This window comes from Actinocrispum sp. NPDC049592 (assembly GCF_040675465.1).
Classification (GTDB): Bacteria; Actinomycetota; Actinomycetes; order Mycobacteriales; family Pseudonocardiaceae; genus Kibdelosporangium.
Map to the genome: position 1 here is coordinate 230,498 of NZ_JBFAPA010000009.1, position 113,250 is coordinate 343,747.

The 113,250-nt window shown below is 67.7% G+C and carries 106 protein-coding genes and 5 pseudogenes (1 of these 111 running past the window's edge); 41 read left to right on the forward strand and 70 right to left on the reverse strand.

What is annotated here, in order from left to right:
* Positions 1–1,171 precede the first annotated feature (1,171 nt).
* Entirely contained in the window at positions 1,172–2,155 is a 984-nt protein-coding gene (locus tag AB0J95_RS24000; RefSeq protein WP_364761684.1) for a hypothetical protein, read from the reverse strand.
* A 327-nt stretch (positions 2,156–2,482) separates the two neighbouring features.
* Between AB0J95_RS24000 and AB0J95_RS24005 the strand changes: the two genes are divergently transcribed.
* The 8 genes from AB0J95_RS24005 to AB0J95_RS24040 all read left to right on the forward strand — a co-directional run bounded on the left by AB0J95_RS24005 (position 2,483) and on the right by AB0J95_RS24040 (position 12,877).
* Positions 2,483–3,412: a hypothetical protein gene (locus AB0J95_RS24005; protein WP_364761687.1), complete on the forward strand. Its 930-nt coding sequence runs from the start codon at positions 2,483–2,485 to the stop codon at positions 3,410–3,412.
* Positions 3,412–4,326 (forward strand): hypothetical protein, encoded by a 915-nt coding sequence (locus AB0J95_RS24010; protein WP_364761690.1) that lies wholly within the window; start codon positions 3,412–3,414, stop codon positions 4,324–4,326. Before AB0J95_RS24005 ends, AB0J95_RS24010 begins: the two co-directional genes overlap by 1 nt.
* Before the next feature lie 23 nt (positions 4,327–4,349).
* Positions 4,350–4,808 (forward strand): hypothetical protein, encoded by a 459-nt coding sequence (locus AB0J95_RS24015; protein ID WP_364761693.1) that lies wholly within the window; start codon positions 4,350–4,352, stop codon positions 4,806–4,808.
* Between the two features lie 284 nt (positions 4,809–5,092).
* A complete protein-coding gene (locus AB0J95_RS24020) occupies positions 5,093–5,821 on the forward strand; it encodes an integrase core domain-containing protein (RefSeq protein WP_364761696.1) in 729 nt (242 codons plus the stop codon).
* A gap of 368 nt (positions 5,822–6,189) precedes the next feature.
* Positions 6,190–7,941, forward strand: a complete 1,752-nt coding sequence (locus tag AB0J95_RS24025) for a hypothetical protein (RefSeq protein ID WP_364761699.1) — start codon at positions 6,190–6,192, stop codon at positions 7,939–7,941.
* A gap of 266 nt (positions 7,942–8,207) precedes the next feature.
* Positions 8,208–10,976, forward strand: coding sequence for an ATP-binding protein (locus AB0J95_RS24030; protein ID WP_364761702.1), 2,769 nt, complete (start codon positions 8,208–8,210; stop codon positions 10,974–10,976).
* Positions 10,976–11,224, forward strand: a complete 249-nt coding sequence (locus AB0J95_RS24035; RefSeq protein WP_364761704.1) for a hypothetical protein — start codon at positions 10,976–10,978, stop codon at positions 11,222–11,224. Before AB0J95_RS24030 ends, AB0J95_RS24035 begins: the two co-directional genes overlap by 1 nt.
* 336 nt (positions 11,225–11,560) lie before the next feature.
* Positions 11,561–12,877 carry an ISL3 family transposase gene (locus AB0J95_RS24040; RefSeq protein ID WP_364761706.1) on the forward strand — a complete coding sequence of 439 codons (1,317 nt, stop codon included), beginning with the start codon at positions 11,561–11,563 and terminating at the stop codon, positions 12,875–12,877.
* A 51-nt stretch (positions 12,878–12,928) separates the two neighbouring features.
* Here the strand turns inward: AB0J95_RS24040 and AB0J95_RS24045 are convergent, their stop codons facing one another.
* Positions 12,929–13,261 carry a hypothetical protein gene (locus AB0J95_RS24045; protein ID WP_364761709.1) on the reverse strand — a complete coding sequence of 111 codons (333 nt, stop codon included), beginning with the start codon at positions 13,259–13,261 and terminating at the stop codon, positions 12,929–12,931.
* 952 nt (positions 13,262–14,213) lie between these two features.
* Positions 14,214–14,474 (reverse strand): annotated as a pseudogene (locus AB0J95_RS24050) (transposase family protein); the annotation flags it as partial.
* 17 nt (positions 14,475–14,491) lie between these two features.
* On the opposite strand from AB0J95_RS24050, the gene AB0J95_RS24055 reads away from it, so the two are divergent.
* Positions 14,492–14,974 carry a LuxR C-terminal-related transcriptional regulator gene (locus tag AB0J95_RS24055; protein ID WP_364761712.1) on the forward strand — a complete coding sequence of 161 codons (483 nt, stop codon included), beginning with the start codon at positions 14,492–14,494 and terminating at the stop codon, positions 14,972–14,974.
* A gap of 303 nt (positions 14,975–15,277) precedes the next feature.
* On the opposite strand, the gene AB0J95_RS24060 is transcribed toward AB0J95_RS24055, so the two are convergent.
* Positions 15,278–16,407, reverse strand: a protein-coding gene (locus tag AB0J95_RS24060; RefSeq protein WP_364761715.1) for an IS3 family transposase whose coding sequence is annotated in 2 segments (ribosomal slippage) — positions 15,278–16,140 and positions 16,140–16,407 — 1,131 coding nt in all. Because the reading frame shifts where the segments join, the coding sequence is not laid out codon by codon here.
* A 1,126-nt stretch (positions 16,408–17,533) separates the two neighbouring features.
* On the opposite strand from AB0J95_RS24060, the gene AB0J95_RS24065 reads away from it, so the two are divergent.
* Both AB0J95_RS24065 and AB0J95_RS24070 read left to right on the forward strand, forming a co-directional pair.
* Positions 17,534–18,790, forward strand: coding sequence for a tyrosine-type recombinase/integrase (locus tag AB0J95_RS24065; RefSeq protein ID WP_364761718.1), 1,257 nt, complete (start codon positions 17,534–17,536; stop codon positions 18,788–18,790).
* 398 nt (positions 18,791–19,188) lie between these two features.
* The gene (locus tag AB0J95_RS24070) at positions 19,189–19,569 is read left to right on the forward strand and encodes a hypothetical protein (RefSeq protein ID WP_364761721.1); all 381 of its coding nucleotides are present in this window, start codon (positions 19,189–19,191) and stop codon (positions 19,567–19,569) included.
* Between the two features lie 523 nt (positions 19,570–20,092).
* On the opposite strand, the gene AB0J95_RS24075 is transcribed toward AB0J95_RS24070, so the two are convergent.
* The 4 genes from AB0J95_RS24075 to AB0J95_RS24090 all read right to left on the reverse strand — a co-directional run bounded on the left by AB0J95_RS24075 (position 20,093) and on the right by AB0J95_RS24090 (position 21,659).
* Complete coding sequence (locus AB0J95_RS24075; protein WP_364761724.1) at positions 20,093–20,389, reverse strand: hypothetical protein; 297 nt, start codon at positions 20,387–20,389, stop codon at positions 20,093–20,095.
* A 66-nt stretch (positions 20,390–20,455) separates the two neighbouring features.
* Positions 20,456–21,046, reverse strand: a complete 591-nt coding sequence (locus tag AB0J95_RS24080; protein ID WP_364761727.1) for an IS3 family transposase — start codon at positions 21,044–21,046, stop codon at positions 20,456–20,458.
* Positions 20,995–21,351: an IS3 family transposase gene (locus AB0J95_RS24085; RefSeq protein ID WP_364761730.1), complete on the reverse strand. Its 357-nt coding sequence runs from the start codon at positions 21,349–21,351 to the stop codon at positions 20,995–20,997. Before AB0J95_RS24085 ends, AB0J95_RS24080 begins: the two co-directional genes overlap by 52 nt.
* A complete protein-coding gene (locus tag AB0J95_RS24090) occupies positions 21,348–21,659 on the reverse strand; it encodes a transposase (RefSeq protein WP_364761733.1) in 312 nt (103 codons plus the stop codon). The genes AB0J95_RS24085 and AB0J95_RS24090 overlap by 4 nt, the downstream gene beginning before the upstream one ends.
* 759 nt (positions 21,660–22,418) lie before the next feature.
* Between AB0J95_RS24090 and AB0J95_RS24095 the strand changes: the two genes are divergently transcribed.
* The 6 genes and pseudogenes from AB0J95_RS24095 (at position 22,419) to AB0J95_RS24120 (ending at position 25,885) form a co-directional block, all read left to right on the forward strand.
* Complete coding sequence (locus AB0J95_RS24095) at positions 22,419–23,000, forward strand: hypothetical protein (protein WP_364761736.1); 582 nt, start codon at positions 22,419–22,421, stop codon at positions 22,998–23,000.
* Positions 23,001–23,187: 187 nt separating this feature from the next.
* Positions 23,188–23,328 (forward strand): annotated as a pseudogene (locus AB0J95_RS24100) (IS3 family transposase); the annotation flags it as partial.
* 181 nt (positions 23,329–23,509) lie between these two features.
* Entirely contained in the window at positions 23,510–24,220 is a 711-nt protein-coding gene (locus AB0J95_RS24105; protein ID WP_364761739.1) for a transglycosylase SLT domain-containing protein, read from the forward strand.
* The gene (locus AB0J95_RS24110; RefSeq protein WP_364761742.1) at positions 24,220–25,239 is read left to right on the forward strand and encodes a CHAP domain-containing protein; all 1,020 of its coding nucleotides are present in this window, start codon (positions 24,220–24,222) and stop codon (positions 25,237–25,239) included. The genes AB0J95_RS24105 and AB0J95_RS24110 overlap by 1 nt, the downstream gene beginning before the upstream one ends.
* Positions 25,236–25,523 carry a YbaB/EbfC family DNA-binding protein gene (locus tag AB0J95_RS24115; RefSeq protein ID WP_364761745.1) on the forward strand — a complete coding sequence of 96 codons (288 nt, stop codon included), beginning with the start codon at positions 25,236–25,238 and terminating at the stop codon, positions 25,521–25,523. Before AB0J95_RS24110 ends, AB0J95_RS24115 begins: the two co-directional genes overlap by 4 nt.
* Positions 25,523–25,885, forward strand: a complete 363-nt coding sequence (locus AB0J95_RS24120; protein ID WP_364761748.1) for a hypothetical protein — start codon at positions 25,523–25,525, stop codon at positions 25,883–25,885. The genes AB0J95_RS24115 and AB0J95_RS24120 overlap by 1 nt, the downstream gene beginning before the upstream one ends.
* A 65-nt stretch (positions 25,886–25,950) precedes the next feature.
* Here the strand turns inward: AB0J95_RS24120 and AB0J95_RS24125 are convergent, their stop codons facing one another.
* Positions 25,951–26,724 (reverse strand): ESX secretion-associated protein EspG, encoded by a 774-nt coding sequence (locus AB0J95_RS24125; RefSeq protein ID WP_364761751.1) that lies wholly within the window; start codon positions 26,722–26,724, stop codon positions 25,951–25,953.
* 66 nt (positions 26,725–26,790) lie between these two features.
* Here AB0J95_RS24125 and AB0J95_RS24130 point away from each other — a divergent pair, with 66 nt between their 5' ends.
* Entirely contained in the window at positions 26,791–27,546 is a 756-nt protein-coding gene (locus AB0J95_RS24130) for an AraC family transcriptional regulator (protein ID WP_364761754.1), read from the forward strand.
* Here the strand turns inward: AB0J95_RS24130 and AB0J95_RS24135 are convergent.
* The 5 genes from AB0J95_RS24135 to AB0J95_RS24155 are packed head-to-tail and all read right to left on the reverse strand — an operon-like array spanning position 27,521 to position 30,584.
* Positions 27,521–28,051, reverse strand: a complete 531-nt coding sequence (locus AB0J95_RS24135) for a hypothetical protein (protein WP_364761757.1) — start codon at positions 28,049–28,051, stop codon at positions 27,521–27,523. The two genes, AB0J95_RS24130 and AB0J95_RS24135, sit on opposite strands and share 26 nt — an antisense overlap.
* Entirely contained in the window at positions 28,048–28,758 is a 711-nt protein-coding gene (locus AB0J95_RS24140) for a hypothetical protein (RefSeq protein ID WP_364761759.1), read from the reverse strand. Before AB0J95_RS24140 ends, AB0J95_RS24135 begins: the two co-directional genes overlap by 4 nt.
* Complete coding sequence (locus tag AB0J95_RS24145; RefSeq protein WP_364761762.1) at positions 28,755–29,048, reverse strand: hypothetical protein; 294 nt, start codon at positions 29,046–29,048, stop codon at positions 28,755–28,757. Before AB0J95_RS24145 ends, AB0J95_RS24140 begins: the two co-directional genes overlap by 4 nt.
* Entirely contained in the window at positions 29,045–30,217 is a 1,173-nt protein-coding gene (locus AB0J95_RS24150) for a PPE domain-containing protein (protein WP_364761765.1), read from the reverse strand. The genes AB0J95_RS24145 and AB0J95_RS24150 overlap by 4 nt, the downstream gene beginning before the upstream one ends.
* Before the next feature lie 7 nt (positions 30,218–30,224).
* Positions 30,225–30,584, reverse strand: a complete 360-nt coding sequence (locus tag AB0J95_RS24155) for a hypothetical protein (RefSeq protein WP_364761768.1) — start codon at positions 30,582–30,584, stop codon at positions 30,225–30,227.
* Between the two features lie 871 nt (positions 30,585–31,455).
* Here AB0J95_RS24155 and AB0J95_RS24160 point away from each other — a divergent pair.
* Both AB0J95_RS24160 and AB0J95_RS24165 read left to right on the forward strand, forming a co-directional pair.
* On the forward strand, positions 31,456–31,794 hold the full coding sequence (locus AB0J95_RS24160; protein WP_364761771.1) for a hypothetical protein: 339 nt from the start codon (positions 31,456–31,458) through the stop codon (positions 31,792–31,794).
* A complete protein-coding gene (locus tag AB0J95_RS24165) occupies positions 31,791–32,237 on the forward strand; it encodes a hypothetical protein (protein WP_364761774.1) in 447 nt (148 codons plus the stop codon). The genes AB0J95_RS24160 and AB0J95_RS24165 overlap by 4 nt, the downstream gene beginning before the upstream one ends.
* Positions 32,238–32,265: 28 nt before the next feature.
* On the opposite strand, the gene AB0J95_RS24170 is transcribed toward AB0J95_RS24165, so the two are convergent.
* The 3 genes from AB0J95_RS24170 to AB0J95_RS24180 form a co-directional block, all read right to left on the reverse strand.
* Entirely contained in the window at positions 32,266–33,432 is a 1,167-nt protein-coding gene (locus AB0J95_RS24170) for a hypothetical protein (RefSeq protein WP_364761777.1), read from the reverse strand.
* A gap of 423 nt (positions 33,433–33,855) precedes the next feature.
* Positions 33,856–34,449 carry a MarC family protein gene (locus AB0J95_RS24175; RefSeq protein WP_364761780.1) on the reverse strand — a complete coding sequence of 198 codons (594 nt, stop codon included), beginning with the start codon at positions 34,447–34,449 and terminating at the stop codon, positions 33,856–33,858.
* A gap of 25 nt (positions 34,450–34,474) precedes the next feature.
* The gene (locus tag AB0J95_RS24180; protein WP_364761783.1) at positions 34,475–35,122 is read right to left on the reverse strand and encodes a TetR family transcriptional regulator; all 648 of its coding nucleotides are present in this window, start codon (positions 35,120–35,122) and stop codon (positions 34,475–34,477) included.
* A 51-nt stretch (positions 35,123–35,173) separates the two neighbouring features.
* Between AB0J95_RS24180 and AB0J95_RS24185 the strand changes: the two genes are divergently transcribed.
* Positions 35,174–35,602, forward strand: a complete 429-nt coding sequence (locus tag AB0J95_RS24185; RefSeq protein ID WP_364761786.1) for a nuclear transport factor 2 family protein — start codon at positions 35,174–35,176, stop codon at positions 35,600–35,602.
* A 109-nt stretch (positions 35,603–35,711) separates the two neighbouring features.
* Positions 35,712–37,121: a hypothetical protein gene (locus tag AB0J95_RS24190; protein ID WP_364761789.1), complete on the forward strand. Its 1,410-nt coding sequence runs from the start codon at positions 35,712–35,714 to the stop codon at positions 37,119–37,121.
* Here the strand turns inward: AB0J95_RS24190 and AB0J95_RS24195 are convergent.
* Entirely contained in the window at positions 37,088–38,257 is a 1,170-nt protein-coding gene (locus tag AB0J95_RS24195; protein WP_364761792.1) for a cytochrome P450, read from the reverse strand. The two genes, AB0J95_RS24190 and AB0J95_RS24195, sit on opposite strands and share 34 nt — an antisense overlap.
* A gap of 88 nt (positions 38,258–38,345) precedes the next feature.
* On the opposite strand from AB0J95_RS24195, the gene AB0J95_RS24200 reads away from it, so the two are divergent.
* Both AB0J95_RS24200 and AB0J95_RS24205 read left to right on the forward strand, forming a co-directional pair.
* Positions 38,346–38,918 carry a helix-turn-helix domain-containing protein gene (locus AB0J95_RS24200; protein ID WP_364761795.1) on the forward strand — a complete coding sequence of 191 codons (573 nt, stop codon included), beginning with the start codon at positions 38,346–38,348 and terminating at the stop codon, positions 38,916–38,918.
* A 40-nt stretch (positions 38,919–38,958) separates the two neighbouring features.
* Positions 38,959–40,029: a hypothetical protein gene (locus AB0J95_RS24205; RefSeq protein ID WP_364761798.1), complete on the forward strand. Its 1,071-nt coding sequence runs from the start codon at positions 38,959–38,961 to the stop codon at positions 40,027–40,029.
* Here the strand turns inward: AB0J95_RS24205 and AB0J95_RS24210 are convergent.
* Positions 39,981–41,453: an FAD-dependent oxidoreductase gene (locus tag AB0J95_RS24210; protein ID WP_364761801.1), complete on the reverse strand. Its 1,473-nt coding sequence runs from the start codon at positions 41,451–41,453 to the stop codon at positions 39,981–39,983. The genes AB0J95_RS24205 and AB0J95_RS24210 overlap by 49 nt on opposite strands.
* 289 nt (positions 41,454–41,742) lie before the next feature.
* Here AB0J95_RS24210 and AB0J95_RS24215 point away from each other — a divergent pair, with 289 nt between their 5' ends.
* Positions 41,743–42,825: a DUF5925 domain-containing protein gene (locus tag AB0J95_RS24215; protein WP_364761804.1), complete on the forward strand. Its 1,083-nt coding sequence runs from the start codon at positions 41,743–41,745 to the stop codon at positions 42,823–42,825.
* 22 nt (positions 42,826–42,847) lie between these two features.
* On the opposite strand, the gene AB0J95_RS24220 is transcribed toward AB0J95_RS24215, so the two are convergent.
* The 3 genes from AB0J95_RS24220 to AB0J95_RS24230 all read right to left on the reverse strand — a co-directional run bounded on the left by AB0J95_RS24220 (position 42,848) and on the right by AB0J95_RS24230 (position 48,135).
* Positions 42,848–43,774: a Ku protein gene (locus AB0J95_RS24220; RefSeq protein ID WP_364761807.1), complete on the reverse strand. Its 927-nt coding sequence runs from the start codon at positions 43,772–43,774 to the stop codon at positions 42,848–42,850.
* A 29-nt stretch (positions 43,775–43,803) separates the two neighbouring features.
* The gene (locus AB0J95_RS24225; RefSeq protein WP_364761810.1) at positions 43,804–47,463 is read right to left on the reverse strand and encodes a glycoside hydrolase family 2 TIM barrel-domain containing protein; all 3,660 of its coding nucleotides are present in this window, start codon (positions 47,461–47,463) and stop codon (positions 43,804–43,806) included.
* A gap of 78 nt (positions 47,464–47,541) precedes the next feature.
* Positions 47,542–48,135, reverse strand: coding sequence for a TetR/AcrR family transcriptional regulator (locus tag AB0J95_RS24230; RefSeq protein WP_364761812.1), 594 nt, complete (start codon positions 48,133–48,135; stop codon positions 47,542–47,544).
* 120 nt (positions 48,136–48,255) lie between these two features.
* Here AB0J95_RS24230 and AB0J95_RS24235 point away from each other — a divergent pair, with 120 nt between their 5' ends.
* The gene (locus AB0J95_RS24235; protein WP_364761815.1) at positions 48,256–49,047 is read left to right on the forward strand and encodes an SDR family NAD(P)-dependent oxidoreductase; all 792 of its coding nucleotides are present in this window, start codon (positions 48,256–48,258) and stop codon (positions 49,045–49,047) included.
* On the opposite strand, the gene AB0J95_RS24240 is transcribed toward AB0J95_RS24235, so the two are convergent.
* Positions 49,034–49,735 carry an alpha/beta hydrolase gene (locus tag AB0J95_RS24240; protein ID WP_364761818.1) on the reverse strand — a complete coding sequence of 234 codons (702 nt, stop codon included), beginning with the start codon at positions 49,733–49,735 and terminating at the stop codon, positions 49,034–49,036. The two genes, AB0J95_RS24235 and AB0J95_RS24240, sit on opposite strands and share 14 nt — an antisense overlap.
* Positions 49,736–49,790: 55 nt before the next feature.
* On the opposite strand from AB0J95_RS24240, the gene AB0J95_RS24245 reads away from it, so the two are divergent.
* Positions 49,791–50,384 (forward strand): TetR/AcrR family transcriptional regulator C-terminal domain-containing protein, encoded by a 594-nt coding sequence (locus tag AB0J95_RS24245; protein ID WP_364761821.1) that lies wholly within the window; start codon positions 49,791–49,793, stop codon positions 50,382–50,384.
* Here AB0J95_RS24245 and AB0J95_RS24250 read toward each other — a convergent pair.
* The 7 genes and pseudogenes from AB0J95_RS24250 to AB0J95_RS24280 form a co-directional block, all read right to left on the reverse strand.
* Positions 50,374–50,529: a CsbD family protein gene (locus tag AB0J95_RS24250; RefSeq protein ID WP_364761824.1), complete on the reverse strand. Its 156-nt coding sequence runs from the start codon at positions 50,527–50,529 to the stop codon at positions 50,374–50,376. The two genes, AB0J95_RS24245 and AB0J95_RS24250, sit on opposite strands and share 11 nt — an antisense overlap.
* Positions 50,530–50,676: 147 nt before the next feature.
* On the reverse strand, positions 50,677–50,862 hold the full coding sequence (locus AB0J95_RS24255; RefSeq protein ID WP_364762171.1) for a hypothetical protein: 186 nt from the start codon (positions 50,860–50,862) through the stop codon (positions 50,677–50,679).
* 25 nt (positions 50,863–50,887) lie between these two features.
* Positions 50,888–51,013 (reverse strand): annotated as a pseudogene (locus tag AB0J95_RS24260) (helix-turn-helix domain-containing protein); the annotation flags it as partial.
* A gap of 370 nt (positions 51,014–51,383) precedes the next feature.
* Positions 51,384–51,968, reverse strand: a pseudogene (locus AB0J95_RS24265) (glycoside hydrolase family 75 protein); the annotation flags it as partial.
* 39 nt (positions 51,969–52,007) lie between these two features.
* Positions 52,008–52,448 (reverse strand): annotated as a pseudogene (locus tag AB0J95_RS24270) (CBM35 domain-containing protein); the annotation flags it as partial.
* A gap of 138 nt (positions 52,449–52,586) precedes the next feature.
* Entirely contained in the window at positions 52,587–53,537 is a 951-nt protein-coding gene (locus AB0J95_RS24275) for a hypothetical protein (protein WP_364761827.1), read from the reverse strand.
* Between the two features lie 220 nt (positions 53,538–53,757).
* Positions 53,758–54,423 carry a Crp/Fnr family transcriptional regulator gene (locus AB0J95_RS24280; RefSeq protein ID WP_364761830.1) on the reverse strand — a complete coding sequence of 222 codons (666 nt, stop codon included), beginning with the start codon at positions 54,421–54,423 and terminating at the stop codon, positions 53,758–53,760.
* 92 nt (positions 54,424–54,515) lie between these two features.
* On the opposite strand from AB0J95_RS24280, the gene AB0J95_RS24285 reads away from it, so the two are divergent.
* Entirely contained in the window at positions 54,516–55,097 is a 582-nt protein-coding gene (locus AB0J95_RS24285) for an RNA polymerase sigma factor (RefSeq protein ID WP_364761833.1), read from the forward strand.
* A complete protein-coding gene (locus tag AB0J95_RS24290; protein WP_364761836.1) occupies positions 55,090–55,956 on the forward strand; it encodes a CU044_5270 family protein in 867 nt (288 codons plus the stop codon). The genes AB0J95_RS24285 and AB0J95_RS24290 overlap by 8 nt, the downstream gene beginning before the upstream one ends.
* Here AB0J95_RS24290 and AB0J95_RS24295 read toward each other — a convergent pair.
* Positions 55,953–59,591 carry a BTAD domain-containing putative transcriptional regulator gene (locus AB0J95_RS24295; protein WP_364761839.1) on the reverse strand — a complete coding sequence of 1,213 codons (3,639 nt, stop codon included), beginning with the start codon at positions 59,589–59,591 and terminating at the stop codon, positions 55,953–55,955. The two genes, AB0J95_RS24290 and AB0J95_RS24295, sit on opposite strands and share 4 nt — an antisense overlap.
* 459 nt (positions 59,592–60,050) lie before the next feature.
* Here AB0J95_RS24295 and AB0J95_RS24300 point away from each other — a divergent pair, with 459 nt between their 5' ends.
* Positions 60,051–60,680: a response regulator transcription factor gene (locus AB0J95_RS24300; RefSeq protein WP_364761842.1), complete on the forward strand. Its 630-nt coding sequence runs from the start codon at positions 60,051–60,053 to the stop codon at positions 60,678–60,680.
* A gap of 30 nt (positions 60,681–60,710) precedes the next feature.
* On the opposite strand, the gene AB0J95_RS24305 is transcribed toward AB0J95_RS24300, so the two are convergent.
* Positions 60,711–64,076, reverse strand: coding sequence for a BTAD domain-containing putative transcriptional regulator (locus AB0J95_RS24305; RefSeq protein ID WP_364761845.1), 3,366 nt, complete (start codon positions 64,074–64,076; stop codon positions 60,711–60,713).
* A 236-nt stretch (positions 64,077–64,312) separates the two neighbouring features.
* On the opposite strand from AB0J95_RS24305, the gene AB0J95_RS24310 reads away from it, so the two are divergent.
* Together AB0J95_RS24310 and AB0J95_RS24315 are read left to right on the forward strand one after the other, a co-directional pair.
* On the forward strand, positions 64,313–65,305 hold the full coding sequence (locus AB0J95_RS24310) for a GntR family transcriptional regulator (protein ID WP_364761848.1): 993 nt from the start codon (positions 64,313–64,315) through the stop codon (positions 65,303–65,305).
* 10 nt (positions 65,306–65,315) lie between these two features.
* Positions 65,316–66,050: an SDR family oxidoreductase gene (locus AB0J95_RS24315; protein ID WP_364761851.1), complete on the forward strand. Its 735-nt coding sequence runs from the start codon at positions 65,316–65,318 to the stop codon at positions 66,048–66,050.
* Here AB0J95_RS24315 and AB0J95_RS24320 read toward each other — a convergent pair whose 3' ends face one another.
* A complete protein-coding gene (locus AB0J95_RS24320; protein ID WP_364761854.1) occupies positions 66,051–68,657 on the reverse strand; it encodes a hypothetical protein in 2,607 nt (868 codons plus the stop codon).
* Positions 68,658–68,789: 132 nt separating this feature from the next.
* Between AB0J95_RS24320 and AB0J95_RS24325 the strand changes: the two genes are divergently transcribed.
* From AB0J95_RS24325 to AB0J95_RS24335, 3 genes are all read left to right on the forward strand, one after another.
* Complete coding sequence (locus tag AB0J95_RS24325) at positions 68,790–69,182, forward strand: helix-turn-helix domain-containing protein (protein WP_364761857.1); 393 nt, start codon at positions 68,790–68,792, stop codon at positions 69,180–69,182.
* A 2-nt stretch (positions 69,183–69,184) separates the two neighbouring features.
* Positions 69,185–69,547, forward strand: a complete 363-nt coding sequence (locus AB0J95_RS24330; protein ID WP_364762151.1) for a DUF4180 domain-containing protein — start codon at positions 69,185–69,187, stop codon at positions 69,545–69,547.
* Between the two features lie 124 nt (positions 69,548–69,671).
* Complete coding sequence (locus AB0J95_RS24335; RefSeq protein ID WP_364761860.1) at positions 69,672–70,280, forward strand: hypothetical protein; 609 nt, start codon at positions 69,672–69,674, stop codon at positions 70,278–70,280.
* A gap of 71 nt (positions 70,281–70,351) precedes the next feature.
* Here AB0J95_RS24335 and asnB (AB0J95_RS24340) read toward each other — a convergent pair whose 3' ends face one another.
* Genes asnB (AB0J95_RS24340) through AB0J95_RS24355 form a run of 4 tightly spaced genes read right to left on the reverse strand, consistent with a single transcriptional unit; the run spans position 70,352 to position 75,533 of the window.
* Positions 70,352–72,187: an asparagine synthase (glutamine-hydrolyzing) gene (asnB, locus tag AB0J95_RS24340; RefSeq protein WP_364761863.1), complete on the reverse strand. Its 1,836-nt coding sequence runs from the start codon at positions 72,185–72,187 to the stop codon at positions 70,352–70,354.
* Positions 72,188–72,196: 9 nt separating this feature from the next.
* On the reverse strand, positions 72,197–74,038 hold the full coding sequence (asnB, locus tag AB0J95_RS24345) for an asparagine synthase (glutamine-hydrolyzing) (RefSeq protein WP_364761866.1): 1,842 nt from the start codon (positions 74,036–74,038) through the stop codon (positions 72,197–72,199).
* A 9-nt stretch (positions 74,039–74,047) separates the two neighbouring features.
* Entirely contained in the window at positions 74,048–75,052 is a 1,005-nt protein-coding gene (locus AB0J95_RS24350; RefSeq protein WP_364761868.1) for a methyltransferase, read from the reverse strand.
* Between the two features lie 13 nt (positions 75,053–75,065).
* The gene (locus tag AB0J95_RS24355; RefSeq protein ID WP_364761871.1) at positions 75,066–75,533 is read right to left on the reverse strand and encodes a PhzA/PhzB family protein; all 468 of its coding nucleotides are present in this window, start codon (positions 75,531–75,533) and stop codon (positions 75,066–75,068) included.
* A gap of 136 nt (positions 75,534–75,669) precedes the next feature.
* Here AB0J95_RS24355 and AB0J95_RS24360 point away from each other — a divergent pair, with 136 nt between their 5' ends.
* On the forward strand, positions 75,670–76,506 hold the full coding sequence (locus tag AB0J95_RS24360) for a PhzF family phenazine biosynthesis protein (protein ID WP_364761874.1): 837 nt from the start codon (positions 75,670–75,672) through the stop codon (positions 76,504–76,506).
* A 179-nt stretch (positions 76,507–76,685) separates the two neighbouring features.
* Here the strand turns inward: AB0J95_RS24360 and phzG are convergent, their stop codons facing one another.
* From phzG to AB0J95_RS24435, 15 genes are all read right to left on the reverse strand, one after another.
* A complete protein-coding gene (gene phzG, locus AB0J95_RS24365) occupies positions 76,686–77,300 on the reverse strand; it encodes a phenazine biosynthesis FMN-dependent oxidase PhzG (protein WP_364761877.1) in 615 nt (204 codons plus the stop codon).
* A complete protein-coding gene (locus AB0J95_RS24370; RefSeq protein ID WP_364761880.1) occupies positions 77,297–77,650 on the reverse strand; it encodes a hypothetical protein in 354 nt (117 codons plus the stop codon). Before AB0J95_RS24370 ends, phzG begins: the two co-directional genes overlap by 4 nt.
* Complete coding sequence (locus AB0J95_RS24375; RefSeq protein ID WP_364761883.1) at positions 77,647–79,488, reverse strand: anthranilate synthase family protein; 1,842 nt, start codon at positions 79,486–79,488, stop codon at positions 77,647–77,649. Before AB0J95_RS24375 ends, AB0J95_RS24370 begins: the two co-directional genes overlap by 4 nt.
* A complete protein-coding gene (locus AB0J95_RS24380; RefSeq protein ID WP_364761885.1) occupies positions 79,488–80,111 on the reverse strand; it encodes an isochorismatase family protein in 624 nt (207 codons plus the stop codon). The genes AB0J95_RS24375 and AB0J95_RS24380 overlap by 1 nt, the downstream gene beginning before the upstream one ends.
* Positions 80,112–80,128: 17 nt before the next feature.
* Positions 80,129–81,121, reverse strand: a complete 993-nt coding sequence (locus AB0J95_RS24385; protein WP_364761888.1) for a ParB N-terminal domain-containing protein — start codon at positions 81,119–81,121, stop codon at positions 80,129–80,131.
* Between the two features lie 228 nt (positions 81,122–81,349).
* Positions 81,350–81,952: a copper resistance CopC family protein gene (locus tag AB0J95_RS24390; protein WP_364761891.1), complete on the reverse strand. Its 603-nt coding sequence runs from the start codon at positions 81,950–81,952 to the stop codon at positions 81,350–81,352.
* Entirely contained in the window at positions 81,949–83,163 is a 1,215-nt protein-coding gene (locus AB0J95_RS24395; RefSeq protein WP_364762154.1) for a sigma-70 family RNA polymerase sigma factor, read from the reverse strand. Before AB0J95_RS24395 ends, AB0J95_RS24390 begins: the two co-directional genes overlap by 4 nt.
* Before the next feature lie 5 nt (positions 83,164–83,168).
* Entirely contained in the window at positions 83,169–83,537 is a 369-nt protein-coding gene (locus AB0J95_RS24400) for a YciI family protein (protein ID WP_364761894.1), read from the reverse strand.
* Positions 83,538–83,595: 58 nt separating this feature from the next.
* A complete protein-coding gene (locus AB0J95_RS24405; protein ID WP_364761897.1) occupies positions 83,596–84,216 on the reverse strand; it encodes an L-threonylcarbamoyladenylate synthase in 621 nt (206 codons plus the stop codon).
* Positions 84,217–84,271: 55 nt separating this feature from the next.
* The gene (locus AB0J95_RS24410; RefSeq protein WP_364761900.1) at positions 84,272–85,711 is read right to left on the reverse strand and encodes a multicopper oxidase domain-containing protein; all 1,440 of its coding nucleotides are present in this window, start codon (positions 85,709–85,711) and stop codon (positions 84,272–84,274) included.
* Between the two features lie 14 nt (positions 85,712–85,725).
* On the reverse strand, positions 85,726–86,142 hold the full coding sequence (locus AB0J95_RS24415; protein ID WP_364761903.1) for a hypothetical protein: 417 nt from the start codon (positions 86,140–86,142) through the stop codon (positions 85,726–85,728).
* Between the two features lie 484 nt (positions 86,143–86,626).
* A complete protein-coding gene (locus AB0J95_RS24420; protein WP_364761906.1) occupies positions 86,627–87,298 on the reverse strand; it encodes a DUF6875 domain-containing protein in 672 nt (223 codons plus the stop codon).
* Positions 87,295–87,909 (reverse strand): hypothetical protein, encoded by a 615-nt coding sequence (locus tag AB0J95_RS24425; RefSeq protein ID WP_364761909.1) that lies wholly within the window; start codon positions 87,907–87,909, stop codon positions 87,295–87,297. Before AB0J95_RS24425 ends, AB0J95_RS24420 begins: the two co-directional genes overlap by 4 nt.
* 36 nt (positions 87,910–87,945) lie before the next feature.
* Positions 87,946–89,337 (reverse strand): aminotransferase class V-fold PLP-dependent enzyme, encoded by a 1,392-nt coding sequence (locus tag AB0J95_RS24430; RefSeq protein ID WP_364761912.1) that lies wholly within the window; start codon positions 89,335–89,337, stop codon positions 87,946–87,948.
* 65 nt (positions 89,338–89,402) lie between these two features.
* Complete coding sequence (locus tag AB0J95_RS24435; RefSeq protein ID WP_364761915.1) at positions 89,403–90,326, reverse strand: NAD-dependent epimerase/dehydratase family protein; 924 nt, start codon at positions 90,324–90,326, stop codon at positions 89,403–89,405.
* Between the two features lie 104 nt (positions 90,327–90,430).
* Between AB0J95_RS24435 and AB0J95_RS24440 the strand changes: the two genes are divergently transcribed.
* Positions 90,431–91,354, forward strand: a complete 924-nt coding sequence (locus tag AB0J95_RS24440; RefSeq protein WP_364761918.1) for a DJ-1/PfpI family protein — start codon at positions 90,431–90,433, stop codon at positions 91,352–91,354.
* Between the two features lie 40 nt (positions 91,355–91,394).
* Here the strand turns inward: AB0J95_RS24440 and AB0J95_RS24445 are convergent, their stop codons facing one another.
* A complete protein-coding gene (locus tag AB0J95_RS24445) occupies positions 91,395–91,883 on the reverse strand; it encodes a DUF1772 domain-containing protein (protein WP_364761921.1) in 489 nt (162 codons plus the stop codon).
* A 128-nt stretch (positions 91,884–92,011) separates the two neighbouring features.
* Here AB0J95_RS24445 and AB0J95_RS24450 point away from each other — a divergent pair, with 128 nt between their 5' ends.
* Complete coding sequence (locus AB0J95_RS24450) at positions 92,012–92,965, forward strand: AraC family transcriptional regulator (protein WP_364762157.1); 954 nt, start codon at positions 92,012–92,014, stop codon at positions 92,963–92,965.
* Between the two features lie 2 nt (positions 92,966–92,967).
* Here AB0J95_RS24450 and AB0J95_RS24455 read toward each other — a convergent pair whose 3' ends face one another.
* From AB0J95_RS24455 to AB0J95_RS24520, 14 genes are all read right to left on the reverse strand, one after another.
* Positions 92,968–93,528 carry a DUF1772 domain-containing protein gene (locus AB0J95_RS24455; RefSeq protein WP_364761924.1) on the reverse strand — a complete coding sequence of 187 codons (561 nt, stop codon included), beginning with the start codon at positions 93,526–93,528 and terminating at the stop codon, positions 92,968–92,970.
* Between the two features lie 31 nt (positions 93,529–93,559).
* Positions 93,560–94,234, reverse strand: coding sequence for a hemerythrin domain-containing protein (locus tag AB0J95_RS24460; RefSeq protein ID WP_364761927.1), 675 nt, complete (start codon positions 94,232–94,234; stop codon positions 93,560–93,562).
* Positions 94,231–95,049 (reverse strand): NmrA family transcriptional regulator, encoded by an 819-nt coding sequence (locus AB0J95_RS24465; protein ID WP_364761930.1) that lies wholly within the window; start codon positions 95,047–95,049, stop codon positions 94,231–94,233. The genes AB0J95_RS24460 and AB0J95_RS24465 overlap by 4 nt, the downstream gene beginning before the upstream one ends.
* 138 nt (positions 95,050–95,187) lie before the next feature.
* Positions 95,188–95,883 (reverse strand): hypothetical protein, encoded by a 696-nt coding sequence (locus tag AB0J95_RS24470; protein WP_364761933.1) that lies wholly within the window; start codon positions 95,881–95,883, stop codon positions 95,188–95,190.
* Complete coding sequence (locus AB0J95_RS24475; protein ID WP_364761936.1) at positions 95,883–96,590, reverse strand: hypothetical protein; 708 nt, start codon at positions 96,588–96,590, stop codon at positions 95,883–95,885. The genes AB0J95_RS24470 and AB0J95_RS24475 overlap by 1 nt, the downstream gene beginning before the upstream one ends.
* Positions 96,590–97,729 carry an acyl-CoA dehydrogenase family protein gene (locus AB0J95_RS24480; RefSeq protein ID WP_364761939.1) on the reverse strand — a complete coding sequence of 380 codons (1,140 nt, stop codon included), beginning with the start codon at positions 97,727–97,729 and terminating at the stop codon, positions 96,590–96,592. The genes AB0J95_RS24475 and AB0J95_RS24480 overlap by 1 nt, the downstream gene beginning before the upstream one ends.
* A gap of 81 nt (positions 97,730–97,810) precedes the next feature.
* Complete coding sequence (locus AB0J95_RS24485) at positions 97,811–98,185, reverse strand: ectoine synthase (protein WP_364761942.1); 375 nt, start codon at positions 98,183–98,185, stop codon at positions 97,811–97,813.
* 53 nt (positions 98,186–98,238) lie between these two features.
* Complete coding sequence (gene trpA, locus AB0J95_RS24490) at positions 98,239–99,051, reverse strand: tryptophan synthase subunit alpha (protein ID WP_364761945.1); 813 nt, start codon at positions 99,049–99,051, stop codon at positions 98,239–98,241.
* The gene (locus AB0J95_RS24495) at positions 99,044–100,111 is read right to left on the reverse strand and encodes a hypothetical protein (protein ID WP_364761948.1); all 1,068 of its coding nucleotides are present in this window, start codon (positions 100,109–100,111) and stop codon (positions 99,044–99,046) included. Before AB0J95_RS24495 ends, trpA begins: the two co-directional genes overlap by 8 nt.
* A 5-nt stretch (positions 100,112–100,116) precedes the next feature.
* Entirely contained in the window at positions 100,117–100,380 is a 264-nt protein-coding gene (locus AB0J95_RS24500; protein ID WP_364761950.1) for a phosphopantetheine-binding protein, read from the reverse strand.
* 12 nt (positions 100,381–100,392) lie between these two features.
* Positions 100,393–101,853, reverse strand: coding sequence for an AMP-binding protein (locus tag AB0J95_RS24505; protein ID WP_364761953.1), 1,461 nt, complete (start codon positions 101,851–101,853; stop codon positions 100,393–100,395).
* Positions 101,850–102,650: a MaoC/PaaZ C-terminal domain-containing protein gene (locus AB0J95_RS24510; RefSeq protein ID WP_364761956.1), complete on the reverse strand. Its 801-nt coding sequence runs from the start codon at positions 102,648–102,650 to the stop codon at positions 101,850–101,852. The genes AB0J95_RS24505 and AB0J95_RS24510 overlap by 4 nt, the downstream gene beginning before the upstream one ends.
* A complete protein-coding gene (locus AB0J95_RS24515) occupies positions 102,647–103,867 on the reverse strand; it encodes a beta-ketoacyl-[acyl-carrier-protein] synthase family protein (protein WP_364761959.1) in 1,221 nt (406 codons plus the stop codon). The genes AB0J95_RS24510 and AB0J95_RS24515 overlap by 4 nt, the downstream gene beginning before the upstream one ends.
* 12 nt (positions 103,868–103,879) lie before the next feature.
* Positions 103,880–105,037 carry an aminotransferase class I/II-fold pyridoxal phosphate-dependent enzyme gene (locus AB0J95_RS24520; RefSeq protein WP_364761962.1) on the reverse strand — a complete coding sequence of 386 codons (1,158 nt, stop codon included), beginning with the start codon at positions 105,035–105,037 and terminating at the stop codon, positions 103,880–103,882.
* Between the two features lie 260 nt (positions 105,038–105,297).
* Here AB0J95_RS24520 and AB0J95_RS24525 point away from each other — a divergent pair, with 260 nt between their 5' ends.
* Positions 105,298–108,639: an AAA family ATPase gene (locus AB0J95_RS24525; RefSeq protein ID WP_364761965.1), complete on the forward strand. Its 3,342-nt coding sequence runs from the start codon at positions 105,298–105,300 to the stop codon at positions 108,637–108,639.
* Between the two features lie 231 nt (positions 108,640–108,870).
* Here AB0J95_RS24525 and AB0J95_RS24530 read toward each other — a convergent pair whose 3' ends face one another.
* Genes AB0J95_RS24530 through AB0J95_RS24540 form a run of 3 tightly spaced genes read right to left on the reverse strand, consistent with a single transcriptional unit; the run spans position 108,871 to position 110,879 of the window.
* On the reverse strand, positions 108,871–109,629 hold the full coding sequence (locus tag AB0J95_RS24530; protein WP_364761968.1) for a 3-oxoacyl-ACP reductase family protein: 759 nt from the start codon (positions 109,627–109,629) through the stop codon (positions 108,871–108,873).
* Positions 109,626–110,612: a ketoacyl-ACP synthase III gene (locus tag AB0J95_RS24535; RefSeq protein WP_364761971.1), complete on the reverse strand. Its 987-nt coding sequence runs from the start codon at positions 110,610–110,612 to the stop codon at positions 109,626–109,628. The genes AB0J95_RS24530 and AB0J95_RS24535 overlap by 4 nt, the downstream gene beginning before the upstream one ends.
* Before the next feature lie 6 nt (positions 110,613–110,618).
* Complete coding sequence (locus AB0J95_RS24540; protein ID WP_364761974.1) at positions 110,619–110,879, reverse strand: hypothetical protein; 261 nt, start codon at positions 110,877–110,879, stop codon at positions 110,619–110,621.
* Between the two features lie 260 nt (positions 110,880–111,139).
* On the opposite strand from AB0J95_RS24540, the gene AB0J95_RS24545 reads away from it, so the two are divergent.
* Together AB0J95_RS24545 and AB0J95_RS24550 are read left to right on the forward strand one after the other, a co-directional pair.
* Positions 111,140–112,702 (forward strand): NAD(P)/FAD-dependent oxidoreductase, encoded by a 1,563-nt coding sequence (locus tag AB0J95_RS24545; RefSeq protein WP_364761977.1) that lies wholly within the window; start codon positions 111,140–111,142, stop codon positions 112,700–112,702.
* Between the two features lie 19 nt (positions 112,703–112,721).
* Positions 112,722–113,250: the start of an FAD-binding protein gene (locus tag AB0J95_RS24550; protein ID WP_364761980.1), read on the forward strand. 965 nt of this gene lie beyond the right edge of the window; 529 of the gene's 1,494 nt are visible here — the first part of the coding sequence; the start codon lies at positions 112,722–112,724; the stop codon falls past the right edge of the window.

Consider the following 113,250-nt stretch of genomic DNA (forward strand, 5'->3'; position numbering starts at 1 on the left):
TGCTGATCTCCCGATTCTCGTCGGCCGCAGGCTCCCGCGTGGTGTCTGGCCCGGATGTCGCCACGTGTGCACCTCCCGAGCACGTTGGCTTCCGCCCCAGGATCCACCGGTACTGCATCACTCCCGTGCGAACATGCCGATATTCACCCAGTCGCCGTTGGACTCTTCGCCCCGGAGTCGCCGAACGCTCAAAGGACCAGACCCAACTTCGGCGTGGCGGCTCGTACTCCCGGCCGTGTCAGCAACACCTGTTGCGCACCACCTATGGGCCCCAACCAGGACTTCGGGAACGGTCGAACAAACATTCCCGAGCGAACCGAACCGTTGTCCTGCTTGTCCGCAAGGGTCGACTGGACAGGACAAATGTTGAAGTCGTCAACCGGTCGGGTCATACCGCCCCGGACGGCCTCAGGTACCTCCCACTTGACTGAAGAAGTTCGGCGCATGGTCTTCGCCGTTGAGGGGGACGTGCACGCTGCGGGGACGTCCGCGGACCTCGGCTCCTGCCGCCAAGCAGTGTCGAGCCTCCGAACTCGACGAGGTGGCGCTGCGGTCCCGCCATAACGCGCCGGGCGATCGGACATGGCGGGACACTCGTGGATGGTCCGGTGCTGCTAGAGCCTGGAGCGGCGTCCTGCAGTGGTCAGCGACCAACCGGCAACGGCTCCTGCACCTGCTGCAGGGAAATCTCCCGGCCTGAGTGCCTTCCTTCAGACCGACAAAGCCTGCCATCGCCGAACCAGCCCGCGACCCCCGCTTCCGATCCCAAGGATCACCACGCCAATTCCAAAACTCACCGGACCCCTCCCCAGGTGCCCGACGTCGCTCTTCCGAGCAGCACAAACCAGTTCGGCTCAACCCCCACAATGGGACATAGCCAACCAGCTGAAGTCTCCTACGCACTGGTCGAGCATGGTGTAAACCAACTGCCTGTCACCCAGCGCCTTCCAGAACCCCCAACACGGGACGGAGAGATCCGCCCCGCCTGCTATCCCGATCCCGAATTGATTTTCTGTTTCGGCGAAACTCTTTAGCTGCGCCATAGCAGAGCTTGCAAGTGGCCATCGGGGGTGTACGACCAGCCGATCATGCCGCCAGCGTTGTTGAGTGCGATGACGTGACCGCGAACGCCAGGAATTGCACCTACGTAGGTGATGTGACCGCGGTGGTCTCATCGCACCGCATAGGGGCTGCCGTCCATCGCCGCGGCGGTTCCGGCAATGCTCCCGGCGTCATTGATGTCTACCACGGGTGTGCTGAGCCAGGTTGACTCTGTATCCAGGATGGTGCCGTGGTTTCGCTGATCCCATCGCGCGGCGCGGATGACACCGTCGGGCCGGAAGACCATGCCAGCGATAACATCCACCTGGTTGATGGCGACCAGACCGATCTCGGTGTCCTCCGGGCTGGGCGCTTGGACCACGGTTATCGTGCCTGCGCGATCCCATCGCACAGCTGCCGCGACGGTGCTGCTCGCCCACGATCCGCCGATTACTGTGCCGCGGTTGTTCATCCCGCTCGCACTACTTCCAACGTAGCCTGGCAGGAGGTCCAACTCCTCGATGCGGCCGTCACGTCCCCAACGGACCGCGCGGCATCCGCCGTCTTGTTGGCAGGACGTGCCAGCGATGACGCCTTGGTCGTTGCTCGCGATCACGTCGCTGTTCGTGTGTCCGGGCAGGACTCCAAGGTCAGTCACATGACCTTGGATGTCCCAGCGCACCGCATGAGCATCGCCGTTGGTCATCCACGCCTGGCCCATCACGACGCCAGCGTCGTTGATGCCGCGGGCAAGACTGGTGGTACTGCCCGGCGGCAGGTCCAGCTCAGTGACGTGCCCACGACGATCCCATCGCACGGCACGTGTGTGTGTTCCTGATCTGTCGACAGCGCCGACCGCCACATCGTGGTTGTTGATTCCGGTGGCCGCACTGTTGTCGGTACCGGACGGCAGGTCTAGTTGTGTGGCGCGGCCATGATTGTCCCAGCGGACCGCGCGAACTGGCGGTCTATTGCCGAGCTGTACCGTCCCGAGCACGCTTCCCGCGTCGTTGATCGCGACAGTGTAACTGTCAGTAAAACCAGGGGGCGTCCCGAGGATGCCTGGCTGGGTGTCGGAAACAGCGTGAGCTGGCGCTGCCGCCGTCATCGTCATCATCGCCAGCCCTGCACACATGCAGCCGCTCAGTCTCGCGAACTTCGGATTCGATATACCACTCATCACTTTCCCTCTCACTTGGCCGATGTTCGCGTTCTCCGATACATGGAGACAGGGCCGAAAGACACTTCGGCACCCTCTACATGACAGTGGGATACTTCAGCCGACTGGCTGATCACACAATTGATCATGCTGTCCAGGCAACGCCCTTTCCTCGCATTAGCGTGACAGAGCTGGTGATCAGCGGTGAGGTACTCAGGTCGAAGGATAGGAAGCAGCCCGTCCAGCATCTCGACAGCCGATCGTCGTCGCGACGAGGCACCGATGACGGGCAAGGTTGTCCTGCGATCGTCGAACCGTGAGCTGCTGGGCGGCACGGTCAACCTCTACCCGGACCAGTCCCGGCACGTCGTGTCGCTGCCACCCGGCCGAGCCGTGGTGTTCACCGATGGGATGGATCGGCCGATACGCGTCGACGTACCGCTGGGGGAGGATCGCGAGCGCGTCCTGGCGGCCAGGTCAGTCACCGTGGCCGCAACGCGAAGCGTCGCGTGCGGAGCGGAGTGCCGTAACCGGCCATGCGTGCTACGTGAGGTCAACCGGGCGGCTCAACTGGCCGAGAACCCGCAGGTGGTGCTGTGGATCGAGTTGCTGACAGCGGCGCACCTGGTCGGCAGACCGGCCCCGCGTCCGGACCGATGGTGGCTCACGGAGCTGCGGACCGTGTCCGACCGCCGAACCCTGGAGTGCGCGGTGGCGCACCGCGTCCAGGCGGCGATCGACACCAGGTACGCCGGGCTGACGGCGTACTACCAGCCGGAGGCGCTGGCCGAGCACCTGGTCGCGGTGGCCCTGTGCGCGCTCGATGGGAAGCCGTCGCGGTGCGACGAGGCCGAGGTGTGGTGGCAGGCGGGCCGCCATCGCTGGGCCGACGTGCTGCGCGTGCTCAGATCGGCCGCGCCAGGCGATCCGCGTCACCCGGACACGGACGCGTGGGCGGCGCGCGGTCTCCGCCTCCGCGCCATGACCGCGGCGGGTCAGCTGGCGGAGCTGCGAGCCCACCCCGACCTCTGGCTGCCGCCCCGATCGGTCGTGACGGGCGATGGAGACCCGGTTGCGGTGGACGCGGCGCTGGACCGGCTGAGCCCGCCGGGCGACCACCGGATCCGGCTACTCGAAGCGACCCGGTTCCTCGACCTGACCACGGCCTGGCCGACCGCGGTGTTCGGCCAGACAAAGCGGAAGGCGGCCTGATGAGCGTCGACGGGGCATTCGAACCGAGCCAGGAGCTCGGCGAGCTCGGTCTGCCGGACAGCGTGGAATCGCCGGTGGGACCACGATTGGACGCCGACGAGGTGATCGACGCCGAGAAGGTGACTGATGCAGACGAGGCGTCTGACGTCGAAGAGGCCACCGATGTCGAGACCGGGGACAACGACAGCACCGAGGTCCGCACCGACGCCGACGCTGTGGACGAAGCCGAGCCGATCCGGTACGAGCACGCAGGGCGCGAGGACATCGGGGGGGCGGACGCTTGCACGGAGCCCGACGTTGAGCCCGAGGCCACCGACGACAAGCCCGTTGACGCCGATGCTGAGGCACAGGCCGCCGAGACTGATACCGAAGCCGCAGATGTCGAGGCCGCCGACGACTCGGTCGACCGCGAGTCGACCGCGACCAACGGGACCTCCGACGCCGACACTCCCGGCCACGAGGCCGCCGAGACGGACACCGACGCCGAGCCTGAGACGGCGGAAGGTGACGTCCCCGCTGCGGCTGCAAACGGCGACGAAACCCGCGAAGACCTCCACGCTTTCGGCAACAAGTCGCAGCCCAAGGAGGTGCGGCTTGACCGCGACCTCCAGGTCGACTCGCCCGATGCCATCGTCGGCCCCTACGAGCCCACCTCGCCAACCGACGAGGTGAAGGGGAAGTCGACGTTCACCGACCCGAACAAGGCGCCGCTGTCCGGGCACTACCACGTGCTGTCCGCCGACGCCGAGTTGCCCGAGGGCCTGGGAATCCACGCCGACGGTGAGGATGTCGGCGGCCACCGGCCCGACGGTCACCGTACGATCTACCCCACGGTGGCAATGACGGCCGCGGCATTCGGAGCACTGGTCGCCGACCTCCCCTGGGAGTACGTCGACTCGAAACCGAAGTCCTGACAGACGAACGGGAGTTGGTCACTGTGACCGGTTCGTGGGGGCCGTGGGCCACCGCCGCGAAGGCCGCCGAAACCCTCCAGCAGGCGCTGGTGGACCTACGTCTGAACCGCGTCGCGACGATCGAGGGGGCCAAGGCGGAATTGGGAGGCGGCTCGCGGCGCGACGCACTCACCATCCTGCGGTTCCTGGGCACCGACGTCATCCTGGAGCTGCTCGATCCCCTGCTGAAGACAGCGCTTAGTGAGAGCGACACGCTGGCCGTGCGCGAACTGCTGGGCCGGCTTCCCCACGACCGTGCCGCCGTCGTGGTGCCGCCTGCGGTGTCGCGGCTGCTGACGGAGGAGGACGACGGCGATGCCTACCGGCGCATGGCCGAACTGCTGCACCACCTGGGTTTGACCGAGGCGCTGGCGCAGCTGTGCCGCACGGCGCACGACAGCATCGACCCCGACGTGCGGGACGTGGCTAGCGACTTCGGGTAAGCCGCTAACGGCGGAGTTCGCGGCCGATCACCATGCGTTGGATCTGGTTGGTGCCTTCAAAGATCTGGAGGACCTTCCGATCAGCGACCTCCCAGATGTCACCGACAAGGGATAGCACAAGGCCCGTTCGCAGCAGTGAGCACGCCTGCCGCAATCAGGCCCCATGGCAGCCACCGTGCGCGAGTAGGTCGCATCGTGTCACCTGCCAGGCTGACGGGTTCTGTCGCAGATTGCGTCTGCGACAGAACCCGTCAGCCTGGCAGCCGACACTTCGCGAGTTGACCGTGCGATTGGCCCGGGAGAACCCTCGGTGGGGACATCGCCGCGTACAGGGAGAACTCGCCCAGCTCGGACACCACATCGGCGCGGGCACGATCCGCCGCATCCTCACTGCCGCCCATATCGGTCCCGCACCTTGGCAGGCGGACACCAGTTGGAGCACCTTCCTACGCACCCAAGCAACGGGCCTACTGGCCACCGACTTCTTCCACCTGGACACCATCAGCCTGCGCCGTCTGTATGTGTTTTTCGTAATGGAGGTCCGCACCCGTCGGGTCCACCTCCTCGGCGTCACCGCGCACCCGACCGCCGCCTGGACCACTCAGGCCGCCCGCAACCTACTGATGAACCTCGACGAACGGATCTCCCGGTTCCGATTCCTCATCCGCGATCGAGACATCAAATACGCTGCGTCGTTCGACGCAGTGTTCGCCTCCGAGGGCATCGACACGGTGAAGTCCCCGCCACGAACGCCCCGAGCAAACTGTTACGCGGAAAGGTTCGTACGCACCGTCCGATCCGAGTGCACCGACCAGATGCCGATCCACAACGAACGGCACGCCATCACAGTGCTCGAACAGTACGCACGACACTACAACGACCACCGCCCGCACCAGGGCCGCGAGCAACGACCACCCAACCACGACCCTGCCGCCGCGATCTCACTCGATGACCCGATCCGCCGACATCGTGTCCTGGGCGGAGTGATCAACGAATACCGACGCGCTGCCTGAACCGATCACAAAACCACAGATCACAGGCTAACTCACGAGTTTTGGCACGGTACACCATCGCCTTGGCCCTGACCCATTTCGACCCCCACGGGGAGTGAACAATCGGAACCGCAAGCGTGCGGTCCTGGGCCATGCTGCGCCATTCCGTGCAACATGTCGCCGACAGGTTGACAGGCTTCCCGCGCCGCGAGGAACGTTGCTCATTCGAATGGCAACCAAAAAGATCAGCCGGCTCTCAGGGGGAGAGCGTGGAACCTCGCTCGAATGGCGCAGTCCTGGCCGAGAGGTTGATCGGCCCAGCGGGTCGGGTGGGTTGGCAGTGTGTCGCGGCCATGGCACCGGCTCGCCCTATCAGTGGGCAGCAGCGGATGCCACGCCGTCCCGCGTCCACCGAACTGCGGGAGAAACAGTATGAGCGGGCGAAAGCGCGGTGGCGGCCTGGCCTGCAGTTGACCGGATCGTGTGTCCTGGCGGGCCTGGTGCTGATGCTGCACGGCGCGTCGCTCGTCGTTCCCGTCAGTGCACTGGTGCTCGGCGTCGGGTTGAGCATCGGCTCACTCGTGTGGGCGAGGCTCCGGTTGAGCGCCGCACGGCGGCGTGTGAAGATGGAACGCAAGGACTGGCCGGGAAGGCAGCGACGACCGCCAGTCCGCGCGGTCGGACCCGAGCAGGGAGTTCAGGCAACGGAAGTCCGGTGGCTGCCCCTGCACCTCGATCCGCACGTGGTCCGGCTGGACGTGGTCGGCGGGACCGGCGACGGTTGGGCCAGCCTGCTGGCCACCCTCGGATCGGGGACCCCTGGCGGGCCGACGCTGCTGCTGGACTTCACCGAGCAGTACGTCGGCGGTGGGCTGGCCGCCTTCACGTCAGCGCAGGGATTTCCGGCACATCACACGGAGCTTCCCGAGAGCCTCGCGCAACTGGACCTGCTGGGCGGTCTGGCGGTCGATGAACTCGTCGAAGTCCTGGTCGAGGCGATCGACTCGTTGCGCGCCGAAGACGGGCGGACCACGCTGCGCTTCACCGACGCGGCCCTGCTGCGGGTGGTGGCGGAGGAGTTACGGCCACCGGTCACCTTCGCCAGGCTTGCCGCCGGGTTGCGCGTCCTGCTCCGGACGAATCCCGACGCCGATGGTCGGCTGACCTCCGATGAGGTGGTTCGCCTGTCGGCCCGGACGGACGCCGTCGTCACCGCCGACGACCGGGCCCGCCAAGACCTGCCGTTCCTGATCTCCGTGGTGGACCTGCTGGCACAAACCGAGTCCGCAGGAGGGCGTTCGCCGCAAGTCGGGCTGTGGCCACACAGCGGACTGCACGTGATCGTCACGACCGGAATGCATCTACGGCGCAAGGAGGTCACCGACCAGGTGCTCTTCCACCGCGTCCTGCACGAACTGCGTACCCGCTCCGACCGCCAATCGCGGCAGACCCTGATCGTCGCGGGCATCGATCGGCTGGGTTGGCGCAACGTCGAGGAGTTGAACCGTCACGCGGCCCGGGTCGGGGTACGGCTCGTCCTGATGGCCGAGAACCTGCGGGACGAGACGCATCGCCTGCTCGGCGGGCACCACAGCGCCACCGTCGTGATGCAGTTGGGCGGGGACGGCGCGAAGACGGCGGCGGAGTTCATCGGCCACGGCCACAAGTTCGTCCTCAGCCAGGTCACCACCCAGATCGGTCGGACCTTCACCATCAGCGACGGGGAGAGCCGGGGTATCCAGGACAGCGATTCCCTCGCGAAGGGAACATCGACCTCCGGTGGTCACAACTGGAACACCAGCGAGGTCCTCGGCCTCGCCGGCGTCGGCGCCAGCCGGTCGACCGGAACAGGCGACAACCACTCCCACACCGAGTCCAGGGCGCGCACCTGGCAGGAGACGTTCAGCCGCTCCGTCGCCGACTCGACCACCGATGGCCGCACCTATTCCCGGGTCTACGAGTTCACCGTCGAACCGACCACCATCCAGGGACTCGCTCCCACCGCTTTCATCCTGGTCCAACCCACTCAGGCCGGCCGTCAGGTAGTAGCAGGTGACTGCAATCCCGGCACCGTGGCCTTGGACCGGGCAGACATCGACGATCGGCGAATCACGCTCCGCAGGACAAGGAGGATTCCATGAAGTTCGAGAGCAATGAGGGTGAATACAAAGAAGCCATCCGAACATTATTGGACCCGAGTATACGCGGGTGCTTCGGGGACGGCGACGTCATGGAGGACGAGGAACGCCCATTGTCGCGAGCCGACCGCAAGGACCGTTGGCCCATTGAGCAATCGGGAGATTCCGGCGGAGCCGACGGCGGCGGGGGTGGCGGAGCCGACGGCGGCGGAGGTGGCGGTGGCGGGGGTGGCGGTGGCGGTGGCGCATTGAGCGAATTGGGGTAGGAATTGGAACTTCTCGACGGGTTCTCCTTCCACCGGGTGCTGTCGGCGCCACGACCGCCGGACGACCTGTCTACCCCGGACCGGGTACCGGCCCAGTTGTTCGCGGCGCTGTCCGGCGCGCACGCCGAGCTGTCCCGCGATGCCGGCGCGGCGATCGCCGCGGCATGGTGCCGGATGCCCGGAGAGAAGCGGCTGCGATTCCTGGTCGGTGGACGACCGTACTTCCCGCCAGCGGGCAAGGGTAGCGGCCCGATCCTCTACCCACCGGGCGCGACCGCGGAACCCACCGAAATCGACCTGGCGGAATTCCCTCTGTGGGTCAGGTGCCCCGGTCACATCGATCCACTGTGGATAGCGGACGACAGCAGCGCACGCGGCGGTTTCGACGACTACGTCGCCCACTCGTGGGAGCCTTTCGCCTGGTTGGTGGTCGCCGAGCCGCTGACTGCCTCGGTGGTGGACCGGGAACTGGTGCGCTTGTCGACCTCGATCCCGCGATTGCGGCAGCGGGAGAACTCCGAGTTCGACCGCGTCGCCCTGGAACGCGCCCAGGCCCGCTACCGCGAGCTGAGCCGGGCCAGGACCGCCGGCATGTGGAACGTCCACGTCCTCGTCGGCGGCGTGACCGAGGCAGGGGTGCGCAGTGCCGCCACGTTGCTGTGCGGCGCCAGCGAGTTGGACGAACTGCCCTACGCCCTGGTCCCGGGAGAGGCGGTCGGGTCGTTCGCGTCGGCGGCGCTGCCGGTAGCGGGCGACGAGGGCGCGCCGCGGTCGCCCTTCGCCGCTGGCGCCGAACTGCTGGCGGCCCTGGCCCGGCCACCGCGTGCCGAACTGCCCGGAATCCGGCTGGTGGAGCTGGCGACGTTCGACGTGACCCCGGAGCGCGACGGCCCCATCCGACTGGGGCAGGTGCTCGACAAGGCCGACAGGCCGACCGCGTCGTTCGGAGTGGAAGAGGCTACCCTCAACCGCCACACCTTCGTCGCCGGCGCCACCGGCGGCGGCAAGTCCCAGACCGTGCGTCACCTGCTCGAGCAACTGCACCACGCGGGTGTGCCGTGGCTGGTGATCGAGCCGGCCAAGGCCGAGTACGCCGCGATGGCCGGTCGCATCGGCGGTGACCAGGTGGTCGTCATCCGGCCCGGCGACCCGGACGCCCTCCCAGTGGGCCTCAACCCGCTGGAGCCCGAACCTGGATTCCCCATCCAGACCCACATCGACCTGGTGCGGGCGCTGTTCCTGGCCGCGTTCGAGGCCATGGAGCCGTTCCCGCAGGTACTCAGTCACGCCCTGACGCGCTGCTACACCGACCTCGGCTGGGACACCGTGCTGAGCGAGTCCCGCCTGCCCGACGTCATCCCCCGCTACCCGACCTTGGCCGACCTGCAACGTACCGCGATGGAGGTCGTCGAGGACATCGGATACGGCAAGGAGATCACCGACAACGTCCGCGGCTTCATCGACGTCCGCCTCGGCACCCTGCGCCTGGGCACACCGGGCCGCTTCTTCGAGGGCGGCCACCCGCTCGACGTGGCGGAGCTGTTGCGGCGCAATGTCGTCCTGGAGATCGAGGACGTCGGCAACGACCAGGACAAGGCGTTCTTCATCGGCAGCGTGCTCATCCGCCTGCACCAGCACCTGCGCACCAGGCGCTCCCCAGGTCCAGCGGCGCTGCGGCACGTGACGGTCGTCGAGGAGGCGCATCGACTGCTCAAGCGCACCGAGGAAGGCTCCCCCGCCGCCCACGCCGTCGAACTGTTCGCCTCACTGCTCGCCGAGATCCGCGCCTACGGCGAAGGCATCGTCATCGCCGAACAAATCCCGGCCAAGATCGTCCCGGATGTCCTCAAGAACACCGCACTCAAAATCATCCACCGCTTACCGGCACTGGACGACCGCGAGACCGTCGGCGCGACCATGAACCTCGACGACGAGCAGTCCCGCCACATCGTCTCCCTGCCGCCCGGACGGGCCGTGATGTTCACCGACGGCATGGACCGCCCCGTGCGCGTTGACGTGCCCCTGGGCGAGGACCGCGAAGCCACGACGGCCACCGCACCGCCACCGGTGCTGCGCCCGCGCAGCGCGGTCTGTGGGCCGACGTGCCACACCCGGCAGTGCTCACTGCGCGAGATCGGGCACGCCGGGCGCCTGGCCGGATCACCCCGGTTCATCCTGTGGATCGAACTGCTCACCGTAGCGCACCTAGTGGGCAAGCCGGCGCCGAACCCGGACCCGGCATGGTTGGACGAGCTGCGCATAGTCGAACGGCGAACGCTGGAATGCGCGGTGGCACACCGCGTGCAGGACGCCATCGAGACCCGCTACACCGGACTCGCGGCTCACTACCAGCCCGAGGTGCTGGCCGCGCACCTGGCGGACGTGGCGCTGGGGACGGTCGACGGCATCCTGGGCTGCGACGGCCGGGAAGTCGAGTGGCAGGCCGGTCGCTTCCGCTGGATCGACGTGCTGCGCCTGTTGCGCGCGACGCCTGCCTCGGCAGGTCCGCATCCTGACTCGGGGAATTGGGCGGCCCGGGGCCTGGTTCTCACCGGGACGACCGCGGGTGAGCAGCTGGAGCGGTTGCGGGCACATCCGGACATGTGGCGGCCCGCTCGTTCCGTGATAACCGGGAGCCGGGCGTACGACGCGGCCATCGCGGAATTGAGCAAGGAGCTGACACCCGGCGACCGTTTCCTGGAGGCCACGGAGTTCCTCGACCTGAAAACGACCTGGCCCCTCTCCGTGCTCGGCCTGCCCAGGGAGCCGTGATGGACGTGGAAACCCAGCCGGCGGAGGCATCCGGACCCCCATCGCGGCCAACGCGCTCCGCCGAAGCGAGAACGTCGGACGGTGACGCCTCGATCGACGACGAACAGCCCTTACCGCGCAAGGACGACTACAAGGCGTACGCCGAGGAGGTCGAGAGAACGCTCAACGGTCGGCGTGAGGAAGCTGAGAAGTTCTTCCGCCAGAGCTGGACAGGCTGTTCCGTGCCAGAACTTGGTGTAGAGCTGTGACCTGGCGTTCGTCAGTAGCGGAGACCCTGCATGATCGCCATCCGTGGTGTTCCGTCTCCTGTACTTGATCACGCTTCGGATGCTCGGCTGGCTGGCGCTACTCTCCGGCAGCAGGACTGGGTTGATCGCTGAGGTTGCGCTTGCCGAAAATATCATCCGTGCTGGTCAGGCGACGTGGTGGTATTCGTTGAGGACGCCGCCCAAACGGGCTCTTCGAACTTGACCGGGGTTTGACTGGTCGCGACGCGTCCGCTCAGGCAGTGTGAGGGCCCGTGGCTCTGTGAGTGATCATTTCTGTTGTCTACGCAGGAAGATCACAACAGAAGAGCCACGGGCATGGTCAACGATACGACCCGTCTGCTGGGCCTGGCCGGCCTGGCCGTCGTTCGGGTCGACGAGACAGCACACGGTGGGCCGGTGGTCCATCTGGTCACCGCGGACGAGCAGGCCCGCGCCTGCCCGGGATGCGGAGTGACGGCCAGCAGGATCAAGGAGTGGGTGACCACCCGGCCGAGAGACCTGCCGGTGGCCGGCAGACAGGTGGACCTACGGTGGCGCAAACGTCGGTGGCACTGTGATCAGCAAGGATGCGAGCGCACGACGTTCACCGAGGCCGTCGAGCAGGTTCCGGCGCGGGCTCGGGTGACCACTCGTCTGCGGCGGGCGGCCGGTGTGGCGGTGGCCGATGGTGGGCGCACGATCGTGCAGTCCGCGCGTGATCACGGCTTGTCCTGGCCGGTGGTGTCGGCGGCGTTCACCGCGCACGCTGCTGTGGTGCTGCCCGGCACGCCGCAGCCGGTGGCGGTGCTGGGAATCGACGAGATCCGCCGGGGCCGTCCACAGTGGACGTGGAATAAAGAACAGCAGTGTTGGGAGATCACGGTGGATCGGTGGCATGTCGGGTTTGTGGACCTCGCGGGAGGTCAGGGTCTGCTTGGGCAGGTCGAGGGCCGCACCAGTGTCGCCGTGCGGGACTGGCTCACCCAGTGGGACGAGGCCTGGCGCCAAGGCATCAGGGTCGTGGCGATCGACATGTGCACGGTCTTCAAGGCCGCGGTCCGCGCCGCCTTACCGCGGGCCAGGCTGGTGGTGGATCACTTTCATCTCGTGCAGTTGGCCAACCAGGCCCTGACCGAGGTCCGTCGCCGGGTCACGACACAGGTGCGGGGCCGGTGGGGTCGCAAGGGCGACCGGGAGTGGGAACTGCGTAACCGGCTGACTCGCTCCGCCGCCCGGATGCACGCGGACCACCTGGACCCGATGCTCGACGACCTGCGGGCGCTGCCCGCGGCGATCGGCACCCCGATCCTGGCCGCGTGGAACGCCAAGGAAGATCTGCTCGACCTGCTCGCGCTGGCTCACACCCACCCGGACCGGGCGGTGATCTGGACCCGGCTGTCGCGCTTCTACGAGCAATGCGCCGCCGCCGGCCTGCCCGAACTGGAGCGGCTGACCAACACCATGTCGGCCTGGTGGCCCGAAATCCTCGCCTTCCTCGACACCGGCATCACCAACGCCGGATCCGAGGGCACCAACCGTGTCATCAAGACCGTCGCCCGCGACGCCTACGGCTTCCGCAACCCAGTCAGCCAACGACTCCGCACCCGCTGCGCCACCACCCGCAAAGGCCAAGGATGCCTCAACCCCGCATAACTTCGAAGAGCCCCCAAACGCGGGTGTTGGCGGATGTCGAGGCCGTTGATCTTAGCCTGGTCGGCGATCGGCGATGGCAGCAATCGGAGTGATTGGGCATTGGCGATACCTTGGTGAGGCCGGTGGTTGTTGTAGAACTGCCTCGTATTCGCGGAGTGCGTGGAGCAAGTGCCGCCGGTTCCAGATCAACGTGCGGTCAAGCAGTTCATGACGGCAGCTCTGCACCCAGCGCTCCATGATCGAATTCACGCGAGACGCCTGGACGCCACTCAGCACGACCTGGATCCCGGCGTCGGCGAGAATGATGTTGAACAGGGCAGGGAATTTGCCGTCTCTGTCGCGGATCAGGAATCGCGCTCGGCAGCCGGCGTCGTCGAGGTCCATGACGAGGTTTCGGACGGCTTGGGTCACCCCAGGCCGCGGTCGGATGTGCTGTGGCGCCGAGGATCCGGATCCGTCGGCTGGCGTGTTCGATCACGGCCAGCATGTACATGCGGGCGCCGGTGAGTGTGACGGTTTCGAAGAAGTCGCAGGCCAGCAAGGCCTCGGCTTGGGAGCGAAGGAACTGGGTCCAGGTACTGGAGGCGCGTTTGGGTGCGGGGTCGATGCCTGCGTTGGTGAGGATCTGCCACACGGTGGACGCGGCGAGCTTGATGCCGAGGACGAGGAGTTCGCCGTGGATGCGGCGGTAGCCCCCAGCTCGGGTTCTCCTTGGCTAGGCGCACGACCAGGACTCGGATGGACCGGATGGTGCGTGGTCGGCCCGGGCGTTTCGGTCGCGACATTCTGGCGTGGTGTCGGCGGAGCAGGTCGCGGTGCCAGCGCAGGATGGTGTCCGGACGTACTAACAGGCGGAGCCTGTGCAAGGTCTGGCGTGGTAGTCGGTGCAGGAGCGCTGCGAGCAACGCCCGGTCAGCCGGGCTGAACCGCACCCTGGTGTCGCCGAGTTGGCGTTGCAGCAGGGCGATCTGGTGGCGCAATGCGAGGATTTCGATGTCTTTGTCCCGGTTGCTCATCGGGAGCAGGCGCAGCAGGGCGGAGGTGTTGGCCAGTCCGAGGTAGGCCAGTCGCAGCAGCACGGCCGGTCATCCTGCCGTAGCACCCGCCAGCCAATAGGGACGGCGTCGACGTCATCGTGTGCAGTGTCTGACCAGCACGGATAAGATTTTCGGCAAGCGCAGCCATCGCGACGTGCAACAGTTCGGAATCCGGCTACCAGCACTAAGGGCTTTGGGCGACCGGAGTCGTCATGATCGAGTCAAGTTTTGTGGCTGGGTGGGGTTTGGATGGGCTGGGTCAGGCGGCGAGTCCGGCTTGTCGGGCGAGGTCGTCGAGGGCTACGGTTGACGTCCTTCTGTGACTGCGGCTTCTTCCGCCCCTTGTAGGGGGTGATCACCCGTCGGCCGGTCTCGTCGTAGCCGTGGTAGCCCTTGTCGCCCAAGGCGATGAGCCCGGCCTCTTCGAGTGCGGCGAGGATGTTCCAGATCCAAGCGGCGGCGGTGTCATGTGTGCTCCCCGGCAAGTCGCCGGACACCCACAGGATCGTGCCGTCCGGAGACGCGATCACCTGCAGGTTCACACCGTGGCGTTTGTGCTTTCAAGGCGAAGATCCTGATGCGCCAGACCGTCACTCGGGCAACCGGCCGGCAGGAACTCGAGATCGACACACCAGTGACAGAGGATGACGGACCACAGCCCGACAATGTGTCCGATGTGAACAGTCAGGATAGGTTCATGATCGTCACGCTGCCGTCGGAACCGGGTGTCACCCGCAGGATCGAACTCCACCTCACGCTACCCACCACCTTCGGTGGCCGAGAGCGCACGGTACTCCGGTTGCTGCGGCCTCATCTGTATGAGATCTACCTGGACGCACAACGCCGCCTGGGCATACCTCACCTCAGCGATCGCCAGATACAGATCGTGCAACTGGTGGCACGGGGCAAGACCAATGCGGAGATCGCGCGAGAGTTGTTCATCTCGGTGGCCACCGTACGCAAGCATATGGAGCACATCTTCGACCAGCTCGGTGTCCGCGATCGCGCGTCCGCTGCAGCACGAGTGCTGCCCCATCTGAGCGTCATCGATCCCCACTGAGCCAAGGGCGGCATCGTCGAGCGGTTCGAGCCATTTATACGCCTGAAGGCGAATAGCGCAATCCACCCTCGATCGGCACGCTTGGGCTTGCCAGAGAACGACTTCAGGTGGCCAGGGGCAGCGGCGGTATCCGGTAGTTGCCTAGGAGTCCCCAGAGAGGTGGAAGCATGCCCGATCGTGGACTTGTTCCCGGTCAACTATCCGGAAGCGGCCGCACAAAGAAGGTGGCCGCGGTCGCGGCCGTCGGATGTCTGGTGCTGTTGACTGCTCCGGCTGACTGGGCCCCGTTTGGTGGTCCAGCGGTTATGAGAGTGCTGGTTGATTGTTCCACTGTAGACGGAACTGGGTCGGGGTCAGTCCGCCCAGTGATCCGTGGGGTCTGATGGTGTTGTACTCGATCCTCCAGTCTTCGGCCAGTACCTGGGCTTCCAGCAGCGTGTCGAACTGTTCGGTGGCCAGAAACTCGTCGCGGAACCGGCCGTTGAACGACTCGCTATAGCCGTTCTGCCAAGGCGAGCCAGGCTCGATGAACGCCGGGGCGACGTCACTGAACCGGCACCAGTCCCGCATCGCCGCCGCGGTCAGTTCGGGCCCGTTGTCCATGCGCAGGTTCACCGGTCTGCGCCCCGTCTCGGCGACGATCTTGTCCAGCAGGACGGTGGTGTCATCCGCGCTGAACGACCGAGCCGCCGCGGTCGCCAACGCATCGCGGGTGAACTCGTCCACCACGTTGCAGAACCGGATCTGCCGGCCATCGGCGGTGACGTCGACCTGAAAGTCCAACGCCCAGACCTCGTCAGGCCGGATAGCGACCAGCCGATCACCCCGCTGCGGGCCGATCCGCCGCCGCTTGCGGGTCCTGGCCGGCCGCTTGAGTCCTTCCCCGGCCCAGTAGCGGCGGATCCGTTTGCGGTTGACCACCCAGCCTTCACCACGCAGCAGCCAATAGGCCTTGCGCCAGCCCCACCGTGGATACGCCCGGCTGATCTCCCACAACCGGGCCCGCAGCACGGTTTCCGTATCGGTGGGTGTGCGAGACGGGCGGCGCTGGGTGGACCGGTGCTGGCCGACCACTGCACACGCCCGGCGTTCAGACACCCCGAACCGCTGTCGCAACACCTGTACGGCACGGCGCCGGCGGTCCGGGCTCACCAGTTTCCCCGGGTGAGCTCCTTGAGCATGTCGATGTCCAGGGCCTGCTCGGCGACCATCTTCTTCAGCCGAGCGTTCTCCCGCTCCAACTCCTTGAGCCGCTTGGCATCCTCGCTTTTCATACCCCCGTACTGGTTGCGCCACCGATACCAGGTCGCCTCGGTGATCTCCAGATGCTTGAGCACCTCCGGCAACTCGCTGCCCTGCCCAAGTAGCCTCTCGCCCTCACGCAGCTTGCGAATGATCTGCTCCGGCGTATGCCGCCGACGCCGCTGGGTCATCGTCTTCGAGTCCTCCTACACCCATCATCGGGCATCGGACTCACAATCGATGGACCACTCTCAGGGGACCCAGTCAAGGACGCGCACCCACTCCGAGGGCTCATGATCGCGTTGCCGATAGATTTGTTCGTCGCCGATCTGAATCATCGTCCGTTGACCTCATCGATCTCCTGTGACTGAAGGCCCAGAGCGTAGTGGTGCTTTCTCTTCGCCAAGAGATGAACCCTTATCGCGATCATGACCCGCCGCTCGCCCGAATCCGGCCTCTGAACGTACCGCTTTGACCAAGGCCCGTGATCGTCCCGCTCCGATCTGAAGTCGTTGCCGCAGAGTCTCGGCCGAGATCGGCCTGCAGTGCTCAGCCCAATGGCGGTCGTCCTCAACACGCGCTCGCTCCAACAGGTCGTCAGCTACAGCGACGAGGCCATGCCGGTCAGAATCTGGCACCACATCATCGACCGCAGGCTCGGCGACTGACGCGCTCGCCCGGCAGTCAGCCATCGGCGAGTGGTCCGCATTCATGGCGCCGAGCAACGCAGGCCCGACCTCCGACCAGCCGATCAACAACAACGGTCCCACGGCGTCGAAAGCAGCTTTGCCCAACTGCCCTGACAAGACCGGATCTGCCACGTTCAGCGCCAGCGTCACCAAGCTCGCGACCAACAGCAGCCGCCTGGCTGGACGCAGAACCGTGCCAGGCGCTCCGCGCAAAGCGAGGTGTCGAGTACCGAGCAGTAGTCCAACAACTGTGAGATCGACTGCAGGTGCTACCAACGGCGCGACGTACGCGGGTACTCCCAACCGAAGTCCGAGGTTCAGCACGTTCCCGAAACCGAACAAGAACGTCAACCCAATAACCATGCCCATCACAACCGACACCAGCCGGACCACCTGAGCGTTTGCCAAGCCGATCACCGGTCACCCCGTTTCGCCCGGCGTTCCATTACGAGAGGCACCTCGACACGGACCAGCAGGTCACGATGCCGGCGAACTGGTGTGATTGCGGATGGAATCGGCCCGGGGGCACCAGTATGGCCAGGTCAGGGCCGCCTAATGAGTGCGTCAAATCCCTTAAGAACGGTCGGAACCATGCTAAACCCATGCTTAACGGCATGGGAGGTTCCTTATGGCGCGACCACCACTCCCCCTTGGGTCTTGGGGCGAGATCCGGACCTACTACCGCCACGACGGCCGTTGGCGGCCGGAAAAGACGCTGCCTGAAGGACTTACGCCCGGCACGTGGAAGGACTGCGCCCAGTTCCGCGACTTTGACGGCAAGACCCGGCAGGTCGAGCGCACCGGCACGTCGAAGACCAAGGCGACCCGCGCACTGATTGCCGACCTGAAAGCGCGAGCTGGCAACAACACCACGACTCTGACGACTTCGTCGCGCGTCCATCACGCTGCCACGCTGTACCTCGATGACGTACGACAACGCCGAGCGGGCACCACGTACGACCGGTACGAGGGCCGGATCCGCAACTACATCACACCTCGAATGGGCGAGCTGCTGCTTCGCGAATGCAGCGCGGGCCGGATCAAGAACGTGCTCGACGGAATCCGCAGAGACAATCCCACGATCGCGGCCGAGACCCTCCGCGGCATCCGCGCCTGCATCTCCGGGATCATGCAGGTCGCCATCGACCACGACGTGCTGGCCGTCAACCCGGTCGCCTCGGTCCGCAAGATCGAGGGCGGTTCCAAGCGAGCCGCACGCGCATACGACGCGGACGAACTCGCCGACTTCCTGACCAAGATGGACGCCGACAAGAAGGCCAAGCGGGCAGACCTACCCGACCTCGTCCGCTTCCTGTTCGGTACTGGCTGCCGTTTCGGCGAAGCCCTGGCTGTGCGGTGGTACGACCTCAACCTCACCGACGAGGTAAAGATCGTGGTCGCGCCAGATGGCAACCGCGTCAAGTTGCCGCCGCACTCCGTGTTCTTCAACGGAAACATCGTCGCCGTGACAGGCAAAGGGTCGGTGCGCAACGAAGGCAAGACAGCCAGCTCCCGCGGCGTCCTTTCGCTTCCCGCCTTCCTGCACAGCCTGCTACTGCTCCGTGCGCCAGCGATGGCAGCGATCGGCGCGGGCACGATGGAACCAGTGTTCCCCTCCGGCACGCTCGGCTGGCGACATCCGTCCAACGTCCAACGCTCCGTCCGCCGCCTCCGGCTTCGAATCGGCTACCCAGACTTCAAGACACACGTTGGAAGGAAGACCGTCGCCACCGTTCTCGCCGAGGCTGGCCAGAGTTCGCGCCAGATCGCCGACCAGTTGCGCCAGTCCAGCATCCAGACCACCGAGAAGCACTACATCGAGCGCGGCATCCTCAATCCAGACGCCGCCAAGCTCATCGACACGACCCACAACAGCGCTAACTAGGGAGTAGATCGGACGTTGGTCAGTTGGATCTCGTCACGCACTGTCCAGGGGTAGAACCCCGCTTCAACGTCCTGCGCCGTGTCGACGATCAAAATGCGGTCGATGGGCATCGTTGACCATGCCCGTGGCTCTTCTGTTGTGATCGTTCTGCCTCGACAACAGACATGATCACTCACAGAGTCACGGGCCCTGCCACTGCCTGCCCAGCAGCATCACGGCCAATTGGACCCCGGTCAAGTTCGAAGAGCCCCATTAGTTTATAGACTTTTGCAAGGTAATTTATATCGTTTCTGCAATGACGCTCGATATTCTTCGGGCTCGGCAAAAAAATCAACCAGGAGAAAGGGGAATTTGTGTCAAGGTTAAACAGAATCGCAGCGCGGCTCGGAATGGCGGCCATGGTCGTGGCCTCGTTGTTCGGGCTGAGCGTGCAGGCGCAGGCCGCACCACAGGCCCAGGGCGGGACGATCGCCGTCCAAGCGGTCGGCGATCAGCTCCAGGTGTCCTCCACTGCTCCGGACGGCATCACGATCCAGTCCTCCTTTACGTTCAGCAAGGAGACCACCCAGACCATCTATGATGTCGCCACGACCGGTGGCCCGATCGCTCTCACGGCGTTGTGCAACGCGATCGCGCCGGGCTGGCTCGCGCCCGCGTGCTCGGTGGTCGTCCCGATCATCATGTCCTACATTACGTCGAACCCGCCCAACGGGCGGTGCCTTGAGGTGTCCACCAAATGGACGCCACCGTTTTTTGGAATCCGGTACGTGAACTGCTGACGCCTGAGGAAATGGTGTCCCGGGTGGGGCACCATTTCCTTTACCCACTAATGCGCGCACGGCCAGGCCGGCCGTAGTGCACGGCTTCAGCGATGTCTCCGACGCGGGAGGCATCGATGCTTGCCGGCTCTTCGAAGTTATGCGGGGTTGAGACATCCTCGTCCTTTTCGGGTGGTGGCGCAGCGGGTGCGCAGGCGTTGGCTCGGTTTCAACATCTGCCCCCGGTGCGAATCCGAGACCTCGAAATCCTTCCCACGTAGGACGTTCTCGGTCGACACAACATGTCCGGTATGCGGCGGACCAGGTGAAGTCGAATGGCGCCGCTCACCCCGTGCTGTCAGGTCTGTGGCGACACGCTTGCTGCCGACGTGGTGCCCTGGCCGGTGCCGTTGCCCCAAATCGCCAGGCCCAGCGGCCAGTTTCTGACCGCCACCCCGCCGACATGCCTCTCATGCGCGTCGGTGGCTCGGCGGCTGTGCCCTGCACTGCGCGGCGCTGGATCCCGACTGAACATCGTGGGGTCCTACCGGCCCTCATACTCATCGAGAAACCGGCCGCGCAACATCGCCTGTCCCCGTTTGCTGGTGCTCAGGGCGTGATGGAGACGGAGTTCCTCGTTTGTGCCCTGGAGCAACCTCGCCTCATAAGCGTCGAGCATGTGCCGGTCGGCAAGGGCGATCAGTTCGAACCGTTTACCAGTGACGACCGTCGCCAGGCCGATGAAGACGATGACCAGGGCGAGTATGACCGCGGACGTGAGGCGAGTCTCCTGCACCTGACTTGCGGCCCCCACCACGAAACCCTGCGCGGTCAGCCCCAACGCAAGGGTCTGCCAGCGTGTTGTGTTTGGGATTGACCCGATTCGACAGACAAGGTCGATATGTGGTCAGGCTACCGCACGCTCGGTAGCGGGATCCGTGGTTGCTTCGTAGGCGGCTGGGCTGAGGTAGCCGAGGCTGGAATGCCGCCGCCGGGTGTTGTACCACCCTTCCACATATTCGAAGATTGCCTTGTGCGCCATGGCTTTCGTCGGCCACGGTTGCCGGTCGAGCAGTTCAGTCTTGATCGTGGCGAAGAACGACTCGGCCACCGCGTTGTCCCAGCACTGTCCCTTGCGGCCGACCGACAGCCGCACCCCGGTGTCCCGGGCGAGCCGGGCGTACTGGCCGGAGGTGTATTGACAGCCCCTGTCGGAGTGGAAAATCACGCCCGGTCCCGGCTGGCGCTGGGTGATCGCGGACCGCAGAGCATGCTCGACCAGATCGGTCCGCAGGTGATCCGCGGTCGCCCAGCCCACTACCCGCCGGGAGCCCAGATCGATCACCGTCGCCAGGTACAACCAGCCCTCCCACGTGTGAATGTAGGTGATATCACCACACCAGCGACTGTTGAGATCCGTTGCCGCACAAGCGAAATCCCGGCGGATCAGATCCTCCGGAGGGTTGCGGCCGGGTCCGGCACGGTCGTCGTGCGCCACCGCTTCGGCGTCTTGCCCGCCAGCTCTGCCTGGCGCATCAACCGGGCGACCCGTTTACGCGAACACCGCCAACCGGCCGCGGCCAGCTCAGCATGCACCCGAGGCGCCCCATACGTGCCCTTCGACTCGGCGTGGATCGCGGTGATCCGCTCGCTCAGCACGACGTCGTCACAGGCCCGCTGCGAGACCTCACCGGCGCGATGCGTGTAGTAGGCGGCACGGGAGACCTCCAGCAGCTCACACGCACGCTTGACGTTGCCGGTGATGCTGCGCTTCTCCGCCTCGATGAACGGATACACGTTCACCGGGTCTCCCGGGCGAAGAAAGCCGTGGCCCGCTTGAGGATCTCGTTGTCCTCCCGCAGCCGGCGGTTCTCCGCCCGCAACGCCGCCAACTCCTGCTGCTCGGCCGTGGTCAGCCCATCGGACCGCGTCCCGGCATCCAACTCGGCCTGCTTGACCCACGCCCGCACCGCGGTCTCGGTCAGGTCGAAATCCCGCGCGACCTGCCCCACCGACCGGTCCCCACGCTGACACATCTCCACGATCTCGGCCTTGAACCCCGGCTCAAACACCCGCCGCGCCCGCCGCTTCTTCTTACCCACAGGCTCCATGATGAACACCCTTCCCAGAAGCTCGCACCCCTGATCAGTGATGTCCGTCAAAACGGGTCAGGCCCAGTTCGCCGAGTTGTACCGAGCCATGAGTGCTTGATACGTCGCGATGATCTGCGCGTCCGAACTGCCAGGTTGCTGTCCACTGGGTGCGCCCACTCCTCACACTCCGTTCATCCGTCCGTCCGCGACCCTGCGGTCATGTCCTATACGTCGTGGCCGAGGCCCGCCGCTCCAGCCGCTGTGCCGGTTCGTCGTCAAAATGAGACCGGAACAGTTGGATCCCTACGTCCACGAGCACACATCCGAACGAAAATTAGTTTGTTCCATAAGCACTTCGCGACAATCGTGGTCACATCACAAGTGGGGCCGGAATGCCTTAGTTCCGGCGAAAGAAGTTCCTTAGTCGTCAACGCGTTGCCTTGAGGTCATGTTCGCTCTGCCGACCCGAAAGGCATGCGCATGACCGCCCAGCTGCCGCCACGACGTCACCACCCCACCAACTCGTTGGATGTACTTCGCGACACGTTTGCCTTGCTGGTGACCGGACCCGAGCCACTTGCCATCGATGGAAGCCTGCTCCCAGGTCTGCCGGATCGCATGGTGCCACTCGACGAGGTCAGGGACCTGCTGCTGACCCGGCGGTGTCCTGTCGGAACATCGGATGCGGTGTGGTCGTGGCTGGTCGAACGGTCTCGGTTGGACGGTGGGGCTTGGACGGTCGGCGCAGCGGGGGTTGCGCTACCGGCGTTGGTGTCGGTGGATGCAGCGTTGGGACGACGATGCCCTGGCGACCGGGAAGATCTGTGCGCTGAGATCCTGCGAGGCTTTCTGGAAGCGTTGTGCCGCATCGATGTTGATCGCCCGCGGATTGTGTTGCGGTTGCGGTGGGCCGCATACCGCGCTGGCTACGCAGTACTGGTCGACGCGTTGGCCGCCAAGAACCACAGCGCCGGCGAGTACGCGCAGCCGGTTGTGTGGGGCCACCCGGACTTCGTGCTCGCCCGGGCCGTGGCCGAGGGAATCCTCACGACGACCGAAGCGGACCTGATCGGGACCACACGGCTGGAGTCCGTGCGGATCAAGCGGTGGGCCGTCGAGCACGGGATGGGTGATTGGGCTGCATACAAGGCGCGGCGACGGGCCGAGCTGCGGCTCGCCGCGTGGCTGCAAGAAGACCGCATCGACAGTGACCCCGCTGACGCCCTCGTCGACCGCGTGGCCACCGTTGTGGCAATTGGTAAAGCGAAGCCTGTGTCCAAAGGGGATCAGCAATCCGGTCTTCAGGCTGACGACGACCTCCCGCCGACCACCGCATCGGAGGCACGGCCATGCGCCTGATCCAACAACGCCCCTCGCCCAAGCCCTCAAATCACCTATGGCGGCATGTCTCCCGCACTGTCAGCAACATCACGGCAGCAGCCGGCGCTCTCGTGGGAACTGCTGGAGTCGCTGCCGCGCAAGGCGGACTAGGCACTGGCGGCTTCCGTAACTGCTCGACCGGCAACGCTAGCGAACCCGAGTCGAACTCGCGAACGCGATCTTCGAGTACATCGAAGGGTTCTGCAACCGCCGCCGCAGAAACTCCGCCCTGGATTGGATGAGCCCGCTAGAGTTCGAAATCACCACCCACCCGTCGAACCTGATCTCCTCACCAACGAGCCCGTGAAACCGGGGCAACATCAAGATGTCCGCCAAAACGGGTCAGGCCCATCGTCGCGGTCACGGTGCTAACGCGTCGCTGCGTGGCGCAGCCGGTCCACAGTGGCATGTGCCTGGTTGTGCACTGTGGTCGCCCATCTGTGCACGGGTGCTACTGATGTAAGCAGGTCATGGGTGAGGCTTCCGGCATGAGCAAGTTGAGTGCCGAACAAATCGCCCAGTACGCGCGGCACGCGGGGTTTAAGGACGATGGGCTGACTGTCGCGGTGGCCGTCGCGCTGGCGGAGTCCGGCGGGGATCCCAAGGCGCACAACGCGACCCCGCCGGACAACTCGTACGGCCTGTGGCAGATCAACATGTTGGGCGCGTTGGGGCCGGAACGCCGTGGTCAGTACCATCTGCGCTCGAACGACGAGCTGTTTGACCCGGCGGTCAACGCCAGGGTGGCGAACTCCATCTCCCAGGACGGGAAGTCGTGGACACCATGGTCCACGTACACCAACGGCACCTACACGAAGTACCTTTCCCAAGCTCGTCAGGCGGTTCGATCGACACGCCCACACACCCACAAGCCTGGATCCCACGTGGGCTATCAGGTCGACCCGGGCTTACTGCACGGATTCGTGCGGCGCACCAAGCGCGTCGCGGACGAATTGGGCACCGCAACCACGAAGCATCTACAGCACATAAGGGATGTCACTGACGGCAGCTTCGGCAAGATCGGCGAGGAGTCCGGTTTCGCCGCCGCGCTCGACCACTTCGGTGCGGCTTTGTCGCGTCAGGTCAGGGAAGTCGCCACGAACGCCGACGCCCTGGCGACCTCGACCGCCAAAGCGGCCACCGCCTACCGGGATCAGGAAAACGACGCCGCCGCTCGGTTCGGCCAAAGGAATCCATAATGGACCAAAACGTCCGGGACATGGCGCGGGAACTGGCGCCGGATTTGTTCGAGCACTACCACAAGCTGGCCGGCAAGGCCGACGACGCGGTCGCGGTGCAGTTCGCCTTCCACCAGACCGCGGCCGTCCTCGATGAGCAGCGTGACGCACACGCCAACGAGGTGGCCGAGGTGCTGAGCCACTGGAAAGGCCATGGTGCGGACGGGTTCGAGCGGCGTTCGGCCCGCCTCGGGCGGCAGTTGCGAGTAACCGGGTCCGCAAGCCGTCAGGCCGAGAAGATCGTCGCCGACGTGACGGCCGCATTGTCCAGCGCGCAGGCGGCGACGCAGCGGCTGATCGACGAGTATCTCACCAACGCGTCCCGGATCTTGGACGCCGGTGTGAAGATGCATCGCGCCGGTGCGCAGGCCGCCTTCGTGAACGCGGTCGCGACCGTCGCCGACAAGGTGGCGCCGCGGTACGTCAAGGAATCCGCAGCGAACCTCAAGCGCGTGCGCGCCGAACTCACCGACGCGGCCGGCAAACTGCGCGCCTTGGAAAAAGAAGTCGAGCACGACGGCGTCGCCGATGTCCACGTCAAGCGCTTACCCGGCGGCGGTACCCGTGTGCAGCACATCCTCGACGCGGCGCGTAAAGAGCTGGGCACCAAGGAGAATCCGCCGGGAAGCAACCGCAACCCATATGGGCCGACCGCGCCGTGGTGTTCCTCGTTCGCCACAGCCATGTGGCGCAAGGCCGGGATGAACATCCCGCTCCTGCCGTTCACCGGCGCGGTCTACCGCTGGGGCCAGCAGCACGGCAAGGCGTACGGCCGCAACCAGCTCAATCAGGCGAAACCCGGTGACGTGCTGCTGTTCGGCACCGGCCCGGAGAGCCCGTCGACCAGCAAGCACATCGGGATCGTCGAGAAGGTGCACGGCAACCACGTCACGTTGATCGAAGGCAACTCCGGCGACCAGGTACGACGCAACACACACGTACTGAGCCCCTCGACCTTCTACGGAGGTGTGCACCCGTGATCACCGCAACCGCACGCGACAGCAACGCGGAGATCACCGTGACGGTCGGCCCTGGCGGTGGCCTGGTCGACCTCACGCTGACCCCACGATCGATGCGTCTCGGCGGACGTAGGCTGGCCGCCGCGATTCTTGCCCTGGTCAACCAGGCCACGGCAGCGGCCACCCTGCGCGCCACCAGGAAGTCTGGCCTGGACGATGCTCACCTCGACGCCCTGGGTATCGGCCTCGATGCGGAACTGGCAGAGCAGGCCTCCTCGACGACGCCGGAAACCTGGAGGCTCTGATGGAGGAACGGACGGTCGACGAGCTCATCACGGCCGCTGACGGTATGTCCGAATCGGTGGCGCCAGTCCTGGCACGGCTGCGCGAACAGGCCGAGGACGACGGCGTGCGGGTGACCGTGGACGTCAACGGCAAACTGGTCGACTTGGACGTCGCCGAGCAGGCCATGCGCCTGGCCCCTGCGGAGTTGTCCGCGCTGATCCGCCGCCTCACCACGGCCGCCGCGAACGCAGCCCTGGCCGAAGGCGTCGCCGCTCTGGCCAACGTCAGCGGCACGCTGGCCAAGGCGGCTCTCACCGCTCCCGCGCGGCCGGAAGCCACATCTGAAGACGACTGGCCGCCACGGACATGGCAAATATCCTGACCAGGAAACAAATGACGACGAACTCAGCAGTGAGCCAACGGCCGACGGGTGTTTGCATGCAGGGGTCAGTGGCTGACCTGCGTGAGCATCGCCGTGACCCTGCGGGACATCCAGGTGCCGTTGGCCGGACCCACGGTGGCCAGGCGTTCGCCGCCGACGTCCTCAATGGTCACGACGTATCGGCCGGCTTGAGTGTCGTACCAGCTCAGGATGGGCGACCGGCCGGCCGGGCCGTTCGCCGCAATCTGTCCGGCGCCGGTCCGGACCGACTCGACCAGGGTGGCCAGCGGCCGGACGGCGCGACCGGTGACGCCGGCACCAGCCAAGGTCCGCTCGAAGCTGTCGTAGCCGTTGTGGGCGTAGGCATCCATCGCGGCCGTCAGTGCCTCACGGGGCAGCCGGACCGGTTCGCCCGGTCCGCCCGGCAGATCACCGATGACTGACATGACCCCAGTGACCAGTTCGGTGACGCGGACGGGCTCGAGGAGCAGCTCCGCGTCGTCGAGCACCGCGAGCACGCCACTGTCCCCTTTGGACGCACCCAGGACCCGCCTGGCCTTGTCCCCGAGCACCAGTGCGTCGACTGACCTGGTAGGACGGTCGAGAAGGTTCAGCAGATCCGCCACGGCCGGGTCGACGTCCGTCTCGTCCGCGATTCCGGCCCGCTGCAACGCCTCGTACACATCGCCGCCCAGCTCATCGCGTTCCGGCATGGTTGCACCATGTGACGGCACCTCCAGCGGATACGGCGGTTCGTTGTCGCTGAAGTCTTCCCAGAGTAGGTCGAACTCCAGGTGCGACAACACCACACCCCTGGCTGTACTCGTTCGCCGTGCCATGCGATCCTCCCTCGGCTAGGTGCCGACACGGCACGCTAGCGCCAATCGACCCGACAGGCAGCCGGAATGGAACAACAAGTCGCAACTGGATTCCTGATCGTCCGTGCGTCCGGCGCCGACGCGGTGAAAGCCGCGATCACCGGCACCACTGCGGTTCCGGACCGGATTCAGCTGGTGATGCGGTGTCCGGTGCCGCGCGGCGCGAACCTGAGCTTCGGCGACTGCGCCCTGCGGGCATGTTCGGGAGATGTCGTGCTGCTGACCGTTGCCGCGGCTCGGCTGTCCGTCGGCTTCGCCGAGCTGCATCCGCTGATGTTCCAACCGGTTCACGTCTCGCCGCCGCTGCGTACGTTGTTCACCAACGCGGTGGCCCACGTCATCTCGGCCGCCGGCGCGTTGGATCCCCGCGGTGTCGGCCATCATCTGCTCGGACTCGCGGAATTGGTGCTGCGCAGCGCTTTGCGGGCCGAGTTGGATCGTGTCGACGCGTTGGCCGCGCGCCGTCGTGAAGCTGTGGACTATATCCGGACGCACCTGTCCGAGCCGTCGCTGGATGCGGACCGGATCGCCGGCGCCCTGTTCATCTCGCGGCGACGGCTCTACCAGCTTTTCGACGACGGTCAGGGAGTGTCCGAGCGGATCAAGAGGATGCGCATCGAGCTGGCCAAAACCCTGCTGGCCGACCCGGCCCAGGCAGCCCGTGGCATCGCCGAGATCGCCAAGGACTGCGGGTTCGCCAACGCCACGCACTTCTCCCGTACGTTCCGCAAAGTCGTCGGGGAGACACCCCGCGATTTCAGAGAACGCGAGCAGGCGCGGTGAACTCCACACCGGACACGACATGACCGGCGACCGCCGCCAGCTCCAGCCAGCCTCGCCCGGTCGGTGAGTGCAGGGTGAACACCGCGGCCCGGGAACTTGCCGGATCCGTGACGATGGCCTGCAGCTGCGCACCGGTGAGCAGTATTCGTTCGATGATCACAACAGGATGGCCCTTGGGTGTTTGCGCTTGCGTCACCTCACGAAGGCTCGTCTCGTTCGTATCCGCGAGGTGGTAACGCATTTCTTCGACGGTCTCGGCGTCCATCCGCGTACCGGCCGCGATCACGGCACCGACCAGGATGCCCGGGTCGGCGTCAGGATGCTCGACCACGGCCACCAGTGCGGCGTCCTGTCGATGGGCGACCTCGGCCGCTTGGCTGGCCGTGACTTCGAGCGTGGGATCGTTGCCCACCACGCGCGTAAGGACGGCGAGCAGCTCCGTGGTCGTGTCCTGAACCGAACGCAGCGATACGGTCGTAACGCCCCGAACAGCTGCCAGTTTCACGGCACCAACGCCGATACGAACGCGGCGGCCGCACCACGGGCCGGTTCCGTTCGGGCGCCACGCCTGCCGAAAAGCAAGCCGGCAAGGTCACCGGCGAACCCGGACTGCGCGGCGACAGCCGACATCACACTGTCGAACAACTCCGCCCGATCATGAATCTGTGCGGCGGCTTCCACGCCGCCGGTGTCGAGTGCGCGCAACCGTTCGGCGACACGTCGGGCCGCCGTGAGGTGGTCGCGCTCCAACGTTCGTGCTTCCTTGAGCACCGCGTCAAGCTCGCGGAGCAGACTCTCGTGCTGTGTAACGGCGTCTCGGCGCCTTTGCTCAGCGTCAGGGCCGGAGTTGAGCTGGGCGGTGATGATCTCGGTGCCGACGTCGTCCGACGTGGTACGGATCGCACCGCGCAGTCGCAACGCACGCTGGTCGAGATGCTCGGCTCGTCGCTGGTTGGCCAGCAAGGTGGCCGCCCATTCGTCGAGCACCTCGGCCATGGCGCTCAATACCTGACGCACCTCGGTCAGCCGGCCCGGCAGACCTCGCATGCGGCCGGCGAACGCCTCTCCCGCGGCGCCGGTCCACCAGGTGTCCGTGTCGTGGCGGAACGCGGGAAGCGCGCCTACAGCGTGAGTACAGCGTTCGCTCGCGGCCATCACGGCGTCCGGGCTGCCGGGCACCGGATCGAAGCCCAGCCCTTGATACCGCGTCATGGCAGGTCCAGTCGCAGTCCGGCGGCCGCCACTTCCTCGGCTCCGGCGTACAAGTCACCACTTGTGCGAATGTCCTGCCCCGCGGCTGCCAGATCCGTTGACGCAGCCCGCATTCTGGCAGCCCAGACCGAGATCAGTTGATCGGCCGCCGCCGTGATCCCGCCAGGGCCGAGGTCACCTCGCACGCCCTCGCCGAGAGCGGCGGCCGCGGCACGTACCTCGTCAGCCGAATCGGCCAGCCGCGCCGCCGCCGCGGCCATCTCGACCGGATCCGCCTGGTAGCCGGTCATTCGCCCAGCACGGACGGGAACGCCGGCGGCAGGTCGTCCATGAGGTCGATGCCTTTGCAGTACCGGTTCTTGTGCTCCCCGTCCTTCTCGTCGGCGGCGGCGCCGCCAAAGGGCGAGTAGGCGGACGATCCTGAACCGCCACCTCGGGCACCGGCCGCTCCGACCGACCCAGCGCCGCCTCGCGCACCGCCCGGCCCGATCCCGAAACCGCCGGCCGGGCCGCGCCCAACGATCCCGCCGGCGGCCACGCCGCCAACGCCCGGCCCGGCACCATAGGCGGAGTTCGGCCCCGGGCCTGGACCCGGCCCGGAGGGTTGACCAGCTGGATAGCCCGGATTCAGCGTCGCCATGGCCGCTGTAGTGGTGTCACCCACTCCGGTGCCTGAAATGGGGGTGGTGACAGGCACCGGAGCAGGTGGCAGGGGATGGGGATACTGCTCGCGTCCACCGTCCCCACCGGGTGGTATCTGGGGCGGTTCGGGCTGTACGGCTGTGGCGGGCGGAGGAGCATCGAACGGCTCTGGGAGGCCGCTGTGCACGCCTCGGCTGGTCGCCTCGTACTCCTTCATTACCAGGATGGCCTTCTCCTGGGCCTCCTTGGCCTCGTGCTTGGTCGGAAGATGGTCGTCCAGCAGGGCTTTGAGCATGTAGAGGCCGTTCGGGCCATCAAGCGTCGTGACGTTGTACCCCTCACGGAACCAGCGCTCCGCGTAGTAATGCACCGGCTCAGGCATCGTGTGCTTGGCGCGTTCAACCGCCGTTGTGTAGATGTGGAGTCCCTGGCCGACACTTTGTGCCCGCTCGCTCGCACCTGACGCCCAGTTGGCCAAAGCCGACACGGAGGCTGTCGCCTCCGCGGCGGATGGACCCCGCCACGATTGCCCCAACCGTTCGACGATCTTGCGGACGGCGGAGGTTGCCGACCCCACCCCATCACTGACGACCTTCCAACGATCAGCCATACCACCCAGCTGGCCCGGCGTCGCGGACTGGATCATGTCCCAGAGTTCGCGGTGTTCGTAGACCCGCCAATTGATCGTGGCGAACACGTCGTCGTCACGCCAGTTGTGGTTCCGTCCCTCCTTGATCCTAAGGTCACGTGGGGTCACACGGCGTTTCGGATGCGGCTTGAACCGGCCCCGGGAGTTCTCGATGGTCTCCAAATGCACTACTGCCTCATTCTTCGTACTGCGAACGCATGACCCCTGCGGTTTGCTGCTCATTGTTGACGTGGGACTCGCGCACTTGACGGATTGCCTCGCGCAAAGCGGCCAACTCGGTGAGATACCCCTGCAAGGCGACCTGAACTCCGCCCATGCCCACTCCGCCGCGCAACCCGAACGCCCGTCCCATCGGCCGTGTCACCGGGCTCGTTCCGTCCTGGAGTCCGCCACCCAGTTCTCTGGCGCTCGACAAGTAGCCGGCCAGTTCATCGTAACGAGCCGCCAACTCCTGCTCAGCCCAGTTGAGCTCCCCAGGATCCAACTCGATCCGGTCGGCCTCATCCCCAGCGTCTTCCATGCCCGTCATCTTCACCCACCGGACCACCACAACCACCGACCGATACACATCCAGACACAAACACTGCACAAATGGTCAAGACGATCAAGTCGAAGTGACTCCCACCCACGCCACGCTTGTTGTCACAGTGTCATATTTCCCGAGTCATTGTCTTCGAACTCTTCGTTGAGAGGTCGAGGCTCATGGCCGCAACGTTCGCCGCGGCCATGAGCCTCGACCTCCATCTGGCCACAGACCCAGCACATGGATTGGTCAGTCGTCGCAGCCGCTTTGTGCGGTGTCGGAAACCTTTTCAGTACATGGCAAGGCAATCGCGATGACTCGGTTCGCCCGTCACGGCTCGCCGCAGGAATCTCGTGGAGGCGTCAGGTTCTCTCGTCCACTGTGCAGCAAGCTCTAGACTCCCCGGTCGGGAGTCCATGGTGCTGGCGTCACGGTGCCAGGATCCTGCACCGGGCATTTCACCGAGCTATGTCTCGTTGGGGACAGTCCAAGGTCATCGTGAGCAAGATACTGCGCGGTGATGAGACTGCCGACCGTGCAGCCGTGGCTTGAGCCGGGCTCTGCCAGGCGTGTCTTCACCACGCCTACGAACTGATGCCGGCCGCGGACGAGGTCAGCCGATGGCTCGGCTTCGTCGACCTCGTTTCCTGCTGGTAGGCAGGTCGAAGCTGGCGGCGTGGAAGCATCGTCGACCCGATGATGTGAACAACCGCAATTGGACGGCTTGTCGACCACGGCGGCTGGTCAGTCGCGCTCGACCTGAATCCTCAGCGTTGCCCGCAAGGAACTCCAGTCCTACGACGCCAAGTGGGCCAATCACAACTGGACTGAAGGGATCCCCGCGTTGCAGTGGAGGGCTTCGAGAGTGGAAATGTGAACAGCTTTGCGCGAGCGTATCGCGGCGCGGTGGGCCCGCGCCTTCAGCTCGGCTTCGCCATGGTCCAGACAGCCGGTGACCGCACGGCTACTATCGGTGCGCGAGAGCCGCTACGCCAGGGTGGCGGTGCAGGGGGAGGATCGAACATTGGTTCATCAAGGTAAAGAATTCGGCGTCGACTTGTACGAACTGGAGAAGGTCGCGAAGGCCGACTTCCCGGTGATCTCGGCCGACTACGGGGATGCGATCGGTACCTGCGACCGTGTCCGTGGTGGGGTGGATCATGCGATGCGCCGTCCGGACCACTTTGGTCGCGACGAGCTGGGTCCCCGCTCGTCAACGTGAATGAGACGAACAAGGTGATCTCGGCCGACATCGACGTGCAAACAACGACCTGGCTGCCCAACGGCGCCCTAGGCGGGTTCACCGCGGTGACAGACACCTATGAGTCCACCAGCCGCGTCAATGTGTCCCCGCCAGCGAACACCGTCCGGTACAAGGAGAGTTCAGGCAACTGCCGTGCGTTGTCGAGCCGCCGCACCGCCGTGGTGTTCCGCGACGCGGCCGGGAAGATCGTCGGAGGCGACCTCGTCCCCCCTGACGGCAAGGGCAATGCGGCTGCCAGCCCACAGCAGTCGCCCTCGACCCCATCATGCGCACCAGGCAGTCGCAGCACCTGGATCGTGCCGTTGCAGAACATTCCGCGAGACACCGACGACAAACGAACCGAGCTCTACTCGTACTGCGATCTCAACACCCCGCAGTCTGACATCAACCAAGTGTTCTGACTTCCGGTCCAGCGCCGACCGAATCTGTTCACGGCCCATCTCTGCCGCTGACCTCTTCTCTTCCCGGCGCATCCTCGCGCCGGGAAGAGACGTGCGCGGCAGCAGTCCCGTCGCCCACGGACTGGTGAGGAATGATCGCACGGAAAAGCGGATCGTCGGTGACCTTGAACCAGCTCTTCAGGTTGAGCGGCATGCGCCAGGGCTCGGTGACCGCAGCTACCTGTTCGTGGACATACAGTGCGTGGCTACAAGTTTCGTGCCAGATGCTGACGTACTCCTCGTGGGTACGCGCAATGCGGAAGATCTCGGCATGCAGCCCGAGTTGCGCATACAACGAGTGCTGGAATACGGCAACGCCAGCCTCGACGGCCTCAGCCAGCCGGCCGGGTGTATCGCCGTCGCAGACCGGGCAGTCACATGTCCACAGTTGGGCCATGTCGCTGGTTTCTTCGAAGACTCGTTGGCACGTCTCAAGTTTGTGGTAGCTGAGCAATGCTGACACGAAGGCCGAAAGGCCCGGGCTCGGTGAACGGCCACGAGCGAGGGTGGGATAGAAATGCCGGAGAGCGCTGATCGTGCCGATCGCGGCGGCATGTGCACCATGGCAAAGCGCTCCCAACGCGGAAATATCGCAGCGCAGCAACAGAACTGGCACCGCGACCTTCCGCAGCACGTGGAGGAACCCGCGAAGCAGGTACTGCACACCGAACGGATCGCTGGAGTGCTCGATGGCGAACGCCACCGGCACTTCGTATTTGTTGATCTCACGGGAGATCGCATCACACACAGCTGATGTGGCGAACCACCGCGCCGCCATCGGCAGCATGGCCACGACCGGTGCCCGATGCCCTCCGGCAGCGCGCAGAATCGTGCGCAGCCCGATCCAGTCGCGCGGCTCCAGGTAGCCGGAGTCAGTGAGGGCGGCCAGGCCGAGATCGTGTTGCCGCCGGCACCATGCCGGGTGAATGCCGCGTCGTCCGGGGATTCGTTTCGTCCCGGAATACCGGTCGGCGTCGCACAGAACGAGACCATCGAACCCTTGCGCCCGCAGATGACGAACGGTGTCCTCCGATGACCGCCCGGTGATGACGAGGCCGGTGTGCCGTGCCTTCGCGACTTCGGCGGCGGCCAGGGCCTGGGACGGGCGGCATTGGATCAAAAGATGTCCAGCGAACTGATCCAGTGACTGGGGCACATCTCAACGTTGACCCACGAATCCGTGGTGTGTCAGCGCCTTTCACACCGATGCTGGCGGAAATCGCGCTGACGGCGCAGGAGTTCCTCGCGCACTGCGCACATCGCAGGTATGTGTGGGTGTACCTGCCCGTAAGCGAATGGAGCGGCGGTCACTACCCGTGAACCTCGGGTTCCCAGCGAGGAGGTCGCCGGGTTGGCAGTCGAGGCTGCGAAGGTGGTGAAGTGGACTGCTTGTCGCGGCCGCCGTCATGGCGGACCGATGACTACTTGCTGTTGAGCGCGTGCGCGAAGGACTTGCGAAAGCTGACCGGTCGGCCAGCGGCAGGGCCGCGGCGATCAGCCGCTGCTTGAGACGGCCAGGCCTCGATGCGGGCGGGGGTGCCCGGACCGGGGTCGATCGCCCTAGGGTGAGTCTCTGGGGTCAGCTCACTTCGCCGATGATGTGCAGGTCCTCCAGGCCGGTGATGATCAGGTCGACGCCGAGGCCGGCGAGCAGCACGCCGAGGATGCGCACGAGCACCCACGCGTAGGTCATCCGCACGTACCGCATCAGGATGCCGAGCACGGCGATGGCCACGAAGTCGAGGGCGATCACGGCGACATACGCGCCCGCGAGCACGAGCCCGGTCGACCAGGTGCTCGCCTCGGCCATCAGGAACAGGTACGCCACGGCCACGGGGTTGGCGTAGAACGCGGTGGCCAGCTCGTGCGTGCCGCCGGTCGGGTCGTGGTGCGGCTCCTGCTTGCGGCCCAGGACGAGGTCCAGCGCGTGCACGAACAGGATCACCCCGCTGGCCAGCATCAACGCGCCGGAGCTGATGTGGAACAGGTGGATCAGCAGCCGGCCGGCCGCGACCACGAACAGGCCCGTGCAGATCGCGATCACCGTCGAGGTCAGCGCCACCCGCCAGCGGCGGCGGGAGTCGGCGCCGTCGGTGTCCACCAGGAACGCGAGCAGGATCTTCGGCGGCCCGACGACGGTGACGAGGATGCTGAACGCCTCCACAAAGGTCATGACCGCCATGATCGAGCCGGGCCGGTCACCCCGCCATTCGACCGGCCAAAGTGGACACCCACACGGTGCCCAGCCAGGCCGCGTACTGCTCGTCGGTCCAGCCGCGTTCCCGGACGAGCCGGTGCCACAGCGTTCCGTCCGTTGTGGACCACAAAACGTCCCGGCAGTCCTCTTCGGACACCACGAGCTGTCCCGTTTTCGCGGCGGTGTGGGCGTGGACGGCCATGCCCTCGAGTCGTTGCCGGTCGATTTCGGCGAGCATCGCCGCCGCTGCCTGGTCACTCGCGGCGGCGCCCTGCACGGCGAGACGCAGGGCCGCGGTGCGCCGCATGATCGCGGTGTTGAGCACGGCCAGCTTCTCCAGGCGGGCCCGCAGGTCCTGCTCGTCCAGCAGCGCGCGCATTTCCGGGCGATCCAGCAGTTCCACATCGGCGTCGTCGCCACCAACGGCCAGGTCCCAGGCGCGGTGCAGCAGCGTGGGTTTGTTGCGGAACGCCGAGTAGACCGTCTCGGGCGCCACCCCGGCAGCAGCAGCGATGTCCGTGATCGTGGTCTTGCCGTAGCCGCGTTCGACGAACAACCGGGCGGCGGCCGCCAGGATGCGCCGCCGGTTCTCTTTCGCCTGCTCCTGACGCCGGGTCGAGTCGTACCGGCGCTTGACGCCCTCGCTCATTCGATGCACTATACCAGTATTCAATCCAGTCTCACTGTATCGGAGTCCGCCATGACATCCGAGACCGAGAACTTCCTCGCCGAGATGCTGCCGAAACAGCTCGCCGCCGAACGCGCGATCCACGGCGGCGACGCCGGGCCGCGCAAGGCGCTCTGGTCGCACACCGACCCCGTCAGCCTGTTCGGCGCCGCCATCCCCGCCCGCACCGGCTGGACCGACCTCGCCCGCACCTTCGACTGGGTCGCCTCAACCTTCAAGGACCCCAAGGACTACCGCTTCGAAATGCTCGCCGCGCATGCCTCCTGCGACCTGGCCTACACCGTCGGCTTCGAGCACAACACCGTCACCCTCCACGGCACCCCCACCACCTACACCCGCCGCGCCACCCACATCTACCGCCGCGAACACGGCGAATGGAAGATCATCCACCGCCACAGCGACCCCATCCCGGAGGACCAGGAACTTTTCACCAAGCCATGAGCCAGCACGCACGTCCTTGGTGAGCTTGACGGCAACTGCGCCATTCAGGTGCATTGGCTGGTCTTTTCGGTCCATGCCCGCGACGCTGAAGGTCGAGGGGAGGATTCACATGACCAGCAAGGGGATCGAGTTCTACAGCGCTGTGCACGGTCCGGCGGCCGCAGGCGACCCGATCAAGGTCCGGTTGTTCGTGGATGGGGGTGAGGGTAAGGAGTTTCTGGAGGGGGTGCAGCCTTATGGGCATGGGCATGTCGAGGTGGAGCGGGGCGGGTTGTTCTTCACCGAGTCCAGCCGGGAGGTGCACCTGACCGTCCATTGTGGAACGGAAGTGTTCCGGGTCACTCAGCTCATCGACACCCAGTGGCCCAAGCTTCCGGACGGTCCGCTCGCCGACACCTTCAAGACCCCGACCAGGTTCGTTGACACTCCGCGCGGCAAACTCGCTGTGTCGTATGGGTTCGGCGACACTTCTGGCCAGCATGCGTCCGATCTGCTCTATGTCACCGTCACCCCGGTGTACAGCGACTGGATGGGCGAGCTTGTTGGCGCTCATCCTGGTTTGCGTGACCGTGCTTTCTCGACGTTCTCGCTCCCTGGCGCTCACGACGCCGGGATGTACGGGCCTGGCGAGTCGATCCACACCACCATCGACGCGTTGATGGGCGGGGCGATCGCGCCGGCCATGCTCATCCCGCTGGGACCGGTCGGCGCCGCGATCGCGGCCCTGCTCGCCATGGGCAGCGCGCTGGACCTGCTCCCGACCGCGGTGGTGAACTCCGCGTTCGTCCAGAAGGACGACGTGAAGACCTTGCTGGACTTGGGGATCCGGTACTTCGACTTCCGCCCGGGGGTTCCGCTCGGCGAAGACGCCCTCGCCCACATCCACAGCGTGGTTCCCGGCTGTGAGCTGGCCGTGTTCCTCAGCCAGACCCTGCGCTGGCTGGAAGCGCACCCCACCGAGATCGCCGTGATCCGGTTCAGCGACGACGGCATCTACCACCGGCTGTTGCCGAACGCGGCCAAGGTCGAGGACGTAGTGCGGGAGTCGTTTGACACCAGCACGATCCGCCGCGGCGGGATCGGCGACCTCACCCGTACCGTCAGCGACCTGCTGGCAGGCAACACCCGCCTGCTGATGGTCCGCAAGGACAACTACCACGGCTCGTGGACGTCGGCCTACGAGACCGACGACGTGAACGTCATCAAGGACAAGCTGGCCACGATGAAGGTCCAGGCCACCGGCGCCGACCAGATCGCGTTGGAGCTGCAGTCGTCCGGCACCAAGGACGGCCTGGTCCTGGGCGCCAAGAACCGCGCCTACGGCCAGCTGATCAAGACCAAGCCGGTCTTCCGCGACACGCTCTACCCGTGGGTCCGCGAGAACGCGCCCAAGAAGTTCGCCCAGGGCCTGCTGGTGCTGATGGACGACTTCGCGGACGGATCACTGACCCGCCTTGCCATCGACCTCACCACCAGCAGGTTGGGTCACCAGGTGACGGGCAGGGACTCCACGCCGTAGACGACGCTGTAGGAGCGGAAGGGCACTTCCTCAAACGGAATCGCGAGGCGCAGTGCCGGGAACCGTCGCAGCAGCGCGGGATAGGCGGTGCGCATTTCCATGCGGGCCAGGGGTGCGCCGACGCAGTGGTGGATGCCGTGGCCGAAGGCCATGTGGGCGGAGACTTTGCGGAAGAGGTCGAAGGTGTCCGGGTCTTCGGCGACGGAGGGGTCGCGGTTGGCGGCGGGCAGGGAGCACAGCAGGACCTCGCCGGCCGGGATTCGTTGCCCGGAAAGGACAACTTCCTCGGCGGTGGTGCGCGGGGTGACGGTGTGCACGATCGCGAGGTAGCGCAGGAGTTCCTCGACGGCGTCGTCGACGTGTTCGCCGGAACGCACCAGATCGGCCTGGTCCGGGTGGTTGAGCAGCGTCATCGTGCCCAGGGCCAGCATGTTCGAGGTGGTCTCGTGGCCGGCGATCAGCAGCAGGTCGGCGATCCCGGTCAGCTCGGTGTCGTCGATCTCGTCGCCGTGCTCGCGCACCAGCATGCCGATCATGTCCTCGCCCGGGTCCTTGCGCTGCTCGGCGACCAGCTCGGCCATGTACCGGTGCGACGCCTCCAGCGCGGCGATCCGCTCGTCCATCGGCCGCGCGAGGTTCAGCCGGATCGAGCTGTTGCGCTGGAACTCCTCGCGGTCGGCGTACGGCACCCCCAGCAGCTCGCAGATCACCAGCGACGGGATCGGCAAGGCGAACGCCTTCACCAGGTCCGCGCTGTTCCCGCCGGCCTCCATCGCGTCCAGGTGGTCGGCGACGATGGCCTCGATCCGCGGCTGCAGCCTGCGGATCCGGCGGACGGTGAACTCGGGTGTCAGCATCCGCCGCAGCGTGCCGTGGTCCGGTGGGTCGTAGTGCAGCAGGAAACCGTTGCGGGCGGACTGCCCTGGCCGCAGCACCGGCCGGTCGTCGCCGGGCGCGTTGCGGAACCGGGCCGCGTCGCCGAGCACCTGCCGGACGTCGTCATAGCGCGTGACCAGCCAGCCCTTCGCACCCCACGGCAGCTGAACCGGGGTCACCGGTCGTTCTTCACGTAACCGCACGAGCCCGGCGACCGGGTCGAACCCGTCGCGCTGGACGTGCAGGGGAATCTCGGTCATAACGCACTTCACCCCATAAGTGAGATCCGACTCTCGATTCACCGTAGCACAACTGATAGTTCCCTATCACTCTGTTAGCCTTGCTGCGGTGACGACCCAACGCCCGCTCCGGACCGACGCGGCGCGCAACGCCGAGTTGCTGGTCCACGCCGCCTGGCGGGCGTTCACCGAGACCGGCGCCACCGACATCCCGATGGAGGAGATCGCCCGGCGCGCCGGGGTCGGCGTGGCCACCCTCTACCGCCGGTTCCCCAGCAAGGACGACCTGCTGCTGGCCGTGCTCGAATGGCGCTACGCCGAAGGCGTGGAACCGGTCATCGAGCAGGCCCTCGTCGACGACGACCCGTGGCGCGCGATGGCCGAGTGCCTGCACGCGGCCCTGCAGATCGCCGCGTCCGCGCACCGCGTGATCAAGTCGGCGCGTGAGCCGGAAATCCTGATCCAGGGCCTGAAGAACCGCTACTTCAACGATTTCACCCGGATAGTGCAGCGCGCCCAGGCGGCCGGGGTGGTCCGCGACGACCTGTCCGCCGACGACATCCGGCTGATGCTGTTCATGCTGATCAGCACGGTGCGGATCGACGCGTCCTGGCACCGCGGCCTGGGTCTGCTGCTGGACGGGCTGCGCCCGTCGGCCGCGACACCGCTGGATGGCCCTTAAGTAGGATTGGACGTCGGCCAGGCGAACAGGGGAGTCGTTGGTGGCGAATGGACGTCGTCGCAGCTACATCTGGGGCTACTTACAGCGCCGGCGCTACTACGTGCTCATCGCGGCGGCGCTGTCCGTCGTGGTCGTCGTTCTGCTCCTGTCCGCCACCTCGCTGAGCGACTACGGCGCGAACCTGAGCCTGAACCTGGGCGCCGACCTGATCGGCACGATCGTGGTGCTGTTCGTGATCGCCCCGTTCATGGGCCGCGCCGAGCGGTCCAACGAGGCCGTGCTGGAACGGTTCGACCATCGCGCGTTCATCAAGCAGGTGGCCGACGCCCGGCAGCGCGTGATGATCCTGGAGCTGTGGACCGACCTGCTGCAGGGCGGCTACCAGCAGCAGTTCCTGACCGCCTTGCGGGCCGCGCTCAACCGAGGCGTCGAGGTGCGGATGCTGTTGCTGGACCCGGACGCGCGGGCCGCCGAGCAGCGCGCGGACGATCTGCTGCGGCAGACCGACGTCGTCGACAACATCAACGACAACCTGCGGATCCTGCACGAGTTCCGGCGCGACCTGCGCGACTGGATGCAGGCCAACCTGGACATCCGCGTGTACTCGGCGCTGCCACCGGTGCAGATGTACCGGGTGGACGACCACGTGATCGTCTCGTTCTACCCGGTCAACGTGACCTCGTGGAACGCGGCGCAGTACCAGACCAGCCCGCAGGCGCAGCTGGGCACCTTCGTGGGCACCAAGTTCGACGAGCTGTGGGAGGCGCGCAGCACGCGCACGCTGGAGCAGTTCCGCAAGATCATGCTGCACGCCGAGGACGACGCCTGGTCGTACCCGGTGCGGTTCGTGTCAACCGACGACCAGATCTACGTCAGCGGCCGGGAGATCGTGGCGGGCAACCTGCGCAGCGGCATCGACGGCCTGCCGGTCCGGGTCGAGAACGGCAACGCCAAGGGCGAGACCCAGCGGTCCGAGTCGTTTTCCCTGGTACCAGTGGAACCCGGCGCCGACGACCACGACATCGCGCACGAGATGTTCCGCAGCAAGTACGGGCAGAACCATCACGACGTGATCCTGAAGCTGGTGGCGCCGGTTCCCGCGGTCGAGTAGAACCGGTCCAACCGCAGCGGGTGGAACCGCTTGTGCATCAAGTGTTCCCGGCCTTGGACGGCCGCCAGGACGGCTTCGGCGACCACCGGCGACTGGGTGAAGCCGCCGGTGTTGTGGCCGCCGGTGACGACCAGCACGCCGTTGCGGGCCGGTTTGGTCTCGAAGACGCCCAGGCAGGAGGAAGTCCACGGGCGCACGCACATCCGGCGGCTGGCGTCCAAGGTGCCGTTGTCCTTGGCGGCTTGGTGCGCCTGCGGGAAGAAGTGCCGGATGGTGTCTTCCAAGGCGTCGAAGAGGACGTCCAGCTCGGCCGAGTCGATGTTGCCCGGGTTCAGACCCGTCCAGCCGTACCCGGACCCGCAGACCAGGACCGGGTCACCGTTCTCGTCCGTGGCGAGAGTGACGTTGGTTTCCTCCGCGCGGTGGCCTTTCCGGGCGATCTTCACCGAGTGGTCCAGGCGCGGCTCGACGTTGGGCACGGTCAGCCAGACGCCGAGCATGCCCTGGATTCGTTCGTGCGACTCGGTTCCGTTGAGAAGCTCGTCGCCATACGCGCCCGGGGAGACGACATAGTGGTCGGCTCTGATGGTCTCCTGGTCCGTCTTTAGGCCGGTTGCTGTGCCGCCGTCCCACTCGATGGACGTGACCGTTGTCTGCCAATGGAACTGGACGCCTCCGGCTTCGAGAAGGTTCACGAGTTTCGCCACGAACTTGTGGATGTTCACGGTGAAGCCGACGACCTCGATGCCGCCCGCGATCGACTCGGCGTCCGCGAGCGCGGGATAGCCTGAACGAACTTGTTGCGCGGTAAGAGCTCTGCGGGTGGCGCCGACGCGGTTGTTGCGGGCCAGGTGCCACTGGTAGTAATCGTCCTCTGTGTACAGACGCAGAATGCCGTCGCGGTAACCCGTTGTGTCGGTGAACAGGCCCGGGTCGGTTGTCCGGAGCTTGTCCCACAACGTTCCGGCGGCGCGGTTGACGTCGAAGATGTCCTCGTTGTAGCTCTCCGCGAGCCACGGCGGGATCTGGTGGAAGGCGTCCGCCCACCGCAGTTCCGCGCCGGTGAGGTCGCCCGGTTTGGCCACCAGCCAGCCACGGTCCGAGATCGGCCGGGTCAGCAGGTCCTTTCCCGGCCAGGCGCGGCTGTTGTAGCTGTCCGCTTCGGTGAGGGTGAACATCCGGCCGTCGCCGCCGCCGCGGGTGCACCCGTACGCGGTCCAGTGGGCGTCGCCGCGCGGATCCGGGGCCTGGTCATACACCGTGACCGCGTAACCACTGCGCGTCAACTCCAGCGCTGTCACCAGGTTCACGATGCCGGCCCCGGCCAGCGCGGCACTCCTGCCGCCCGCGCCCAGGACCACCGGCTGCGCGTCGGCCCGGTCCCGCTCCTCGTCCGCCAGAGTTCCCGCCGAGCCCGTCTCCACACCGTGAATGCTACTGGGTCAGCCGAGGGTGAAGGGATCTCTTGTCTTCCCGATCCACACCGTGGCGGCCTTGATCTGGGCGGCGATCCGGTGCATGACGGCTTCCTCTTCGGTCTCGAACGTGGAGGCAGTCACGACCGAAGACCTCCTCGCGGACAACTGTCGACTGTGGACCGAAGCCGGTCAGGATGGCCGGCCGTTCGCGGGGTGGGCGCTGATCGCATATTGTGTTGTGGCTTCTGGGGAAAGCGCGGATCATGGCGGGGTGTCTCAGCAGTCGCTTCATGTGGTGAAGAATCCGGCCCCGCAGCCCGATCCGATCACCGTCCTGCCGGTCCGTGTTCAGCTCGACGACAACGACTCCCCGATGGATGTCCTGGACGCCTTGCTGATCACGCAGTTCAGCGCGGGCGGGCACACGGCCGCGCACACCGTGCAGGTGAAGCGGCTGCGGGACGGCGCGCGGCTTTTGCCTGACGGTGCAAGGGTTATCCGGACCGTGCGGGAGGATGACCGGCGGGGTGTGCTGGCGGCCGGTGATGGGTGGCTGCTGCAGACCGTGCAGTGGCAGGAGAGCGCGAAGGTCACCGTCACGGCGGTGAGCGACGAGCTCGCGGCCAAGGTGCTCGCGGAAACCGTTGCGGACGCGGAGGAACCGGAGGCCGAGGACGGCGACGTCGTCACGATGGGCTTCTGGCACATGTCGATGAACGGGCCGCGCCGCCGTGCCCGGGACATCGCCACGCCTTCGTGGCCGGAGATCCGGCAGAACTACGCGTCGGGCGTTGCCACCGCGCTGGACAAGCTCCTCGGGCTGCAGGCGGATGTCCTGGCCGGGCGGTTGTTGCTGCTGCACGGGCCGCCGGGCACCGGCAAGACCACCGCGTTGCGGGCGTTGGCGCGTGCGTGGCGCGAATGGTGTCAAGTGGACTGTGTGCTCGACCCGGAGCGGTTGTTCGACGACCCGGCGTACCTGATGGAGGTCGCGCTGGGCTACGACAACGAGGACCAGTGGCGGTTGCTGCTGCTGGAGGACTGCGACGAGCTGATCCGCGGTGAGGCCAAGCAGTCCACCGGCCAGGCGCTGTCCCGGCTGCTCAACCTGACCGACGGCCTGATCGGCCAGGGCAGCCGCACCCTCGTCGGCATCACCACCAACGAGGACCTGGCCCGCCTGCACCCGGCGGTCATCCGGCCGGGCCGCTGCCTCGCGCAGATCGAGGTTGGCCCGCTGTCCCAGGACGAGGCGACCGCATGGCTCGGCCGGCACGTCCGCGACCGGGCGACCCTCGCGGAGCTCTACGCGATGCGCAACGACCTCGCGCCGGTGATGGCCGAGACCGCCGAAGAGCACACCGGGTTGTACCTGTAGCCGGAGGCCTCGTGAGCGCCCCTCACGAGGCCTTGGCCACGGCCTTCTCGAGGTCGGCGCGGTTCATCTTGGAACGGCCGCGGATGCCCAGGTCGCGGGCGCGTTCGTCCAGTTCCGCCTTGGTCAGGTCGGACAGGTCTGGCTCCCGCTGCTTCTTCTGCTTCTTCTTGGCGCCGCCCTTGGTGGCCTCGACGCTGCGGCGCAGGGCCTCCATCAGGTCGGTGACCTCGGTGGCCTCCGGCGGCTCCGCCTCGGCCACGACGGTCTCGCCCTTGGCCTTGTCGTCGATGAGTTTCCGCACGCGCTCGGTGTAGGTGTCGCGGTACTCTTCGGGTTTCCAGGGCGCGGTCAACGACTCGATCAACGCGGTGGCCATGCCCAGCTCCTTGCGGCCGGCGTTGGTGCTGACCGGTTCGACGATGTCCGCGGGGTCGCGGATCTCGTCGGCGAAGTACAGCACCTCCATCGCGAGAATTCCGTCGCGGGCGCGGATCGCGGTCAGGTACTGCTTGCCGCGCATGACGAACGTGGCCACGCCCGCCTTGTTGGTGTCCACCAACGCTTTCGCCAGCAGGCCGTACGGCTTGGCGTACTCCTTCTTTCCCGGCGCCAGCCAATAGGTCTTCTGGTAGAAGATCGGGTCGATCTCGTCCAGGTCGACGAACGCCTCGATGTCGATCGTGCGCGACCGGCCGGGCGCGATCGAGTCCAGCTCCTCGGGTTCGATCAGCACGAACTCGCCGTCGTCGACCTCGCGGCCCTTGACGATGTCGCCGAACTCGACCTCCTCACCGGTCCGCTCGTTCACCCGTTTGTACCGCACGCGGTCGGATGTGCCGCGCTGGAACTGGTTGAAGTGGATGGTGTGGTCCGACGTGGCCGGATACAGCTCAACCGGGATGCTGACCAGCCCGAAGCTGATCGCACCGCGCCAAATCGCCCGTGCCATGCGCTCAAGGTACCCCGGGAAAGGCCTGGTTATGCGGGTTGCCTGGCGGTGACCTCGGCCGCGCTGAGCGGCCGGATCACGATCGTGGCGCTGACGTCCTGGTCGGGCCGGACCTGGTAGCGGGCACGCACCGGGTTCGGCGTATCACCCACACCGGTGACCGCGTAGTCCGCGTGCAATGTCACCCACCCGGGGTTGCGTTGTAGCTCGAACGGGTAGGCAGCCCGGTCGAGGTCGTCATACGGCGTCACGCTGACGTCGTTCGCCCCGGACACCAGCAACCCGCCGGTCTGCCCATCGGTCAGCAACGCCCACCTCGTGTCGGTGTGGTTCCCATGGTCCTGTGGCCGGTAGTAGGAAACGTACTGCTCATCCACAGTGGACCGATACACACCGACCGGAGTGCCGTCCTTGCGGTCGTTGTAGCTCTCGTGCGGGCCACGGCCGTACCAGGTGAACTGCTGGAACCGGTCCGGCACAGCCAGGCTCACGCCGATCTTCGGCAGGTACGGCAACGTCCGCACGGCCCCGCGCGGGCTCACGGTGTGCGCCAACCGGATCGTCCCGGCCGCGTCCACCGTGTACTTGAGGGTCTGCTCGAAGGTCGCGTCCGCCCGGCCGGTCACGGTCGAGGCCACGGTGATCGTCACGGTCCCGTCGGGGTTTCGCACCGTTGAGACGGAGTTCGCCTTGGTCCGCAACCGGTCCAGGCCCACTGCTCGCCAGCTCACGCCCTCCGCGTTGCCCCAGTCGTAGGTCTCGTTGCTGATCGGCGCCCGCCAGGCATCCAGCTGTGGCCCCGACTTGACCAGTTGCGTACCCCTGACCTGCATCGACGTCAACCCGCCGGACGCCTTGTCGAGCGTGTACTGGAAGTCGCCGCCGGACACGGACACCTGGTTCGGGCCGTCCACAACCGACACTGACCCCGTCGCGGGCGGCGTACCAGCACCTGGGATGACGGTTCCGCCCAACGAGAATTGGTCCAGAGCGGGGACCGTGCCAACAGTGTTGACCGTGAGCCACCTTTCCATTCCGGCCGGGTTGGCGGGCACCGGGATCGGCACGACCACTTGGCTGTTGGGCTCGACGGTCAACGGCTGCGAGCCGCTGGCAACGGTCCGGCTGCCCTCGACGACCTTCCACTGCAACGTGGTTGCGGCGGTCGAGGCGAACTGGCGTTCGCTGCGCACGGTCAGCGAACCATCGGCGTAGCTGAACCGCAGCGGCTGGTGGGCCCAGGTGAGCTGGGCGGTCTCGGGCTGGGCGAACCGGTCCGAGCCGATCAGACCATCCACACCGGACAGGCTCTCGCCGTTGGACAGGTACGTTCCGCGGGTCTCGATCTTGTCGAAGTCCATCGCCAGCACCGCGTCCGCGGCGGGATCGCCGCCGGCGGCCAGCACCTCCGCGGGCAGAGCACGGTTGTAGATCCGGACGTCGTCGATCGCGCCGTGGGCCATCCGGCCGCCGTACTGGTCCTGCATCACCTCGGGGTTGCGGCCGATGTTGACCTCGTAGAAGCTGTTGTCGATCGCTCCCGCGAACGCGGTCGACCCGGCCTGTTTGCCGTCGATGTACAGCCGGAGCGTTGCCCCGTCGTAGGTTCCGGTGATGCGGTGCCAGTTGCCGTAGAAGTCCGCTGGGACAGGCACCTGCACCACCCGCCAGGTTCCGCTGTAGATGAAGAACTCCAAGGTGTTCTGGGTCTTCATCTTCAGCGCATACGCGTGGTCACCCTTCGCGATCACGGTGAAATCGCCCGTCCAGGTATCGGGCTTCACCCAGGCGTCCAGGGTCAGCTGCGAGGTGATCTCCAGCCGCCGGTCCCGGTAGACCTCGACGAAGTCGTCCAGACCCGAGAACGAGAGCGCTTTCCCGCGATGTCCGTCCACAACGGACGGCTGGCCGCTGAGATGCGCGAGGATGTCCGAGCCGGTCGGGGTGATCCGGATGTCCTGGCGGAGGTTCTGCTCGGCCCAGTCCCAGATGAACCCGCCCTGCAGCTGCGGGTTGGCCCGGATGGTGTCCCAGAACTCGCGGAAGTTGCCCAGGCTGTTGCCCATCGCGTGCGCGTACTCACCGAGGATCACCGGTTTTGTCGTCGAAACGGCCTGCTGCGCAAGTCTTTCCGGCGACGGGTAGCGCGGGCCCCAGACATTGGCGTAGGGCGCGTCGCCGTCCGGCGAGTTGGACTGGTGGTACAGCGGGCGGGTCGGCTCGTTCGCCTTGGCCCAGTCGGCCATCGCGAAGTGCGCCTTGCCCAGGCCGGCCTCGTTGCCGGTGTCCCACATGAAGACGCTCGGATGGTTCTTGTCCCGCTGGACCATGGCCACGAACCGGTCGTGGAAGGCGTCCTGCCACTCGGGTTTCTCGGCCAGGCAGACCGAGGGGCACGACTCGTGCGCGTGCGTCTCGATGTCCACCTCGTCGTCGATCCAGATGCCGTTGCGGTCGGCCAGGTCGTAGAAGTACGGGTCGGACGGGTAGTGCGAGGTGCGCACGGCGTTGACGTTGAACTGCTTCATCAACTGGACGTCCTGCTCCTGGCGGGACCGCGGCACGTGCCGCCCGTTGTCCGGGTCGGTCTCGGATCGGTTGACGCCCTTGAAGAGCACGCGTTTGCCGTTCACCTTGAGCTGCCGGTCGGCGATGGTGAACTCCCGGAACCCGACCGTCTCGCTCGTGATGTGGCTGCCCAGGGACAAAACGAGGGTGTACAGGTTCGGGGTCTCGTCGGTCCACTTGAGCGGATTGTGCACCACTGTGGACAGTGTCACGTCGTTGCCTGTTGTGGTGCCAGTGAATGCGGCGACCTCAGCGCCCTTGCTGTCTCGCAACGAAGCCCGTACGGCCAGCGCTCCGGCTCGTTGACGCGCCAGGGACACCCGCGCGGTCAACGTGGCGTCGGTGTAGTTCGCGTCCAGGTCAGTGGTGACGGTCAGGTCGCGGATGTGTGTCGTCGGCGTGGAGTACATCCACACGGAGCGGAAGATCCCGCTGTAGCGCCACTGGTCGTAGTCCTCGAGGTAGGACCCCGAGCCCCAGCGGTGGACCTGCACGGCGATCCGGTTGCTGCCAGGGTGCAGCGCCGACGTGATGTCGAACTCCGCTGGCGTGTAACCACCTTGGTCGTAGCCAAGGTACTTTCCGTTGACCCAGACGAAGTATCCGGCCGTCACACCCTCGAACCGCAGGTAGTTCTGCCGTCCCTGCCAGCGCGCGGGCAACGTGAAGTCACGGACGTAAGCCGCCGTCGGGTTGACGTCCTTGGGCGCGAACGGCGGGTTGTCCGGCCAGATCTCCTCCGGGATGTTGCGGAACATCGGGTGGTCCAGACCGGCGGTCTGCAGCGTGTGCGGGACCGTCGTGGTCTGCCAGGCGCGCACGTCGTAGTCCTCGGCGAAGAACCCGGCCGGGACCTCCTGCGGGCGCGGCGCCATCGCGATCTTCCAAGCGCCGTCGAGGGACGCGGTGAACGGCGTGTTCTCCTCGTGCCGCGCGGCCGACGCGGTGTCGCCGTACGGCCGGAGCGACGCATGCGGGGCCTCCTGGCCCTCACCGGTCATGCGCGGGTTGTCGAGGTACGCGTACGCGTCGGGTCCTGGTGGCGCCGCCGTTGCCGGTGCGACCACGACTCCGGCGGCGAACAGAACGAAGACCGTCAGGAAGCGAACAGAACCGCGCATGTGAGCCTCCCAGTGTCACCCACAGGTCAACACCATGTAACGGAAGGCAACAGGAAAACACAACCCGCCATCCGGCGGTTACTGGGTGTGCGAAAGGGGGCGCAGCGCCGCACGCACGACGTCCTCCGCGAACGCGGTCGCCGCCGGGGCCGCGCCGTCGTGGCCGCGAGCAGCGGCGTTGGAGTGCAGGCCGTCGACGATGAGCATGATCCGGTCGGCCAGGGTGCGCGGATCCGGCGCGCCGGCCCGTTCGGCCAGGTCCATCAGGTGGCCGTGCACCTCGTCGTAGTACTCGATCGCGATCTGGCGCGCCGGGTGGTCCTCGTCCGGGAACTCGGCGTGCGCGTTGCGCACCGAGCAGCCGCGGAAACCGGGCTGCAGCGAGCATTCCGCGACGATGCCGACCATGGCGACGATCTGACGGGCCGGGTCGTCCGGGAACCGCGCCTCGGCCTGGGCCATCGTGACCATGACGCCCTCGCGGTACCGGTTGAGGTACGCGATCACGAGCTCCTCCTTGGTGGCGAACTCGCTGTACAGGAAGGCTTTGCCGCAGCCGATCTCGTCGACGATCTGCTGCATGCCGACCGCGTGCACGCCACGGGCGTCGAACAGGCGCGTCGCGACCTCGAGGATCTTCTCCCGGCTCTCCGGGTCGCGCTTGCGGGCCACGCGCGGACCCTAACAGACCAATCGGTCCGTTTCCAGTAGTTGACACCCCTTCGTCAACAGGGCCAATATTTGGACCGATCAGTCCGGGACCGATCGGTCCAATTCTTAGGGGGTTCATCGATGGATCTGCAGCTGGCCGGCAAGACGGCCGTCGTCACCGGTGGCAGCAAGGGCATCGGCCTGGCCGTCGTGCGGCTGCTGCTGGCCGAGGGCATGAACGTGGTCAGCGGTTCGCGCACACTCACCGCGGAGCTCAAGGAGACCCAGGCCGTCGCCGTGATCGGCGATCTGTCCACACCGGACGGTCCGCGCCGGTTGGTCGGCGCCGCGGTGGACAAGTTCGGCGGCGTCGACGTACTGATCAACAACGTCGGCATGGGCGACCACCCCGAGTTCGTCGAGGGCGCGGTGCAGAGCCTGGCCGACCTGCCGGACAGCGAGTGGGAACGGACCTTCAACCTGCACTTCTACAGCGCGTTGTGGGCGACCCGGGCCGCGCTGCCCTCGTTGGTGCAGCGCGGCGGGGTGATCGTCAACGTCTCGTCGACCGCCGCGCGCGACGCCAGCACCGGTCCCGGCAACTACAGCGTGGCCAAGGCGGCATTGAACGCTCTGACCAGGGTGATCGCGCTCCAGTACGGCCCGCAGGGCGTCCGCGCGATCACCGTGTCACCCGGTCCGGTCAGCACCGGCACGCTGACTGACCCCGATGGGTTCATCGGCCAGCTCGCCAAGCGCCAGGGCATCACCCACACGGAGCTGGTCGAGCAGATGAGCGCCACTTTCGCCATCCCCACCCAGCGGATCAGCACGCCTGAGGAGGTCGCCCAGCTGATCGCGTTCGCGGCGTCGCCGAACAACATCAACGGGGTCGACTACCTGATCGACGGCGGCCTGGTCAAAGCTGTATGACCTGGACGATCTCGTTGGGGGCGGCCAGATCCGCGCCATGATCGCGGCCGCGCAGCACCACCCGCTGCGCGGCCGGCATCACGCGCGCGAGGGCGTCGAGGCGTTCGGTGAGGTGTTTCGGGCTGCGGTCGCCGCCGAGCAGCACCACCGGCACCTTGATCTGGGCGTAGGCGTCGAGGCGGACACCGAGTTCGTCGATGGCGAGCATGTCGTCGACCTGGCGCGGCACGAGCCGGCCCTTGGTCAGGCCGACGATCTTGCCCACCAGCCAGGCCTCCCGCGCGGGCATCCGCACGACCTCTCGGAGGAAGATCTGGAAGGCCTTGCCCGGCCTGCCTTTCGCGACCAGCTCCTGGACCCGGTCGGTGGCCGGTCCGGTCAGCGGGGCGTCGATCACCGACGGCGGCTCGTAGATCACCGCCTTGCTGAACAGTTCCGGCGCCGCCACAAGGGCTTCCAGCGCGACCACCGCCCCGGACGAGTGGCCGTACAAGATCACCGGACTCTCGTGTCGTTTGGCGGCCTCGACGACATCCGCGACTTCGTCGGCCAGCGTGCAGTTCGGCAGGTCCAGCTGGTACCGCCGTCGCCGCACGATTTCGGCCCGGTACTCGGGCTCGAGCAGTTTCGCGAGCTTCACGCACCTCGTTCCGTCGTCCATCCCCGGTCCGACCAGCAGTACGTCCATACCCCCTCCTCCTTAGCAGTGCTAAGGCGAGCTTAGCACTGCTAAGGTGACTTGGGTGAGCGTCAATCGGCCAGGGCTGACCAGGCAGAGCATCATCGAGGCCGCGCTGCGGCTACTGAAGGACGTCGGCCTCGATGGGCTCACCGTGCGCCGCCTCGCCGCCTCCCTTGGCGTGCAGTCCCCCGCGTTGTACTGGCATTTCCGCAGCAAGGACCAACTGCTCGACGGGATGGCCGACGAGATCATCCGCAGCGCCGCCATCGGCCTGCCGGGCGCCGGCGAGACGTGGCGGCAGTGGCTTCTGCGCGGGGGACGCGCCTATCGCTCCGCGCTGCTTGCCCATCGCGACGGGGCGCGGATCGTGGCCGGGTTCGCCGTGCTGACCGATACCAGCATCGCGCGGTTCGAGGCCGAGTTGTCGGCGATGGTCGCGGCCGGGTTCACGCCGCTCGGGGCGTTCCGCACGATCAAGGCGATCTCGCAGTACGTCAACGGGTTCGTGTTGCAGGAGCAGACCGAACGCGCGGGCGGACCCGAGCTTTCCGCTATGCCGCCTACGTTGCTGGAGGCACTGGTATCCGGCGGCATCGACCGGGACGCCGAGTTCGAGCACGGCCTCCAGGCGTTGATCGCCGGCACTAGTCCTTAGTGGACTCCTCCTTGAGCTCGGCTTTGGCCTGCTCGGCCTCGGCTTCGCCTTCGACCTCCAGAGCGGGGTTGCCGGTGTACTCGCCCCACTCCTCCTTGACCTTGCCGACGAACTCCTCGATCAGGTGCTTCGGCTTCTCACCCATACGACCTCCCCGGGCATAACGCTCGCGGCATCTCCTGGCGTATCGCCTCGCTGCGGCCGTCATGACGATTCCTCCTCGACAACGCCGGTATACCCGACCGAAGGAACCTTCACACCAGGAAACGAGTGCCCCCACCCTCGGTGGTTTCTAGCGGTCGTTGCAACACTGCTGCTGGTTGGTGGTCAGGAGTGTGGTGACGCGTTGGGCTGGGGTGTCCCAGTCGAGGGTTGTGCGGGGTCGGTCGTTGAGTTCGGCGGCCACGGCGTCGAGGTGTTCGGCGCCGGGCCCGCCGCGCGAGGGCCATGGTGCGCGCGGCATGCGGCTGATACGCACCGCCGGGTTGCTGGTTGCGGGCCTTTTCCCGGCTGATCGTGGACACCGGCCGGTCCAGCTCGCGGGCGATCGATCGCAGAGAGGCGTTGTCCCGTAACCGGTCCGCGATCAGGATCCGCTTCACCTCGGACAGATACCGCGGCGAGATCACCCTCGGCGCCGGCTCAGGCGGCGGCGAACACCTCAGGTGTTGCAACGAACCCTAGAACTGAAGCTCTCCGGGGGGCGACCCCGAGGCCAGTCTATCGGGGGTGGAGGGGTGGCTGTAGGGAAAGAGCGCGCGAGTGGGCCGTTCGCGCGGAGTTCACCGCAGTGGGTGACATCGGGCGGTGCGTGCTGGGGATCTTGGCGCGGTTGGAGTGCGAAGGGTGGGTGCGGGGTCGATTCTGTGCGGGGTGGCGGGGGCCCGGCACAGAATCGACCCGCGGCCGGATGTCAGCGGCCGCGCCGTCCGCTGAGGCGGATCGGCGTGCCTTGTCCGGAATGGTCGTGGAGCAGGGATTTCGGGTGTCGCAGGGTTTTCAGTTGCTGTTGATGAAGGTTCTGGCCAGTTGCTGGCCCAGGGTCACCGCGTTCGCGTGGCTCTCGATGGGGTTGACCTTCGAGTTCTTGAACACGATGTAGGTGACGCCGGAGTCCGTGCCGCCGTTGCTCGGGTCGGGGTTGATGCCCAGGTCCCGGGCCGTGGCGTAGGACGCCTCGCCGATGATGTCGGTCGGTCCGGTGTCGCCGACCACGGCGTACTCCACCTGGTTGTTGTAGATCACCGCGACCACACCGCCGCCGGCGATCTGGAAGCTGCGGTAGTCCCAGGTGCCGCTGGGGCTGGGGACCACCACGTAGGGCAGCGACGAGGCGATCAACGGCTGCCCGTTGGACTGGTGGAACGCGGTGTCCGGCTGGAAGCAGCAGTCGGTGTTCTCGTTGCACTGGGTGGTGCGCTGGCCATCGCAGTCGATGTCCATGTCGGCCTTCCAGAAGACCGCGCCGTTGCGGTTGCAGACCGGGATGGTCCGGCTGGTCTCGGAGTCGGTCTTGTACAGGCCGTTGGAGATCTGCTGGCCACACGAGGTGACCTTGGCGAGCAGCTCCGCGGCGGTGGGGGCACCGCCACCTCCGCCACCGCTGTCGGTGACGGTCAGCGAGTCGAGGTTGGGACCACCGTTGGCTGTGGTCGCGGTGACCTTGACCGAATGCGAGCCCGCGGTCGTGTTGACGGTGACTGTGGTCGTGGTCCACGACTCCCACGTGCCGGTGGACGCGAAGGTCGGAGTGGACACAGTGGTGCCGTCCAAGGCGACCGTCATCGGCCGGGAAACCGTTGTGCCGTTGGCGTACCGGAAGATCAGCTGGGTGCTGCCGGCCGCCGCGACGTTCACCGACCACGTGACGCCGGAGCCGACGGTGTTGGTGCCGTTGACAAAACCGGTACCCGTGTAGCCCGCGTGGTCGGAATCCACGGTGCCCTGGGTGATCGTGGCGTTCTCCGCCTGGTAGACCGTCGTCGCCGCCGACACCGCGGCGGGCATCGCGACCAGGCCACCGGCCGCCGCGACCGCCGCGGCGATGGCCCTGAGTCTGCGCATGACTTCACCTCCGAACAGTAAGGAAACTTTACTTACTATCCGGAGAAAGTAGGTCTAGACCGGTCTAGACGTCAATACTCGGTGCTTTTGTTCAGTGGCGATACGAAGCCGGGACGTCCATAACGAATTCTGATGACATCAGGGCAGCCAGCTCAGACCGTAGCCGTACCCACGTTCGAGATCGGTGAACTGCAGCCCCACCTCACCGGCGCCGTCCACCGGCAGCGGCGGCCCGGGCGCGGGCGGATCGGCGAGCACCCGCGGCGGGGTGCGGTCCAGTTTCCACACCGTGCGCGGCAACCGGGCCGGGTCGAACCGCACGCGGACGTGGAACGACTCGCACGTGGTGAGCGGGACGAAGGCGAAGTAGTCCCGGATCGGCTTGCCGTCCTGGATCTGGAACACCATGGTGTAGGTCAGTTCGTCGCCGCGCTCGAGTTGCCTTGGCAGGTCGAGGATGTAGTAGAAGTGCCCTTGTCCCTGGCGCTCCGCGGTGGTGATCCGCGCGCCCTGCATGACGTCCGCCGTGACCGCGCGTTCCCCGCCGGAACCGTCCAAAGTGGGCGGAACGCTGAACCGCGCGGAGATCCGGCGCACGCCGTCGCGCACGGCCACGATGGTCCGTTCCTCGATCAGCTCGGGCAGCTCACGATCCAGCCGCACCAGCGCCCGGAACCGGCGGACCAGCCAGCCCCGGTCCGGGTCGTCGAGGTTGTCCGGGCCCCGCCGGGCGGCGATCTCCTGCGCCAGCAACCGGAACGCCTCCTCCACCCGGCGCCGGGCGGTGCGCACGGAGCAGTGCAGGTGCTGCGCGAGCTGCTCCTCCCGTTCGCTCAACGTGGGAAAGCGGAACGCCGAGTCGATCGCGAGCGCGGCCCGGATGATCACCGCGGTGTCCGGGCCCAGCTCGATCTCCTCGATCGCCTCGCCGATCCGGCGCCGGATGTCCCGGTCGCCCGCTCCCGGCGGCAGTTCGCACCACCGCGCGATCGTCGGGCCCATCCGTTCGCGCAGTACCGTGTGCTGCAAACCCCAGCCACGGCGCAAGGTCGTGAACTCGCGAACGAGGACGTCCTCGATGTCCGGCACGGGTTCTCCTCCCCAGAAGTCCCTAGCGGCCGGCCCGGATCCCCGGGCCGGCCCCATTCTCACTCAGCCGGACAGCGCGGTGACGATCCAAACCAGGTGGCTCTCCATTCTGTCCTCCTTTTGTCCACACCAGACTTCCGCGGGGCGCCCGGGGACGAGCCTGCCGCGCCGCGGTGGCCAGTTCGACGCCACCTGTCACGAACCTTGTGTGCCATCTGGCTCACAAGCCGGCGAACGAGCGCAGCACCTGCGGTTGCGCGACCACGATCCGTTTGCGGCCGGTCGTCACGACACCGCGGCCGCGCAGCAACGCCATTGTGCGCGCGACCGCGCGGCGCGAGGCGCCGACCTGGTTGGCGATGTCCTGCTGGGTCAACGGGGTGTCCAGCAGGATGCCCTCCTCGGTTGGACGGCCATGTTCCTCAGTCAGCCGCACCAGATACACCGCGACCCGATGGCTCACATCGAGTACCGCCGAACCGACGCGCGCGTCTTGCGCCTGCCGTAAGCGAACCGAGGCGGTCCGGACCAATGCCAGGGCGACATCCGGCCGAGCCCGGACAGTGGCAAGGAACTGTCCACCGGTCAGCTGGATGACAGACGTCGGCTCCACGCTGCGCACCGACGCCATCCGGCTCCAGCCGTTGACCGCCGCCAGCTCCCCGATGATGTCGCCCGGACCGCGTAACGCGAACAGCACCTCACGGCCGTCCGCCAGCGTCCGCGAGACCCGAACGTGCCCGCTGACCAGCAGGAACACATGGTCGGACGGGTCGTCCTCGCGCAGCATCAGCTCGCCGGGCCCGAAGGTCCGGCGGATGCCCTGGCCCAGCAGGTGGTGGCGGTCCGCCGCCGTAAGGTAGGACAGGAAAGCGCCCGCGCGCATGGGAAAAGCGTACGACACGCGGGGGGCGTGAACCCGTTTTGGCCGACCGCCGGATAACAGGTGACCATCCGTTCGCCAGCGAAAGGCGGTTCATGAACACATCCGACGATGACGCGGCGGTGATACAGGCGTCGCTGCGTGATCCGGACCTGTTCGCGGTGATCTTCGACCGGCATGCCCCGTACGTGCACCGGTACCTGGCGCGGCGGCTGGGCCGGGAGGCAGCCGACGACCTGGTCGCCGAGACGTTCCTGGTGGCGTTCGGCAAACGGGAACGCTACGACAGCAGCCGGATGGACGCGCGCCCTTGGCTGTACGGCATCGCGACCAACCTGGTCGGCGAGCACCGCAGGCAGGAGGCGAAACAGTTCCGGCTGCGCAACGCCATCGCGCCCGAGCCCGACGAGGTGTCGCACGCCGAGCGCGTGGTCGCCCAGGTGGCCGCGCAGGCGATGGGGTCGATGCTGGGCGCGGCGCTGGCCGATCTGTCCACAGGGGACAGAGACGTGCTGCTGCTGATCGCCTGGGAAGGCCTGTCGTACGACGAGGTCGCGGTCGCACTGGGGATCCCGGTCGGCACTGTCCGATCGCGACTCAACCGCGCCCGCAAACAGGTCCGTGCCGTTCTGGAAGTCCCCCAGCAGATCGAGAAGGAGATCCCGTCCCATGGATGAGCTGCAGCTGCTTCGTGAGCTGGGCGACGAGACTCCGCTGGTCTCCGCCCAGGACCTCGCCCCCGCCCGCGCCAAGCTGGTGGCGGGTATGAAACCCAAGCGCGGCAATCGGTTCGCGGTGTATGGCGCCGCAGTCGTGGGCTTGGCAGCGGCGATCTTCGCGGTGTTCGCGTTGATCCCGCCCAGCAAGGACGGCAGCGGGCCCGCACCGGCCGCCGCCAGCGCTGAAACCGTCTTGCGCAGCGCGGCGCAGGCAGCGCGCAGCCAGCCCTTCGTCGAGCCCAGGCCGGACCAGTTCGTGTACACCCGGATCAGCTACCCGGGCCAGCCGGACTATGAGTCGTGGCTGTCAGTGGACGGTACCCGGGACGGCCGCATCATTACCGAACCCGACCCGACCCCGATACCGGTGGCCGGTTGCCGCGACGGCCGCGCCGCGATCATCAAGGGCGACAAGCCGATCCCCGGGAAATTCGAGGCGTGCAAGCCTGATCCCGCCTTCATCCCGGACTTCCCGACCACCACGGACGCCATGCTGGCCTACCTGAACAAGAACCACAGCGGCCACGACGGTGACACCAACGCGATGGGCAAGGACACCATGCACTACATGATGTCCTACCTGCGCCCGGCGTCCCGGGCCGCGCTGTACGAGGCGATCGGGCGGATCAAGGGCCTGAAGCTGGACGAGCACGCGAAGGACCCGGCGGGCCGTCCGGCGATCAAGATCTCCTGGGACTTCGAGGGCCGCAGCGGGGGCTTCCTGCTGGACCCGAAGACCTATGCCTTCCTTGGCTATGATGACAGTGGGGCACTGACCGCACTGTCTCTTGTGGACTCCGTTGGGCAACGCCCCTAAGCGGGTGGGTTCTCCAGGAGCTGGGTGGTGACCGCCAACCGTGAGTCGACGCCCAGCTTCCGGAGGATCCGGGAGACGTGCATCTGCACCGTGCTGCGGGAGAGGGTCAGTTGCATGGCGATGTCGGCGTTCGGCCAGCCCGCCGCCACCAGCTCGGCGACTTTGGCCTCGATCCGGGACAACGGGCCGCGCGGCACGGAGACCGGGCGCAGGCCGAACGCGGCCAGGCGGGACTCGGCGCGGCGGGCATCCCAGGCCGCGCCGAGCTCGGTGTACACGATCATGGCGTCGTGCTGGGCTTCCCGGGCCTCGTCCAGTTCCCGGTTGGCGGCCAGCACGACGGCCGCGTCCTCGGCGGCCATCCCGTGCTCGATCTTGCGACCGGCCACCGCGAAGTGCTTGGCCACAGTCAAAAGTGATCCAGCGTCGGCCTCGGTCAACCCGCGGCACCACTGCAAAGCCGCCGCGGCCCTGGCGGGGTGGACCTCCATCTCGGCCTCAGCGGCACACACAGCCAAAGCCGCCTGCGCCAGATCCCGTTCGCCCAGGTCCAAAGCGAGCCGGACGACGCGCGGCAACCACTGGTGCCGCAGCATCATCGGCGAGTAGGTCTGGTCCAGCATCGGCGCCATGATCTTCAACGCCTCGGCGGCCCGGCCGCGCTGCTCGGCAGCCATCGAGTGCGCGGTGATCAGGAAGTCGCAGCTCTCCAACGTCTCCGGGGTCGGCACCGGCTGGTCCAGGCCGAGCTTCAGGTGCCGCTCCAGGGTCACCGAGTCGTCCCGGTGCGCGGCGATCAGGGCCACGGCTCCGTGCAGCAGCTGGATCACACCGTGCTGGCGCAACCCGTAGAACGTGATCTCCCGGCCGTCGCGGACCACGGAGTCCAGCTCCACCAACGAGTCGTCCCACCGGCCGAGCCAGAAGTAGTGCACCGCGGCGGCGATGTGCGGCCCGCTCGGCAGGCTCAGCCGGGTCACCAGGTGCTCGGCCGCGGCCAGGGTCTGGCTCGCGTCCGCCAGCCGGTCCAGGTTCTGCAGCGTGAACATCTTGTTGTCCAGGAAGCTCAGCAGCAGGTCACCCCACTCCGGGCGGGTCGACATCACCGAGATCGCGGAGTTGATGTGCTCCAACGCCTCCTGGTGGTGCCGCATCATCGAAGCGGTCTGCCACAGGAACTGTGAGGCGCCCGCGGCGGCGAACTTGTCGCCCTCGGCGCGGGTCTCGGCGAGCTGTTCACGGGCGAACCGCGCGGCGGTCTCCGGGTCGTCCATCCCGCTGCGCGCGACCATCGACCGCAGCGCCTGGTGGCGGGCCCGCCAGTGGTCCGGCACGTCCGGGTCGCCGATCAGCTGGTCCAGCACCTCGAGCGCGCGGGCGTTGTCGCCGCCGCGATAGTCCAGATACGCCAGGACAAGACGCATCTCCGAGGTCAGGTCGGCGTCGTTGGTGCCGGACAGCACCGCCCGCGCCTGCGACTCGGGGCTGCGTCCCAGCCAGAACAGCAGGCGCGCCAACCGGACCATCAACGTCTCACGCGCGTCATCGCGCAGGCCGCGGTTGCGCACCGCCCGCTCCAGCAGGTCGGCCGCGATGTTCGGGTACCGGCGGGCCAACGCGTTGGTGTTGGCCACGAGCCACTTCGTCACCCACGCGTCCACTGGCACATTCGCGCCAAGGAGTTGTTCCGCCACCCGGGACACCGGGGCGCCGGCCTCGTCAAGGGTCTCCGCGGCCTGGCGGTGCAACGCAACCCGCACAGCCTCGGACATCGCCTCGTACAAGGCCTTGCGCACCAACGGGTGCCGGAACGCGAACCGCTGACCGGCCTCGCGCAGCACCCCCGCCGCGGACGCTTCCTCAACGGCCTGAACCAGTTCCGACGCGGGCCGGGCCATCACCGTCGACAGGTCACCGAGGTCGAACTCCACCCCGAGCAAAGCCGCCCACCGCAAGGCATCCCGCGTCGTCGTCGCCAGATGCCCGGTCCGGCGGGTGACCACCGAGGTCAAAGCGCTGTTGGCGGACGACATCTCGTCGTCGTCCAGCTCGTCGACGTCGGCCACGCCGTCATCCACGACGACAGCGTTGTCACGGACCAGAGCCTGGACGATCTCGCGGACGAACAACGGGTTCCCGGCCGCGCAGTCGGTCATGCCCAGCAGCGCCGGTCCCGGTTCGGCCCCCAGCAGGCGCCCGGCCAGCTCGGCCGCGCCCGGTTCGTCCAACGGGCCCAGCTGGATCAGGTCCCCGCTCCACAGCGAGACGACCGACCGCAGCTGGTCCAGTTCGGTCCGCCGGGGCAACGGTCTACAGGCACCGACCAGCAGCAACGGCAGCTGCCGGGTCATCCGCGCAAGCCTGTGCCACACCAGCAAAGAAGCGTCATCGGCCCACTGCATGTCGTCCACGACAAGCACAACCGGCCCATCGCCGCAGAGCTGCTCGACCAGGCCGACGAGTTGGTCCACCGCGCCGAGAACGGGATCGTCCGGCTGCCACACCTGCCCGCCCGCCTGCCGGTCGCGGCCCAGGTCGGCCAACGCGGACCGACGCGGATCGGACGACCGCGCGTCCACCCCGAGGGCGCTCATCATCAGCCGCAACGGGAACCGGCGGCCGACCTCGTCACCCGCGCCCCACAACAACTGTCCGCCGCGCTCGGCCCCATCGCCGAGACCAGCGGCCAGCAGCGCGGACTTGCCAATGCCCGACTCACCTTCGATCCACACCGCGGCGCCGGAGCCGTGCAGCACATCGGCGAGCCGCGAGCGCAACGCGGTCAGCTCGGAAGTCCGGCCCACGAACACATCCGGCCGCCCGAGCTTGGCCAGCGACGGCGTCTCCTGGGCGGTCGGCGCGGTGGGCTTGGCGACGATCTCGCCGTGGATCTTGCGCAGGTTCGCGCCCGGCTCGATGCCCAGCTGCTCGATCAGGACCTGACGGGTCTCCTCGTAGACCTCGAGCGCCTCAGCGTCCCTGCCGTCCTTATGCAGCGCGCTCATCAGCAGGCCCCGCAGGCTTTCCCGCATCGGGTGCGCGGTGGCCAACCGGTACAGCTCGGTGACCGCTCCGGAGACGTCGCCGGAGGCGAGCATGATCTCCGCGCGGCGTTCCAGCGCGGCGAGGCGCAGTTCCGCCAGGCGCTTGCGATGCAGGGCGGCGAACGGGCCGCTGATCCCGGCCAGCGCCTCGCCGTGCCACAACGCCAGCGCGGACTCCAGCGCGGCGCGGGCGGCGGGCAGGTCGAGCCGGCTCCAGCGTTCGTTGGCCACTTCCCTGAGCCGGTCGAACTCAAGAACGTCCAGTTGGCCCGGCTCCAGCCGAAGCGTGTAGCCCGAGCCCTCGGAGATCAGCGTCTGTCCGCCGGACCACTTGTCCCGGTCGGGTTCCAGCACCCGGCGCAACCTGGAGACATAGGTGTAAAGGCTGCCGCTGGCGCCGCTGGGCGGATCGTCGCCCCAGACCGACGCGACCAGTTCCTCGCGCAGCACGACTCGGTTGACCCGCATGGCGAGAGCTGCGAAAACGGCGCGCTGACGGCCCGAGCCAAGATCGAGTTCGAGGTCCCCGCGCCACGCGTTGACCGGTCCCAGCACCTGCACGCGCAGGGGCTCAACAAGCTCTGCTGCCATCCGTCCACCCCCGACTCCGGTGCAGGGTACCTCCCCGTCAAGGCTTTCCGGCACTACCGGAAGTCGGCATTCCACATATGCGTGCGGAGATATGAAAACCGTTCGGAATTCCCCGATGTGACGCCTTTCACAAAACCCGCTGGAACTGCTCCGACCTGCGGCACTGGGCGGCAAACCTTGGCCAGAGGGGCAATCCTCGCCGTACGGACGGTCCACAAGAGCCGGTACGTCTTCTCCTCCCGGCGTGGGCACGTCAGAATGCTCTGACACGCAGCACCGGGGAAACCTGGAGCGTGAAACGGATCAACCGGGCTATTCGGCCGGTCACGTGACGGCGGTCACCCCGCCCATCAAGGTTACCCGTCGGTCCGTTCAAATCGCCGCAAGAGTTCATGTAGGCCAATGGCCAAGACTCGATCCCAATCCGCGAAGGCGAAGATGTTGGGGAAGGCGCGCGAGATGGAACGGGTACGGGTCGTCATACAAACCACCGATCCCATCACCTATGTGGGGCTGAGCAGCTATCTGCAGTCCCGGCCCGAGGTGTCGGTGGTCGAGCGGGACCAGGCCGATGTCCTGGTGTTCTCCACCGAGAGAGTGGGTCCGGAAGCGCTCTCACGCTTGCGTGCCAACGCCGCCGACGGCGGTGTGAACGGGGCCGGCCTGCCCACGGTGCTGATGACCGGCGAGCTGGACGAGGCGCCGCTGCTGACCTTGGTGGAGAGCCATGTCGTGGCGATCCTGCCGAAGAACTCGGTCACCGGCGACCAGCTGGTGGACTGTGTCGTGGCCGCGGCCGCGGGCAACGGCGTGATGCCGCGCGACGTTCTGGGCACGCTGCTGCGCCGGATCAAGGTGCTGCAGCGGGAGGTGCTGGCGCCCAACGGGTTGAGCGCGTCCGGCCTGGAGCCGCGCGAGGTCGACGTGCTGCGGCTGATCGCCGAGGGCTGGGGCACCGAGGAGATCGCCAAGGAGCTGGCCTACTCCGAGCGCACCGTGAAGAACGTGATCTTCAACCTGACCACCCGGCTGCACCTGCGCAACCGCGCACACGCGGTGGCGTACGCGCTTCGTGCGGGCGTGATCTGACGACGAGTCCTCGCTGAGTCTCCTCCCGTGTCAGGACACTCCGAGGGCGGCCAGTTTGGCCGTCGCGAACTCCAGATCCCATTTGGCGCCCATGCCCGTGAACAAAGCGGACGCCTCCACCAGCGCAGCGCGCGCCTGCTCGGGCTTGCCTTGGGCCGCGAAGATCTCGGCGAGATCGCTCAGCGCGGAGCCCAGCTCGGCCGGGCGGCCGACGCGCCGCAGGTGGTCCACGGCGACCATGCCGTACTCCGGGTCCTGGTGGATCAACGCGAGCACCCGGTGCAGCCCGCTGAACGCGCGCGCCGGGACGGGTTCCCGCGCCGCCTCGAACTCGGCCAGCTCCAGCGCCTGCTGCGCGCGTTCGGTGTCGCCGATGGCCACCGCGATCCGCGCGACGACCGGCAGCCACTGGTGGCGCAGCATCATCCCGGCGAACCCCGGCTGCAGCACCGGCGCCAGCTCATCGAGCGCGTAGCGCAGGTCGCCGGCCTGGACGGCCGCCAGCGCCCGGGCGGCCAGCAGGAAGTCGAAGCTCTCCCGCTCGGCGTTCGTGGTGATCAGGAACTTGTCGGCGGCCTCAAGGTGCGCGGCGACCGCGGCACTGTTGCCCCGGCGGGCGCCGATCAACGCGGACAGGCCGTGCATCAGCAGCTTGGCCGGGCCCGCGTCGAGCAGGCCCGAGTAGGTGATCGACGGCCCGGACTCGGTGACGCTGTCGAGCGCCTGCAGGGCCTCGTCCCAGCGACCGGTCCAGTAGTAGTGCACCGCGGCCGCGACTTGCAGGCCGGTCGGCAGCCCGTGTTCGGCGCCGAGCCTGATCGCGACGGCCAGCGCCCGGTCCGCCTCGGCCAGCCGGTCCAGGTTGTGCAGCGTGTAGATCTGGTTGTCCAGCAGGTCGAAGTGCATGCCCGCGAGCTCGGGCTTGCCGGCCACCAGCGCGATGGCCTCCTCGACGTGCCGCTGGCCGGCGACGTGGTCGCGCCGCATCGAGTCGACCAGCCAGCGGGTCTGCAGCGCGTAGGCGGCGAGGAAGTCGTCGCCCTTCTCCATCGCGTCGTCGAAGTCGGCCTTCGCGGCGACCTCGGCGGTGTCGATGTCGCTGATGTCCCGGCCGAGGTGCGCGAGCAATGCCTTGTGCCGCAACCGCCACGCTTGGGGCAGCTGCGGGTCCAGTGGGGCCTCGGTGAGTACGGAGATCGCCTCGTTGCGGCGGCCGTGCCGGTAGACGATCGCGGCCAGGTACTGGCGCATCTCGGTGGCCCGGACCGGGTCGGTGGCCATCGCGACCGCGTGCCGGGCCTCGGCCTCCGGATCGCGGGACAACCGGAACAGCACGCGGACCTGCCCGGCCAGCAGCTGCTCTCGGGCCGGATCGCGCAGGTCAAGCGTGTCCATCACGAGTTCCAGCAGCTCAGCGGCGTCCTCGGGGACGATCCTGGCCAGCTCGTCAACGTTGTCAACCAGCCAGGGCACCACCCAGGACTCGATTTCCGGGCCGGCGGCCACCAGTTGCTCGGCCACCCGGCAGGGCCGGACGCCGTTGTCGAACAGGACCCTCGCGGCGCGCCGGTGCAGCACGCTGCGGGTCGGGCCGGCGATGCCGCCGTAGACCATGTCGCGCATGAGCGGCAGCCGGAACGACAGCCGGGGACCGTCCTCAGTCAGCACCAAGGCCGCCACCGCGTCGGTCACCGCCCGCACCAGGTACCAGACCGGCCGCTCGGACACCGCGGCGATGTTGCCGATGGTGGCCTCCGGACCGAGCACGGCGACCCAGCGCAGGATCTCCTTGGTGCTCTCCGGCAACGACTTGGACGCCCGCTCCACCGCCGCGACCAGCGACCGGGGCGCGTTCTCGGCCTGCGACTCATCGACGTTCGCGACGCCGTCGACGACCTCGATGGCACCGTCCACCAGCAGCGCACTGAGCATCTCGCGCAGGTAGAGCGGGTTGCCGCCGGCGCGGGCGACGATCCGGCGCAGCGTGTGCCCGGCGCGGGCGCCGACGACCTGGGACAGCATCAGCTCGATGTCCAGCCGGGAGAACGGCTGCAGCGAGATGACCGTGCCGACGTCGCCGGCGATCTGTCTGCGCAGCTCGGACAGCTCGACCCGGCCGTGCCCGGACTCCACGCAGGTGACCAGCAGCAACGGCAGGCGGCGGGTGGCCTCGGACAGCCGTTGCCAGACCTGGACGCTCGCGTCGTCGGCCCACTGCATGTCGTCGAGGACCAGGACCGTGGGGCCCACCGCGCAGATCCGGTCGACCAGGGCCGGGATCGGCTCGTCGGTCGCCCGGTCCAGGTTCAGGCACTCGTGCACCAGCTGCAGCGGGAACCGTCTGGACAGCTCGTCGGCCACCGCCCAGCCCAGCTGCACGCCGCGGGTGGCCAGGTCGGCCAGCGCGGTGGACAGCAGCTCGGACTTGCCGATCCCGGCTTCGCCCTCGATCCACACCACGCCGCCGCGGCCGGACTGGACCTGCTCGACGTGTTCGCGCAGCAGCGCCAGCTCGGCGACGCGGCCGATGAACGGCTGGTCCGGCCCGCGCAACGAGCGGCTGGGCCGGACCGAGAGGCGCGAGACCGGTGGGGCGACGTGGTCGCAGTCGCCTCCGGTGAGCACCTGGGCGTGTACCTCGCGCAGCGCCGGGCCGGGCTCGGTGCCCAGCTCACGCAGCAAGGTCGCGCGGGCGTCGGCGAACACGTCCAGCGCCTCGGCGTGCCGCCCGCTGCGGGACAGCGCGAGCATCTGCAGCTCCCGCAGCGACTCGCGCAGCGGGTGCGCGCGGACCAGGGTCTCCAGGTCGGCGGCGGCCTCGACGTGCGCGCCCAGCTCGATGCGGGCGGCGGCGTACATCTCGGACGCGTCCAGCCAGATCTGTTCGAGCCGCGCACGCTCCTGTTCGGCGAACGGACCGGGCACCCCGGCGAACGGCTCGCCCTGCCACAGGGTCAACGCCTCGGCGAGCGTCTCGGCGACGCCCTGGTGGTCGCCGCGGGCGGCCATCGTGTTCGCGCGCGTGCACTTGTCCTCGAACACGGCGACGTCGACCTGGCCGGGTTCCAGCCGGGCCACATAACCGCTGCCCGCGGACTGGATCGGCTCGTGCCCGAGCTTCTTCAGCGCGCGGCGCAGGCCGGAGACGTAGGTGTAGACGTTGCCGTCCGCGCTGTGCGGCGCGGAGGCACCCCAGACCGCCTCGACCAGCTCGGCGCGCGTCACCGTCTGGCCGGCCCTGGTCGCCAGCACGGCGAACACGGCGCGTTGCCGGGCGGGCCCCAGCCCGGCCTCGGCGCCGGCAACCATCACCCTGACCGGACCGAGCATCTCGACCCGGAGCAGGTCCTGCCGACCCACATCCCCCAGTGCACTCTTCTGGCTACCGAGAGGCACGGTGACCACCCTACCCCAGTGTCAGCGGGTGGCCGACCGCGCTTTCACGCCAGTCCAATGGTTCCAACACGATCCATTTCGCCCACCGTCCACCTGCGCCACTTAATTGTCCATAATGGACATTCGAGGTCGAACGCGCATGCCTGCGAAGGTTTTCGGGCAACTTCCCCCCGGGTGCACCGGTTCTTGGGTAATCCTGTACTTGTACGCATTCCCAGCACTGCCAAGGAGTTCCCGTGTTGACGCAGGAAGAAGACGTGTACCAGCGTCCGGCACTCGGGCTGTGGTCCACCACCGAACGGGGCCGCACCCTGGTACTCCACCTGCCGCACAAGCAGAACGACCGGATCGAGGACGTGGCGGTCACGGAGAACTCCCGGTCGGTGCTCGTCGACGTGATCCGCACCGGCCAGCCCGCCGCGGACCGCTCCCGGCTGGTGCGCTCGACCCACACTGTCCCGTTGTCGGCTCCGCTGGGTAACCGGCGGCTGGCGATGACGTGGAACGGTTCGCGGATTCCGCTGCTGCAGGCCGTTCCGGCCGGCAAGGGAGAGGCGGCGGAGTCCGCGGCCGAGCGCGCCAAGCGCGAGCTGATCTCGATGATCGACACCCTCGAGCCCGGTTCCGCGCTGCCCTCCGAGCGGGTGCTGTCCGAACAGCTGGAGATCGCCCGGATGACCCTGCGGCACGCGGTCGACGAGCTGACCCTGGCCGGCAAGGTGTCCCGGCGGCGCGGCAGCGGGACCTACGTGGCCGACTCGAAGCTGCTCTGCCGGATCACCCCGGACGGCCTCGACCTCGACCCGGCCGCGCCCGGCGCCGGGTTCGGGCACGTGCACGTGGTGCGCGACTGCGTGGAAGCCGACGAACAGGTGGCCGGGGACCTCGGCATCGACCCGGGCGACCTGGTGCTGCACATCGGCCGGCTGCTGCTGATCGACCACCGGCCGTTCGGCCTGGTGTCCCGGCACATTCCCATCGCCCGGATGGCCGAGACCCCGGGTGCGCCGAGCGCGTTGCGGTGGTTCACCGAGCGGACCGCCCGGGTGGACACCCGGATCCAGCTGTCCACCGCCACTCCCGCCGAGGCGCGGCTGCTGGAGCTCGGCCAGGTGCAGCCGATGCTCGCGTGGCACCGGGTCTCACTGGACGAGGACGACGTTCCGTTGGAGCGGACCAGGGTGCTCGCCCGTGGCGACCGGGTGGTGCTGGACCTCTCGGCGATGTGAGGAACGGTGGGTGCAGTCGCTCCCATCCCTCTCCGGCACCGTCACCGTGGTCACCGGCGCCAGCGGCAACATCGGCGCCGGTATCGCCTCGCAGTTCGCTGCTGCGGGCAGTTCGGTGATCGTGCACTACCACCGCTCCCCTGATGCTGCCGAGGAACTCGCTTCCCGGCTGGGCGGGCGGGCGGTGTGCGCCGATTTGTCCAGTGTGGAAGGTTGTAAGTCCCTGATGGACTCGGTCGGGCGACTGGACACTTTGGTCAATTGCGCCGGAATCCAGCCGGTGGCCGCACTGGCGGACATCACCGCCGGTGAGTGGCAGTCGATGCTCGACACCACTTTGAACAGCGCGTTCTTCTGCACGCAGGCCGCGGTCGCGGCGATGCCTTCCGGTGGGTCGATCATCCACATCGCGTCGATCGAGGCGACTCAGCCTGCCTTCGGGCATGCCCACTACAGCGCCGCCAAGGCCGCGCTCGTCATGCATGCCCGTTCTGCCGCTTTGGAATACGGGCCGTTGGGGATACGCGTGAACAGCGTGTCCCCCGGTCTGATCGCGCGGCCCGATATCGCCTCGTCCTGGCCTGAGGGAGTGGCTCGCTGGGAGGCTGCCGCCCCGTTGACCCGCCTGGGCACGCCCGCGGATGTCGGCAATGCGTGCGTCTTTCTGGCTTCTCCCATGGCTTCCTGGATCACCGGGCACAACCTCGTTGTGGACGGCGGTGTTTCCACGCATCCGACCTGGTGATCAGTCCAGCCTGAGCCGGGACCGCATCAGCTGGACCTGGTAGGGCCGGTTGGGGGACAACAGGTAGTGGATGTCCAGGATCCGGTTGGCCGCATCCCACTGGGTATAGCGGTCCACCAGGAACAGGCCGTAGAACCAGCCGTCCTCCTCGGGCATCACCGGCGGGATGTTCAGGATCCCGTCCCGGTCCTTCTGGTGCATCCACTTCCCGTACGCCTGCGCGGAGTTGATCAGCTCCTGCTCCGCCGACCAGTCCCACGGTGAGGTCCCGATCCGCACTACCGCGTTCCCGGCCTTGTTCTCCGGCGCGGCGTTGGAGTACAGCATGATCCACCGGCGCGCCTGCGGGATCCAGCTGACCGACAACGAGGTGTAGTGCTTGTGCGGCGGCAGGATCTGAACGGCATCGTCGGCGTCGTCCGTCCATTGGCCGTTGCCCTTGTAGTACCTCAGCTCGTGCAGTACCGGGTCCTGGTTGTCCCGCAATGGCAGCCACGCCACCCGGAACCCGTTGCCGTCGGCCCAGGACGGGTCGTCGCCGAACCCGTGCGCGACGATCACCAGTCCTTTGCCCTGGTTCGAAGGCAAGCCCGGGTGGTCGGCGTTGTTCACGACCACCGGTGCGACCGTGCCGAACGTGTTCAGCCGCCCGGCGAACACCATTCCGAAACACTTCGGGCAGAACCGCCAGGCGCCTTCGTTGTTGTTGTCCCAGCCCGGGTTGTGCGGCAGGACGTACGTCTCGCCATCAGCGCGGTGGCCGCCGGCGTTGACCGGGCACCGTCCCTTGGCCGGGTAGCCGTCGAAGAAGAGCACGCCGCAGTCCCGGCATCCCCGCCAGCTTCCTTGCCACTGGCGGGTCTCCGGGAAGCCGTACGGCAGGCAGAAGTCGTATCCGGCTTTCCGGTGCGCTCCGCCCGCGGGGCAGACGCCGCCCCGGAACATGCTGGAGCACCGGTCGCAGAACGCCCACCCGCTGCGGAAGTCCGGCACCGATCCCCGGTCGTGCGGCACCACGAAGTCGAAGCCGATCGCCTGGTGTCCCCCGCCCGCCGGGCACTTTCCCTTGTCGTCATAGCCATCGAAGAACAGGCTCTGGCACTTCCCGCAGTACCGCCAGTGTTCCTGGTTGCTCCCGTCCTCGTGCATGCTGATGAACGGGAGCACGAGTTCGTTGCCGGTGGACTGGTGCGAGCCGCCCGCGGGACACAGGCCGGTCGTCCCGCTGGGGTCGCCGGTGTAGAACAGGGTCGAGCAGTTCTCGCACTGGCACCACTTGGCCTGGTTCTGGCTGTCTGCCGGGACGTTGTAGGGCAACGTGTACTGGGTGCCGTTGTCCTCGTGGGCCCCGCCGGCGTGGCACCGGCTCGGGCCGGTGACCGCGAACATCGAGTCGCACTTGCGGCAGCGGCGCCAGGTGTTCTGCCGCGGGGTGCCGTCCTGGATCCCGTGCGGCAGGACGAAGGTGTAGCCGAGGGTGTCGTGGGCGACGGACGGGCCGGCGCCGTTCGCGTCGTAGCGGCAGGCGCCCAGCCGAGGGCTGAACAGGAACTCCTTGTGGAACTCGCCAGGCTGGTCCGGATTGGTCTTGCTGGTCAGGTAGACGCCGAACGCCGGGTCGCCCGGCCGATCCACAGTGGACCAGCGCCGGGGCGAGATGTTCAGGAAGAGGTAGACCTTGTTGTTGTGGCTGAACGCGCCGCTGGGCACCTCGAAGGTCAGGGTCTGGCCGATCGGGGCGCCGGACCGGATCGGGTCGAAGGCGCCGTTCGACCCCAGCACCGGCCGCAGCACGATCCCGCCGCCCGGCGCGCCCGGGCACACGCCCTTGACCACGTCACCGTTCCAGAAAACCCCCGCGCACCAACCGCAGTAGCGCCACCCGTGCTGTCCCGGTACTCCGGTCGGCTCGTAGGGCAGGATGAACGTCCAGCCGATCGCGGAATGCGGTCCGCCGGCCGGGCATGCGCCCTTGAACGACGGATATCCGTTGAAGAACAGGCTCATGCACTGCCCGCAGAACCGCCAGTCCCCTTGTCCGGACCCACCGCCCATCTCGACGTTGGGCAGGATGAAGTGTTCGCCGATCGGCCAATGACTTCCGCCGCGCGAACACACGCCTTTGGTGCGGGTGTCGCCGTCGTAGAACAACCCAGAGCAGCCACCACAGAACCGCCACTGATGCTGCCCGTTGACGTTCCCGCGTTCCTCACTCGGCAGCACGAAGGTGTACCCGTTCGGGGCGTGCCCCCCGTGCTGCAGCACCGTGGCATCGTCTGCCCAGGCGACCAGATCGGCGTCCCGCTTGTTGGGACTCCCCGGCGTCGGCAGCACATCGCCGAAGAAGAAGTAGGACCTCCCGTTGTGCGTGGTGGTCGCGCCGAGGTCCACCCCCTCGACCCCGACCCGCCCCAGGTCCGACAGCAGCGGCCACCCTTGCGCATCGACGAGGTTCGGCCAGCCGCCCGACGTCGTCCCGGTCAGCTGTCCGACCCGGACAGTTCCCAGGACCACGCCCCCGGCCGCCTCCGCCGCAACCCCCACAGCCAGCGCCCCGGCGGCCAGCGCACCTGCTTTCAGCACCGATCGACGCGAAACCTCAGTCATATCACCGAGAGTGCATGCTCTTGGGTTGCGGTGGGGCGGCCGGCAACCGGCCGGCAGGGACGCATTCCCTGCCCTCTTGGCCGTACCTTCCGAAAAAAGCCCTATAATTCCCTCGACAGGGAAGGTTAGGGCATGTTGTACTCCGTGGAGCAGGTCGCTTCACTGCTGGGCCTGCACGTCAAGACGGTTCGCGGGTACGTGCACGACGGCAAGCTCAACGCGACCAAGGTGGGCAAGCAGTACCGGATCAGCAGCGAGGACCTGGCGGCGTTCACCGGGCAGCCGGTGACCAGCGGGCGGCACATCGACGTGTCGTGCGTGGTCCAGCTGGACGACGTCGACTTCACGCTGATGAGCAAGATCACCGTGATGGTCACCGCCTACGGCACCACGCCCCAGGAGGGTGAGCGGCTGCGTGTCGAGACCGTCTACGACCAGAACCGCCGCACCCTCAAGCTGATCATCGTCGGTGGCCCGGGCCGGGTCGCCGACGTGTTGGAGTTCGTCAAGACCATCGCGGAGTGACCATGCTGCAGTACATCAACGGGGTGCCGGTGTACCTCGCCCCGGCCTCGGGCCCGGCCATCCGGACCGAGCAGGACGCGGTCGAGCTGATGGTGAACTCCGACCGGGAAGCGGAGTGGCTGGTGATCCCGGTGAGCCGGTTCCACCCGGACTTCTTCGAGCTGCGCACCCGCGTGGCCGGCGGGATCGTGCAGAAGTTCGTGAACTACCGGGTGGGGTTCGCGATGATCGGCGACGTGTCGGGGTACGTGGCGGCGAGTGAGCCGTTCGCCGCGTTCGTGCGGGAGTCGAACCGGGGACGGCACATCTGGTTCGTGTCCGATGTGGACGACCTGGAGCGCCGACTGGCCCGGATCGCCACCTAGCCCCCGCGTGTCCCACATTCGCCGCCGGTGTGTCCCACGTTCACGGGGGTCGAGTTCGGCGTTGCGCGGTTGTTGCGGGGTGGACCTGACTATATGTATGTCCAACCGTGCAGGAGGACCTGTCATGTCCCGTTCGCTCGACATCGGCCTAGACATCGACGGTGTGCTGTACCCATTCGTCCAGGTCATAGCCGGATACGCGGCCAAGCGGCTCGGCCGTCCGTGTTCCGGCAACGCCGAGACGTGGGACTGGTACCAGCGGCAGTGGGGCCTCAACCACGACGAGTTCTTCGCCCTCTGTAGCCGCGGAGTGCGCGACGGGATCCTCTACACGGAGGGCGCTCCGTTGCCCGGTGCGGTGCGGGCCGCGAAGCAGCTCGCACGCGCCGGCCACCGGTTGCACTACATCACGGCCAGGGCGTTCGCCGGCATACCCGCGCCGGTCGCCTGGCACCGGACCGCGGAATGGCTGCAGAAGTGGACCTTCCCGGTGCATTCGCTGACCGTGTCGGGCGACAAGAACTGCCGCCCGACGGATGTCTTCCTCGACGACTCGATCCACGTCGTCGAGGCACTGCAGAACGCCGGGCACCCGCGCCCGGTGTTGTGGAGCCACTCCGCCAACCGTTTGTACGACGGTGAGGTGGTGTGCGGCTGGGACCAGTTCATCGAGCTCGTCGAGTCCGAGTCGGGTCCACTGCCTCCGGTGGTCGCGGACTACGCGGTCTACTAGAAAGACCAGATGACCGCCCGCGCATTGGCTGACAACAGCTGACTCGAAGTCTCCGCCTGGGGCCGCGAACCCTAGAACTCCAGGGTGGGTTGGTACAGATCCAGCCAGTGGTACATGTCCAGGACGCGGTCGATGCCCCGGCGGGCGTCGCTGGGCTTGGACACGTCCTGCTGCACGATGTCCGCCAGCCAGTCCTGGTCCAGCAGTTCGTGTACGGGGTGGTCGCGGTCGGCGATGACCTCCTTGGCCTGTTGCTGCAGGCTCAACGCGTAGCCGGGGTCCTGTGTGGACGGATAGGGGCTCTTGCGCCTGCCTTGCACCGACTCCGGCAGCACGTGCTTGGTCGCCGCGCGCAGCAGGCTCTTCTCCCGGCCGTCGAACGTCTTCATCGACCACGGGGTGTTGTAGAGGTACTCGATCAACCGGTGGTCGCAGAACGGGACCCGGACCTCCAGGCCCACGGCCATCGAGATGCGGTCCTTGCGGTCCAGCAGCATCCGCACGAACCTGGTGAGGTGCAGGTTCTGGTTGACCCGCATGACCCGCTGGTGGTCGTTGTCGTCGTCCAGGTGGCCGACCGCGGACACGGCCGACGCGTACTGGGAGTCGATGTACGCGTCGAGGTCCATCTGCGCGCGGATGTGCGGAGCCAGGAAGGCGGTGCGGTCGCCGCTCATCGGGCTACGGTAGGCCAGCCACGGGAACGTCTTGGCGTTGACCGCTTCCGGATCGTGCATCCACCGGTACCCGCCGAACACCTCGTCCGCCGACTCGCCGGACAAGGCCACAGTGGACTGTCGCCGGATCGCTTCGAACATCAGGTACAGCGAGCTGTCCGTCTCCCCGAAACCGACCGGCATGTCCCGGCAGGTGATGACTGCCCGGCGCAGGTCCGGGTTCGTCAGGTCCTCGGGCTTCAAGGTGATGAACTGATGAGTGGAACCAACAAGATTCGTCACGTCCCGGATGAACGGCGTGTCCGGGCTGTCCCAGTTCTCGTCGGCCTTGAACGTCTCCTCGCGGCCGACGAAGTCCACCGAGAACGTCCGAAGCTGCTCCCCCAGCGACGCCAACCGCGCTGCCGCAAGGCCGGTGACCGCGCTGGAGTCCAGACCACCGGACAGCAGCACACATCGCGGCACGTCGGAGACCAGCTGCCGGTGCACGATGTCGGTCATCAGCTCGCGGATGTGCGCGATGGTGGCGTCCAGCTCCTCCTCGTGCCGCTGAGGTTCCAGCGACCAGTATCGGCGTTCGCGGATGCCCTCCCGGCAGACCGTCACGATCGTGCCCGGCTCGACCTCGTACATGTCCTTCCACAGCGACCACTTCGGCGCCACGGTGAACCCGACCAGCTCACGCAGACCATCGATATCGACGACTTTGCGCGCCAACGGGTTGGCCAGGATCGCCTTGGGTTCTGATCCAAAAAGGACACCGTCGCGCGTCGGGTAGTAGTGGAACGGCTTGACGCCCAGCCGGTCGCGGATCATCACCAGCTTGTCCACCCGCGCGTCCCAGATGGCGAACGCGAACATGCCGTTGAGCCGTTCGGCGACCGCGTCGCCCCACTCGAGGTAGCCATGCAGGACCACCTCGGTGTCGCTGACGGTCCGGAACTCGTGGCCCTTGCGCAGCAGTTCCTCGCGCAGGTCCTGGAAGTTGTACGTCTCTCCACTGTAGACCATGGCGACCTCGCCCCGCGGGGTCCGCACCGACATCGGCTGGCGCCCGCCAGGCAGGTCGATGATCGCCAGCCGCCGGTGCCCCAGCGCGACCTGCGGCCGGATCCAGGTACCCGAGTCGTCCGGCCCGCGGCACGCCATGGTCCCGGTCATCTCGTCCACGGTCTCGGACCGGGTGGTCAGGTCGGTCTCGAACGCCACCCAGCCCGCGATTCCACACATGGTGTTCCCTTACGGTAGCTCGATCTCAGGGCGGTAGATGTCGAACCAGTGGTACAGGTCCAGCACGCGGTCGATGCCCCGGCGGACATTGCTGGGCAGGCCGGCCGGGTCGCGTTCGATCGCCTCGGTCAGCCAGTCCCAGTCCACCAGTGCCATCGCCGGATGACTGCGTTCGGCCAGCACTTCCTTGGCCTGCTGCTGCAGTTCGGCGTTGTAGCTCGGGTCCTGAGTGGACGGATAGGAGGCCTTGAGCCGTTGCTGCACGGACTCCGGGACCACGTGCGAGGTCGCGTGCCGCAGCAGGCTCTTCTCCCTGCCGTCGAAGGACTTCATCGACCACGGCGTGTTGTAGAGGTACTCGACCAGCCGGTGGTCACAGAACGGGACGCGGACCTCCAGACCGACCGCCATCGAGATGCGGTCCTTGCGGTCCAGCATCATCCGGACGAACCGGGTCAGGTGCAGGTTCTGGTTCACCCGCATCCGCCGCTCGTACTCGCTGTCGCCGTCCCGGTGCTCGACCGCCGACACCGCGGTCGCGTACTGGTCGGCGACATAGCCCGGGATGTCGAGCTTTCCGCGCAGGTGCGGGCACATGATCGCGGCCCGGTCCCCGCTCATCGCGCTCTGGTAGACCATCCACGGGAAGTTGTCGGTCCTGATCACCTCGGGGTCGTGCATCCAGCGGTACCCGCCGAACACCTCGTCGGCCGACTCACCGGACAAGGCCACAGTAGACTCTTCCCGGATAGCCTGGAACAGCAGGTAAAGCGAGGTGTCCATCTCGCCGAACCCGATCGGCATGTCCCGCGCGGTGACCACCTCGCGGCGCAGATCCGGGTCGGTGAGCACGCTCGCGTCCAGCGTCACGAACTTGTGCAAGGGGTGCACCATGTCCACGACATCCCGGATGAACGGCGTGTCCGGCGTGTCGCGGGCCTCGTCGGCCTTGAACGTCTCCTCCCTGCCGACGAAGTCCACCGAGAACGTCCGGATCTGCTCGCCTTGTCCGGCCAGGTGCTTGGCAGCGAGCCCGGTCACCGCACTGGAATCGAGGCCACCGGACAGCAGGACACACCGCGGGACATCGGCGACGAGCTGGCGGTGCACGGTGTCCGTCATCAGGTGCCGGACCTTGAGGATCGTCGAGTCCAGATCGTCCTCGTGCGGCTGCGGTTCCAGCTTCCAGTAGGTCCGCGTGCGGATGCCGATCCGGGACACGGTGACCACCGTGCCCGGCTCGATCTCGCTCATTCCCTTCCACAGCGCCCACTTCGGCGTCTGCACGAACGAGACGAGCTCGCGCAGGCCGTCGATGTCCACCACCCGGCGCACACCCGGGTTGGCCAGGATCGCCTTGGGCTCCGATCCAAAAAGGACACCGTCCGGCGTCGGGTAGACGTAGAACGGCTTGATGCCCAGCCGGTCTCGGACCATGACCAGCTTCTCGTGCCGCTGGTCCCAGATCGCCAACGCGTACATGCCGTTGAGGCGCTCGGCGAACGCCTCACCCCACTCGAGGTACGCGTGCAGCACGACCTCGGTATCACTGTCGGTGCGGAACTTGTGGCCCTTGCCGGTCAGCCAGGCCCGCAGTTCCCGGTAGTTGTAGGTCTCTCCACTGTAGACGACAGCGATCGGGCCCTGTGGGGTCTCGAACTCCATCGGCTGGCGACCACCGGGCAGATCGATGATCGCCAACCGCCGGTGCCCGAGCGCGACATGCGGCCGGATCCACGTGCCCGAGTCGTCCGGCCCACGACAGGCCATGGTCCCGGTCATCGCGTCGGTGATGTCGCGCTGGGCCGTCAGGTCTGAGTCATAGGCGACCCAGCCTGCGATTCCGCACATGGGAGTCTCCTACCTGGGGGCGGCGATGATCGCGGTGGTCTCCACGGGCAGGTCGGCGACGCGTTCCACGTCCAGGCCGGCGTTGTCCAGCAGGGTGGTGAACTTGTCCACCGAGCGGTGCCTGCCACCGTTGGTCATCAACAGGTGCAGGTCCCACAGCGCGGGCAGGACCGTCGAGTCCTCGTCCACCACAACGCGTTCCAGGATGATCAGCCGCGAGTCGTTGTCCTTCATGGCCTTGCGGCAGTTCTCGAACACACCGGTGATCGCCTCGTCGCTCCACCCGGCCAGCACCCGGCAGAGGAAGTAGATGTCGCCGCCCTCGGGCACACCCTTGAACATGTCCCCGCCGAACAGCTCCACGCGGTCCAGCCCGACCTCGGCGGCCAGGTTCTCCTTGGCCACCGGGATGACGTGGTCGCGGTCCATCAGCTTGGCGCGCGCGTCCGGGACGCCCTTGAGGATCGCCGCGGTGAGCTGGCCGGGGCCGCCGCCGACGTCCACGAAGGTCTTGCCGTGCAGGTCGATCACGTCCGGCACGTAGTCGAAGAACAGGTTGCCCGCCTTCATCGCGAGCTGGAACCGTTCGGTGGCGTCCTCATCGTGGCTGAGGTAGGTGTAAAGCGGTTCCCCGTAGGCGATCTCGAAGCCGGCGGTCACCGTGGTGATCGACTCCTTGGCGTGCGCCCACGCGGTGTAGAACTCCTCGCCGTAGAGCAGGCACATGTCCCGCAACGAGTCCGGCGTGTTCAGCAGGACCGTGCTGACCGGGGTGTTGGTGTAACCCTTGGTGCCGTTGCCCTCGAACACCCCCATCGCCACGAGCAGGCGCATCAGCCGGTGGATGCCCTCCTCTTTGGACCCGGTGGCCTCGGCGAGCTCGGCGTTGGTGGTCTTGCCCTCTTCGATCAGGTCCGGGATCCCCAGCTTGACCGCGGTGTAGAGGCACTGCGCCCGCCAGCCGCCGGTGATCAGCTCGACCGCGTCCTGGGCCGCCTTCAAGTCGACCTTCACTGCACTGACCCTTTCAGGTGGGGATACCGCCTCGGTTGATGACCGGGATCTCGATGCCCAGCGCCCGGAGCTGGTTGTACGGGTTCATGAACTCCCGCTGCGTGACGATCTTTCCGTCGGTCAGCTCGAAGGAGTGGATGAAGTGGTTGCGGTAGAAGCCGGGCGGGTAGGCCGGGTAGAGGATCTTGCCCTCGCCGTCGCACTCCACCCAGAACCGGTTCGCATCCTGCGTCTCGAAGACCTCGATGTTGATCCAGCGCCAGTCCGGGAACATCCGCAGCGACCACTCGCCGTGCGCCCTGAGCTTCTCGTGGCCCTTGGACACGATCGGCGTCTCGGTGTCCCCTGTGTACAGTCCGGCACTGCCGTCCTCGGTGAACAGGAGGTAGCGGGTCAGCCGGTTCTCGCCGTACCGGCTCATATAGTCCTCGACCACGGCCCGGTTCCGCCGCCGCAGCTCAGCCTCGGTGGTAACGGTCATTTGTGTCGGACCTCGCAGTTGTCTGGAAAAACGAACGCGCACACTCCTGGAACCATTTGTAACCAGGACGCTCTCGGGTGTCAACGAGCGTCCAACCAGGGACATTTCTCCGCCTGGACAGTGATACGTTGGGAAAATGCACGACTATGTGATCGCCGACGTCTTCACCGACACCCCGCTGGAAGGCAACCCGGTCGCGGTCCTGCTGGACGCGCGCGACATTCCGGCGGAGCGGATGCAGCGAATCGCCCGCGAGATGAACCTGTCAGAGACGGTGTTCGTGCTGCCGCCGGAAGACGGCGGTGACGTGCGCGTCCGGATCTTCACGCCGGTCAACGAGCTGCCGTTCGCCGGTCATCCGACCATGGGCACCGCGTTCGTCCTCGCCGAGGTCCATGCCGGCGACCGGCTGACGATGGAAACCGGAATGGGCAAGATCGGTTTCGAATTCGACCGGGTGGACGGCAAAGTCCACTGGGCGCGGATGCGGCAGCCCATTCCGACCTGGAAACCGTACGAGAAAACGGCCGAACTGCTCAAAGCGCTCGGCCTTGAATCGTCGACGGTGCCGGTGGAGATCTATCACATCGGACCGAGGCACACATTTGTCGGACTGCCCGATATTCCTTCGTTGTCCGCGGTCCGGCCGGATCTGCTGCAACTCGCGGACCACGAGGACATGTCCGCGATTTGTTTCGCCGGGGCGGGGGCGGAATGGCGGATGCGGATGTTCTCGCCGGCGTACGGGGTCGCCGAGGACGCGGCGACCGGGTCGGCCGCGGTGCCGCTGGCGATCCACTTGGGACGGCACGGCCTGACGAAGTTCGGCACCCGCATAGAGGTCCAGCAGGGCGTCGAGATGGGCCGGACCTCACGGATGTACGCCCAGGCCCAAGGAACGCCGGACAACATCACCCTCGCCGAGGTAGCGGGCACTTCGGTCATCGTCGCCCGCGGCCGCCTCCTCCTCTAGCCGTGCCCCCCTTTCCTCCCCGGCGTGTCCCCCGTTCCTCCGCGGTGTGTCCCCTTTTCCTCCAGGGTGTGTCCCCCTCTGCTCCAACCCGAGTTCTCCGTTGAGACATGGCGAGGAGAATTCAGGGTGGAGGAAAAGGGGACACGCGGGGGAGGAAAGGGGGACACGCCGCGGGTGGGTCAGGGTTGGAGGCGGGTGTGGGTCCAGGTGCCGTCCACCAGGTCGTAGCGGAGGCGGCGGTGCAGGCGGTCCGGACTGCCCTGCCAGAACTCGATGTGCTCGATCTTGAGCTCGTAGCCGAGCCAGGCTTCCGGGCGGGGCAGGGGTTCGCCGGTTTCGGCCAGGCGCTGGGCCTCTTCGCGCAGGGCTTCCTCCGACTCCAGCAGCTCGCTTTGGTGGGCCGCCACCGACATCGGGTGGGTGCTGGGGTGGCGGGCGAACCAGAGGGCGTCGGACTCGCTGTCCGGCAGGCGGTTGACGTGCCCGGCGATGATCAGCTGCTGGCTGGTCTCCCGCCAGTAGAACACCCCGGAGGCCCAGTGGGTCGCGTCGATGTCGCGGCCCTTTTGGCTGCCCGCATGACTTGTGAAGATCCAGCCGGTGTCGGTGATCTTGATGGTCTGGACGATCCGGTTGGACACCAGGCCTTCGGGAGTCGCGGTGGCCAGGGCGACCACGCCGGGTTCGCGGATGCCGCCCTGTCTGGCGGCCTCGAACCAGGCCTTGAAGAGGCCCATCGGCTCCTCGGGTGGCTGGTCGAACTCTGAGACCGTAAGCACGGACGCCTCGCTCACTGCTCCTCCGTCGGTAGCTTCTCGCACGCGGGACCGATTCCCGTGAGGACGGGGTCGGTGTAGATGCCTTCCATGGTCGCCTCGACGTCGAACCGGATCCGCTCGGTCGGCGGGTACCCGATCAGCTCCATCGCCTTGTGCGGCGGCAACGGGGTGTTCTCGTCGGGCATGGTCTCCCACAACATCACCGCGCCCCAACGGTTCCCGGGGCGGTCGGCGACCCAGAACTTCAGCCGCAGCCCCGGGACCGAGGCCCACGGCCGCACGCCCTCGTCGCGCAGGTACTCGCGCAGCGAGTCGATGGTCTGCTCCGATCCGGACAGGTCCCACCAGCTGATCGATGCCTTCATCCGCCGAGCACCTCCTTGATCCGGGTGGCCAGGATGCGCGGCCCGTCCAGGGTGAGCACCGACTCGGCGTGGAACTGCATGGACGCGAAGTGCCCTCCCCGCAAGGCGTTCACCTCCGTACCGGACCGGCTCACCTCGACCACGGTCCCCTGGTGGTCGATCTTCTCCTCGTCGCTGTGCGCGGCGAAGGCGTTGTAGAACCCCACGGTCTCCGCCGAGCCGAACAGGTCGATCTGCTTCTGCGTACCCTGGTTCGACACCGGGCAGCGCAGCACCGGCAGCCCCAGCAACCGGCTGAGCACCTGGTGGCTCAGGCACACCGCGACGAACTTGCGGCGGGTGGCCAGCAACTCACCAAGAGCCTGGTGCAGGTGCGCGATCCGGGGATGCTCGATGTCGTTGGGATCACCAGGACCCGGCCCCATCACGACCAGGTCCGCACCGTCCCATGTGTACTCTTCGTCGAACCGGCGAACCGTCACCACCAGCCCCAGCGACCGCAGCTGGTGCGCGATCATCGCGGTGAACGTGTCCTCCGCGTCCACCACGAGCACAGAACGCCCGGCCAGCAAGGGATCCGGCGCAGTCTCCGCCCCGGCGAGCCAGAACGAGGCCAGGCCGTCCGTCCGCCGGGCCAGCGCCTCCCGGACCTCGGGAACGTCCGAGAACCGGTCGCGCTGCCCGACCCCCAATGCCGCCAGCAGGCCGGCCGCCTTCGCCCGTGTCTCGTCCACTTCGGACATCGGGTCGGAGTGCCGCACCAAGGTGGCCCCCACGCTGATCCGCACCCTCCCACTCGCCTCGACATCGGCGGTGCGGATCATGATCGCGGAGTCCATCGCCCGCGAACCCCCTGGATTGCGGCCGATCAACGCCAGCACGCCGCTGTAGTACCCGCGCCCGTCGGGTTCGTGCCTGCTGATCACCCGGCAGGCGCTCTCCAGCGGGCTGCCGGTCACGGTGGGCGCGAACATGGTCTCCCACAGGATGTCCCGCGGGTCCCGAGTGGAGCGTCCCTCAATGAAGTACTCGGTGTGTGCGAGCCGCGCCATTTCCTTGAGGTACGGGCCGACCACCCGGCCGCCGCCGGCGCAGATGCGCGCCATCATCTTCAGTTCCTCGTCGACGACCATGTGCAGCTCGTCGTTCTCCTTGCCGTCGCCGAGGAACTCCATCAGGCCGGCCAGTGTCGGCCCGGTGGACGGGTACCGGTAGGTGCCGCTGATCGGGTTCATCACGGCGAGCCCGTCGTGCAGGCTCACGTGGCGTTCCGGGGTGGCACCGACAAACGTGTGCGTTCCAGTGTGGACGATGAACGTCCAGTACGCGCCTGCCTCGTGTTCGCACAGCCGGCGGAAGAAGGTCAGCGCACTGGCCGCGCGGTAGCCGGTGATGTCCGCGGTGAACGTCCGGCGGATCACGAAGTTCGCGCCGTGCCCGGCGCCGATCTCCTCCGAGATGATCCGTCCCACGGTTTCCGCGTAGGTCTCGTCGTCGACGTCGAAGTGCCCGTTCGCCAGCTTGATCGGCACCACCGGGATGCGGGCCAGGACCTCGTGCAACGGGATCACGGCCTGCTCGGTGATCCGCATGGCCAGCAACGGCGAACCATCGTCCACACAGGCGAAACCGCGTTCGGTCAGCTGGCGGAACGGGATGATCGCCAGCACCTCCTGGCCCGGCTCGGAGTCCTCCGCGAGGGGGATGTCCGCGATCCGGTCCGGTGTGGACACTTCGCCGACGATGACGTCCAGCCGGTCCTGGCCGATCGTCGCGGGCCGGTGCAGCAGGGCGAAGGGCGGCGGCTGGGCGGCCAGGACCCGGTCGAGGAGGTCCATCAGCTCAGGACCTCCTTGGCGGTCACCACGACCGCGCAACGGGTGGCCGCGTAGTCCATCGCGAGCTGGTGGTAGGCCGCGGAGAAGTCCGCGATCGCGTCGGCGACCAGGAACGGCTTGATGTCGTTGGAGAACGCGTCCAAAGTGGTCATCAGCACGCCGACGTGCGCGTACACCCCGCAGACGATCAGCTGGTCGCGTTCGGTCGCGCGCATCCGGTGCAGCAGGTCCGACCGGAAGAACGCGCTGTAGCGCCATTTCGTGAAGACCCAGTCCCCCGGCTCCGGCCGCAGCGGCTCGACCACCTCCCGGTCGGCCGGGTCGACCTTCATCCCCGGGCCCCAGAAGTCCTTCAGCAGCCCCCGTTGCTCCACGGTCATCCCGCCCGGCTGGGCCGTGTACCCGACCGGCACGCCCAGCTCCCGGCAGCGGTCCCGTAAGTGGGTCACGTTGGCCACCAACGGTTGTGACACCTCGGCCGGGAACGGCCGGATGAAGAACCGTTGCATGTCGTGGATCAGCAGCACCGCCCTGGCCGGGTCCGCGGTCCACCGGGCGATGTTGTCCGGCAGGTCGGCCGGAGCGGGCATGGTGTACGGCTCGATTGCGGGAATTCCCACCATCGTTGGCTCCCTAGGAACTATCCGTGGCCGTGGCTGTTGCGTTCCAACTGTTCGGCCACCGTGCGCCAGACACGTGCGCACTCCAGCGCCGCCTGGGCGATGGTCTCCCGGCAGTGCGGCGGCACGTTGCGCACCATCGTCGCCCAGCGCTCGTTGGGCATCGAGTGCACGTCCAGCAGGCGCAACAGGGTGCGCCCGGTATCGGTGAACCGGAGGGTCGGATCCGTGCGCAGGTAACGAAGGACGGTCGAGCGGTCGGGCAACGGCGTGGGCGGCTGGGGTTTCGGCTGCCGCTTCTCCTCGTTCTTGCGGGTGCCAACGCGTTGCCGCACCGCGGGATCCTCACCGCGCTGCAGCCGGGCCCGTACCGCGCGGGCGGTCTCCGGGGAGATCCCGGCGGCCTTGGCCACCTGGCGCAGCGAGAGGTTCGGGTCGGCGCGCATGAGGTTGCTGGCCAGCCGCCGCTTCTCCAGGCTGTTGATCGGGCGGACCCGGCCGTCCTGGCCGATCCGCCGGTCCGGCTGCGGGGCCTTGACCGTGCGCCGCACCTCGCCGATCGTCTTGGCCGACAGCCCGGTGACCGAGGCGATCAGCCGGTCCGACCAATGTGGATGCGAGGCCACGATGCTTGTCGCCGCGGCCTTCCGCTCGGCCAGCGACAGCGGCAGGCCGTGGGAGACGTTGGCCCGCACCGCGAGCACGAAGCAGTCGGCCTCGTCCCCGTCGAAGAACCGGACCGCGATGTCCTGCTGGTTGCGGAGTTTGGCCGCGCGCAGCCGGTGCACACCGTCGATGACCCGCATCGTCGGCCGGTGCACGATGATCGGTGGCAGTTCGTCCGGGGTGTCGGCGAGCGTCCGGACATGCTCCAGGTTCTCGCCGGCCATCCGGGGCGACCCGGCCACGCGCAACGCGCGGATGGCCACCCGGACCACCGGCCCGGAGCTCCCGCTCGCGTCGAGGTACTCGAAATCGTCCCGTGAGAGGCTGACAGCAGCGAAGTTGGTCACTTCACGACCTCCAGTCGTCACGGCGTGACCCGCACACGACGACCAGATTCCCAGTCCCGGCAGCCCCGGCACCAGTGACCGCGGCACCCACCGGTAGTGAGGTGGTGTGGTCTGGAGTATGAGAACCTCACCCCCTAGTCGCGGCTCCCGGGACGGGCGGGAGTTCCTCCGGCGAACAGGGGTGTACCTACTCCCAGTTCTAACACAAAATCGATCAGTCCAACTGAGTCAGCCTGCCGACTTGGCCCGCCGGACGAGCAGAAGCCCGGCCACGATCGCGGCGATCACCACGAGGCCGATGACCAGCCACAGCCACCACGGCATTCCGCTGCTGCTGTCCTGCTCCTGCGCTGATGGCGCCGGTGTCAACGGCCCGCCCGGCGCCGAAGCGCTGGGAGTGATGACCGCCGTCCCCGTGCCGGACGTGACGCCGGTCGTGGCCGCGCCTCCGGCGCTGGTCGCCGGGCCGGTCAGGGTGAACGCCACCTTGCCGCTCACCTTGTCCCCGTCGGCCGAGATCACCTTCCAGGTCAGGGTGTAGTCACCGGGCGGCCCGGACGGGATGACCGCCGAGGTCACCACCGCGCCCTTGACCTCCGGGCGGGTCATGTTCCACTGCGCGCCCTGCGGGCCGGAGACCTTGATGTCGACGCCGATCTCCTGCACGTCCTCGGTGAACGTCAGCGTGACCCGCGCGGGCGGCGTGGCCAGCCGCGCGCCGGACGCCGGGTCGCTGCTCTTGAGCTCGGTGTGCGCGAGCGCGGGCACGGCGGTGCCGAGCATCGCCGTCGCGGCCAGCAGCAGGGTTGCGGCGGTACGCCTGAGGATCATGAGTCGGCTCCTGGAGTCGGTCCGGCTGCTCCCAACGCGGCGATCCTGGCCTCCAGGTACCGGCGTTCCGGGAGACTGCTGGTGCGGCGGGCGGCCTCGGCGTAGGCCTGCCGTGCGGCCGGAAGGTCCCCGGCCATCTCGTACAGGTGTGCGCGGACCGCGGAAAGCCGGTGGTGCTTGGCCATCCGGTCGTCGGAGTCCAATGTGGACAGCAGTTCCAGGCCGGCCAGCGGACCGTCCACCATGGCCAGTGCGATGGCGTGGTTCAGCGTCACCATCGGGTTGGGTGCGAGCCGGGCCAGGATCCGGTACAGCACCAGGATCTGCTGCCAGTCGGTGTCCGCGTCGGTCTTGGCCTCGTCGTGCAGCGAGGCGATCGCGGCCTGCAACTGGTACGGCCCGACCGGGCAGCGCGACATGGCGTCCTCGACCAGCCGGGTGCCCTCGGCGATGAACTCCCGGTTCCACAGCGACCGGTCCTGCTCGGCCAGCGGGACCAGGTCGCCGTCCGGGCTGGTCCGGGCCGCCCGCCGGGCGTCGGTGAGCAGCATCAGCGCCAGCAGCCCGGCCACCTCGCCGTCGTCCGGCAGCAGCACGTGCACGGTCCGGGTCAGCCGGATCGCCTCGGCCGCCAGCTCGGGAGTGTGCAGGTCAGGGCCGGATGTCGCGGTGTAGCCCTCGTTGAAGATCAGGTACAGCACGTGCAGGACCGCCCGCAGCCGCTCGGCCCACTCCTGCGGCTCGGGCAGCCCGGTCGCCTTGATCGTCTTCTTGGCGCGGCTGATCCGCTGGCCCATGGTCGGTTCCGGGACCAGGAACGCCTGCGCGATCTGGCCGGTGGTCAGCCCGCCGACCGCGCGCAGGGTCAGCGCGACCTGCGAGGCCGGGGTCAGGTCCGGGTGACAGCACAGGAACAGCATCTTCAGCGTGTCGTCCTGGTCGGGCACCTCGGCCTCGACCGGGTCGTAGACCGCCTCCTCGCGCCGCCGCCGGGCCTGGTCGCTGCGGAACTCGTCGACCAGGCGCCGGGTCGCCACCGTGATCAGCCACGACTTCGGGCTGTCCGGCATGCCCTCGCGAGGCCACTGGGTCGCCGCGGCCAGCAGCGCCTCCTGGACCGCGTCCTCGCAGGCGTCGAACTGGCCGTGTTTGCGCACGAGCACACCGAGGACCTGCGGCGCGAGCACGCGCAGCAGGCCCTCGATGTCCACGTGGGTCACATCTCCAGACCGGCCTCGAACATGACCGGCCGCACCTCGACGCCCAGCCCGTCGATCCGGGTGTCCGGGATCATCCCGGCCAGCTCGATGGCACGCTCCCGGCTCTCGCATTCGACCAGGTAGAAGCCGCCCATGTACTCCTTGGACTCGGCGAACGGCCCGTCGGTGACCACCGGGGCACCGCCCCGCGCGCGGACCACCGCGCTGTTGGACGGGTCGGCCAGGGCCTGGGTGAGGATGAACTCGCCGGTCTCCCGGATGGTGTCCATGAAATCGCCGTGACCTGCGCCGATGGCGTTGCGCTCGGCCTCGGTCAACGCGTCCAGCACCTGCGGGTTCACATTCATGATCAGAAGGAACTTCATGTCTGTATCACTCCTTTCACCCGCCTGGTCGGAGCCGCCGGACCGTCCTCGACATTACTCACTCGAACCGGGCCGGATCGCCGGCCCCGACCCGGAGGATCTCGGCGTCCCCCTCGGAGAAGTCGATCACCGTGGTCGGCGTGGTGCCGCACTCGCCGGAGTCGATCACCGCGTCCACGACGTTGTCCAGGCGTTCCTTGATCTCCCAGCCCTGGGTCATCGGCTCGTCCTCGTCCGGCATCAGCAGCGTGCTGGACACCAGCGGCTCACCGAGCTCGCCGAGCAGCGCCTGGGTGACCGTGTGGTCGGGAATGCGCACGCCCACGGTCTTCTTCTTGGGGTGCAGCAGCCGGCGCGGCACCTCCTTGGTGGCCGGCAGGATGAACGTGTAGCTGCCCGGGGTGGCGGCCTTGATCGCGCGGAACACCGCGTTGTCGACGTAGACGAACTGGCCCAGCTGGGCGAAGTCCTGGCACACCAGGGTGAAGTGGTGCCGGTCGTCCAGGTGCCGGATCTGCTTGATCCGCTCGATGCCGTCCTTGTTGCCCAGCCGGCAGCCCAGCGCGTAACAGGAGTCGGTCGGGTAGGCGACCAGGCCGTCGTTCCGGATCAGGTCGACGACCTGGCTGATCGCCCGCCGCTGCGGGTTGTCCGGGTGCACGTCGAAGTACCTCGCCATGACGGGAGTCTACGGTGCACCGCCGCGGTCCACTCGCGAAGACACTGTGGACATGTCATGGCACGATGTTGACCTGCGCCATCATCGCCATCGACGAGTGGCCGACGAAGTGGCAGTGGAACGGGTAGATCCCGGTGAACTGGCTGTCCCACTTGATCAGGATCCGCACGGTCTGGCCGGACGGGATGGACACCGTGTCCTTCGGGTAGGCCTCCCACGGCTCCACCGGCTTGCCGTCCCGGTCCAGCACGCGGAACTGCACCAGGTGCACGTGCATCGAGTGCGGGATCGGGTCCGGGTCGGCGTTGGTGACCTCCCAGATCTCCGTGCTGCCGCGCTTGACGGTGAAGTCGACCCGTTGCGGGTCATAGGTTTTCCCGTTGATCATGAAGACCGCGTTCTGGAAGTCGAAGCTCAGCACGACTTTCCGGGTGGTCATCACCGGCGCGCCGATCGGCGGCAGCACGCTGAGCTTCTGCGGCACCGAGGCGTCGTCGTCGTCCGGCTGGCCGCGCCGGGCCCCCTCGGTCACCTGGAAGGCCATCACCTCGGTGCAGCCCGGGTTCTCGCCCAGCGAGTTGATCAGCTTGACCTGGCTGCCGCCGGCGACGTTGCTGAAGTCCACCACGACATCCACGCGCTCGGCCGGGAACAGGCCGATCTCGGTGCGCCGCACCGGCCGCGCCATCAGCCCGCCGTCCGTGCCGATCTGCAGGAACTCCGCGCCGTTGCTCAGCTTCACCTTCATCAGCCGGTCGTTGGACACGTTGGCCAGGCGCAGCCGGTAGAGCCGGCGGCGGACCTTCAGCTGCGGCTGCGGAACCCCGTTGACCAGCAGGATGTTGCGGCGGTCGGCGTCGAAGTTGCCCCACAGCAGCTGACCCTGGTCGTCCAGCGCCACATCGCGGAACATCAGCGGGATGTCGAACTGGCCGCGCGGCAGCGTGGGCGCCTCGGTGCGGTCCTCGATCAGGTACATCCCGGCCAGGCCGCGGTAGATGTGTTCGGACTCAAGGTGATGCGCGTGGTCGTGGTACCAGAGGGTGCCCGCGCGCTGGGCGTTCGGGTAGTCGTAGGTGCGCGACTTGCCCGGCTGGATCACGTCCAGCGGGTGGCCGTCGCTGTCGTGCGGGACGTTGCCGCCGTGCAGGTGGACCGCCGCGGGGCTGTCGCCGCCGTTGGTCACGGTCACCTTGATCGCACGGCCCTTGGTGGCCTTGATGGTCGGGCCGGGGAAACTCCCGTTGAACGTCAACACGTTCGTCTGCACACCGGGCAGGATCTCCGCGGTGGCCTGCTTGATCGTCATCTCGTAGTAGTCGGTCGACCGGTCCGAGTAGACGGGGGACAACACCGGCGGGATCGGCAGCTGCTGCTGGAACGCCGCCACCTTCGGCGCGCTGCCGGTGACCGCCGACACCAGACGCTCCGCCGGCAGGGCAAGCGCAACACCGGCCACCGCGCCCAGTTTCAAAGTGCCTCTACGGTTGAGCATCCGCGTAACCTTTCCTACGGGACACCGAAAAAAGCGGTGCCCACCAAAACGAGCACGAACGTGTACTGCAACACCGCCATGGCGGCGGCAACCGTCCCCGAGAACAGAATCGCCGTCCCCAGCGACATCCCCGCGATCGGCAACGTGACCGCGGCAGCGCCTATCGCCACCACCCCGGCGAAGACCACCCGCGTCAGGACACTGTGGACATTCCAGCGCCGCCGGACCGCCCACGCGGCAACGGCGATGCAGATCGCCGTGAGATGGAGCGCGAACATGATCAGGCCGGGGTAGTTGATGACCGCCTCGCCGGTGACCGGGGCCGGCGGGACGTAGCCGGTCATCGCGTGGCCGTCCATCTGCGCCAGCGCGTGCCGGGAGATCTCGCGGAACGGCAGGAACCGCGCATTGTCCCGTAGTGACCACGCCATGATCGCCGAAACCCCCAGCGCGAAGAGGAAAACGGGGACGATCCGGGGGTGGCGGGTCGCCGGTGCGGCTTCGGGGCGCGGGTCCCGGATCTCACCGGGCGAGGCAAGGGCTCCCTCGGCGGAGCTTGAGCTTGGGCGGGATGAGACAAGGGTTTCCCCGGGCGACTGCGCGGCGGATCCCCGAGGTGACCTCGCGGAGGGTTCCTGGGGCGACTCCGCGATGAATTCCCGGGGCGCCCCTGCGGTTTCGCGGTGCGGATCGATTTTGCGTGGGGTGGCGGCGCGCACAAGCTCTCCGGCGGGCAGGTCGCCAGACCCGCCCGCTGTTCGCCTGCCCGCGCGCCGCAGGGGTCCCCGCACAAAATCGATCCGCGCCGCGCAACCGCCACGGGAACCCTCAACAGACCCGTCACAGCAACCCTCGGCACTCCCCTCGGACCACTGTCCGATCGGTACCGCACTGTCCCGGGACACGCTCACGATCTCACCCGTTCGCCGTCTGGAGGTTGTTCTTGGTCGCCGTCGCCACTCGCTTCACGAGCTGGTCGCGGATTCTCGTGGGGATGTCAGGCGCGAAGCGCTCCAGGTAGCTTTCGGCGTGGACGTCGGTGTCCATGACGAACGGCAGGTCGAAGACGACCAGCTTGCGGATCGCGAGCAGGGGGATGGGCGCGCGCAGGGGTTTGAAGTCGTGGTTCCACAGGCCGGGCTCGTCGCAGACCGGGTGGAACTGGCCGATCATCAAGCCGTCCGCGACGAACCCATCCTTTGCCTTGCGCTGCAGCTCGTCAAGCTCGGTTGAATCGTCAAAGTCCAACTGTGGCAGCACGAGCAGGATCGTCAGCAACTCTTGGTCCGATGTGGACAGTGTCGCGGACAGACGTTCGTACCAGCTGCGCAGGCCCTCCACCGCGGCCGGGAGGTCGTGGCCGCCCGAACCGGATGTCAGTGAGGCCAGATAGAACAGTCCTTTTCGCAGGGATGGCTGGGTGTAGGGGCACACCGGGCCGCTGCGGCCCAGATCCGGGTGCGAGGACACCAGGAAGTCGCGGGCCCAGCCGAGGATCGAGGCGACGTGCGGCGCGTCGCCCGGGGGTACCTTGCCGTCGTCGATCTCGGCGGCCGTCCAGATGTGGACGTGGTCGTCACCGGTCATCGCGGTTCCCGCCACATCGGCCGCAGGGTCGGGCCGCCGGGGATGTCGATGCGCACACCGACCTCCACGAACCCGTTGCGCAGCGCGGCCCAGGTACCGCCCGCGGAGCTGGCCTCGGTGTAGCAGGCCATCTCCTCGGCGTCGGCGCGCCCGAGCAGCGCGTCGACCAGCACGGACATCGCGCCGTGCCGTTGGTGCTGTGGGTCGACCCCGGCGAACGAGACGTAGTAGTGCGCGCGGCCCATCGGGTGGTGCACCGCCTGCAGGCCGGAGATCGTGGCCATCTTCTCCACCTCGTCGCCGAGGATCGCGGCGAACCGCTGGGACAGCTCGACTCCGCGCCGCTCGACCTCGTGCCAGGCGCCGGGCGGCAGGAACAGCAGCGCCGCGTCGCGCTGCGCGTTGGTGTAGACCGCGTCGTAGCCGAGCGAGATCTCCAGGAACACCCGGAAGAAGTCGGGCAGGATCCGTTCCCTGCGCTGCTCGTCAGGGGTGATCCACTTGGTCAGCGCGTCGTTCTGGAACGCCTGGGCGAGCATGTGGGCGAGGGCGTCGACGTCTGCTGGGGTGGCCAGGACTGCGGTGTCGGCATGGGCTTCGATCGGGGACACTGTGGACTTCCCTCCGCGGACGGGGTGGTAGCGGCGTTACCACCAGAAACCGGTTTGCCCGATGGGGGCGGCGGCGTCGGCGGCGAGGTCCGCCACCCGGGCGTGCAGCTGCTCGACGTAGCCCTCGGACTCCGGCTTGATCAGGCAGCTGCGCAGCACCCTGGCCGAGCCGGCGTCGCGCCCGGTGCCCGGATGCCGCGTGGTGAAGGCGTCGGCGGTGGTGCGCAGCAGGCTCAGGTAGACCGGGTTGTCCGCCGCGGCCATGCTGTCGCGCAACAGCCGGTCCGACGCGGTGTCGATGGCCGACAACGTCTGCAGCGGCACCGCGGGGAAATAGTTGACGATGTCCAGCTGGGGCCGTTGGTAGAGGCGCAGCTCGGCGGACTCGTCGATGAGCTGCGCCCAGCGCAGCGCCGCGCGGCGGCTGCCGGCCAGGATCGTGCCGAACCCGTCCGGGGTGAGCGGCAGCAGCTGGGTGGTGAGCCAGAACGCGGCGGCGGCCGCGCCCGCCCGCGAGCACTCCAGGCTGATCTCACCGAGGTGCAGGTCCGAGTCGGTGAAGTAGGTGTACGGCGAGTCGTGCATCAGGTGCCGTCCCGCCCGCGGATCCGAGAACAGCACCGCGCCGCACCCATAGGGCTGCAGGCCGTGCTTGTGCGGGTCGACCACCACCGAGTCGCAGTCCGGGATCGCCTGCCACGGCTCGGGATCGATGACGCCGGACTGCGCCAGCAGGGTGAAGAACCCGCCGTACGCGGCATCCACGTGCACACGTACGCCGTACTTGCGAGCGAGCGGAACGACCTCGTGCACCGGGTCGACGGCCCCCAGGCCCGTCGTCCCGGTAGTGACGACCACAGTCCCGATCTTCCCGGTGGCGAGCACGTGGTCGAGGGCATCGAGGTCGATCCGGCCCACGGCGTCCACGGGCAGCTTGTGCCCGCGGACGCCGAGGACGTGACACATCCGCTCGTGCGTGTAGTGAGATTCCGCGCTGAACGCGATTCCCTTGCCGGGATGGGCTTCCCTGGCGACATACAGGGCTTCGAGGTTGCCCATGGTGCCGCTGGTGGTCAGGTGCCCGAGGTGCTCGCGCATCCCGAACATCCCGGCCAGCGCGGCAACACATTCCCGCTCCATCTCGGTGGTGGCGGGCCCGCCCTCCGCCGCGTGGTTGTTCGGGTTGAACAACATCGCGGTGACATAGCCCGCGACGGCGGCCGGGTGCGGTGGTTTCACCATCTGGCCGGCGTAGCGGGGGTGGAAGAACGGGTAGTTGTCCTCAAGGCGTTTCGCGAACTGCTCGAAGACGTCCGCGAACGCGTGGTCGCTCACCTCGTGTGAGGGATGCGGCTGGAATGGACCGAACCGCTCACCCCAGCGCTCGACGACGTCGACCGCTCGCGGGAGCCAGTACCGAAGGTCCATGATCACACCCTTCCGGGAGCCTACAGAGACCTTTGTAGCCAGCGCCCCGCAAGAGGCCCGCAACATCAACTCGTCTGGACTGCGGGTTTCGATAGGGGTAGCAGGACCTCGTCCAGCGCGGTGGCCGTCAGGCCGAACGCCGATTGGATCCTCGACGAGTCCACGACGAACGGCCGGTGCGACATGTGCTGTGTTTCGTGCAGTTCGTTCCAGAACGGATCGGTCAGGCCCAGCAGGGTCAGTTCCCGGTCGGACATCTCCGCGAGACGGGGAGCCGGTGCCCCGGCCAGGTCCGCCAGCCGCGTCGCCACTTCCCGGACCGAATGGGTGATCACCGGCGCGTGCCAGGCCTGGCCGGGACTCCGCTCGTCCCGCGCGACCGCGACCAGCGCCCGGGCGGCGTCCTCGATCGACGTGTAGGCGTGTGGCGCGTCGAGGCTCGCGGGCACGAGCGCCAGCTGTCCGGCCAGCACCTTGGGCTGGATCATCAGGCTGAACACCGACACTGCGCCCACCCCGATGAACTGGCCCGCGCGGACCTCGGTGGCTCGCACCCGGCCCGCGTCGTGCGCCGCCTTGGCCTCCCGCCACATCCGGGCCCGGACCTCGCCCTTCGGACCGGTCGCCGCGAGCGGGTGGTCCTCGGTGAGCGGACCGTCGGCGGGGCCGTACCCGTAGAGGTTCCCCAGCATCACGTACACCGCGCCGGTTCGTTCGGCGGCGGACAGGACCGAGCCGTACAACGGCGGAACCGTTTGCGGCCAGGTGTGGTACGCGGGCATGGCGCAGTTGAACAGGGTCGCCGCGCCCTCGGTGAGCGCGGTCAGCCGGTCGGAGTCGTTGGCGTCCAAGGCGATCCGCTCGACCAGCGGGTGGTCCGGCCCGCCGCCGCTCCGGCTGACCATCCGGACCCGGTCGCCGGCGTCGGTCAGCAGCCGGGCGGTGGCCTGGGCGGTGGCGCCGCGGCCGGCGATCACGTGGAAGGGCATGTTTCTCCTCCGCGAAGAGTTGTCGCTTTCGAGGGGACCCACTGTGCGGCCGGGGCCGGTCCGGCGGCAGGGACCCGATTGCCAACGTTGCGGAGGTTCTGGCCATGCGTCGGATCGTGTTCGTCGTGGTCGCGCCGGTGTACTCGTTCGACCTCGCGATCGCGCAGATGGTCCTCGGCGGCATCGAGGGTTACGAGCTGACCGTGTGCGCGGTGGAGCCGGGCCGGATCGAGGCGGTCGGCGGGCCGGACGTCCTCGTCGAGCGCGATCTTGGTGCCATCGCGAGCGCTGACACCGTGATCGTGATCGGCGGTGGTGCCCGCGAGGACATCGATCCCCGCATCCTTCACGCCATCCGGGCCGCCGAAGGCAAGCGGCTGGCGGCGATCTGCACGGGAACTTTCGTGCTCGCGCAGGCCGGGGTGCTGGACGGTCGCCGGGCCACGACGCATTGGGGCCTGACCGATGAGCTCGCCCGTCGTCACCCGGCGGTCACCGTGGCGGCCGACGTGCTGTACGTGGCCGACGGGCCGGTGCTGACCAGCGCGGGTGCCGGGGCCTGCATCGAGCTGTGCCTGCACATGATCCGGACCGACTACGGCGCCGCGGTGGCCGCCGAGGCCGGGAGGGTGGCCGTGCTCGCCCCGCCGCGGCCCGGTGACCAGCCGCAGGTCGTCGAGACGCCACTGCCGCCGGTCACCGGCACCTCGCTCGCCGCCACCCGGGAGTGGGCGCTGCGGCGGCTCGACCAGCAGCTCACCCTGACCGACCTGGCCGCGCACGCGAAGGTCAGCGCGCGGACGCTGACCCGCCGGTTCCACGCCGAGACCGGGCTGAGCCCGTTGCAGTGGCTGCTGCACCGGCGGATCGACCGGGCCCGCGAGCTGCTGGAGACGACCACGCTGCCGATGGACCTGGTAGCCCACCACAGCGGGATGGGCAGCGCCGATTCGTTGCGGCAGCACATGATCCGCCGGGTGGGCAGCACGCCGAGCGCCTACCGAACCGCGTTCCAGGGTCCACAATAGACAAAGGCCCGGGCGGACCCGGGCCTTCGCGGCGAAAGTCTCAGAGGCCGATCAGGCCCACGCAGAAGGCGGCCGCGGCACCGAGGGCGAACAGCATGCGGATGGCGTTCGCACGGGTCCAGGGGTCCTCGAACTGCTTGCGGGCCGAGGAAAGCGCCTCGTTCGACAGCTTGTCCGGGTGCCCGGCCCGGTCCAGGCGGATGTTCATCGGGATGTTGCCGCGGAAGGTGATACCGAGGCTGATGATGTAGAGGACCACGCCGATGATCACCGGCGCCAGCACGGCGGCGCCGCTGCCGAGCACGAGCAGGAGGCTGATCACGCCGAACACCAGGCCGCCCGCGAAGGTGAGGCCGAACCCGGCGTTCTGGATGTCCCGGTTGATGCGCTGCATGACGTTCACGAAGGTCTTGTCGTCCACGCCCTTGAGGGTGCGCATGACGGAGACCCCGAACGTGTAGAAGAGCCCGGCCTGAAACCCGACGGCGAGCGTCGAGATCACCAGTAGCGCTCCCCTGACGACATCCATGATGGCGATTCCTCCCTGAGCGATCCGTTTTGTGTGTGAACCCGATTCAAGTCCGAAATGGCTGGACGGTCCATGGCCCAGAAGCGCGGAACCATGCGTTATCGTCTAGGTCTGTGGACTCGTTGACTGTGGACACCCTCACGGGTCTGGTGGACGGGCCGCGGGCGCGTGGCGCGTTCCTGCTGCGGTCCGTGCTGAACCCGCCCTGGTCCCTGCGCATCGAGGACCGGGCGCCGTTGTCGTTGGTGACGATGATTCACGGCGATGCCTGGATTGTCCCGGATGTCGGGTCTGTCGCACAACTGCGTCCAGGTGAGGTCGCGATCCTGCGCGGGCCCGACCCCTACAGCATCGCCGACGACCCCAAGACCAAACCCAACGTGGTGATCGGCGAGGGCCAGGTGTGCACGGTGCTCAGCGGGCCGGGCATCGCGGCGCCGCGCAACCTGGGGATCCGCACATGGGGCGACGGCGGCAGCACGGTGATGCTCAGCGGCACGTACACGATGACCAGCGAGATCGGCCAGCGCCTGCTCAGCGCGCTGCCGCCGGTGCTGGTTCGCGGCGCCGGCCCGGACAACGCCCTGATCACCTTGCTGGCCAACGAGATCAGCAAGGACGACACCGGGCAGGAGCTGGTCCTGGACCGGATCCTGGACCTGCTGCTGGTGACGATCCTGCGGTCCTGGCTGGGCAGCCCGGGCGCGCCCGCCTGGTACAAGGCGCAGCAGGACCCGGTCGTCGGCGCGGCGTTGAAGCTGCTGCACGAGGATCCGGCGCAACAGTGGACGGTCGCGAGCCTGGCGACCACCACCGGCGTCTCCCGGACCGCGCTGGCGCGGCGATTCACCACTCTTGTGGGTGAACCGCCAATGTCCTATCTCACCGGTCTGCGGATCGCCCTGGCCGCGGACCTGTTGCGGGAACCTGGCGCCACGCTCGGCGCGGTCGCCCGGAAAGTCGGCTACGGCAGCGCTTTCGCGCTGAGCGCGGCCTTCAAACGGGTACGCGGCGTGAGCCCCCAGGAGCACCGGACCAGTGCGTCCCAACGGCCCACGCCGATCGTTCCCGTGATGGGCTAGCGTCACCCGATCTGCGCGCGCTCGGCGCGGCCGGACTCGCGGAACGCGGCGGCCAGCGCCAGCATGCCCAGCGAGCTCGCGACCATGCGCACGAAGTTCAGCGTGGCCCACGAACCCTCGTCGAACGCGGCCCGCGCGGCGGCGAAGTCGGTGATCTTCTCCGGGTCGCCGAACGCCTCGAGCTTGTCGTTCAACGGGATGTTGCCGCCGAAGGTGATCGCCAGCGCGACGACGTAGAGCACCACCGCGACCAGGATCCAGCGGGCGGCGGCCTTGCGGCCCATCTTGTTGTACACGATCGCGGCCGCGCCGGAGAACAGGAAGGCGCCGAAGAAACCGAACGCGAAGCCGCCGGTCTGCACGCCGCGGTTGATGTTCTGCATGGCGAACACGAACGACCGGTCGTCGACCTTGGTCAGCGCCGGCATGACCAGCACGGCGAAGGCCCAGAAGAACCCCGCCATCCAGCCCATGGCCAGCGTGCTGACCCACAGCAGCGGTGCCGCGGCCCTGTTGCGGGGCCGGGAGACCGAGCCTTGGTTGCTACCCTGGTGTGCGAGCATCGGACTCTCTTTCCTGATATCGGAACGGATTTCAGCGGGAAGCGAGGCGGACCACAGTCGCGATGGCCCGCTGGTAACGCATCTTCAGCACGGTGTCACCGACCAGCCGGAACGGCAGCGGGGTCGCCGCGGCGGCCACGCGGGACGCCGTCCGGCAGTCGACGCCGTCGTACATCCAGGGGTAGAGGAACGAGCGCAACGACATCGGTGCGCTGCTGACCGACCGGTTCTCGATGCTCACGTACTGCCGGACCGTGAGGTCGTTGACGAACACCGGGAACACCACCGTCTCCTCGAGCCTGAGGTGTTCGAACAGGATCGTCTTGAACTTTTCGGCAGCGGCGGGCAGTTTGGCAAGATCCCCACCGGGTGAAAGTGCCGCCGCCACCTCGGCCATCGCCTGGTCGAGGGCCTCGTGGTCGTGTGAAAGGGCCTTTTCCTTGGCGGCGAAGCTCGGCACGGCCCGGCGCACGTCCGGGAACAGCACCTCGTCCTCGGTGCGGTGGTGCCAGTCGATGATGTCGAACAGTTCCTTGAACCAGGCGCCGACGTCGCTCGCGGTCGACCGGGTCACGTGGGGAGCGGCGGCCGCGAGGCGCTTGGCGTCGCGGCGCATGGCCACGTGCATCAGGGCGAACGCACGGATGTGCTCCGGCAGCCCTTGGACTCCGTTCTCACTGGACAGGATCTGTTCGTTGGCGGTCATGGCGTCCACACCCCCGTGGCGGCTGTTTTGGTTGCGTAGTCTGTGAAAACTCGTGGCTCGCGGCCCAGCGCCTGCTGGACCCCGTCGACCGGTTCGCAGTTGCGGCCGTCCAGGACGGTGCGGAACACCTCGACCAGCGCCCGCGGAAGTCCCTGTTCCCGCAACAGGTTCGCGTACTCGGGGAACGTCACCGGCGAGTACGCGATCTCTCGGCCGGTGGCCCGTGCGATCTCCGCGGCCGCGTCGCCGAAGGTCATCGGCTTGGGCCCGGACAGCTCGTAGATCCGCTCGTGGTGACCGTCCTCGGTGAGCGCGGCGAACGCCACATCGGCGATGTCCTCCGCGTCCAGGAACGGTTCCGGCGTGTCCCCCGCCGGTAGCTCCACCACCCCACCGAGAATCGGCGGCAACAGAAACCCTTCGCTGAAGTTCTGGGAGAACCAGCTGCAGCGCAGGATCGTCCACTGTGCACCGCTGTCCTGCACCGCCCGCTCGCTGGGACCGGCCAGCAGCTCCACGCCCCGCCCGCCGAGCAGCACGATCCGGCGCACCCCCGAGCTCACCGCGAGCTGTGAGAACTCGGCGATCTTCTCGGCCACACCGGGAAAAGCGAGCTCGGGGTAGTACACGAGGTACACACCGGTGGCGCCGGTGAGCACGGGCCCCCACGTCGACTCGTCGTCCCAGTCGAAGCGGCCCTCGCCGCCCCGCGAGGCGACCCGCATGGGCAGGTTGTGCGCGCGCAGCCGGGCGGCGACCCGGCGGCCGGTCTTGCCCGTGCCACCTAGCACCAGTGTCATGCTGTCCTCGGTCATGGGACTAGTGAATCCTTTCGGCGTAGCGTCCAGCCATAGTCGACAGGCTCACTTGCATACGGCTGCGTCTTGCGAGCATGGTTGTGGGCCGGACGTCGAGAACCCGTCCGGCCCAGCTGGGGTCCACTTCGGAAAAGCTCACGAGGCCCTGGGGGCTCGGAGTTGATCCAAATCCGCCAGCCAGTTGGACAGGCTGGTGGTGCGTAAGAGCCCGGTACCGATCAGCAGGCCGCGGTAGCCCGCGGCCAGGATCCGGGCGGCGTCCGCGGGCTGGGTGATCCCGCTGGCGCTGACCGGGCACTTCGTCCCGGCGGCGGCGAGCGCGGGCAACAGCCGGGTGCTGCGGTCGAGGTCGCCGGTGTCGCGTTCCCGGTCCTTGATGTTCTTGTTGTTCACCGCGACGACGCACTCCTCGGCGCGGTGCAGCATGTCGATCTCGCCGGCGTCGGTGACCTCGACGAACGGGGTCAGTTCGAGGTCGAGCGCGGCCTCGACCAGGTTGCGGATGCTGGTGCGGGGCAGCAGGCCCGCGGTCAGCAGCACGGCCGAGGCGCCCAACTGCCGAGCTTTCGCCAGTTGGTCACGTCGGGTGATGAAGTCCTTCTGCAGGATCGGCCGGTCGGTCAGCTGCGCGACCTCGTGCAGCATCGAGTCCGAGCCGCCGAACCACCTGCCGGTGACCACCGACAGGCAGGGCGCGCCCGCGGCCTCGTACTCGGCCACGATCTCGGGGATGGTCCGCTCGCCGAACAGGTCGTGGCCGTTCGGATCCCGGCGCTTGAGCTCCATGATCACCGGGCGCCCGGCGCCCAGCAGCGCGTCGATGAACCCCATCACGCCACCTCCACATGCCGGGCGGTGCGCCAGCCCCGGGTGATCGCCGAGATGTTCGTGCCCTGGAACCGTCCACTTTGGTCACGGGCACCGGTGTCCACGTCGATGCCCTGGAACAGCGGGTGCTGGGCCACGGCCGCGTAGTCGGCGCTGTTGTTCGCCGAGATCCCGCCGGCCAGCAGGAACGGCTTGGTGAAGCTGGGCACCAGCTCGACGACCGCCTTCGGGTGCAGCCGCTGGCCGGTGCTGCCGATCTGGCCCTGGTCGGTCACCACGTCCAGCAGGAACAGGTCCGTGCCGGCCGCCTCGTAGGCCTTGATCAGCGGGCGTTCCAGGCACTTGCCCGCCCGCAGGTGCAGCACCTTCACGATGGTCAGGTCGCTGGTCACCGCCTGGCGCAACGCCTTGACCATCACCGGCATCTGATACGCGTGCAGCTGGATCCACTGGATGCCAGTGCGTTCGACGATCTGCCGGAGGATCTCCACGTCGGACAGGAAGGTCACCAGCATCGGCTCCAGCTGGCCGGTCGCACGCGCGGCCTGCGCCAGCTGGGTCACCGTGTCGATGGACACCTCCGAGGGCCCGTCGGGAACCCCGTGCCACAGGCCGACCAGGTCCGCCCCCGCGCCGGCCAAGAGCTCGACATCGTCCCTTGTGGTCGCCCCACATACCTTCAGCAGCTTGCGGTCACGGTTCTTCGTCATTACAGCCCCAGCATGGATGCGATGCGGTTGTACTGGATCTCGTTGGTGCCCGAGTAGATCGTGCCCGCCACCGAGTTGCGCACGTCCTTCTCCAGCCCGTACTCGGCCATGTACCCGTTGCCGCCGAAGATCTGCACCGCCGAGAGGCTGGACGCGAGGTTCGCCTCGGAGGTCAGCAGCTTGGCGATGGCCATGTCCGCGGTGACGTTCTCGCCGCGCAGCAGCCGCTCGGCCGTGTCGTAGAGCCACTTGCGGGAGGTCTCCAGCCGGATCTTCATGTCCACGATCTTGTTGGCGATCGACTGGTAGGTCCCGATCGGCTTGCCGAACTGGGTCCGCTTGGTGGCGTAGTCGATGCAGCGGTCCAGCCGGTGCTGCATCTCGCCGACGTTGACGATGAACGAGAACAGGATCTCGCGCTTCATCACGTGGTCCAGCACCAGGAAACCGCCGCCGACCCGGCCGACGACGCGGTTGGCGGGGATCCGCACCTCGTCGAAGAACAGCTCGGACAGCGGCGAGGTGCGCAGGCCCATCTTCTTGATCGGGTTGCCGATCTCGAAGCCCGGCGTGTCGCGTTCGACCAGGAACGCCGTCACGCCAAGGGGTCCGCCGTCCGGGTGGGTCCTGGCGTAGACCATGAACAGGTCCGCGATCGGCCCGTTGGACACGAACGTCTTGCTGCCGTTGAGGATGAACTCGTCGCCCGCCCGGTCGGCCTTGGTGCGCATTTGCAGCGCCGCGCTGCCGCCGGACGGCTCGGAGATGGCGTGCGCGCCGATCGCGTCACCGGAGGTGATCAGCGGCAGGTACTGGTCCTTGAGCGCCGCGGAACCGAAGCGCTCCAACGGGATGCCCAGGCTGCAGATGCTCGTGGTGACCGAGAAGCACAGCCCGCCGTCGCGGCAGCCCTCGCCGAGTCCCTCCAGCACGTACATGGTGGTCAGCAGGTCCTGGCCGAGCCCGCCCCAGCGCTCGTCGAAGGGCAGGGACAGGATGCCGGACTCCTTGATCAGCTTCCACTTCTCCCAGGAGAAGGTGCCGTCCATGTCGTTCTCGACGTGGTCGGCCGACAGGGCCTCGTGCCACGCGGCCAGGCCCTCGCGCAACGCGATCTGGTCTTCGTTCCAATCGATCATCTCTAGCCGCCTTAGGGGCGATGTCCTTCTCTTGCCGGGGATGCCCGCGGATGTCCACTCCGGACACCCGCGGGGTTCCGCTCAGTACTCGGAGAACTCGTCCGAGTCGAGGTTGTGGGCCTCGTCGCCCCTCAGGGCCGGGGTGAACATGCACACCAGGCGCAGGTCCTCGTGCGGGCTCGCGATCAGGTAGTGCGGGTCGTGCTTGTCCAGCGCGTAGATCGTGCCCGGGGTGATCGGGAAGGAGTTGCCTGCCATGTCGACCACCTCGCCGGACCCCTCGATGCAGTAGCAGGCCTCGAGGTGGTTGCGGTACTCCAGGTGCGACTTGGTGCCCGCCCGGACCAGGGTGTCGGTCACGGTGTAGCCCATGCCGTCGGACTCCAGCAGGAAGCGGCGGCTCAGGCCGTTGCCCCACTCCACGGTCTTCACGTCGTCGATGTGGCGGATGATCATCGTCAACTCCCTTGTGCCTCAAGAAACCCTTGCGTGGTGGGGGCGGGCCCCCGTCAGGGGGTCGGTGATTGCACCGGATGGACCGAGCGGACGAAGTCCTCGAACTCACCGACCACGTCGTGCCCGTGCGCGAGGGCTTCCTCGACCCGCGCCACTCCCGCGGAGCCGACGATCACCGCGTCGGCCCCCAGGCCGGCGACCGTGGTGACGTCGTCTCTCGTCTTGACCCCGAACCCGACCGCGATCGGCACCCGCGTGCCCTCCCGCAGCGTGCTCACCGTCCCGGCCAGCTCGGTGAAGCCCCCGGCCGGAGCGGTGCCGCTGCGGCCGTACTGGGCGACCAGGTAGAGGTAGGCCGAGGCGTGCGTGACCGCCTCGGCCATCACCTCAGGCGTGGAGACCTTGTGGTAGCAAGTGGTCACGATGGGCAGGCCAACGGCTTTGGTGACCTCGTAGTACCCCTTGCGCACCCGCGGCGGGACCGCGTGCAGCAGCAGGCCGTCCGCGCCGGACTGCTGGATCTCGGCGACGACCCCGTCCAGCGGCCGGCTCTTGATCGAGTAGCTCCAGTCGGCGAGCAACGCGATCCGCAGCCGGCGCAGCCGGGGCCGCACGTCGGCGATGAAGGCGAGAACTTCGGCCAGGCCGACGCCGAGCGCCAGGGCGCGGTCGTGCGAGCGCCGGATGACCGGCCCGTCGGTGACCGAGCCCGGGAACGGCACCGCCAGTTCCAGGCAGTCCACGCCCACCTCGTCGAGCATCAGCACGAGGTCGGTGAGCACATCCAACGGCGGGTCACCGGCGTTGAGGAACAACGCCAACCCAGGCTCACCGGCGGCGGATGATTGGTCGAAGAACTCAGCCATTGACAGCCACATCCTCTCCGGCAGCTTTCTTCACGATCGACAACTTGCGTTGCGCGGGCGCACGCATGCTGTCGACGAGGGCACGGGCCGCCCCACCGCGGATGGCCTGGCGTGCGGTCTCGATCGCCGTCGGCCAGTCCTCGATCCTGCCCGTGGCCACGGCCAGCGAGGCCGCGTTGAGCGCGATCGTGTCGGTGGCGATGTCCCCGGCCTCGCCGGACACCACGGACAGGAAGTGGTCGACCACCGAGTCGAGATCCTTGGCCGGGGCCAGGTCCTCGAAGGTGCCCGCGTCGGAGGTGAACCGGCCGGCCCACACCCGGATCATGGTGGTCTCGTCGTTGGTGTACACCACGTTGTCGGCGAAGCCGAGCAGCTCGTCCGCACCGGAGTCGTTGGTGCACAACCAGATCCTGCGGTCGGTGATGCTCGCCGCCAGCCGCCGCAGCTCGGCCTGCGGGGCGTGCACCGACACACCGGTGACCTGGGCCGAGACCGGCAGCGCCGCCAGGAACGGCCCGAAGGCGTTGAGGAACCGGCCGAACGGCTTCAGGCTCATCGGCATGATGCTGCGTGCCAGCCTGGTCAGCTCGGCCGGGTAGACGAACGGACCGGCGAAGGCGATGCCGTGACGGTCCAAGGTGTCCTCGGTGTGCCGGTAGGACCGGGTCAGCGTGACCCCGAGCCGGTCCAGCAGGTCGACCGAGCCGACACTGCTGGTGTAGGCCCGGGAACCGGTCTTGACCACCTTGACCCCCATGGCCGCGGCCACGAAGGCCGACGCCGTGGAGATGTTGAAGGTCTTGGGCCCACCGCCGGTGCCGACGATGTTGACCGAACCCGGCCAGTCCGCCGTCACCGGCTCACGCCGCTCGTTGAGCGACGCCAGCATGTTCCGCAGCGAGTCGTGATCGGGCAGCCTGGTGGCCAACGAGGTCAGCAGGGCAACGGCCTCACCTCGGTCGAGGTCGCCGGTGCCGAGCTGGTCCCAGAATGACCGCCAGGTCTCCTGCTCGATCGCGGACCGCTGGTCCAGGAGCGCTGCTACCGCGGGGTGCATCCTGCTCAGCTCCCAGCGACCTTCTCGTTCTGGTGCTCGGCCACGAAGGTGTCGATCGCCGCGACGCTGCGGAAGTTGTTCGGGTCCAGGTCGGTGTCGTGCACGGCCAGCTGGAAGTGGTCCTCGACCCAGGCGATCAGCTTCAGCAGGCCCAGGCTGTCGATCACGCCGTCGGCCAGCAGGTCGTAGTCGGCCGCCAGCTCACTCGCGCTGACGTCCGGCAGGAACTCGTCGATCACGAACTTCTTGATGACATCTGCGTTGCTCATGACGTCCTTCCCTTACTTCTTCAAACTCTCGACCTGGTTACGGTCGACTTTCCCGGTGGAGGTCTTCGGCAGCGGTGTGTCCACAATGGTCAGCGTGGACGGGATGGCCGCCTGCGGAAGACGTCGTGCGCAGTGCTGGCGCAGCGTCAGGCTGTTCAGCTTGCTGTCCGGGGCCCGGTACACCGCGGCGACGAGCTTCTTGCCGGCGATGGGATCCGGCACGGCGACAACCGCCGCCTCCACCACCGCCGGGTGCTCCTGCAGCACGTGCTCGACCTCGGCGGTGTTGATCGCCACGCCGCGCACCTTCACCTGGAAGTCGCTGCGGCCGATCAGGAACACGCGGCCGTCGGCCTCGCGGCGGACCAGGTCGCCGGACCGGAACCACGGCCGGCTGTCCTGACCGGTGGGGTGCGGCACGAACTTGTCGGTGTGCCGCGTGCGGTCGAGGTACCCGGCCGCCTGGAACGGCGTGGACACGTACAGCTCGCCGGTTCCCGGTCCATCCAGGACAGTTCCGTCCTCGGACAGGACCAGGGTGTGCACGCCCGGCAACGGTTTGCCGATGGACACCGGCGGCGTCTCACCGACGGCCAGGTCGTGCATGAAGCTGTCGTTGGTCTCGGTGCAGCCGTAGATGTTGTGCAGCCGGGCGTTCGGGAACAGCCTGGGCAGCTCGGCCAGGGTGCGGTCGGGGATCGCGTCCCCGGTGAACATCACCCGGTCCACACTGGACAGCCGTTCCTCGTCCGGGCGGGCGACGTCCAGCAGCAGGCCGAAGAACATCGGCACCGCCTGGATGACGTTCACCTCGTGCTTGACCACCAGGTCCAGCAGGTACCGGCCGTTGGCCGCGTAGTCGGCGTCCACCAGCACGACCTGCCCGCCGTGTGCGAGCGTGGTCCACACGTCCAGCAGGCACAGGTCGAAGTTCAGCGGGGCGTAGTTCAGCACCGTCCTACCGGGACGGATGTCGAACTGCGTGCCCGCCCACTCGACGAACTTGTCGATCCCGCGCTGTGGCAACGGAACGATCTTCGGCAGCCCGGTCGACCCTGACGTGGTGAGCATGAAATGGACACTGTCCACATCGGTCGCCAGGACCACGGTCCGATCGGCGTCGGCGTCCGGGACGAACTCCTCGACACCCTCGGGGACAACGACATGACGGCAGCTCGCCTGCGCGAACAGGCTCGTCAGCGAGGAGTTGGCCAGCGCCGGAGAGGGCAGCAGGAACCGCCGGCCGGCCAGGAAGGCCCCCAGCACCAAGGCGACCGCCTCGGGGGACTTCTTGGCCAGCAGGCCGACCGGCTCGCCGTCCTTGAGGTCCAGCCACTCCAGCCGGGCGCGAGCCTTGTCGGCCAGCTCGTACAGCTGGCCGTAGGTCGTCACCTCGCCGTGCCAGACCAGCGCGGGCGCTCCCGGCCTGCGACTGACCTGCGCGAGGAAACTCTCGCGGAATGACGTGGTCATGCCAGCTCCACCCAGCCGCTCTTCAGAGCGACACCACTCGGCGACTTCACGCTGAAGCGCACGAACTTCTCGTCTTGTTGCAACACGATGTCGAGTGGCGTGCCGGGCAGGACCGCCGAGGAGAACCGGGCGCCAGTGCCGCGGATCGCCTCGACGTCGCCGTTGGCGTACCGGTCGACGACCTCCTCCACGACCACGCCGAGGACGCTCATCCCGTGGCAGATCACGCCATCGGCGAACCCGGCCTCTTTCGCGGCCACGTCGTCGAGGTGGATCGGGTTGAGGTCACCGGAAGCGTGCGCGTAGCGAGTCACCGTGTCGCGGGCGATCGAACGCGTGACCGTCTGCGGCTCGGCGGTGCTGCCCTTGCCGGGGTACGGCGGCAGCTCACCGAAGGTCTCCGGGGTCACCGCGCCGACCAGCATCGCGCCGGTGACCAGCTCGGCCAGCTCGCAACCGTCCTCCGCCAGCAGCTTCGTGCGCATCCCGACCTGAACGCCCTTGCCCAGCTTGCGAGCGCCGACGACCTCGAGAGCGACCGTCACGGGCTCGTAGGCCAGCAGCGGCCGGTGCACGGTGATCTCCTGCGAGAGGTGCACCCGGCCGACCGGGGAACCGTCCGCTGTGGACGCTCCGATCAGGTTCACCGACTCGTCGATCACGGGCGAGGCGACCACGAAGGCGTGCAACGGCGAGGCGCCGGTCGCGGGCGCGAGCCCGGTCCGGACCACGTCCCGGTAGGCCGCGATCTCTTCCCCGGTCACGGTTCGCACTACGTTCGCTGTCAGCTCGGTCATACCGGCGTCACCACCAGACAGGCGTTGTGGCCGCCGAAGCCGAACGAGTTCGACAGCGCCGCGCCGGAGGCCACCTTGCGGGGCGCGCCGTGCACGACGTCGATCTCCATCCCGGGCTCCAGCTGCTCATGGTTTGCGGTTGGGGGGACCACGGACTCACGCATGGCCATGACCGTGGCGATCAGCTCCACCGAGCCGGCGGCTCCGATCAGGTGCCCGATGACGCTCTTGGACGAGGTCACCGGCGGGCCGTCCGGCCCGAAAACCTTGTGCAGCGCAACGGCTTCCGCACGGTCGTTGGCGACCGTGGAGGTGCCGTGCGCGTTCACGTGCACGATGTCCGAAGTAGACAGACCGGCGCTGGCGATCGCGCCCTGCATGGCGGCCACCGCACCGGCGCCCTGCTCGTCCGGCATGGACAGGTGGAACGCGTCCGCGGTGGAGGCGTACCCGGCGATCTCCGCGTACTGGCGGGCACCCCGGGCGCGGGCGTCCTCGGCTCGTTCCAGCACAACGAATCCGGCGCCCTCGCCCATCACGAACCCGTCCCGGTCCTTGTCGAACGGACGGCACGCGATCTCGGGGGTCTCGTTGCGGGAGGTCGTGACGGCGTTGAGGTTGCCGAACGCGGCCAGCGTCACCTCGGTCATGATCGACTCGGCGCCACCGGCGATGACCACGTCCACCTGGCCGCTCTGCAGCAGCATCTTGGCGTACCCGATCGAGTCGGCCCCGCTGGCGCAAGTGGACGCGATGGTCAGCGCGGGCCCGTGCCAGCCCAGCTTCATCGACAGCCCGGCGGCGGCCGCGTTCGGCATGTTGATCAACGGCATCAGCGGGTTGACCTTGGCCGGCCCGCCCTCGTAGTACTTGCGGGTCTCGTCGTCACTCGTGCGCCGGCCGCCGACCGCGTTGCCGATCACGATCGCGGCGCGGGCCGGGTCGGGCGTCGGCGAACCGGCGTCCTGGAACGCGGCCAGCGCGGCGGTCACGCCGTAGCGCGCGAACGGGTCCAGCCGGCGCGCCTCCTTGGCCGCCAGCAGGCCGACCTCGTCGAACCCCTTGATCCGGCAGCCGATCTGGACCTTGTGCCTGGACAGGTCCATGTCCTCGATCCGCGCGGCGGTGGACCTCCCGGCCCGCAGCACGCTCCAGAACGAGTCCAAGGCGCAGCCCGCTGGCGAGACCACTCCCATTCCGGTGATGACGACAGACATATTCGCTCCAGGTCAGGCCGCGATCAGGCGGGTTTGGAACGCGGCGACGCGAAGCGCGTTGGCCGCGATGTCGATGTCGGCGCTGGTGTGCCGGGCGGTGACGACGATCCGCAGCCGCGCCAGGTTGTTGGGCACGGCCGGGGAGAGCACCGGCAGGCCGATCACGCCGGCCTTCCGGCAGGCCGCCGCGTAGTCGTACGCGGCGGCGTCCGATCCGCAGATGATCGGGATCATGGCTGTCTCGGAGAAGCCGGTGTTGAGACCGGCTTCCCCGAGGACACTGCGCAACCTGGCCGACTCCCGCTGGATGTGTGTCACGCGACCGGGTTCTAGGTCCAGGATGCGCAGCGCTTCGAGGGCCGCCGCCGCTTGCGCGGGCCCCAGCGCGGCCGAGAACAGGAACGGGCGGGCACGGAACTTCAGGAACCGCATGAGCCGTTCCGAGCCCGCGGCCCACCCGCCCATGGACGGTATGGCCTTGGACAACGTGCCGACCTTGAGGTCGACCAGGTCGTAGCGGCCGAAGTGCTCCTCGATGCCCCGGCCGGTCTTGCCGATCACGCCCAGGGAATGCGCCTCGTCCGCCATGATCAGCGCGCCATGGCGGTCGCAGACCTCGCGGATCGCGGGCAGCGGCGCGATGTCGCCGTCCATCGAGTACACGCTGTCCACCACGACCAGGCGCATCCCGTGTGGACTGGCCTCCTTGAGGCGCCGCTCCAGGTGCTCCGGGTCGTTGTGCCGGAACCGGCTGACCGTGGCCCCGGACAGCTTGGCGCCGTCGATCAGGCTGGCGTGCACGTACTTGTCCACCAGCAGGGTGTCGTCCGGGGTGACCAGGCTGCCGATCACCCCGGTGTTGACCGCGTAGCCCGAGCTGAACACGAGGGCCGCGTCGCGGCTGACGAACGCCGCGATCTCCTCCTCGAGCTCCTCGTGCAGCGGGATCGTGCCCGCCAGCGCCCGCACCCCGTGGTTGCCGGTGCCGTAGTGCTCCAGCGCGGTCCTGGCCGCGTCGATGACCCGGTGGTCCCCGTTCAGGCCCAGGTAGCTGTACCCGGACAGCATCAGCAGGCGCTCACCGTCCAGCGTGACGTATGGGTTCTCGAGCTCCATCTCGTAGGGCACGAAGCTCGCCCGCCGGCTGTCGTCCCACTCGAGGGAACGCATACGCCGGGCTATGGCCTCGAGCCTCGGCTCGATGCGGTCCCACCCTCCAGCTGCGTTCACGTGACCTCTCCCGTCTGTCCAGGGCAAGTTCTACGGGAGCCGCCGCAAGCCGGGCGCAACACGCGAAGCCGGGCGCCACCTGGGCATAAGGGGCAGGGGTATGAATTTTTCAGGGGTGGACGTGTGAGATGCTGTAGGTAGTATTTATACGAACGTCCGATTGGGCGTGACGGTTTCACTGAGGGGTCGAGGTGGTCAGCGTGCTGATCAGGCTCACCGGTCTCGTGACGATCGAGCGCGACGGGGCCGCGCCGAGGCACCTGTCGAGTGCGCAGGCGCAGGTCGCCTTCGCCCGGCTGGTGCTGGAACGTGCCGGGGGCACGGGTCGCGACCACCTGGCGGACACGGTCTGGCCGGAGGGGCTGCCGGACACCTGGGCGTCGGCGCTGCGCAGCGTCGTCAGCCGGGTCCGCGGGTTCGTGGCGATCGACAACTCGTCCGCTCCGCCGATCGTGGCGCAGGGCGGGCGCTACCTGCTGCGGCTGCCCGCGGGGGCGGTCATCGACGTTGAGCAGGCCGAGGTCGACGTGGTGCACGCGACCGAGGCGTTCACCGCCGGGGAGTTCGCGGACGCCGAGCGAATGGCCGCGGCCGCGGTGACCGTGCTGGAACGGCCGTTCATGCCGGACCACGAGGGCGAGTGGCCTAACAGTGTTAGAGAGCGGCTGGGCGAGCTGCTGGTCTCGGCTTTGGAGACCGCGAGCCTGGCCGCCTCCGCCTTGAACGACGAACGCAACGCGCTGAGGTTCGCCGACGAAGCCGTCCGGCGGGCGCCGCTGCGCGAGAGCGCGCACCGCTGCCGGATGACCGCGCACGTGGCCGCGGGCAACCGGGCCGAGGCGCTGCGGTCGTACCACGAACTGCGCCGGATGCTGGCCGAGGAGCTGGGCATCGACCCCGCCCCGGAGACCCAGGCCGCGTACGCCGAGCTGCTCGGCAGCCCGGTCGCGGCGCCGAGCCGGCCGCGTTCGTCGAAGACCCGCCCGGGCGGGACCACCGCTGTTCCCTTTGCAGGCCGACGGCAAGAGCTGGCCCGGCTGGCCGCAACCTGGGCGCAAGTCGAGGACGGCGCCGGGCACCTGGTCCTGGTCACCGGCGAGCCCGGGATCGGCAAGACGCGGCTGGTGACCGAGGCCGCGCGGCGGATCAGCGTGGCGGGCGGGATCGTGATGTACGGGCGCGCGGACAACGGGTCGACCGTGCCGTGCCAGCCCTTCGTCGAGGCCCTGGGCGGTTACGTCGCCGCGACCCCGGAGGACTCCATGCCGGAGCTCAGCCGGGCCGCGCAGGAGACCGTGAGCTCGTTGCTGGCCGCGCGGGAACCGTTGGACGACCTGGGTTCCTCGAAGCGCGCCGAACTCCTGCTGGCGCTGACCGAGTTGCTCGTCAAGGTGGCCAAGGACCAGCCGGTCTTCGTCGTCCTGGACGACCTCGACCTGGCCGATGACGACACTTTGGTGATGTTGCGGCAGATCTACCGGAGGCGGCACGGGGCCTCGCTGATGATCGCCGCGACCGCCGGGCGCCGGCCGGACGCGTTCGCCGCCGCCGTGCACGACGTGGACCGCGAGGGCTGGCTGCGCCGGATCCCGCTGGCGGGCCTGGACGAGGCCGACGTGCGGGCGTTGATCCGCCGTGTGCTGCCGGAGACCGCTTCCGTTCCCGCGCCGCACCAGCTCGTGGCGGACACCGCGGGGAACACGTTCCTGCTGCTGGAGTTGCTGCGCTGGCACGGTGACACCTCGCGGCCCGCGATTCCCTCGGGGATCGTCGAGTACGTCAGTACCCGGCTGGCCGCGTTGGATCCTTGCGCTAGGCAACTGTTGCGTACTGCCGCCGCTGCCGGGCCTTCGTTCGAGCTCGACCTGGTCGCCGAAGCCGCTGAGATCTCGACCGATTCGTCGGTCGAGGCGCTCGATGTGCTTGTCACCGACGGGTTGCTGGTCGAGACGGAGCACGAGTTCCGGTTCGTGCACGACATCGTGCGGCGAGCCATCTACCAGCAGGCGAGCGCGGCTCGTCAGCGCTGGCTGCACACCCGCCTCGCCGACGCGATCGAGTTGCGTCGTGCCGGGGAACTTGGCCGCTACAGCCGGACGATGGCGCACCACCGCGCCGCTGGGGCCGTCCCGCACGGCGATCAGCGGGCCGTGCGGTGGGGGTGGCGTGCTGCTGCTCGCGCGTCTCAGGACGGGGCGCCGAACGAGGCGGTTCACTTGCACCGCCAGGCTTTGCAGCACGTTCCCGCGGCCGACCACGAGCTGCGTGCCGAAGCGTTGACGCACCTGGGTTTGGCGCAGCTGGCGGCCGGTCACAGCGACTGCGAGCAGACGCTTCTCGATGGGGCGATCCAGGCTTTGCACAACGGCCGGCTGAACATGGCCGCACAGGCCGCTTTGGGGCTCGCCGACGTGGTGATGAGCCGGCCGGGCCTGCGAAGCGAGGCCACCGCGTTGATCTCCATCCTGGTGGACCCCTCCTCGCGTGGGGTGAGCGCCGTCGACGACGTCACAGTTGGACGGTTGCTCGCGCGACAGTCGCAGTTGGGCGGTTCGGTCGGCAGCGGAACGCAGGCGACCGACGCCCTGACGGCGATGACCCGGGAGCTGCAACTCCTGGAGGGCCCCAAGGACATCAAGCGGCGGATGGACCTCGCCGCGGAGATGCGGGCCCTCGCGGCCGCGGTGGACGACAAGTACTTCCAGATCGTCGCGACGCACCACCGGGCCATGGCCGCGGAGATCGGCGGCGACCACATCCTCAGCGCGAACGCCGTTGCGGACCTCCAAGCGGCGATCGACGCGGCCGAGGGCGACCACTTCGGTGCGGCACTGCGCCGTGACCACACGGTGGCTTTGGCCGTCACCGAAGGGCGTTTCACCGACGCCGCCGCGATAACCCAACGGGTGCACCGGGTTCCGGACGACACCGACCACCGGATCGCGCCCGTGCCGGGAACCTTGGCCGCCCGCCAGATGATCGTGGCCGGCTGGTTGCGCCGCAGCTCCTGGCCCGCCTCGGACACCCGGTTCTCCAGCACGTACGAGGCCGCCGAACGGTCCCTTGTGGCCCTTGTCGGCGGTGACCGGGGCCTGCCGCACCTCACCGTGCGCGCTCTGGCCACCGGCGTCGAACCGTTGCCCTCCGGCGACGAATGGCCGCACATCGTGGGCCTGCTGGCCCTCGGCGGGGTGGAGCTCGGCGACCCGGCCACCGCCGAGGCGTTACGCGGCCTGCTCGAACCGTACGCGGAGCTCAACTGTGGAGTGGGCTACCGCAGCTTCGTCGGGCCCGCGTCATTCCATCTCGGCCGCCTCGCGGTTATCGTTGGAGACTGGGACGACGCCGAACGCCACCTCACCGCGGCGTTGACGGGCCTCGCCCTCCGGCAGGCACGACCATGGATGGCACTGGCTCAACTGGCGCTGGCACAGGCATTGGAGGCCAGAGGACGCGCAGGGGACCGAAGGCGAGCGGAGACCCTGCGGGCAGAGGCGAACTGGACACTCGCCAGCCTCGACCTCCAGCCCCAGTCAGCGTAACCGGCCCCCTCACGGGTAATTCCCTCCCCGTGAGGGGGCTTTTGCGCGTGTCCCACATTCGCGGGGGCCGTGTTCCCCATTGGCGGACCCCGAATTCTCCGTCGCGTTTCCGCGAAAGAGGAACTCGGGGTCCACGAACGTGGGACACGGCCCCCGTGAGTGTGGGACACGCGCGGGATATGGCAAGGCGGCCAGACTCGGCGTTGAGTCTGGCCGCCTTGGGGTGCGCACTCACGTGATCGACACACCACCGTCGACGCTGATGACCTGACCCGTGGTGAAGTCGCACTCCAGGAACAGGGCCATCGAGCGGGCGACCTCCTCCGGGGTGCCGAACCGCGGGATCGGCGACTTCTCCCGGATGGAGTCCATCACACCGTCGGACAGGTCCTTGGTCATGGTGGTGACCATGAACCCCGGCGACAGCGCGTTCACCGTGACCCCGCGCCGGCCGCACTCGGCGGCCAGGGTCCGGGTGAACCCGATGATGCCGGCCTTGGAGGCCGAGTACGCCGTCTGGCCCGCGGAGGCGATCAGGCCGGACGGGGACACGACGTTGACGATCCGGCCCCACCGCTTGCGCAGCATGTGTCCAACCGCGACCCGCGAGGTGTGGAACGTCCCGATCAGGTTGGTCTCGATGACCGAGCGCCAGTCGTCCGGGTTCTGCATGGCCATCAGCGAGTCCTTGCGGATGCCGCCGTTGTTGACCAGGACGTCGATCGGGCCGAGACCCTCGGAGATCTCCTTGTACATCTTGTTGACTTCGTCCCACGAGGCGACGTCACCGGTCACCACGATGGAGTCGTTCTCGAGCTTGTCCGCGACGGCCTGGGCCCGCTCGCGGGAACTGTTGTAGTGCACGGCGACCCGGCACCCCAGCGCGTCCAGCTCGATGGCCAGCGCCTGGCCCAGCCCGCCGGAGGCGCCGGTCACCAACGCGACCGGCGAGTCCGGGCGGGCCACATCCACAAACTGCTTCCGGCTCATGCCGACACACCGCCCCATCGAAGAAGGGTCGATCCCCAGGTCATGCCGGCGCCGAAGCCGGCAAGCAGCACCAGCTCGCCATCCTTGAACCGGCCCTCGTCCAGCGCCTCGGCCAGTGCGATGGGCATGGACGCGGACGCGGTGTTGCCGTACTTGTACAGGTTGGTGACCAGCCGCTCCGGCTTGAGGCCGGTGTGCTCGAGGATCGAGTTGATGATCCGAATGTTTGCCTGGTGCGGAACGAAGTGGTCCACGTCGTCCGCGGTGAACTTCGCCTGCTCGAGCGTGGCACGCACCGAGCGGACGGTGAAGCGGACCGCGTTGAGGTAGATCTCGTTCCCCTTGATCTCCGAGTAGTGCAGCCCTTCCTGGAAACTGGTCGCCGTGGTCGGCATGCGGCTACCGCCTGCCTTGACGCGCAAGCTGTCCTGGCGCGAACCGTCCGCGCCGAGGTTCCAGGAGAGCATCCACTCGTTGGCGCTGGGCTCGATCACGACCGCACCGGCGCCATCGCCAACGAGGATGCCCAGGTCCCGGTCGACCGGGTTGAGCTGCGTGGAGTGCGTGTCCGCGCCGACGATCAGGATCGGCCTCGGGTCGATCTTCATCATCGCCGAGGCGAAGATGAGGCCGTAGATCCACCCTGAGCACTCCGCGTTCACGTCGTGCGCGCTGCCCTCGATGCCGAGGCCGTGGTGCACGAACGCGGACGTGGCGGGAGAGAGCTGTTCCGGCGTCGCCGTCGCCACGATGAGGTGGGCGATGTCGCTGCCGCGCAGCCCGGCCTTCTCGAGCGCCTTCCGGCCAGCCTCGATGGCCAGAGTGGCGGTCGACTGGCCCGGTTCGATCCGCCTGCGCTCGTGGATGCCGCACCGGCTGACGATCCAGTCCTCGTCGATGCCGAACTGCTCCGCGAGCTCAGGGGAGGTGACAACGCGCTCGGGTACGGCGATGCCCCACCCGGTGATGTCGAAGCCGTTCACGGCCGGTTACGCTTCGGTCGGCTGCGCGGCCAGCGCGACGAGCTTCGCGTGCACCGTACGCAACGTGGTGGCGTCGTCGATGTCGCTGAACAGCGACTCGTCGGCGGGGATGTGCGGGTATTTGTTCTGGAAGCCGTACAGCCACTCCATCAGGTCCAGCGAGTCGATGTCCGAGATCTGCTGGAGAGCAGCGTCGACATCGACCTCAGCGGCACCCGACACGGCCTGCAGCTGCTCTGCCAGCTCCTCGACAGTGGGCAGTTCCATTTGCCTTGCTCCTCTCGAATGCTCCGGGCTCCGCGGTTCACGAGTCCCAGGGCTGCCGTTCTGGCAAGCAGTGAACAGCCTGGCGCGCAACGAGTGCGCAAGCCGCCAACAGCGTTCCGCCCGGCGCCGCGCGGGGCATAATGAGTGAACACGTGCTGTGGCACCGGGTTCGCGGGGCCGTCCAAACGCATGTTGCGCCGCTCTTGCAGGGCACGGGTTTTGCTCGTCACGAAATCTCCGCGCCCAACAGGAGGCACGCCGTGACGAGCACCGTCAACGACGAGATCAACAACAGGACGAAGGTCGGCACCGTCACCGGCGGGCAGCCGACTCCGCACGTGCAGGTCGCGATCATCGGCACCGGGATGTCCGGCATCGGGGTCGCGATCAAGCTCAAGAAGGCCAAGGTCAACGACTTCGTGCTGCTGGAACGCGCGGGCGAGGTCGGCGGCACCTGGCGGGACAACACCTACCCCGGCGCCGCCTGCGACGTGATGTCGCTGCTGTACGTCTACTCGTTCGCCCAGAAGTCCGACTGGGGCGCCAACTTCGCCACGCGTCAGGAGCTTTTCGACTACCTGGTGGAGATCGCCGACCGCTACGGCGTGCGCCGGCACGTGAAGTTCCACCACGAGGTGCTCGGCGCGCAGTGGGACGAGAAGCTGCGCCGCTGGAACATCCAGACCTCGCAGGGCAACTACACCGCGCAGGTCCTGGTCGCGGGCACCGGCTACCTTTCCGACCCCAAGCTGCCGGATGTCCCTGGCTTCGCGGACTTCCAGGGCAAGGTCATGCACTCGTCCAAGTGGGACCACGACTACGACCTCAAGGGCCGCAAGGTCGCCGTCATCGGCACCGGCGCCTCGGCGATCCAGTTCGTCCCGGCGATCCAGCCCGAGGTCGGGCACATGGACCTCTACCAGCGCACCGCGCCGTGGATCATGCCCAAGCCGGTCAAGGCCAATAAGGGTCTGCACGGGTGGGCCCTGAAGAACTTCCCCGGATACCGTGCCTTCCGCCGGGGCTTCAACAAGCACGGCCGGGAGATCCTGATGTTCCTGTTCTCGCGCCCGGCGCTGGCCGAGAAGGCGGTGGGTGCGCAGGCGCTCAAGCACCTGGCCAAGAGTGTCCCCGACGAGTCACTGCGGGCTCGGCTGACCCCGAACTTCGCGGTGGCGTGCAAGCGACTGCTCTTCTCGAACAACTGGTACCCGGCGATCCAGTCGGACAACGTGAGCATCATCGACGGTGAGATCACCAAGGTGACCGCGAACGGGATCGTCGGCTCCGACGGCAAGGAGCGCGAGGTTGACGCGATCATCCTGGGCACCGGCTTCCTGGCCACCAAGCGGCCGATCGCCGCGCAGCTCACCGGTGCCGGCGGCGTCACGCTCGAGGAGCACTGGGACGCCGGTGGCATGAAGGCCTTCCGCGGGTCCACCGTGCCCGGCTTCCCGAACCTGTTCCTGATGCTGGGCCCGAACACCACGCTGGGCCACTCCTCGCAGAGCCTGATGATCGAGGCCCAGGTGAACTACGTCGTCGAGGCCGTCAAGACGATCAACAAGCGCGGCCTGGCCAGCGTCGAGGTCCAGCCGGAGGCCGTCGAGGCCTACAACGCCGTGATCGAGAAGAACCTGGTGGGGACCGCTTGGGACCCGCAGACGTGCAACAGCTGGTACGTCGACTCGACCGGGCGCAACCCGTCCCTCTGGCCGGCGAAGGTCAGCACTTTCGAAAAGGGAACGAAGAAGTTCGACGTGCAGGCGTACCAGGTGGCCACCTCGGCCGGTGCGGAGAAGCACGCGAACGTCCAGGCGTGAGTCTTTGTGGAGGGGATTGATGAGCAGCAGCGCACACTCCCGGCGCGGTCTCCTGAAGGGGATCGGTGCCGGTGCGGTTGTGGCCGGCTGGAGCGCGGCGACCGGTTCGTGGGTCACGGCGGAGGCTTCGCCCGCCGCCGGGTCCTACGCCCCGGTGCCGCCCTTGGACGGCACGTTGACGGCCACCTCGGGTGTCCTCGACGAGTTCGCCAAGGACTGGGGCGGGTTCATCACGGCGCGGCCGCAGGCGGTGCTGCGGACCGGGTCGGTGCAGGACGTCGTGAAGATCATCAACTACGCGCGGGCCAACCGGCTCAAGGTCGCGGTCAACGGCCGCAGCGGTGAGTCGCCGGACCTCGAGTCGCACTCGTTCTACGGCAACGCGTTGACCGCGGGCGGGATCGCCATCGACGGCAAGGGGTTCGACCGGATCCACAGCATCACCTCGTCCTACGCCGTCGTCGGTGGCGGCGTCTCCCTGCATGACCTTGCAGCGGCCACTTTGGACCGTGGCCTCATCGTTCCCTCGCAGACCGACTACATCCGCC

Excerpts from the sequence above, each read along its gene's own strand:
- AB0J95_RS24000 (WP_364761684.1), bottom strand. The coding sequence starts at position 2,155 with ATGACGATGACGGCGGCAGCGCCAGCTCACGCTGTTTCCGACACCCAG.
- AB0J95_RS24005 (WP_364761687.1), top strand. The coding sequence starts at position 2,483 with ATGACGGGCAAGGTTGTCCTGCGATCGTCGAACCGTGAGCTGCTGGGC.
- AB0J95_RS24010 (WP_364761690.1), top strand. The coding sequence starts at position 3,412 with ATGAGCGTCGACGGGGCATTCGAACCGAGCCAGGAGCTCGGCGAGCTC.
- AB0J95_RS24025 (WP_364761699.1), top strand. The coding sequence starts at position 6,190 with ATGCCACGCCGTCCCGCGTCCACCGAACTGCGGGAGAAACAGTATGAG.
- AB0J95_RS24035 (WP_364761704.1), top strand. The coding sequence starts at position 10,976 with ATGGACGTGGAAACCCAGCCGGCGGAGGCATCCGGACCCCCATCGCGG.
- AB0J95_RS24040 (WP_364761706.1), top strand. The coding sequence starts at position 11,561 with ATGGTCAACGATACGACCCGTCTGCTGGGCCTGGCCGGCCTGGCCGTC.
- AB0J95_RS24045 (WP_364761709.1), bottom strand. The coding sequence starts at position 13,261 with ATGGACCTCGACGACGCCGGCTGCCGAGCGCGATTCCTGATCCGCGAC.
- AB0J95_RS24055 (WP_364761712.1), top strand. The coding sequence starts at position 14,492 with ATGCGCCAGACCGTCACTCGGGCAACCGGCCGGCAGGAACTCGAGATC.
- AB0J95_RS24065 (WP_364761718.1), top strand. The coding sequence starts at position 17,534 with ATGGCGCGACCACCACTCCCCCTTGGGTCTTGGGGCGAGATCCGGACC.
- AB0J95_RS24070 (WP_364761721.1), top strand. The coding sequence starts at position 19,189 with ATGGTCGTGGCCTCGTTGTTCGGGCTGAGCGTGCAGGCGCAGGCCGCA.
- AB0J95_RS24090 (WP_364761733.1), bottom strand. The coding sequence starts at position 21,659 with ATGGAGCCTGTGGGTAAGAAGAAGCGGCGGGCGCGGCGGGTGTTTGAG.
- AB0J95_RS24105 (WP_364761739.1), top strand. The coding sequence starts at position 23,510 with ATGAGCAAGTTGAGTGCCGAACAAATCGCCCAGTACGCGCGGCACGCG.
- AB0J95_RS24110 (WP_364761742.1), top strand. The coding sequence starts at position 24,220 with ATGGACCAAAACGTCCGGGACATGGCGCGGGAACTGGCGCCGGATTTG.
- AB0J95_RS24120 (WP_364761748.1), top strand. The coding sequence starts at position 25,523 with ATGGAGGAACGGACGGTCGACGAGCTCATCACGGCCGCTGACGGTATG.
- AB0J95_RS24125 (WP_364761751.1), bottom strand. The coding sequence starts at position 26,724 with ATGGCACGGCGAACGAGTACAGCCAGGGGTGTGGTGTTGTCGCACCTG.
- AB0J95_RS24130 (WP_364761754.1), top strand. The coding sequence starts at position 26,791 with ATGGAACAACAAGTCGCAACTGGATTCCTGATCGTCCGTGCGTCCGGC.
- AB0J95_RS24140 (WP_364761759.1), bottom strand. The coding sequence starts at position 28,758 with ATGACGCGGTATCAAGGGCTGGGCTTCGATCCGGTGCCCGGCAGCCCG.
- AB0J95_RS24145 (WP_364761762.1), bottom strand. The coding sequence starts at position 29,048 with ATGACCGGCTACCAGGCGGATCCGGTCGAGATGGCCGCGGCGGCGGCG.
- AB0J95_RS24175 (WP_364761780.1), bottom strand. The coding sequence starts at position 34,449 with ATGACCTTTGTGGAGGCGTTCAGCATCCTCGTCACCGTCGTCGGGCCG.
- AB0J95_RS24180 (WP_364761783.1), bottom strand. The coding sequence starts at position 35,122 with ATGAGCGAGGGCGTCAAGCGCCGGTACGACTCGACCCGGCGTCAGGAG.
- AB0J95_RS24185 (WP_364761786.1), top strand. The coding sequence starts at position 35,174 with ATGACATCCGAGACCGAGAACTTCCTCGCCGAGATGCTGCCGAAACAG.
- AB0J95_RS24190 (WP_364761789.1), top strand. The coding sequence starts at position 35,712 with ATGACCAGCAAGGGGATCGAGTTCTACAGCGCTGTGCACGGTCCGGCG.
- AB0J95_RS24195 (WP_364761792.1), bottom strand. The coding sequence starts at position 38,257 with ATGACCGAGATTCCCCTGCACGTCCAGCGCGACGGGTTCGACCCGGTC.
- AB0J95_RS24220 (WP_364761807.1), bottom strand. The coding sequence starts at position 43,774 with ATGGCACGGGCGATTTGGCGCGGTGCGATCAGCTTCGGGCTGGTCAGC.
- AB0J95_RS24225 (WP_364761810.1), bottom strand. The coding sequence starts at position 47,463 with ATGCGCGGTTCTGTTCGCTTCCTGACGGTCTTCGTTCTGTTCGCCGCC.
- AB0J95_RS24235 (WP_364761815.1), top strand. The coding sequence starts at position 48,256 with ATGGATCTGCAGCTGGCCGGCAAGACGGCCGTCGTCACCGGTGGCAGC.
- AB0J95_RS24240 (WP_364761818.1), bottom strand. The coding sequence starts at position 49,735 with ATGGACGTACTGCTGGTCGGACCGGGGATGGACGACGGAACGAGGTGC.
- AB0J95_RS24250 (WP_364761824.1), bottom strand. The coding sequence starts at position 50,529 with ATGGGTGAGAAGCCGAAGCACCTGATCGAGGAGTTCGTCGGCAAGGTC.
- AB0J95_RS24280 (WP_364761830.1), bottom strand. The coding sequence starts at position 54,423 with ATGCGCGCGGGCGCTTTCCTGTCCTACCTTACGGCGGCGGACCGCCAC.
- AB0J95_RS24285 (WP_364761833.1), top strand. The coding sequence starts at position 54,516 with ATGAACACATCCGACGATGACGCGGCGGTGATACAGGCGTCGCTGCGT.
- AB0J95_RS24290 (WP_364761836.1), top strand. The coding sequence starts at position 55,090 with ATGGATGAGCTGCAGCTGCTTCGTGAGCTGGGCGACGAGACTCCGCTG.
- AB0J95_RS24295 (WP_364761839.1), bottom strand. The coding sequence starts at position 59,591 with ATGGCAGCAGAGCTTGTTGAGCCCCTGCGCGTGCAGGTGCTGGGACCG.
- AB0J95_RS24300 (WP_364761842.1), top strand. The coding sequence starts at position 60,051 with ATGGAACGGGTACGGGTCGTCATACAAACCACCGATCCCATCACCTAT.
- AB0J95_RS24320 (WP_364761854.1), bottom strand. The coding sequence starts at position 68,657 with ATGACTGAGGTTTCGCGTCGATCGGTGCTGAAAGCAGGTGCGCTGGCC.
- AB0J95_RS24325 (WP_364761857.1), top strand. The coding sequence starts at position 68,790 with ATGTTGTACTCCGTGGAGCAGGTCGCTTCACTGCTGGGCCTGCACGTC.
- AB0J95_RS24330 (WP_364762151.1), top strand. The coding sequence starts at position 69,185 with ATGCTGCAGTACATCAACGGGGTGCCGGTGTACCTCGCCCCGGCCTCG.
- AB0J95_RS24335 (WP_364761860.1), top strand. The coding sequence starts at position 69,672 with ATGTCCCGTTCGCTCGACATCGGCCTAGACATCGACGGTGTGCTGTAC.
- asnB (WP_364761863.1), bottom strand. The coding sequence starts at position 72,187 with ATGTGTGGAATCGCGGGCTGGGTGGCGTTCGAGACCGACCTGACCACC.
- asnB (WP_364761866.1), bottom strand. The coding sequence starts at position 74,038 with ATGTGCGGAATCGCAGGCTGGGTCGCCTATGACTCAGACCTGACGGCC.
- AB0J95_RS24355 (WP_364761871.1), bottom strand. The coding sequence starts at position 75,533 with ATGACCGTTACCACCGAGGCTGAGCTGCGGCGGCGGAACCGGGCCGTG.
- AB0J95_RS24360 (WP_364761874.1), top strand. The coding sequence starts at position 75,670 with ATGCACGACTATGTGATCGCCGACGTCTTCACCGACACCCCGCTGGAA.
- AB0J95_RS24370 (WP_364761880.1), bottom strand. The coding sequence starts at position 77,650 with ATGAAGGCATCGATCAGCTGGTGGGACCTGTCCGGATCGGAGCAGACC.
- AB0J95_RS24375 (WP_364761883.1), bottom strand. The coding sequence starts at position 79,488 with ATGGACCTCCTCGACCGGGTCCTGGCCGCCCAGCCGCCGCCCTTCGCC.
- AB0J95_RS24380 (WP_364761885.1), bottom strand. The coding sequence starts at position 80,111 with ATGGTGGGAATTCCCGCAATCGAGCCGTACACCATGCCCGCTCCGGCC.
- AB0J95_RS24390 (WP_364761891.1), bottom strand. The coding sequence starts at position 81,952 with ATGATCCTCAGGCGTACCGCCGCAACCCTGCTGCTGGCCGCGACGGCG.
- AB0J95_RS24400 (WP_364761894.1), bottom strand. The coding sequence starts at position 83,537 with ATGAAGTTCCTTCTGATCATGAATGTGAACCCGCAGGTGCTGGACGCG.
- AB0J95_RS24405 (WP_364761897.1), bottom strand. The coding sequence starts at position 84,216 with ATGGCGAGGTACTTCGACGTGCACCCGGACAACCCGCAGCGGCGGGCG.
- AB0J95_RS24410 (WP_364761900.1), bottom strand. The coding sequence starts at position 85,711 with ATGCTCAACCGTAGAGGCACTTTGAAACTGGGCGCGGTGGCCGGTGTT.
- AB0J95_RS24415 (WP_364761903.1), bottom strand. The coding sequence starts at position 86,142 with ATGGCGTGGTCACTACGGGACAATGCGCGGTTCCTGCCGTTCCGCGAG.
- AB0J95_RS24420 (WP_364761906.1), bottom strand. The coding sequence starts at position 87,298 with ATGACCGGTGACGACCACGTCCACATCTGGACGGCCGCCGAGATCGAC.
- AB0J95_RS24430 (WP_364761912.1), bottom strand. The coding sequence starts at position 89,337 with ATGGACCTTCGGTACTGGCTCCCGCGAGCGGTCGACGTCGTCGAGCGC.
- AB0J95_RS24435 (WP_364761915.1), bottom strand. The coding sequence starts at position 90,326 with ATGCCCTTCCACGTGATCGCCGGCCGCGGCGCCACCGCCCAGGCCACC.
- AB0J95_RS24440 (WP_364761918.1), top strand. The coding sequence starts at position 90,431 with ATGCGTCGGATCGTGTTCGTCGTGGTCGCGCCGGTGTACTCGTTCGAC.
- AB0J95_RS24445 (WP_364761921.1), bottom strand. The coding sequence starts at position 91,883 with ATGGATGTCGTCAGGGGAGCGCTACTGGTGATCTCGACGCTCGCCGTC.
- AB0J95_RS24455 (WP_364761924.1), bottom strand. The coding sequence starts at position 93,528 with ATGCTCGCACACCAGGGTAGCAACCAAGGCTCGGTCTCCCGGCCCCGC.
- AB0J95_RS24460 (WP_364761927.1), bottom strand. The coding sequence starts at position 94,234 with ATGACCGCCAACGAACAGATCCTGTCCAGTGAGAACGGAGTCCAAGGG.
- AB0J95_RS24465 (WP_364761930.1), bottom strand. The coding sequence starts at position 95,049 with ATGACCGAGGACAGCATGACACTGGTGCTAGGTGGCACGGGCAAGACC.
- AB0J95_RS24470 (WP_364761933.1), bottom strand. The coding sequence starts at position 95,883 with ATGGGGTTCATCGACGCGCTGCTGGGCGCCGGGCGCCCGGTGATCATG.
- AB0J95_RS24475 (WP_364761936.1), bottom strand. The coding sequence starts at position 96,590 with ATGACGAAGAACCGTGACCGCAAGCTGCTGAAGGTATGTGGGGCGACC.
- AB0J95_RS24480 (WP_364761939.1), bottom strand. The coding sequence starts at position 97,729 with ATGATCGATTGGAACGAAGACCAGATCGCGTTGCGCGAGGGCCTGGCC.
- AB0J95_RS24485 (WP_364761942.1), bottom strand. The coding sequence starts at position 98,185 with ATGATCATCCGCCACATCGACGACGTGAAGACCGTGGAGTGGGGCAAC.
- trpA (WP_364761945.1), bottom strand. The coding sequence starts at position 99,051 with ATGGCTGAGTTCTTCGACCAATCATCCGCCGCCGGTGAGCCTGGGTTG.
- AB0J95_RS24495 (WP_364761948.1), bottom strand. The coding sequence starts at position 100,111 with ATGCACCCCGCGGTAGCAGCGCTCCTGGACCAGCGGTCCGCGATCGAG.
- AB0J95_RS24500 (WP_364761950.1), bottom strand. The coding sequence starts at position 100,380 with ATGAGCAACGCAGATGTCATCAAGAAGTTCGTGATCGACGAGTTCCTG.
- AB0J95_RS24505 (WP_364761953.1), bottom strand. The coding sequence starts at position 101,853 with ATGACCACGTCATTCCGCGAGAGTTTCCTCGCGCAGGTCAGTCGCAGG.
- AB0J95_RS24510 (WP_364761956.1), bottom strand. The coding sequence starts at position 102,650 with ATGACCGAGCTGACAGCGAACGTAGTGCGAACCGTGACCGGGGAAGAG.
- AB0J95_RS24515 (WP_364761959.1), bottom strand. The coding sequence starts at position 103,867 with ATGTCTGTCGTCATCACCGGAATGGGAGTGGTCTCGCCAGCGGGCTGC.
- AB0J95_RS24520 (WP_364761962.1), bottom strand. The coding sequence starts at position 105,037 with ATGCGTTCCCTCGAGTGGGACGACAGCCGGCGGGCGAGCTTCGTGCCC.
- AB0J95_RS24530 (WP_364761968.1), bottom strand. The coding sequence starts at position 109,629 with ATGAGCCGGAAGCAGTTTGTGGATGTGGCCCGCCCGGACTCGCCGGTC.
- AB0J95_RS24540 (WP_364761974.1), bottom strand. The coding sequence starts at position 110,879 with ATGGAACTGCCCACTGTCGAGGAGCTGGCAGAGCAGCTGCAGGCCGTG.